We start from the raw sequence: 113,481 nt of genomic DNA, 5'->3' as shown, positions 1-113,481 counted from the left end.
CGGGTGTGGCCATGGTGATTTTGATTGCCGGTGCTGGTGGCGTATTCGGCAAGGTGCTGGTGGATACCGGCATCGGCGCGGTGGTCTCCGACCTGCTGCGTACCACCGGGCTGCCGGTGCTGGCCCTGGGCTTTTTGCTGACCATGTTGCTGCGCGCCGTGCAAGGCTCCACCACCGTGGCCCTGGTAACTACCGCAGGTATCATCAGCCCGTTGATCGCCACGCTCAACCTGACGCCCAACCACATGGCCCTGCTGTGCCTGGCCATGGGCGGTGGTGGGCTGGCGATGTCGCACATCAACGACGCTGGCTACTGGATTTTCACCAAGCTGGCCGGCCTCAACGTGGCAGACGGCCTGCGGACCTGGACGGTGATCACCACCCTCCTCGGCACGCTGGGTTTCCTTATCACCCTGTTGATCTGGCCTTTTGTCTGATCGTTTTCCATCAGGAGCTCACATGCCTCGCTTTGCAGCCAACCTAAGCATGCTTTACCCCGAACACGCTTTTCTGCAGCGCTTCGCAGCGGCTGCGGCCGATGGTTTTGAGGCCGTGGAGTATCTGTTCCCCTACGAGTACAGCGCCCAGGTACTCAAACAGCACCTGAGCGACAACGGCCTGGTCCAAGCCCTGTTCAACGCGCCGCCCGGCGACTGGGCGGCGGGCGAACGCGGCATCGCCACCTTGCCGGGCCGCGAAAGCGAATTTCGCGCAGGCTTCGACCGCGCCCTGGAATACGCCGCCGTGCTGGGCAATACCCGCATCCACGTGATGGCCGGCCTGCTGCCCTCGGAGCAGCACCGTGAGCGCCATCACGCGGTGTACCTGGAGAACCTGGCTTACGCGACCGCCCAAGCACGTCAGGCTGGCGTGACGGTGTTGCTGGAGCCGATCAACACCCGCGACATGCCGAGGTTTTTCCTCAACCGACAGGACCAGGCACACGCGATCTGCAAGGAGGTCGGCGCAAGCAATCTGAAGGTGCAGTTTGACTGCTATCACTGCCAGATCGTCGAAGGTGATTTGGCGGTCAAACTGCTTCGCGACATCAACGGCATTGGCCATATTCAGATTGCCGGCGTGCCCGACCGACACGAACCGAACCTGGGTGAATTGAACTACCCCTACCTGTTCGAGCTGATTGACGAGTTGGGCTACGACGGCTGGGTCGGTTGCGAATACCGCCCCAAAAGCGACACCTCGGCCGGGCTGCAATGGTTGCGGGACTGGAAAGCGCGCTAAGTGATCAAGCCCGTGCATGCCTTGGTATGCACGGGCGCCTAAAACAAAAATAATAGGACCTACCCATGCATAGACTCAGTCCACGCCCCGCGATCGGGCTGTTGTTGTCCCTGGCGTTGCTCAGTTCCGCGGTCGGCGCCGCGTCGTTACCGGCCGCGACCGAGGGCGATTGGATCGCCCCGCAGTTCACCTTTCACACCGGTGAAAAACTCGCCAACCTCAAACTGCACTACATCACCCTCGGCAACCCCAAGAACCCCGCCATTCTCTACCTGCACGGCACTTACCGGCCCGGCAGCGATGTGCTGAGCAAGGATTTTGGCGGCGAACTGTTCGGCCCCGGGCAGCCGCTGGACGCCAGCAAGTACTACATCATTGCCACCGACGGCATCGGCGTGGGCCAGTCCAGCAAACCCTCCGACGGCCTGCGCGCAAAGTTCCCCGAGTACAACTACACCGACCTGGTCCAAGCCCAGTATCGGTTGGTGACCGAAGGCCTGGGGATCAAGCACCTGCGGCTGATCATCGGCAACTCCATGGGCGGCATGCAAACCTGGATGTGGGGCCAGACCTGGCCGCAGATGATGGACGCGCTGGTGCCCATGGCGTCCCAACCCACCGAGATGTCCTCGCGCAACTGGATGATGCGGCGTTTGCTGGTCGAGTCGATCAAGCAAGATCCGGCCTGGAACAACGGCAACTACAGTGCACAACCACCCTCCCTACGTCTGGCCAACGCGATGTTCAGCGTTGGCACCAGCGGTGGCACCCTCGCCTATCAGGCGGCGGCACCGACCCGAGCGCTGGCTGACAAATGGGTGGATGAGCGCTTGAATGCCGCGCAAACTGCAGACGCCAATGACTTTATCTACCAATGGCAATCTTCCGCCGACTACAACGCAGCCCTTGGCCTGAACAAGATCCAGGCGCCGGTGCTGGTCATCAACTCGGCGGACGATGAGCGCAACCCTCCGGAAACCGGACGGCTGGAAGCGTCGATGAAAGAGCTCAAGCATGCACGGCTGCTGCTCATCCCCGCGAGTGCCGACACCCGTGGCCATGGCACCACGAGCATGGCGAAGTTTTACCGCAAGGAGCTGGGGCAATTTATGCAAGAGACGGAAAAGGCGCGTTAGGCTGGCTGGGGGTCGGACGGCAACATCAATTCGACCCCTTGCTTGCGAATCCCATCCGCCGCCGCTGGCGCCAGCGCATCATCACTGATGATCACATCGAACTGCTCCAGCCCGGCAATTTTGTACAGGCTGAACGTGCCGTACTTGGAGCTGCTGGCCACCAGCACCGCTTGGGACGCCGACTGCATGGCCACCTGCTTGACTTCCACCTTCAGCGCCGACGGCGTAGTAATGCCGCGTCGCAGGTCCCAGGAGCTGGTCGAGATAAAGGCGATGTCCGTCACCACCTGACGCAGTGTCGCCACCGCCAGGCCGCCGACACACGAATGATTGGAATGGTCCAACTGCCCACCGGTATGGATCACCGTCACGTGCGGTGCATCCATCAACGCCTGCACCACGCCGAAGTCATTGGTCACCACCGTCATGCCACTGAGCAACTTGATATAGGGCACGATCTCCAACGTGCTGGTGCCCGCATCCAGATAAACCGTCATGTCCGCACCCAGGAGGCGAGCGGCGAGCTTGGCCATGGCTTGTTTCTGCGGCAACTCGACCACGGCCTTGACCTGGTGACTCGGCTCACTGTGAAGCTGGCTGGCAATGCGCACACCGCCCGTCACCGAATACGCCAGGCCTTCCTGCTCAAGCAGCGCGATATCACGGCGCACCGTCATGTGCGAGCAGTCGAACATCTCCATTATCTGATGAACACTCAGCACGTGATGTTTGCGCAACTGGCGCAAGATCAACTCGCGACGTTGTTCAGGAATCATCGGCGCGCCGCTTTCGGCGGCCATGTCCTTCTGGCTTGGCATTCGGTGCTCCAAAGGCTTGAATCGAGTGGCGGTGGTTGACCTACATAGTAGCGAATCCGCTCGCCGAGCTGTAACTCGCTACGGCTATTTCAACTCGCTGTCCTTGATATGCGCAATCGGCGCGAGGAGCGACGGGTCGAAGGCCTGCAGCGCACGCGATTCGAGCGAGCGCTGCAGCCAATCCGGATTGGCCAACGCGGCCTTGCCCACTGCAACGATATCAGCCCCGCTCTGCATGGTGTGGTCGGCATCCTGCAACGTCTGCACACCGCCATTGGCAATCAGCGTGACACCGGGCGCGTAACGGCGAGCCAGCGTTACCAGGCTTGCCTCGTTACCGATAAAGGCCGGCTGCCAGGCTTGATGCTCCGTCACGTGGATGTAGTCGACCCCGGCGTCAGCCAAGCTGGCGAAGATCACCTGCGCGTCGCGCTCGCCACCCGCCCATTTGTGCTGAAAGTCATTGACCTTGCCCTGGGATATACGCACACCCACCGGCGAGTGCCCGGTTACCTTTTTCACCGCGCCGATAACCTCAAGCGTCAAGCTCAAGCGCTGGCGAACATCACCGCCCCATCGATCTTCGCGTTGATTGGAATAGTCCGTCATGAACTGATCCAGCAAGTAGCCGTTGGCGCCATGGATCTCGACACCATCGAAGCCCGCGACTTCAACAGCCCGTTTCGCCGCCTGGGCAAACCCCTCGATGGCATCTGCGATAGCTTCATCGCTCATGGCCCGGGGCACTCGGTATGCACCCTCGCCGTAATAAAACTTCATCTGTTCGCCTTTCGGGCGAATCGCCGAAGGGCCGGCTGCGTGATCGACAAAGCGGTTGGCCTGACTCAATGCGCCGGCGTGCATGATCTGCGCGATTGCAGCGCTGTGATGGCGATGAATCGCCTCGACCACCGCGCGCCAGGCCAGCGCCTGTTCGCTGTCGGTGATACCGGGCTGGTTCAGGTAGCCCTGGGCATACTGCCGATCGGTGTAGATCCCCTCCGTGATGACCAAGCCAAAACCGCCACGAGCAAAACGCTCGTAGTATCGGGCCATTGTCGGTGTGGCATTGCCGCTCTCGCTGGCACTGACGCGTGTCATGGGTGCAAGCGCCATGCGGTTTTTCAGTTTAAGAGCGCCCATATCGAATGGAGTTACAATGCGCGAGTTTAGTGCTGTCATGATTTGCCCTCAATTAGTCGCCAGCCACGACGATAAGCGCGGCAATCGCCCATTAGAAGCGCACGCTTGCAATAAGGCGCCTTAACGCAAACGGTTATAGCCATGCAGATTCCCGAGATAGAGGTGTTCGCCAACGTCGCCATCAGCAACAGTTTGTCCGAGGCCGCGCGGCGGCTTGGGTTGTCGGCGATGACCGTCTCACGGCGTCTGGCGGCCCTGGAAAAAGAGCTGGGAGTGCGCCTGGTACACCGCACCACACGCTCCGTCGCACTCACGCCGGAAGGCGAAATGTACCTGCCTTACGCAAAGACCATGCTCGAGGCCAATGAAGCTGCGCGTACCACGTTGAAAACCAGTGCGGGCAGTGCCAGCGGCACATTGAGGGTTACCGCCCCCAGCGTCTTTGGCCAAACCGTCATCATGCCGTTGCTCCCAGCGTTGCTGGCTGCCAACCCGACCCTCAAGGTCGACCTGACGTTATCGGATAGCATCATCGACATCGCCGGGCTCGGCATTGATGTAGCCATTCGCATCGCCACACTGCGCGACTCAACGTTGGTGGCCACACCCCTGGCACCAAACCCGCGTGTAGTCTGCGCAAGCCCGGACTACCTGACGCAATGGGGCACACCGACGGTGCTGGATGACCTCAATCAACATCAGTGCATCGCGTTGCATAGCATGCCCTACTGGCCGTTCACCCACGGCGATAACGCTGTGGCCATTCGCGCTCAGGGCGCGTTTTCCGCCAACAGTGTCGAGGCGGTGCGCACTGCAAGCAAACAAGGTCTGGGCCTGGCCATGCTGACCTACTGGGATATCCGCAACGAGCTTGCAGAAGGCTCCCTCGTAAGGGTGAACCTTGAGGATGTACTGCCCGAGCAACTGTCGATCACGGCGGTGCTGCCGACGCGTCACCATGTTCCGCACAGAGTGCGCGTGTTCGTTGAGCACCTGGAAAAAGTACTCAACAATACTCACAGCGAACCAGACCACCTTCTGCGCCAACACCCCATCACGAATCCAGGTGCAACATGATCAGAGAGTTGAAGACATTTATCTGCGTTACGCAGCGGGGCACGTTCGCAGCGGCTGGCCAGCAGGTTGGGCTGACGCAGTCGGCCGTCAGCGCCCAGATCAAAAGCCTTGAGGACAGCTTGGGGGTCAAACTGTTTGATCGTACCGGACGCTCAGCGACGCTCAATTCAGCCGGTCAACGTGCCATTCCCCTGGCCGAGGAAATCCTGCGGCTTTTCGCTCGGATGGGTGCCGCAGACAGCGGTAATGACTTCCACGGAGCACTGCGAATCGGCGCGATCGGCACGGTTCAGACCGGGATCCTGCCGCAGGCGCTGGTGGCTTTGAAGTCACAGGCGCCTTTCATCGAAACCAACCTTGTGCCGGGTGTGTCTTTGAACCTGCTCAGCCAAGTGGACGCCGGCGAGTTGGACTTGGCCATCATGATCAGACCGCCGTTTTCCCTACCCAAGGACCTGCATGCCGAAGTCATCGCGCGCGAGGCGTTCGTATTGATCACGTCCAAAGAGGTAGTGGGTGACGACCCACTGGCGATTCTGGCGGAACAACCCTTCGTGCGGTATGACCGAGGCTCGTTTGGCGGGCGGCTGGTCACCCAGTTTCTCAAGCAGCAAAAAATCCACGTGCAGCAGGCACTGGAGCTGGATGAACTGGATGCCATTGTCAAAATGGTACGCAGCGGGCTCGGCGTTTCGCTGGTACCCAAGGCGGGTCTTTGGCTTGAACATGCGGAGGATGTCAGGGTCCTGGAGTTGCGCAAGCTGACGTTTTTCAGGGAGATCGTACTGGTCTCGAAATACCGGCAAAAACATTCGCCCCTGTTCAACATTTTCCGGACCTGCGTTCTTGACGCGGTGTGATGCCTTTCGAATGCATAGGGGCGATAGAAAATCAATCGCGGCACAGCTAGCGTTTCAGCGTTTGTACGAACCATCGTGGTGCAGCACGAACAACAATGGTGCAAAAGCCTGTGTTACCGATTTACTCATCGAAATTATTCGTGCTCAGGACACAGAATTTGCGCTTTTCCCCACCGTGTTTCCGGATAAGAATTGATTCAGATCAAAACAAATCAATAGGAAACCACCGTGAGCCTCTCCCCTTTCCATCTGGCAATTCCCGTCTACGATCTGGCCGCCACACGTCACTTCTACGGTGAGGTGTTCGGTCTTTCCGAAGGTCGCTCGAGCGACCAATGGGTAGACTTCGATTTCTACGGCCATCAACTGGTCATCCATGAGCACCCAAAAACTGCTTCGCAGGAAAGCGTGCACAGCAACCCGGTAGACGGCCACGACGTACCGGTTCCGCACTTCGGCATCATCCTGGAGTGGGCACAATGGGAAGCCCTGGCCGAGCGCTTGAAAGCGCGTGCGACCAAGTTTGTGATCGAACCCTACATTCGCTTTAAAGGCCAGGTCGGCGAGCAAGCCACCATGTTCCTGTTCGACCCGTGCGGCAACGCGCTGGAGTTCAAGGCGTTCAAGGATATGAGCCAGCTGTTCGCCAAGTAATCTGTTGTTCAAGCGACCGTCGCCATTAGAGCGACGGCGCACTCCCAAGCCGTGAAGCCTTGCTGTGTTGCGCCGGATACCTGTGAAAGCTTGTGCTTTCTCTGTCTCGCTGCACGCGCCTGGCCGATGCTTAGCCTGCCGCATGAGGATAGAGAACACTATGTCCGACCTCAGTCGCATTTTGGATGAGCCGCCAGGAGCGCCTCTTTCACCCGCTGAATGGCAGTTCGAGCCCTGCGGTGATCGCTGCGTGATCCTGATATTTGGCAGCGTATTTTCCATCGACCTCAACCGCCAGGCCGCCTCGGTCGGCAGTCAATTACGCACACTGGCTGCTCAAGGCAAGCTGCCAGGCGTCACGGATGTTGTCTCTGCGATGGTGACCGTCGGCGTTCATTACTCTCCCGAGTCAATTGCCAGCCTTTTCCCCGGTGTGTCGCCTTACGAATCGATCTGCACACTTGTGACCGAGCGTCTCAAGGATTCGCGCAGTGCTGCCGCAACGACCGGCGCTCGCCTCGACATCCCCGTGTGCTACGACCCGGAATATGCACCGGATCTTGAAGATATCGCGCAGGCCAGCGGCCTGACCACCAACGAGGTCATCGCCGCTCACTCGGCCGACTGGCTGGATGTATTGATGGTCGGTTTCGCGCCAGGCCATCCCTACATAGGCATGCACGACAACGCTCTGTCGCTGCCGCGTCGCGCCACACCGCGCACGCTGGTCAAGCAAGGCAGCATCGGCATCGCCAACCGACAAAGCGTGATTTACCCGGCTGACCTCCCCGGCGGTTGGAACCTCATAGGGCGTACACCGCTGCCCATGTTTTCCCCCTTGAGTCAGCCGCCGTGTCGTTTACAGGGCGGCGACCGGATTCGATTCGTACCCATTACCCGCCATGAGTTTGACCTGTTGGCTCGGGAGAACACGAAGTGACCATCAAGGTAATCAAACCCGGCATGCTATCTACTTTCCAGGACACCGGACGGCATGGTTTCCAGCATTGGGGCGTACCCGTGACCGGCGTGATGGATGAGGATGCGCATGCCCTGTGCAACCTGCTGGTCGGCAACCCTCGTACCTTCAGCACGTTGGAAATGACCCTGCAGGGCCCGACGCTGCTCTTTCAGGCCAAAGCCGTGATTGCGCTCGCCGGCGCGGACCTCGGCGCCGAGCTGGATGCGATTCCGCTCAAGCCCGGCGTGGCAGCCCTGGTGTCTCCAGGCAGTACCTTGAGTTTCGGCAAACGGCGACAGGGCGCCCGCAGTTACCTCGCGGTAGCTGGCGGCTTTTTGCTGCACCCGTTGATGAACAGCACCAGCACGTACTCCCGGGGCGGGTTCGGCGGGCTGCGCGGCCGTGCGCTGCAAGCCGGGGATATGATCCCTATCTGCTCATCGTTTGCCAACCCGCCTCGCCTAAGCCCCCGCTCCAACTTTGGGCTTTATGAAGCGGTCGTCTGCGAACCGATCAGAGTGATCGCGGGGCGAGAATGGAAGGACTTCTCCGCCGAGTCCCAAGCGCACTTCTTGAACCATGACTACACCCTGAGCGGTGACTCGGACCGTATGGGCTACCGACTCGATGGCACACCGCTGGCGTTGTCTTCGCCCAAAGAACTGTTATCGGAAAGTGTCGCGTTCGGCACCGTCCAAGTGCCTCCCAGCGGCAAGCCGCTGATCTTGATGGCTGACCGACAAACGACCGGCGGATATCCACGTATCGCCCAAGTAGCCAGTGTCGATCTGCCACGGCTCGCGCAGTTACTGCCGGGCGACAAGTTGCGATTCTCTCTTATAGATTTGAGCGCCGCCGAAGCATTGCTGCTCACCCGCGCTCGCACGCTCAAAGCGATGGAGGCCTTTAATGCCTGAAATAGACTTCAACAGCGACCTTGGCGAAGGTTTCAGCATTTATCGCGCAGGCGACGATGCGGCGATTCTTCCACACCTCACCTCAGCCAATATCGCCTGCGGCTTTCACGCCGGGGATTCGCGTTCCATGCGCTCAACCGTGGCGCTGGCAGCACAGTTGGGTGTGGCAATCGGTGCCCATCCTGGCTTTGACGACCTGCAAGGTTTCGGTCGCCGAATGATGACGCTGTCCGAGGATGAAGTGTACGAACTCATCGTTTACCAAGTCGGTGCGTTGCTGGGCTTTACCAAAGCGGCCAAGGTCGAACTGCGCCACGTCAAACCCCATGGTGCGCTTTACAACTTCGCGGCGGTGCACCGCCCCACTGCCGATGCGATTTGCCGGGCAGTAAAAGACATTGATCCGAGCCTGATTCTTTTCGGCTTGTCGGGAAGCGCCTTGGTCACCGCCGCCCAAGCCTGTGGCTTGACCGTGGCACAGGAAGTGTTTGCCGATCGCAGCTACCAGGAGGACGGCACACTGACGCCACGCAACCAGCCTGGCGCAATGATCGAAAACCTCCATGAGGCCATCGATCAGGTCATGAACATGCTGCATTTAGGCGAAGTGCGCACCACCCAAGGGACCTGGGTACCGGTGACGGCACACACACTTTGCCTGCACGGCGACCAGCCCGGCGCTGCAGCGTTTGCCAGTGCCATCAGGCAAGCCCTGCTCAAGGAAGGCATCACCATTCAAAAGCCCGCGCGTACGCGTATTTGAGTGACACCCATAACGTTTACCCATAATAAAAAGGAAACAACCATGCCTCGTGAATCAAACCCCTCGTTTTAACTGCCGAGCTTAAAACCTCGTCTGAGAGCTGAATAGTCAATGACGGATGCGTCTGGGCGCCTGAATGCCCGGATGAACTGTGCACTGTCGGTTTTCAGTACGTCACTTTCAAGGCAGGCCCCTCTGCCACTTAACTCTTTTGGCCATTGGCCAGAGTGGAAGGTATTTATGTCTCGTGTTCTCTCTGAAAATACGCACTCCCCGCACATCGACGTCGAGGCACACGCCACCGGCGGTACAACGCAGTCGGCCGTGATTGCCAAGCGCGCAGCTATGGCCTCGGCCACCGGCACCGCCGTTGAATACTATGAGTTCAGTATCTACGGGTATATGGCGACCATCATCGCCCCACTGTTCTTTCCCGGGGACAATCCCGCCGCCGCCCTCCTCGCCACTTTGGCGGTATTCGGCATTGCCTTTGTCATCCGCCCGATCGGCGGCGTGCTGCTCGGCCGCCTTGCTGACCGCATCGGCCGACGTCGAGTACTGCTCAGCACCGTGATCGGCATGGGCACCGCCACCGCTCTTATTGGGGTGCTGCCGACCACCGCCCAGATCGGCCTGGCCGCGCCTATCCTGCTGGTGCTGTTGCGACTGTCCCAAGGCTTCTTCGCCGGCGGCGAAGTGGTAGGCGCCGCAGCGTTTGTGGCGGAATCTTCTCCCAACGGCCGACGCGGGTTCTTCGGTTCATTCACACCGCTGGGCGTTGCCGTGGGTGGCGCCACCGGCGCGATTGTCTGCGGTATCACCACCGGGTTGCTCAGTGCCGAGCAACTGCAGGCATGGGGCTGGCGTATCCCGTTCTTCCTGTCCATCCCGCTGGTTATGTTTTCGTTTTACATGCGGCATAACGTTGAAGAAACGCCGGAATTCAAAGCCTTCCTGGAGAAGGAAAAGCCACCGGTAGCACCGGTCAAAGAGGTGTTCAGCAAAAACCTGCCGGCACTGCTGCGGGTCATCGTATTTGCGTCTGCGCAGAATGCGGGTTACTTCATCGGGATGGTGTTCATGAACATCTACCTGACCACCTACCTGCATTTCGACAAATCCAAAGTCTACTGGGTGATTGCAGTGATCAGCCTGTGCATGGCGGCGATGATGCCCTTCTGGGGTGGTTTGTCAGACCGTATCGGTCGCCGGAAGGCACTGAGCATCGGCTTTCTAGGCTACGCCATTCTGGTGATTCCCATGATGATCCTGATGGACAGCGGCAGCCTATGGATCGCTGCGCTGGCAATGTTTGTCGCCACCTTGCCCATGCCAATCGTGCAATCGGTGGGCTACCCGACTTACGCCGAGCAATTTCCGACACGTGTGCGCTACACGGCCATGGCGATCAGCATCAACCTGGGCGCCATCCTGGGCGGTGGGATCACCCCCTACGTGGTCACCTCGATTATCACCAAGACCGGCAATTTACTGGTACCGGGCTATTTCATGGCGGGTGCTGCGGTGTGTGCCTTGTTAGCGATTCTCACGCTGCGTGAAACGTCTAAGGGCAACCTCCTTAGGTAGTCCGACATGACGTTAAGCCCCTAATCCAAACATAAGGTTGCAGTTGCATGGACATTGAAAAAGTAAAAGAACTGGTCAAGTTGATCGAAGGCTCGGGCCTGGCGGAGATCGATTTCAAAGAAGGCAACAATCGGGTCCGCCTTCGTCGAGACAGTAAACCCGCCGCTCACATCCCCGCGGTGGACGCTCCACAGATAGCCGAACTGCAGCAGGCTCCGGTCAAGCCTAAACCCGTCGGGACGGTTATCTCGGCACCGATGGTGGGCGTGTTCTACCGAAAGGCATCGGCGACTTCAGCAGCGTTCGTTGAGATTGGCCAATCCGTGGCAAAGGGCGATGTCTTGTGCATCGTGGAAGCCATGAAAATGATGAACACCGTGGAGGCAACCTGCAGTGGGGTCATTGAGGCAATCATGGTCGAAGACGGTCAGCCCGTTGAATACGACCAGCCCATGTTCAACATTGTTTGAGCGACGCGGAGGTCAGAATGAGTGAAGTCGCAAAACTGCAAAAAGTAGTGATCGCCAACCGTGGCGAAATTGCCTTGCGTATCGTACGCGCCTGTAAAGAACTGGGCATCAAGACCGTCGCTGTTTACTCGACGGCCGATACCGAACTGATGCACGTGAAACTGGCGGACGAAAGCATTTGCATCGGCCCGCCACTGGCCACGAACTCGTACCTGAAAGTCTCGAACATCATCGCCGCTGCTGAAGTGACCGGCGCTGATGGCATCCACCCGGGCTACGGCTTCCTCGCGGAAAACGCCGACTTCGCCGAACAGGTGGAAAAATCCGGCTTTGCCTTCATCGGCCCGAAAGCCGAAACCATTCGCCTGATGGGCGACAAGGTGTCGGCCAAGGACGCCATGATCGCCGCCGGCGTGCCAACCGTGCCTGGCTCCGACGGCCCACTGCCGGAAGACGAGGCAACCGCCCTGCGCATTGGTCGTGAAGTCGGTTACCCGGTGATCATCAAGGCCGCCGGTGGCGGTGGTGGTCGCGGCATGCGTGTGGTGCACAAGGAAGAAGACCTGATCGAAGCCGCCAAGCAGACCCGCTCCGAAGCGGGCGCCTGGTTCGGCAACCCGATGGTCTACCTGGAAAAGTACCTGACCAACCCACGTCACGTGGAAGTCCAGGTACTGTCCGACGGCCAGGGCCACGCCATCCACCTGGGCGACCGCGATTGCTCGCTGCAACGTCGTCACCAGAAGGTGTTGGAAGAAGCGCCGGCACCGGGCCTGGATGAAACCGCTCGCCAGGAAGTGCTGGCTCGCTGCGTCAAGGCGTGCATCGACATCAACTACCGTGGCGCCGGTACCTTTGAGTTCCTGTACGAGAACGGCCGTTTCTACTTCATCGAGATGAACACTCGCGTGCAGGTAGAGCACCCGGTGTCGGAGATGGTTACCGGTATCGACATCGTCAAGGAGATGCTCAGCATCGCCGCCGGCAACGTGCTGTCCTTTACCCAGGACGACGTGAAGCTCCACGGCCACTCCCTGGAGTGCCGGATCAACGCCGAAGACCCGAAAACCTTTATCCCAAGCCCTGGCCTGGTCAAGCATTTCCACGCGCCCGGCGGCAACGGCGTCCGTGTGGATTCGCACCTGTACAGCGGCTACAAGGTTCCGTCCAACTACGACTCGCTGATCGGCAAGCTGATCACCTGGGGCGCCACCCGCGACGAGGCGATGGCCCGCATGCGCAATGCCCTGGACGAAATCGTGGTAGACGGCATCAAGACCAACATCCCGCTGCACCGGGACCTGGTTCGTGATGAAGGCTTCTGCGAAGGTGGTGTGAACATTCACTACCTGGAACACAAGCTGGCAAATCCGGTTTGAAATCGATGGCCCGGGCCAGTCCGATGATATGAGGCAAGAGATCCATAATCTTGCTCATCCGCTGCAACGCGCAACCTTTTCATTCGTGCAACCGGTAAGGGGGAGACTTGAATGAGTGCCCTGTTTCCCCCGCGCTTGGTGGATGGCAGCTAACACACTATTGCCTTGCATCGCCGGGGGAACGGGCCGCAATGCACTTACATACCTAGTGCGTCCAACTCACTCAGCAATGCAGGCGGGATGATCAACTCGGCTGCACTCAAGTAGAGGGCGGCGCTACCCTGCCCTTTTACTCCTTCCAAGTACCGGCAGGTTTCCCTTCCCCGGCGGCCGACCATATCGAGCAGCACATCTCGATGGACGAAGTGCTAAACATCCGCGCGCCCCACGTCTACCTGATCACCATCACCGGCGAGAGCATGCAGGGCGCCGGCATCTACGAAGGCGATATCGGCATTGTCGACCGTTCCATCGAGCCCGCTCACGGTCATGTCGTCGTCGCAGTGCTCAACAATGAACCCATCTGCAAACGCCTGTGCAAACGTGGCAAAGAGATCATTCTGCTGTCGGAAAACCCCAAATACCCTGCGCGCTACATCCTTGAGGGCGACGAGCTGTCGATCTGGGGCGTGATCACCAGCACCGTGCGCAGCCATGTCTAAACCGACGCCTGTATTCGCCCTGATCGACTGCAACAGCTTCTACGCCAGCTGCGAACGCGTGTTCCGCCCAGACCTGGCCAGAACCCCGATTGTAGTCCTGAGCAACAACGACGGCTGCGTCATCGCCCGCAGCTACGACGCCAAACCCTTTATCAAAATGGGCGAGCCGTACTTTCAGATCAAACACAAACTCAAACTACACGGCATCGTGCCCTTCTCCTCCAACTACGCCCTGTACGGCGACATGAGTGAACGGGTCATGAGCTTGATTGAAGCAATGGTGCCGTCGGTTGAGGTGTACAGCATCGACGAAGCCTTCGCTGACCTGAGCGGCATGACAGAACTCGACGCCCTGGGCCGATGCATACGCAACCAGGTACTGCGCTGCACCGGTATTCCTGTGGGTGTTGGCATTGCCCACACCAAGACATTGGCGAAATTGGCCAACCACACGGCCAAGCGCCTGCAGGGGCAAACTGGTGGCGTGGTGGATATCTGCACGCCGGAGAAACGGGACTGGGTGCTGCGCAATACTGATGTGGCGGAGGTCTGGGGTGTTGGGCGAAAAATGAAGCAACATCTGGACGGGATGGGCATCAAATCGGCAATGGATTTGGCCAAGGCAGATCCGCGGATGCTGCGTAAGAAATTCAGCGTGGTGATTGAAAAGACCGCCCGGGAGCTGTCGGGCACGCCGTGCCTGGAACTGGACGAACCGGATCCGCCCAAGCAAGAGATTTGCTGCAGCCGGATGTTTGGTCAGCGGCTGACGGAGCTGGCGCCGATCAAAGAGGCGGTGGCCACGTACATGATGCGAGCTTCGGAAAAGCTGAGGGCGCAGAAATCGTTGTGCAAGAAGATCAGGGTGTCGATTCGGACAGGGATGTTTAATCCGGAAGAGGCTAAGTACGCAAATGGGGTGGTCGTGGAGATGCCTTACCCGACGGATGATGTGCGGCTATTAACGCGGTTTGCGGTGGATGCGGTGGAACAGGTATTTCGGATGGGGTTTAACTACAGCAAGGCAGAGGTGCTGTTGCTGGGGCTTTGTCAGCCTGGGGAATATACGGATGATCTGTTTGCGTTGTCGCAGCCTGCTGAAGCGACACGGGTGATGTCGGTGTTGGATGAGATCAATGGGCGTTGGGGGAAAGGGACGTTGCGCTCGGCTAGTGTGCCGGTGGACCCTGTGTGGGCGATGCGGCGGGAGATGATGAGTCAGAGTTATACGACGCGGTTGGATCAGTTGTGGAAGATATCGTGCAGATAACCGCAATTCCGGGCATCGAAACAGCTACTGGCATACGTTCCCGCTCTTCAGTCTTCCAGTCACCACCTTGATGCAGTAAGCGTATGAGCGCCCGGTGCAACCTTGTGCGAATATTTGCCTTGAGTCGTAACAAGCCACGTGATCTATTTCGACACGACAATTCGGAAGCGCATATTCATCAACGGGCGAGTCAGGAGCAGCAATGGCAAAGGTATTTTTTTCGTATTCTCACGATGACGAGCAATACCGTGATCAGTTAGAAAAACACCTGGCGTCGTTACGCCATGAAGGGCTCATCGAATCATGGCACGACAGGCGAATTCTGGCTGGCCAGCATCTTGGGAATGAAATCGACCAACAGATCAATGCGGCCGACGTCATCCTGTTGCTCGTAAGCTCAAGCTTTCTCGATTCTCGGTACTGCTATTCCATCGAAATGACACGAGCCTTGGAGCGAAATGCCGCAGGAGAAGCGCAGATCATCCCGGTGATCGTCCGGCCCTGCGATTGGCATTCAACCCCGCTGGGCAATCTGCTCGCTGCGCCCAAGGATGGCAAAGCCATCACGACGTGGCCGAATTACGACGAGGCCTACACCGATGTCGCGAGGAAGATCCGAGCTGTGGTAACACGCATTTCACCGGCAGTGACCTCGCCTGCTCCGCTTGCCGTTCCAACTGAGCCCTCTTTCTCAGCGTCAGTAGCTGCCCCCCCTCGCTCCAGTAACCTCGCCCTTAAAAAGACGTTCAGTGAATTGGATGCCGATAGATACTTGCAGGAATCGTTTGACTTCATCTCACGTTTTTTCGAAGGTTCGCTGCAGGAGCTGGAAGCTCGCAATGACGGGATCAGCTGTCAATTTCGCCGCATCGACGGCAATACCTTCACCGGCGCGATATACCGCCAGGGCAACAAAGCCAGCGAATGTTCCGTAACACTTGGCGGCATGGGCGGACGAAGTATCGAATTCTCCAGCAGTGCATCTGCTCGTGGTGGCTTTAACGAGATGCTTTCGGTGGATCATGATGATCAGTCACTATTCCTTAAGTCACTGGGTATGGCGATGCATGTCTCACGCTCACAAAAACTGACACAGGAAGGCGGCGCAGAACTGTTTTGGTCAATACTCATCGGACCATTGCAGCGATAACTTCGACACGAATCGGTGTGTATGCGCTGCATCAAAACGATCATGCTCAGCAGGCCGGGCTCCAGCGTGAGTTCGAACGCTCAACATGTTAGGGAAGCCCAGTAAATTTCCGAAGTGGCGGGCTTCCAAACTCGTTGATCATCTAGTCCATAATTTGGCGGAGCCATACGCTGACTGCTTACCGCTTGAAAATGGGAGTGCTTGCAATGCTGTAAAGTAGCGATTTAGCAGGTGCACTGATTGCATTGCTGTGCGGCCCAACGTTTGTAACATCGATCTCAATGTCGCCTTCGTCACCAAGTAGCACGTTCCCATACCGACCTATTCTGATTGCCCATATAGGCCGCCAAATATCTTTCCCATCATCCGATACGACGCTCTTTTCAAAAACGTACCGACCTGAAATTACCCCCTCCACAATTTGAATAGTCAATCGTCCCCTTGCCTCACCATAAGGAGTGGACACCGCAGAAACCAGGTTATCTGTTGCCGCAAAGGAAACACCAAAATTGGCCTGGGCATGATTCAAGGCAAAAAACTTTGTCAATTCCGCGAGCAAATAACCGCAATACATTTTAATGCTTTCGCAGTCGTGTCTGGTACTGTCAATCAATCGCTGGTTATTCAAATCCACGTGCTGAAAAATCATGACGCTCTCCCATCCTAGTTGGAGAGGCAGTATGCCATTTCAGCTATCCAGATCAGCAAGATTGCAGCCTGAAGTTGGGTGCCGATAAGACCCAAGGTGCGACACACCAACCTCATGCTCAGATCGATGGCAAATCATGGAGTCTCTAGCTGATTTGAGAGCATCCAAAAGACGTCCCAAGGCCCTATTGCGCAGCCTGTCGCCAAGACTTTCTGCGTTTGTGCAAGCCGCACAGAATCCAGCTGCCAATCTGGAATCCGCAACCCACGATTACCCAGACTGATCGCTAACAACCGTCCCGCCTTGATTTCCCGACTCACTTGCTCCCGCGACATTCCCGCTAACCGCGCAAAATCTGGCACCGTCAAATTAGTCGGCGCCTCGTACGCCGCCAGCATTGCAAGACGCTCACGCTGTATATCCGAAACAACCGGTTCATCTGCCACCACTGCGCCCTCCTCGCGCGCTCCCGGACGTGAAGCATCACCTTCAGCACCTAAGGACGCCGTAACCCTTTTCGGCGCACTAGCGACGTCATAGACCAACGAAGTGCTAGCTCCCCCCTCCGCCGCCAGCAACGGGGCCGTCCCTTCCAACCGAATGGTCAGCGGCGAACACGCAGCCTCATGCTTGCCCTGCGCCCACAACTCCAACCGATTCGCCCAATCCTGCATCATCGTGCGGCGTTGCTCGATGTATCTTGCGTGGTTATAGGTGGCGCTGACTTGGTCTGGATCCGCATGGGAAAGCTGCGCGTCAATCCAATTTTTGGGGTAACCGATCTCGTGCAGTGCAGTTGAAATGGTCGCGCGCATGCCGTGCCCGGTGAGCTGGTCGGCGTAGCCCATTCGGTGCAGGGCATTGTTCAGTGTGTTCTCGCTGATCCGCAGTTTTAGGTTGCTGCGATGTGAGAACAGAAACTTCTGTGCGGGTACGACTTGATCAAGTAGGTAGCGGACGATTTCGATTGCCTGGACGGAAAGCGGAACGACGTAAGGCGGAATTTCACCGGCAGGTTTATTGCGCTTGCGCATCTTGAGTTGGAGCTGTTTGACGACCTCCGGCGGAATGACCCATAGCTGCTTTTCCAGATCGAACTGATCAGGCGTGGCGTAGCGCAGTTCGCCTGTTCGAACGCCGGTCAGCAGAAGCAGGCGCAAGCCTAGTTTGGTTTGAAGGTGACCGCCGTATTGTCGGATGGCCTTCAGCAGGTCGGGTAGTTGCTCCATCAGCAGGTAGGGGTTGTTCGCCACCGGTGGTTTGGGCAGTGCGACGACGTCCAGGTCTGAGGCGGGGTTGAGTTCCATGCCTTCAACTTTTACCAGGGCGTAGCGAAACAGCTGGTTGAACCAGGTGCGGCATTTTTCGGCCATGGTGAAAGCTTTGCGTTGTTCGATGGTACTGAGGATCGCCAGCAGGTCGTGGCGGGTAATACTTTTGATGGGACGCTCAGCCAGGGTGGGCAGAATGTCTTTTTTGAAGACTCTGAGGATTTGCGAGAGGGTGGTTTGGCGACCTTCTTTCAGGCTCAGGCGACGGAAGTCGATCCAGTCGTTGTAGACCGCTTGGAAGGTTTGTTTTATTTCGGCTGCGATCTCAATACGCTGCCGCTTTCGGTGGTCGCACGGGTGGATGTTTTGAGCCAGTAACCTACGCGTTTCGTCTCGATGGGTGCGCGCTTCTTTCAGGCTAACGGCGGGATACATGCCAAAGGACATGCACGCCTGTCGCCCAGCCCAGTAGTAGCGAAATAACCAGCATTTGCTGCCGGCTGCAGTCACCATGAGCGACAAGCCATCAAAGTCGCCGATAGTGTATTTTTTACCCGTTGGCCGGGCATGCCGAATGGTGAATTCCGAGAGTGGCATGGTGAGCTCCTATTAGAGAGTCAGCACCCGATGCTCGTCCGGTAACCTGAGGGGAACCATCAAAAATACGTTTTCCAGCCGTTCCGTAAAAACTACTTAAGAAACTACTTAAACGTACCGGATTACCCTGGTTTTCAGTGGTTTTCCGCAGAAACGAAAAAAGACGCCGAAGCGTCTATTTCGCTATCCTCAGTGCCCTATGGACATCTGTGGATCAATACTTGGAGCGGGAAACGAGACTCGAACTCGCGACCCCGACCTTGGCAAGGTCGTGCTCTACCAACTGAGCTATTCCCGCTTGGTGATGCGCATTCTATAGAATCCCCAGCACCCGTCAACCCCTTGATTCAAAAAAGTTTATTTCTTTTCAACGGTGGTGCGCAGATGCGGCCAGGCGGCGCGTAGATACTGGAGCATGGACCACAGGGTCAGGCCCGCGGCGATGAGCAGCAAGGCGTAGCCCAGCAGGACCCAGAAGGAGAAGTCCGATGGGTTGGCCAGCAGGATGACCAGCGCGAGCATTTGCGCGGCGGTTTTCCATTTGCCCATGTTGGAGACGGCCACGTGGGCGCGGGCGCCGATTTCGGCCATCCATTCGCGCAGGGCCGAGACGACGATCTCACGGCCGATGATCACCGCAGCCGGCAGGGTCAGCCACAGGTTGCCGTGTTCCTGTACCAGCAGGACCAGGGCGACCGCCACCATGAGTTTGTCGGCCACCGGGTCCAGGAACGCGCCGAAGGGCGTGCTCTGCTCCAGGCGGCGGGCCAGGTAGCCGTCGAGCCAGTCGGTGGCGGCCGCGAAGGCGAACACCGAACTGGAGGCCAGGTAGCTCCATTCGTAGGGCAAATAGAACAACAAAATAAAAATCGGGATAAGCAGGACGCGTAGAACGGTGATCAGATTAGGGATATTCATCGGCACAACTGGCTACGAGGTGGAAAGGCATTCTATTCGCTATGCAGATTCGCATAAATCAACTCAGCGAGCTTTTTACTGATACCGGGTGCTTTGGCTATTTCGTCAATGCTGGCACGGGATAGCTCCTGCAAGCCACCAAAATGTTTAAGCAGGTCACGCCTGCGCGTCGGACCAACGCCCGCCACCCCTTCCAGGGTTGAGGTTCGCCGGGTTTTACCCCGCCGCGCGCGGTGGCCGGTAATGGCGAAACGGTGGGCTTCGTCACGGATCTGTTGAATCAGGTGCAGCGCGGGCGAATCGCCCTTCAAAGTGAACTCATGGGCCGCATCATTCAAGTACAACGTCTCGAAACCGGCCTTGCGCGTGGCGCCCTTGGCCACGCCGAGCAGGATCAGGTCGGGCACCGCGAGTTCGTTGAGCACGTCACGGGCCATGGACAGCTGCCCCTTGCCGCCGTCCACCAGGAGGATATCGGGCAGCTTGCCCTCCCCGTCCTTCAGCTTGCTGAAGCGTCGCGTAAGCGCCTGGTGCATCGCGGCGTAGTCATCGCCGGCAGTGACCCCTTCGATGTTGTAGCGCCGGTAATCGGACTTGATCGGCCCTTCCGGCCCGAACACCACGCAGGAGGCCACGGTGGCCTCGCCGCTGGAGTGGCTGATGTCGTAGCACTCCAGCCGCTGCGGCGGTTCATCCAGGTTGAGGACTTCAGCCAGGGCATCGAAACGCGCGGCTACGTGCTGTCGATTCGCCAGGCGTGCGCCCAAGGCCTGCTCGGCATTGGTCACGGCCAATTGCTGCCAGCGCGCGCGAGTGCCGCGTACGCGGTGGCTGATATCCAGCTCGCGGCCGCGCAGTTCGTGAATGGCCTCGATCAAGGTGGGGAAGTCTTCATGCACCACGTTGACGATCAGCTCGGACGGCAAGTCGCGTTCGGGGCTGCTGACGTAGTACTGGCCCAGAAAAGCCGCCATGACTTCGGCCACTTCTTCGTCGATACCGGTCTGCGGGAAGAAATTCTTGCTGCCCAGCACTCGCCCGCCACGCACGCTGATCAAGTGCACACAGGCGCCGCCCGGGTTGACGAAGGCCGCGATCACATCAACGTCACCGGTGCCGCCTTCCATGCTTTGCTGGTCCTGGACGCGGCGCAGCAAGGAGATCTGGTCACGTAACTCGGCAGCCCGCTCGAAATCCAGGGTACTGGCGGCCTGCTCCATGGCGCCCGAGAGTTCATCGGTGAGGGCATTGCTGCGACCTTCGAGGAACATCACCGAATGGCGCACATCCTCCGCGTACTCCGCCGGCTCCACCAACCCCACGCAAGGCGCCTTGCAACGCTTGATCTGGTATTGCAGGCACGGCCGTGTGCGGTTCTTGTAGAAGCTGTCTTCGCACTGGCGCACAAAAAAGGTTTTTTGCAGCAGGCTAAGGCTTTCGCGAATCGCACCGGCGCTGGGATAGGGCCCGAAATACTTGCCCTTCTGCTTCTTCGCGCCCCGGTGAATGCTCAGCCGCGGGAACTGGCCGTCGGATAAAAATACGTACGGGTAGGATTTATCGTCGCGCAGCAGGATGTTGTAGGGCGGCCGCCATTCCTTGATCAGCGTCTGCTCAAGCAGCAGCGCCTCGGTTTCATTGGCGGTGATGGTGGTTTCGACCTGGGCGATACGCGCCACCAGTGCGGCGGTCTTCGGCGCCAGGCCGCTCTTGCGAAAGTAGCTCGCCAGGCGGTTTTTCAGGTTCTTGGCTTTGCCCACGTACAGCAGGCGTGCCTCGCTGTCGAACATGCGGTACACGCCGGGGCGGCCGCTGCAGGTCGAGAGAAAGGCACTGGGATCAAACGGCGTGGTCATGTCAGGCGCTGGCGTCCACCATGCCGTGGCGCACCGCGAGCAGGGTCAATTCAACATCACTGCTGATGGCGAGCTTCTCGAAAATGCGATAACGGTAGGTGTTAACGGTCTTGGGCGACAGGCACAGCTTGTCGGAGATCGTCTGCACCTTCTGGCAGCCAACGATCATCAAGGCAATCTGGATTTCCCGCTCCGACAGCGCATCAAACGGCGAGTCACTGACAGGCTGGAAGGATTTGATCGCCAACTGCTGGGCAATTTGCGGGCTGATATAACGCTGGCCGGCAAACACCAGGCGAATGGCTTGCACCATTTCCGCCAAGCCTGCGCCCTTGGTCAGGTAGCCGGCAGCGCCTGCCTGCAAGAGGCGGGTGGGAAACGGATCTTCCTCGCACACGGTGACCACCACGACTTTGATGTCCGGATGGCTGCGCAGCAGTTTGGTCGTGGCGCCCAGCCCACCGATCCCGGGCATCTTGACGTCCATCAAGACCACATCGGGTTTCAACTCCCGGGCCTTGATCAGGGACTCTTCCCCCGATTCGGCCTGGCCGACTACTTGCAGGCCATCGATGTCAGCCAGCATTCGTGTAATGCCTGTACGAACGAGATCATGGTCATCGACTACTAGCACCCTAATCAAGCAGACACCTCGCGATATGGTCTTATAGGTTGCTGAACACCTTAGCAAAAAACCAAGGCGCAGACCTAGCTGCAAGCGTCATATATATAGAGTTTGAACGCGCAGTACGCGCCTGCCGAGCGGTAGGCGGCTGAATTTGCTGGGCAACAGGTCAGGAATCCTGGGACGAAGCCTTGGCTTTTCCATTTGACGAAACAGAATGTTCGGCCAGGGTCGAGGTCAGGCGACGGATTGCATCCTGGTCCTCCTTGAACATGGCGCGGTAGTCAACCAGCACCTTCTCTTCGATATGGCTGAGGTTGTCCAGCTGAATCGGCGTGGCAGTGCCGGTCAACACATACAGGATATCTACACCTCTTTCGGCGACACGAGACAGGTAGTCCGCTTTGGGCGCTCGCCCTCCACTTTCATATTTGCCTTGTGCATTTGCTTCAACGCCGCCTATTTCGCCAAACAGTTTTTGCGACAGACCGAGTCGCTCTCTTTCCTGCCTCAAACTCGAACCGATTCCACTCATTTGGATGTATGATCCTATTCTGCACACCCCAAGAGGTGACGCGCGCATCTCTTTATTAAACAAACTTGAACGGTTTTGAACTATGCCCGGTATTCGCACAGCTGCACAAGCCAAAGCCTGGCTGGAACACCAAGGGAAATCCGTTCAGGCGTTCGCCCGTGAACATGGCGTAGATCCGGCAACCACCTATCAAGTGCTCGCTGGGCGCAAAAAGGGACGGCGTGGAGAGGCCCATAAGGTAGCGGTCCTTCTGGGCATGAAAGAAGGGATCATCCTTGCTGAGGCGGGTGGCCAAAACAACGATCAGGAATTCGTCTCCTGAGGCCAGTATGCGCTTATTAGAATGCAGCGCATGGTTTAGCTTACGTGGCAAACGCGCTCCATGCGCCAGAAGCAGTCCTCCTCACCAACAATACTGAACCCCATGCGCTGATAAAGCCTTTTGGCCGGGTTCGTCTTGAACACGGTAAGACGCAACAAACCCAGCGCCTGCGCCTTCACCGCCATCTGCTCCAACACCCAGCTACCGGCGCCAAGCCCGCGACAGGCCTCGAGCATATGCAGCTCGCGGATATACACGGCGCGGCTGTCTCGACTCAGGCTGATAAAGCCCAAGACGGTGTCGTCCCGGCAAATCAGCCAGTTTTCCCGACCGGCCCAGGCGATATCAAAGCCATCGTTGGACCACAGCAACCCGTACTGCAGGTAGTAGCGGCTCATGGACTGATGCGTCAGTGTGCGTGCAAATGGCAAATCCTGATTCGTCGCCGCGCGTAGGTGAAAAGCCATTTAGACCGCCATCACTTGGCCGGCCCAACCGCTGCCATCGCGGCGGGCAATAACCAGCGCCTCTCCGACGCCCGATGCGGCGACCACTAACCCGCCGTCAGTTGCCCAGATGGCGCTGCGACCGGCACAGGCCCAGCCACCCGAAGGGCCACCATGATTGGCCATCAACACCAGCAGGCCATGTTCGGCGGCGTAGCCTTGGAGCAGCGCACTGTCTGTGGCGTAACCGCCTTCGCTGATCAACACCCCGGCGGCGTAGATGGTCGCGCCCGCTTCAGCAGCGGCACGTGGGTGGCTGGCGTGGGAGAAGTCCGCACACACCGCCAGCGCAATCCGGTCACGCCCCATTTCCAGGGCCTCACCGCCCTGCCCGGGTACAAACGCCGCTTCTTCGCCCGCATGCAAATGTTGCTTGGTGTAAACCGCCAGGGAGCCGTCCGCCCCAAGCACCAGGGCACCAATCAGCACCCCAGCTTCAGCTGCCAGGCGGATCGGCATGCCCACCACCGTCGTCAGTTGCAGCGCCCGCGCCAGCTCCCGCAGGGGCGCCAGCACGCTATCCTGCGGCGCAATGGCTAATTCGGCCGCCAACGACGGTTCATACCCCGTCAATGACAATTCTGGAAACACCAGCAGTTGCACGCCGTGCTCAGCAGCGGTGCGCATAAATGCCAGGTGCCGGTCGATATTCGCCGGCACATCGCCCGGGGTGGAAATGGATTGAGCTGCAGCAAGGGTCAAGGCAGGCATGGTCGCGTCCAAGCAATCATCAGAGTGCAATCAGCATATCGGCAGGCACCCCATAGCCGTAAGCCCCCCGGTTTAATAGAAATTTCTGATTGAATACTCCCACGTGCGTCGAGTAAGCTCCTCCCATCATTTGGAGACACACCATGTTGCAACTCACCCACACTCAGGTTTGCCCTGCTGCCAGCGCCCAGCGCTCGGTGTCGGCTACCCGCGTGAACGGTTCGAGCGCACCTGTCAGCTTTTATTTTGGGTATTGGTTTAGCCACTGGCGCGCCTGATACCTGAAATCGGCGCCCACTACTCAAGGGGTCGCCTACCAGAGAAATCTAACCCCCGGTCGGCTCCCCGACCGGGGGTTTTGTTTTTTCAGCCCTTAAACATTTTGCTTCACATCGAACATTTAAAGGAATCACACCATGAACTACGCCACCTATTACCGCTACGACACTTCCACCGCCTGGCGATTTAGCAAGCTCCGTTCGGGACAGCCTGCCGCCTCCGATCGGTCACCTCTTGGTGGCAAGCCAACACACGTAGCCAGTACGGCCAATTGTCGAACACCCCAGTAGGCCAAGCACGCGGGAACAGCCCGCTGCTTGCCCAGGAAGCCTTGAATATGAACTCCGCCACCGCCGCCCTGCCCGTTTCGAACCTGACCAGCGCCAATGAAGCCCTGACTCAGCGCCTGCCCAGCTCCCTTGAGCTCAAGCACCAGTTGCCTCTCAGCCCGTTCCTCAACGAGCAGATCCACGCCCATCGCCAAGCCGTGCGCGCCATCCTCAATGGCGAAGACTCACGCTTACTGGTAATTGTCGGGCCGTGCTCGATCCATGACCCCGAATCGGCCATGGAATACGCGCGCAACCTCAAGAAACTCGCTCTGGAAGTCAGCGACCAGATGCTGCTGGTGATCCGCGCCTACGTCGAAAAACCGCGCACCACCATCGGCTGGAAAGGCCTGGCCTACGACCCGCACCTGGACGGCAGCGATGACATGGCCGCCGGCCTCACCCTGTCCCGCGAGCTGATGCGCGAAATGCTGCGCCTGGGCCTGCCCGTGGCCACCGAGCTGCTGCAACCCATGGCTGCCGGCTACTTCGATGACCTGCTCAGTTGGGTCGCGATCGGCGCACGCACCACCGAATCACAGATCCACCGCGAAATGGCCAGCGGCCTGGGCATGCCCGTGGGCTTCAAGAACGGCACCGATGGCGGCGTCGCCATTGCCTGTGACGCCATGCGCTCGGCCGCTCACCCGCACCGCCACTTCGGCGTCGACAGCCAGGGCCACCCGGCGATCATCCAGACCCCAGGCAACCCCGACACGCACCTGGTGCTGCGCGGCGGCCACCGTGGGCCTAACTACGATGCGCAGCACGTGGCGCAGGTGAAGCACGACCTGGCCAAATCCAAAGTGGCGGCGCGCATCATGGTCGATTGCAGCCACGCCAACAGCGGCAAGGACCCTCTGCGCCAACCGGCGGTGTTCAACAATGTGCTGGAGCAGCGCCTGCAGGGCGACACCTCGCTGATCGGCATGATGCTCGAAAGCCACCTGTTCGAAGGTTGCCAGCCCTTGAGCGCATCGATGAAGTACGGCGTATCGGTGACCGATGGCTGCCTGGGCTGGGACGCTACCGAGCAGCTGCTGCGCAGTGCCGCCGAGCGCCTGCGGGAACAGCACAAAAGCAACTGACCCGCAGATCAAAACATGCACTGTGCTTGGCTAAAGCAATGGGGTACGACCTATCAGCTCGGCAGGCACAGGCGCGTTTCGGGTGCCGAACGCCTTACGATCCACTGCCCATCACCGACGACATTTTAGGCCGCAGGCGTAAATGGAGACATTTCCTACGGGAACTGGCGATACCGGCGCGGCGCGCCATCAGTGGTGGGCGGCTCATTGGGTTGCTATAAAAATGGCTACTTCTTTTCGAGGTTGTCGCCATGTATTTACTGCACATGCTGTTTGGAAGGCCGACTCAGGATGACTGGGATTGCGTGAGAATCATCCGGTCACACAAGACGATGAAAGTCGTGGGTGAACGCTTCATATCCGTTGACCCCTGCGAAGTCATGGCGTCGCAGAGCTACAGGGAAGCGATCCAGCACATCCGCAAAATGGAGGCGGATGACTCATGGGTTTGTTGATCGTCGTACCATTACTGGTCAGCGGTTATCTGGTTTGCATCCTGCATCCTTTTTTCTATTACCGGCTGCATCGTTTTGAAGGGCAACTGCTCTACCTGCAAGTCGCCAGGCTGGGAATGGCCTGCCTGATTGCCGCTGCGCTGGTAAGTGCCGCACTAATGGTTTTGTCAAAGCAGGAGGTCTACATACTCGGCCATGCGGTCGCGACAGACTACAGCGGTTACCTGGGGCGGTTGTTGGTCAAACTCGACGTTGCCAATGCCAACAACGCCACCCTCTGGGTGTTCTCTCTTCAAGTCGGCATAACCGCCATGGCGATCCCTTTTGCCTGGGCTAGGTTCTATGTGCATGCAAAGAAGAAGTCGCTGAAGTTGAGAACCGATGCAGAGTTCCACGCCCTGCTTCTGTTGGGCATTCTTCAAGGAACGCCCTTGAGGGGGCTGCTCAGAGAGTCCTTCGAGCAATACACCCCTTGCATGTTCAGCTTGAGTGACCGAAAGGTCTATGTGGGTATCGTGATACTCGTTGGAGCCCCGACCGAATCCGCAGGCATCGATCACACCTTCACACTGATCCCCCTGCTCAGCGGCTACCGGGACAAAGACACGTTGGAAGTCACGGTGAATACACACTATGCCAATGGGAACATTCCTCGGCCCATCATCCTTGTCCAGGCGAACATCGTCTCAGCCACTCGCTTTGACTTCGCAACCTGGAACACTTTCCAATCACGCAAAAACCGCAAGGCACGACACCGTCAGTTTTATCAACATCGTCCCGCGCGCCAGGCAAACGTCGCACTTGCCTGCGCATAAGGCGCCTCTCACATTTGTTCAACCCGGTACGCGGTAGCCGCTTCTGGCAAGTGAAGCCGGTTGAGTCTTTGAAATGAGCCCGCGGGCACTGCCACTCGTGATTCCTGGTAAAGAGTCCTTTTCAGATACGGCGGTTTTTCCGAAGGAACGACGGGCGGATACTCGACTCCATTGTTCATACCCCCTTCAGGAGTTACTGATGTCTACCCCTACGCACACTGTACCGGCCTTCGGCCTCGGCACCTTCCGCCTGCAAGGCCAGGTGGTGATCGACTCCGTGGGCAACGGCCTGGAACTGGGCTACCGCGTCATCGACACCGCGCAGATCTATGAGAACGAAGCTGACGTCGGCCAAGCCATCGCCAACAGCGGCGTGCCCCGTGACGAGCTGTTCATCACGAGCAAGATCTGGATCGCCAACTTTGCCGAAGGGCAGTTGATTCCAAGCCTCAAGGAGAGCCTGCGCAAGCTCAAGACTGACTACCTGGACCTGACCCTGATCCACTGGCCGTCACCGGAAGACCAGGTGCCGGTCGCCGAATTCATGGGCCAGTTGCTCGAAGCCAAGCGCCTGGGCCTGACACGCCAGATCGGTATTTCCAACTTCACCGTCGACCTGATGAAGCAGGCCATCGACGCCGTCGGCGCCGAGCACATTGCCACCAACCAGGTCGAACTGCACCCCTACCTGCAAAACCGCAAGGTGGTGGATTTCGCCACCGCCAACGGCATCCAGATTACCTCGTACATGACCCTGGCCTACGGCGAAGTACTCAACGACCCGGTAATCCAGCAGATCGCCGAGCGCCATCAGGCCACCCCGGCGCAAGTGACCCTGGCCTGGGCCATGCAGCTGGGGTATGCAGTGATCCCGTCGTCGACCAAACGTGCCAACCTGGAAAGCAATCTCAAGGCACTGGAACTGACCTTGAGCGATGCCGACATGGCACTGATTGCCGGCCTGGAACGCGGCCATCGCTTGACCAGCCCCAAAGGCATCGCGCCACAGTGGGACTAAACCTCGACCACGGGGCTGCCGGATAACTCCCGCAGCCACGGCAACACCCTCAGGCCCGCAGTGGCCTGGGGTGGATCGATCATGTCCATGAAGTGTTCGAGGTTGACGTTGTCGGGGGCCCCGGGCAGCCGTACCAGCAGGCTCGGCTTTGCGCCGACGGGTATGCCCGGCTCCAGCAGGTCATAGACCAGCACATGCCGTACCTGGGGCTGAACCCCGCAGGTCGGGAGCGTCAGCCCTGCGTTGATGATCAGCACATCAAACGGCTCAGCCGGGATGGCGGTGAGTATCTGGACTTCTTCGAAGGTTTGCACCGGCACGATCCGGTGGTACCCCAACCGATTGAGCATCTTTTCGATGTGCAAACGTTGCAGGTGTTGTTCATCGGCAATCAGGATGGTGAGTGAGGTGTTCGGCATGGCAACCCCTGGGCAGGCAGTACTCGTCAGTGAGCTTGGCCCATTTTCCAGACATATCCCGAAGACAAAATCAGCAATGTTCCCCATTCACGTAGGAGTTATCCCAAATCCACCGAGTGGCCATGCTCCCCAATCAAGCCTGCTCGCAGTAACGGCTCAGGCCGTGATGCAAATGTTCGATGGCCTCGCCCGTTGCCTCCAACGCCGCGCCCAATGCATCACTGTCGCGCCGCTCACACACGCGCTCCAAGGCCTCGCAGCAACGCAGCAACGCCTTGGCCTTGACCATGCCCGCACCACCTTTGACGCGATGGGCCACGTCATGCAACTTGGCAAAATCGGCCCACGCCGACTGCGACGTCAAAACTCTATGGTCTTCTGCCAGGCTATCCAGCAATGGCACAAGCAGTTCGTTGAGCGCCTGTTTATCTCCACCGGTCAGAACGATCAGCGAACTCAGATCGAACTCCCCTGCTGTTTCATCGGTGACAGCAGTGGCCGTGCGCGATGCCAACGCCGAGCGCAAGTCTTCAAGCCCGGTGGGTTTGAACAGGCATCCGTCCATGCCGGCTTGTCGGCAACGTTCCGCCTCTTGCGGCTGGGCATTGGCGGTGAATCCAAGCAACAGGCACGGCGACAGCCCACGCCGGCGCTCTTGTTCGCGAATATCACGCGCCAGCGCATAACCGTCCTTGGATGGCATATTGCAATCGGTGATCACCCCATCAAAATGCCCGGCCTGCCACAACTCCAACCCTTGTACGCCATCCTCGGCGGTGACAATGCGATGCCCCAGAAAACTCAGCTGCCGAGCCAGCAACAGGCGGTTGGCCGGGTAGTCATCCACCACCAGGATATTCAATGCGCGTGCCGGTGGAAGGTGCGGCACAGGCAAGATGGCCGGCGCCACAGCCGTGGTCAGCGCCAACGCCAATGTCACATCCACCCGCGTGCCCTTGCCCAGTACACTGGTCAAGTGCAGCTGGCCGCCCATCATCTCGCACAGGTTACGGCTGATCATCAGCCCCAGGCCTGAACCGCTACGCTCCGATTGCTCGTGATTGCTGCCCTGCACAAACGGGTTGAACAGCCGCTGCTGATCCTCGGCACTGATGCCAATACCCGTGTCCTCCACCCATAACCGCAGGTGCAACTGGCCGTCAGTCGATACCTGGCCGCCCTGGGCGCCAAGGCGCACCTGGCCGGCGACGGTAAACTTGATAGCGTTACCCAGCAAATTAGAGACCACCTGTTTGAAACGCAGCGGGTCGATCAGCACCGATCGGTCGATCAGCGGATCGAGCTCCACCCGCAGCACCAGGCCCTTGTCCCGCGCCAGCCCTTCGAATATCCGCGCCACAGAGACCAACAGTTCGTGCGGGTTCGCCGGCTCCAGGGTCAGGGACAGGTGGCCGGATTCGATCCGTGCAATGTCGAGAATATCGCCGATCAGCTCGAGCATGCCCCGGGAAGCTACCCACGCCACTTCAAGCGCATCGTGGTCGGCGCGGCCCTGCTCAGCGTTTTTCAGGGCCAGCTCGATCATGCCGATCACCGCGTTCATGGGCGTTCGGATCTCATGGCTCATGGTCGCCAGGAAGGTGGTCTTGGCGCGGTTGGCGGCGTCGGCGTCCTCCTTGGCCTCTTGCAGTTGGCCCAACAGGCGCTGGCGTTCGCTGACATCGACCCAGCCGGCAATCATGCCCACCACACTCCCGTTGCTATCACGGTATGGCAGCATCCATTGGTAGATGGTCAGCACTCCGCCATCGGGCAATTTGAGCACACGGTCATGGATCTGCGGCTCGCCCTGCTCCATCAAGCGCAGATAGTCGGCATGGAACGACCGGGACTGAGGCGGGTTACCGGTGTCGGTCTCAACCACGGTCTTGCCAATGACGTCTTCCAACTTGAAACCGAACACATCGAGGTAAGCGTTGTTACAGGCCATCAAGCGGCCCTGGCGATCACGCACATAGATCGGGTGCGGCGTGCCATCGATCAATACGCTCATGAACCGCATCTGGTCGCTCAAGGCCCGCTCGGCCTGGGCGCGCTTGCGAATCAGGCTGCGCAGGTAAAACACCCAGCCGAGGGTCACCAGCAGCAACAGCGCGGCCACGCCAAAACCTTGGATAATGACGTTACGGTGGTGGATCCAGTAGCTGTCTTCAATGATGATTTCGCTGCGCCAATGGTTGGTCAGCTCGTCCATCTCTTCGGGAGTAATGCTCAACAGCGCCTTCTCCAGGATCGAATACAACTCCAACTGGCTGCGGTTGACACCAAAGGTAAAACGCGCCGGCTCCCTGCCGACCGTGCTGGTAACGCGTAGGCGCTCACGGTAATAGCGAGTGATCATGTAGCGCGCACTGATCAGCGACACCACGGTTGCATCAACCTTGCCCCTGGCCACTGACGCCAGGGCCTGTTCGGTGTTCTCGACGTAGGTAAACTCAATGCCGGGAAAATCCTCGGCGATTTGCGCGGCATGGCTGTTACCGCTGACGAGCGCCAGGCGTTTACCGGGCATATCCTCCAGGGTAATCAGGCGGTCGTTGTTAGCGGGAACCACCAATACGTAGGGGTTTGACAGGTAGGGCCGGGTAAAACGCATCTTCTCGGAACGCTCGACACTCGGCGTGACCACCGCCAGCATATCCACCTGCCCGGAACTCGCCGCATCAATTTGACGGGACAGTGAACCGCCCCGCTCCACATCGAACTTCAGGCCCGCGCGCAAGCTGATCCGCGATAGCACTTCCGCGCTCAACCCTTCGAATTGCCCCTGCTCGTTAAAAAATGACAGCGGTGCAAACTTGTCGAACGCCGCCACTTTCACCCGTGGATGCTTCGCCAGCCAACGCTGCTCACTGTCACTCAGGCGTAACCGCTCGCCGCCCAGGAAGCCAATGCCGCCGGCACTCCAACGGCGCAGGATGTCCATCTGTTTGTCGGCCGGAACAGCGCCCAGGGCGGCATTGATGATGTGGCGCAGGCGCGTGTTTTCCTGGGTGAAGGCAAACCCGAACGGATTGGCCTCCATGGCGGAAAAATCCGCCATGCGCACATTATTCAGATGGTTCTTGTTGATCAGGTAGCGAGTGCTGATGGCGTCGCCCAGGTAGACATCCGCCTGGCCAAACGACACCGCGCCGATGGCTTCGAACGTTGAGCCAAACAACAGCAACTGCGCCTTGGGATAAAAGGCCTGCACCGCATCGGGCGGCATGTAGTGGTAGAGCATCGCCACACGCCGGCCCGCCAGGTCGGCGCTGAGCGCTTGGGTGTCGCCCACACGGGTCACCAGTGTGGGTTGGTCATTGGCATAGACGCGAGACAGTACCAACTGCGGGTCGGCCGCCTCATAACCATTGGCCGACCCGACAAAATCCACGGCACCCGTCTTGAGGGCTTCAAGCACCTCATCACGGGTATCGTAACGCCGCACCTCAATGGCGACATTCAGCATCTGGCCGATCAGTGCCGCATAGTCGGCGGTGATGCCTTCAAACTCGTCCTGGTTATTGCTCAGGTCGAAGGGAGCATAATCGGGGGCCGACACGCCCATCGCCAGCGTGCGCCGCTCGCGCAACCAGCGCCAGTCGGCTTCATCCAGCGTCAGGGAGGTGTTTTCAACGGTTGAGTGGCCCAGAAGCCGCAAGTTCTGCGGTTCATCCAGGGCCATTACCGCCAGCGGTAATAGCCCCATCAGCAGGATGACCGTGAGTTGGATCCGCCGGGATGGGTTCATTTCAGATCAGATGGTTGCGCTGCGCAAATTTGGACAGATGTACTACCGAGGACATCCGCAACTTTTCCTTGAGCCGCGTCTTGTAGGTGCTGATGGTCTTGTGACTCAACAGCATGTCTGCGGCGATTTCCTTGTTGCCCAGGCCCAGGGCCAGTTTTTGCAGCACGGTCAATTCGCGGTCGGACAGTGCCTCCACCAACTCCCGTTCACTGGTTTGCAGATCGTCACGACGCACCGAGCTGGTAGGCAGGCTGGGAAAGCAACTGTAGCCAGACCGGATCGCCCGGATGGCCTTTTGCAGTTCATCAAGCTCGCCTGTCTTGGCGACAAACCCCATTGCCCCGGCGCGCATGCAGCGGGTGGAAAAGAACACCGCCAGATACGAGGTCAGCACCAGGATCTTGCACGGCAGGTCCAGCGCCTTGATCCGGCTGATCACCTCCAGACCGCCGAGCCTTGGCATCGCCAAATCCAGGATAATGATGTCCGGACGCTCTTCACGTGCAATCTGCAAAGCATCAGCACCGTTACCCGCTTCAAAGATGCTGTCGAAGCCCTCCTGCTTCAATAAATACTTGACGGTGGCACGTATAAAAGGGTGATCATCCACAACTAACGCTTTGTTGCTCATAAAACTCCCCTGAGAGAATGAGTACGCTCACATACCACGCGAGATCTATCTACCTGTGAAAAGTAACAGTTCCGACAAACGGTACTGATTACTCTGCCCGACACGTCAGGCAGTACAGGCCCCTCCACTTGAAAAACACGATAAGCAGGTTAAGCCGCAGCCGGATTCCTAAGCAGGAGCGGCGCGCAACCTTAACAACGAAGCGTGGTTTTAAATGAAGGGATAATCTCGAGTGCTTGTAGGACTTTTCACCGAAGCAACAGGTTTGTTTTACGCGAACCCCGAGGAGGCTACTCGGTGGTACTGGGGCTCCAGAACGCCTGTACCACCAGGGTCGACAGGGAGATCCGCGCTACCAGGGCGTCCAGTTCGTCACCGTCCACCGACGTGACGGCCAAGGTGGCTTCGATTTCCACCTCCTCGGTGCCGAAGGGGCGCACGTCGACATCACTGGCCGGGTAGTTGCAGCGCGCAAGCTCGGCCTCCAGCAAGGCCAGCACGGCCTTTTGCTGGGTACGCCGGGCGATCACATACAGAATATTGGTGACCTCCGCCGACACCACATCCAGCGGCTGGCGGTTGATGTTATTAACGATCGGCCGCAGTAGCGTATTGGCTGCCAGCACAAACAGCGTGCCCAGCAGCGCTTCGAGGATCAGGTCGGCCCCCGCGCACGCCCCTACCGCCGCCGATGCCCACAGCGTGGCCGCCGTGTTGAGCCCGCGCACGTTGCCTTCTTCGCGCATGATCACACCGGCGCCCAAAAAGCCGATGCCCGACACCACGTACGCCACTACCCGCACCGCGCCTTCCGCGCCGCCCAGGCGGTTGGCCATGTCGACAAAAATCGCCGCGCCGACTGCTACCAGCACGTTGGTACGCAAGCCCGCCGTGCGCTGGCGGTACTGGCGCTCAAAACCGATCAGGCCGCCGAGGATAAAGGCAGCGGTGAGGCTGACCAAGGTATCGACCAGCGAGTTGAGGTTGATGTTGTTGATTGCTTGCATAAAAACTTCCTTTTATACCTATCGCTCAGCCTGCCTTTTGTGGCGAGCGAGCTTGCTCGCGCTGGGGCGCGAAGCGGCCCCTCTGCGAAGCACCGCGTGTTTTCAGACTGATTTATGTTGCCGGTTTTGGGTCTGCTGCGCAGCCCAACGCGAGCAAGCTCGCTCGCCACAACAAGCAGCTCTGCACAACAAGCTCGGTTGCCACAACAATCCTGCTCTCCACAACGAGGCAGTTGCCGCTGCGGTGTTATTGCCAGCCAAACTTACGGATGTAGTACCCCTTCACCGCCTGGGTCAATGCCATGTACGCCAGCAAAATCACCGGCAGGAATACGAAATACAGCGATGGCAGCGCCTGTAATTTGAAGTAGTGCGCCAGCGGTCCCATCGGCAGGAAAATCCCCACCGCCATAATCACCCCGGTCATCACCATCAATGGCATCGCCGCACGGCTTTGCAGGAACGGGATCTTTGGCGTGCGGATCATGTGCACGATCAGCGTCTGGGTCAGCAGCCCCACCACGAACCAGCCCGACTGGAACAGCGTCTGGTGGTCTGGAGTGTTGGCATCGAACACATACCACATGAGTGCGAACGTGGTGATGTCAAAGATCGAACTGATCGGCCCGAAAAACAGCATGAAACGCCCCACTTCCCCTGGCTGCCAGCGTTGCGGTTTGGCGAGCATTTCGGCATCGACGTTATCGAACGGAATCGCGATCTGCGAAATGTCATACAGCAGGTTCTGCACCAGCAGGTGCATCGGCAGCATCGGCAGGAACGGGATAAATGCACTGGCCACCAACACCGAGAACACGTTGCCGAAGTTGGAGCTGGCGGTCATCTTGATGTACTTGAGCATGTTGGCGAAGGTGCGCCGGCCTTCCAGCACGCCCTCCTCCAGGATCATCAGGCTTTTTTCCAGCAGGATGATATCGGCCGCTTCCTTGGCGATATCCACCGCGCTGTCCACCGAAATGCCGATATCGGCCGTGCGCAACGCGGGCGCGTCGTTGATGCCATCGCCCATGAAACCCACCACATGCCCGTTGGCCTTGAGCAGGCGCACGATGCGCTCCTTATGGCTGGGGGTCAGCCGGGCGAACACATTGGTGGTTTCCACGGCCTTGGCCAGCTCGGCGTCGGTCATGTCCTCGATGTCGTTGCCCATCAACAGGCCCTGTTGCTCCAGGCCCACTTCACGGCAGATTTTGGCGGTGACCAGCTCGTTGTCGCCGGTCAGCACTTTTACCGCAACGCCGTGGGCCTTGAGCGCCTTGAGCGCGGGCGCGGTGCTTTCCTTGGGCGGGTCGAGAAAGGCCACGTAGCCGATCAGCGTCAGGTCGCGCTCATCCGCCAGGCTGTAGGTGTCGCGCCCCGGGGTCATCGGCTGTGCCGCCACGGCCACCACGCGCAGGCCTTCTTCGTTGAATGCCGCGGTCACTTGGCGGATGCGCGCCAGCAACTCATCGGTGAGCGCTTCGTTGTTGTCGCCATGGCGCACGGTGTTGCACACCGAGAGGATTTCCTCCACGGCGCCCTTGCAGATCAGCAGGTGTGGCAAGCCCTCCTGGCCCACGACCACCGACATGCGGCGGCGATTGAAGTCGAACGGAATCTCATCGACCTTCTGGAACGCGGTGCCGACTTTCAGCTCGCGATGCACTTCCACATGCTCCAGCACCGCCACGTCCAGCAGGTTTTTCAGGCCGGTCTGGTAGTAGCTGTTGAGGTAGGCCATTTCCAGCACGTCGTCAGACTCTTCGCCCCACACGTCCACATGGCGTGCGAGGAAAATCTTGTCCTGGGTCAGGGTGCCGGTCTTGTCGGTGCACAGCACATCCATGGCGCCGAAGTTCTGGATCGCGTCCAGGCGTTTGACAATGACCTTTTTGCGCGACAGAAATACGGCGCCCTTGGCCAGGGTGGACGTGACGATCATCGGCAGCATTTCCGGGGTCAGGCCCACGGCAATCGACAGGGCGAACAGCAGCGCTTCGGTCCAGTCGCCCTTGGTAAAGCCGTTGATGAACAGCACCAGCGGCGCCATCACAAACATAAAGCGGATCAGCAACCAGCTGACCTTGTTCACACCGTGCTGGAATGAGGTGGTCGCGCGGTCGGTGGCCGTCACGCGCTGGGCCAGGGCGCCGAAATAGGTGCTGTTGCCGGTGGTCAGGATAACCGCGGTGGCCGCGCCGGACACCACGTTGGTGCCCATGAACAGGATATTTTCCAGGTCCAGCGGGTTACGGGTTTGGGCGTCCTGCTGGTGGGCGAACTTCTCCACCGGCATCGATTCACCGGTCATCGCTGCCTGGCTGACGAACAGGTCCTTGGCGTTGAGCACGCGGCAGTCGGCGGGGATCATATCGCCGGCCGACAGCACGATCAGATCGCCCGGCACCAACTGTTTGATCGGCAATTCAATGCGCTTGGTGGCATCCCGACGCAGCACCGTGGCGGTGTTGCTGACCATGGCTTTCAACGCATCGGCGGCCTTGTTCGACTTGGCCTCCTGCCAGAAACGCAGCAGGGTCGAGAGCACCACCATGGAGAAAATCACCGTGGCGGCCTTCATGTCTTCGGTCAGCCAGGAGATCACCGCGAGCAAGGTAAGCAGCAGGTTGAACGGGTTTTTGTAGCAGTGCCACAGGTGCACCCACCATGGCAGCGGCTGTTCGTGCTCCACCTCGTTGAGGCCGTATTGCACGCGTAGGGCGTCGGCTTCCTGGGTGTTCAAACCCTCGGTATGGCTGCCCAGGGTACCGAGCAATTGCCCCGCACTGCTGTTGGCCGCGACCACCAGGGTTTGCGCCAGGGTCGGCGGCACTTCGCGGCTGACGCTGGCGTCGGTCACGGTTTCAAGCATCGCCAAACGACGGAAATGCCGGGCGATGTGCCGGGTCCGCAGGAAGCCGGCAAAGAACTCTTTCAACAGAGTCAGGTTCATGGTGTTACTCCTGCGCGAGGAAAAAACCGCCGTGCAGGTACGGCCGCCTGTGCCGCGCCCGTTTTAAAGGCACAGCAGGATTGGCCCGCCTGCCGGAAAGGCAGGCGCGTCCGTAGCATCCTGAGGCAAATCAGGTGCTGGTCAGCGTCGATGAGAGGGGATCAGACAGGTGCCAGGACTGGCCGCTGCCGGGATGCCGCTTCTCGCTTTGATTGGCGAGACAACGGCATCGGAACAATGCGCGTTATCTTGCCAAGTACGTGCCGGTTACCGAGACCGGCCGACAACTGTCACTCGAACAAGTACCCACTGAGGGTCTCCGCTATTGATGAAAACGCGCGAAGCTTACGCCTCGATGTAAGGAGAGTAAACCGTAGGAAAGTGTCCGTATGGTGAATAAGAAGATTCTTCAGGATGGGTTCAGGAAGGCACCTCTTGAAGGCACCCAAGATCAACTGTGGGAGCGGGCTTGCTCGCGAATACGGTGGTTCAGCGGATGAATATGTGGACTGACACACCGTATTCGCGAGCAAGCCCGCTCCCACAATCAAGGCGTACCGGCTCGATCACCAGCCCTCAATCATCCCGAGTCAGTACTTCCAACAGCTCAATTTCAAAACGCAGATTGCTGTTGGGCTTGATATGCGCGCCCATCGACCGCTCGCCATACGCCAGGTGTGCCGGCACGAACAGCGTGCGCACCCCGCCCACCTGCATGCCCATCAACCCCTGGTCCCAGCCCTTGATCACCCGCCCGGTGCCGATCACACACTGGAACGGCTTGCCGCGCTCCCAGGACGAATCGAACACCGTGCCATCTTCCAGGGTGCCGGTGTATTGAGTGGTGATCAGCGCACCCTTGACTACGGTTTTGCCGGTGCCAAGGCGGGTGTCGGTGATTTGAAGTTCTTCGTTGCTCATAGCGGGCTCGTCTGATACCTATTGTGTGTGTTGCCTTACGCAGAAAGTTCGCGCAGCGCCGCAGTGGCCAAGAAACCTGACCTTGATGCGTAGCGATGGTCCTTTTGCACACGCTCATCAATGCGTTGCAGCAGGTGTTCCGGCAAAGAGGCGTTAAACCGCACTGACTTACCCAGGTAGGGCGTCAGATCAAAGTCAACTATCGCCCAGACACCACCGACAAAATCCGGGTTATCTATATGGGCATCAACCTCCAGCGCCTGAGGAAGCGGCTCTTGATCGGCAACCAGTCCTTCAAGGTGCAACGCCAGTGCTTCGCGAACATTATCCAATGCTTCAGAGAAAGACCCACCCGCCGAGAAACACCCCGGCACATCAGGGACGGTCACGCTGTAATCCGAGTCAGCGTCTTTGTGCACTACCACAGGGAATTTCATTGCTCCTCCTCTGGACGAGCCTCTGGGGAGTTCGTCCGATTCATCCAGCAGGGTCATTATTTGAGACCGGCTGACTTGAAAATACTGTGCAGAGTGCCCTTGGCAATCTCTGACTTCGGATGAGGGACGGTTACTCTACCCCGCTTAACAGGATGCTTGAACTGGTGATGACTACCCTTTACTGCCACCTCAAACCAACCATCCGCAACCAGCAGGTCAATCACCTCTCGACTTCTCATCGCCCACCCTTAGGTGTGTATATTACACACCGCTAAATGGCAATGCGTTTTTTGTACACACAATACACACCAATGAAAAAAGCCCTCTCAACCTTCAAGCGGGCTTGTGTGAAGTGATGATGACGAGGTGCTAAACCATTGCGCCAGCGAACTAATGTCAGTTTTTGTGCCTTGACCTTTTGTGGGGCATGTTTCGGCAGGGCATGTTCAGGGGGTTTTTACCGCCGCGATCACTTCCAGCTCCAACATCCCGCCACTCGGCAACCCTGCTACGCCAACCGCTGAACGCGCATGGCGGCCGTGCTCGCCGAACACGTCGATCAGCACTTGCGAGGCGCCATCGACCACCTTGGAGAAGCTCTGGAAACCCTCGCCGCCGTACACAAAACCACGCACGAACAAAATACGCTCCACGTTCTCCAACCCGACCGCCTGGTCCAACACGCTCAAGGCGCGCAGCGCGCAGGTTTGGCCGGCTTGCATAACGGATTGCGGGGGCGTGTGGTCGGTCACCGGCCCGGCAATCACTTCCTTCCCCAACCGGCACACCTGGCCGCTGACATACGCCACGCCGTTGTGAATCGTCACTGGCACGTAGTCGCCCTTGGGCTTCGGTGTGTCAGGCAACGCCAAGCCCAGGGCGCTGAGTTTTTCGTGAATGCTCATGCGTGCACCTCAGCAAATTCGACATGCCCACCCAGCCAGCACCCCTGTACCTGCCCTGCCTCATCGCGACGAAACCGCAGGGAAATCTGTGACGGTCGCCCCATCGCCCGGCCCTGGCGTATATGCACCGGGCGGTCGTCAGCGGTCACCAAGCCATTTTCCAGCAGGCCGAAGGCCAAGGCCGCCGCGGCGATGCCGGTGGCGGCGTCTTCGGGGTAGCCCGAGGACTTGGGAAATTGCCGCGCGTCGAACTGGCGCGCGTCGAGGTCCGACGGCGCGTAGGGATACAGGCCGGTGGAGCCGATGCGCTCGCACAGCTGTTCCATGCGCCGAAAGTCCGGCTTGAGCGCGTCCAGCACCGCTACGCTTTTCAGCGCGATCAGGGTTTTGACGCGGCTGGTGCGCGCGTTCTGAATCGGCAACGGCGCCAGCTCGTTGGACGTGATGCCCAACACCGACAGGATCTCCGCTTCCACATCCGCCTCACTCAGGGTTTCAACCTGGCCCTTGGGCTGGCTGATTTCCACCTGAATCTGCGGCGTGCCGGCATCCTTCACCCGAGCGTCGACGCGACCGCTCAGGGTCCACAAGGCCAGGCGATCCTTATGCAGCATGCCCAACTGGTCCAACAGCCAGATGGCGCCCACGGTGGCGTGGCCGCACATTTCCATCTCGTGGTTGGGCACCCAGAAACGCAGGGCAAAATCGCAGTCGCTGCCCGCCGGCGCGGCGAACACAAAGCCGCATTCGTGCCCGTAATCGCGGGCGACCTGCTGCATATCCGCGTCGCTCATGCCATCCGCCACGGCCACGGTGGGGGCCGGGTTGCCGCCACGCGGCGTGGCGGGAAATACATTGACCAGGTGAACCTCGGGCGTCATTTCGCCTCTCCCTTGAGGGTGGATACAGTCGGCGCCACGGCGTCGACGATGCGGTTGGTGTAGACCTGTTGTGGGTCGAGTGACACGGGGTCGTTTTCCACCGCGTTCATGAAGCTGATGTTTTTCTCCACCGCGTCTTTTTCGATCCGCGGTGTGGCCGGGTAGGACGGCAACGAGGCGCTCCAGGCAGCGTCAAAAATCGTCGCATCAGTGTGGGCGAAGTACGCACGCACCGACTCCCGGGCCTTGTCCGGTTCGCTGGCGATCAGGTGCTCAGCCTTCCACAGGGCGCGCACGAGTTTCTCGGCGGTTGATTTGTTGGCCGTCAGCCAGTCCTCGCGGGCAATCATCGCGGTGAAGAGGAAGCCGTCCAACGGCTTGTACTCACCCTTGGCCAGGTCCATCAGCACCAGCCCGCCCTGCTGCGCGGCAGTGGTGATGGTGGGTGGCGACAGCGAGAAGCCATTGATGCTGCCTTGGGAAAACGCCGCGAGCATATTCGGCGCGCCGCCGATCGGCATGATGGTGAAGTCTTTATCGGGATTCAAGCCGGCATCCTTGGCCAGGTAGCGCACCAACATATCGGTGGTGCTGCCGGGGCCGGTCACGCCGATTTTCAAGCCTTTGAGGGCCTGGGCCCGCGCGGCCAGCGGCGATGTGGCCGTCACGCCGGCCTTGCGCGCCGATTCGCCGTCGATCACCACCGTGCTGCCGAACTGGGTTTGCACGGCGGCGAAGGCCTGCACGTTCTGGCCCTTGCTGCGGGCACGTACCGCCACGGCGGGCAGGCCGACGTAGGCGTCGGCGTCGCGGCCGAGCACCGCGGTGAGTGCCGCCGAGCCGCCCTTCTGAAACACGATGACTTCCACATCCAGGCCTTCGGCGGCGAAATAACCCTGTTTCTGCGCGACGTAGATCGGTACATACAGGAAGCCTTCGCTGGGGAACGCGAGGGTCACTTTGGTCAAGTCCTGGGCCTGGGCGGTGGGCAGGAACGCAGCGCATAACAGGCTGGCAATCACAAGAGGCTTAAACATGATCAAGCTCCACAATAGAGAGGGTTAAACCGCGACTTCACGTTCGGCTTCATTGGCTTTCCACGGCATCAACCTGCGCTCGGCCAGCTTCACCGCCGTATTGAGGATCAGCGCCAGGGCGATGATGCCCACCAGCGCGGCAAATACCCCGGCGGTGTCGAACTGCGAGGCCGCGTCCGACAGCAGGTAGCCCAGGCCAAGGTTGGCGGCGATGATCTCGCCCACCAGCGCGCCGATCAGCGCATAAGGCACCGACAGACGCAGGCCGGTGAACACCCAGGTGAAGGCTGACGGGATCACCACCATGGTCAGCAGGTCGCGTTCCTTGGCGCCCATCAGGCGCAGGATGGTCAACTGCTCGCGCGACACGTTACGCACGCCGCTGTAGGTATTGAGGAACACCAGAAAGAACACCACGGCGGCGGTCAGGATGACTTTCATCGGCAGGCCAATGCCGAACCAGAGGATAAACAGCGGCGCCAGCGCCACCTTGGGCAGGCTGTAGAACGCGGTCAGGAACGGGTCGAGGATATCGGCCAGCAACTTGGCACGGCCCAGCACCAGGCCGGCAATCAAGCCTGCCAGGGAACCGAAAAAGAACCCCAGTACCGCCTCCAGGGTGGTTATACCGGCGTGGTAGAAAAACACCCCGTTAAGCAGGATTTTCCACAGGCTCTGCGCCACCGCCGAAGGCCGGCTGATAAAGAATTCCACGCCAAACCAGCGCGACACGCCTTCCCACAGCACCATCAGGAAGACCAGGAACAGCATGCGATAAACCTGGATCATACGACCTCCAGCGAGTGAGCCAATGCAGCAGGGTCGGCCGCGCCGGCGACGTCGGGTGCCAGGCGCTTCCAGAGTTCGGCGCAGAGTTCCACGTAGCGTGGATCGGAGCGCAGTTGCACAAGGTTGCGTTCGCCGGTAAGGGGGATATCGATGATGTGGTCGATGGTGCCAGGGCGACCGGCGAACACCACGCAACGGTCAGCCAAGGCGATGGCTTCATCGACGTCATGGGTCACGAACAACACGGTCTTGTTCAGCTTGCGGCATAGGCGCAGCAGCTCGGTCTGCAGGGTCAGGCGCATTTGCGCATCGAGGGCGCCGAAGGGTTCGTCCATCAGCAGGGTTTCCGGGTCGCTGGCCATCAAGCGCGCCATGGCCGCGCGCTTGCGCATGCCGCCGGACAGCTGGTTGGGATAGCTTTCACCGAAACCGGTAAGGCCGACCAGGGCCATCAGTTCTTCAACCCGCGCCTCGATTTCAGCCCGGGGCATACGGCGTATCTGCAACGGCACCGCGATATTGCCGGCCACGGTGCGCCAAGGCAGCAGGTGGTCGGCCTGGGTCATGTAGCCGACCCGCGTGTTCACGCCCTTGACCTCGGCGCCGTCGTAATGCACCTGGCCGACGGTGGGGCCGAAGAGCCCGGCAGTCATGTTGAGCAAGGTGGACTTGCCGCAGCCCGAAGGGCCGACCAGGGTGATGATTTCACCGCGCTGAACCTGCAGCGACACATCGCGCACGGCTACAAACGGACGACCCTCGACCTTGAAGCTTTTTTGCACGCCTGAAAAACGAATAAAGGGTATTACGCTCACCGCCCCTCCTCGTCCGGTAAGCCGGACTTGTTTTGTTGTTGATGAGCAGAGGATGAAGGGATGACAGATTTGTGGCGCACGGGATCGGGCCGGATCACGCGCGGGATTGGGCCATGGATAATTGACAGAACACCTGAAGAAACCAAATTAAATGTGGGAGCGGGCTTGCTCGCGAAGGCGGTGGATCAGTTAATCAATACTTGACTGACACACCGCCTTCGCGAGCAAGCCCGCTCCCACACGTTGAGGGTGTTTCGTCAGATGCGCCGCCACTCATCCGGCGACATGCCCAGCACCCGCCGAAACACATGGGCCAGGTGCGACGGCGACTCATAGCCGACGTTGTTGGCAATCTCCAGCACCGACAGGCGCGTATGCCGAAGTAAAGTCTGCGCGCGCTCCAGCCGCAGGCGCTGCACGTAGGCCAGCACGGTTTCGCCGGTGTGCTGGGCAAACAGCCGGGTCAGGTGTCGACGCGACATATGGAACACCGCCGCAATCTCATCCAGCCCCGGCGCGTGTTCAAGGTTGCCCTCGACATACATCTTCACATCACGCACCAGCATGGCGCCGTGGCGCTCGGTGGACGAGCGCTGCAGGCTCGGCTGGCTGAGTGAAATCGCCAGGCATTCCAGCAGCAGCAAATGGTCGGCCTGGGCCAACTGGCGGCGGCGGTCGACATACGGGTCGGGTTGGCTGAAGGCTTTTTTCGCCAGCAGCAAATGCTGCAGCGGCGCGGAGGTTTGCCAGATGCCCAGCGTGGGCACGCGCAGCAGGCGGTTGGCGTCGCCGGACAGGTCGCGCAAGGCAAAGCGCATGTAGTCGGGGTCGACATAGAACGCCAGGTGGCCCTGGCTGGCAGTGAGTGACGAGGAGGAGTGGCTGCACTGCGGCGGCACCAGCACGAACTGGCGGTCGATCACCGACGTGGAGCGCCCGCTGTCTTCATCCTTGAAGCGCAGCAAGCCGTGCTCGGGCACCATCAGCATGAACTCGTCATGGGCGTGGGCCGCTGTTTCATAAGCGCCGTTGGAATTGAAGACGCTGTAGATATCACGCATCGCCAGGCACTGCCGCTTCAAAAGTGGAGTGCTGACACTAGCATGATTGGTGCCAGCGAAAAGCAGCGTCCTTGCTGCAAACGCTATCAGGCCAAAGGCACCCGACGCGTCGTCAATGCGATGCGCCCCACAAAGAAGCTCAAGGCCGCGCCCAGCAGCAACATGGCCAAGGTGCTCCAGGCCGCACGGGAGAGCTGTTTGGCCGCAACTTCACCGGCTTCACGGGCTTTCTGCTCAGCCTGTTGCTTCAGCTCATCGACCTTTTGCACGGCTTGCTGATATGCCTGGGCATAGTTGTCGACGATCTGCGTGGCTTCTTCCTTGCTCTTGCCGGTGCGGGCGGCAACGATGTTGACCAGCGCGTCTTTATCCGCGGCGTTCAATGCCGGCTCACCGGAGGCTTTAACCCGCTCGAACCACTGTTTCAGCGCGTCCCCGGCCAGGGCTGGGTTGGTCGCTGCGTCAGTCGCCGATTGCTTGCCATCCGCGGCGGCCTGGTCGGTTTTCTGTTCGACGTTGGACGGGTCCAATTCAGGCTTGCCGCTTTGCTTGAGCAGTGTATCCAGTTCACCTTGCAAGCTGTTCCAGTCCAGCTGGATGCCCTGCTCGCTCAGTTGCTGCTTGACGCTGTCGCCAATGCCTGGGGCGGCGGCAGCGATACCGCTACCGGCTGCCGACAAGCCTTTGCCAACCACATTGCCGGCAGTACCGACCACACTCGCAGCCAGACCCGCCAGCAGCCACGTGGTGAGCAAGGTGGTCAGGGTCCAGGTCAGCACGCCGTGCAGGCCGCCACGATCCGGTGCTGTGCGCCCGGCCACGAACGCACCCAGCGCGATGGCCACCAGGGTCGAGACGAACAACCAGATCCCGGCGCCCGTACCGAAACCACTCAGCGGATTACCCGCCTCCATTGGATTGACCGCACTGGCACCGATGGCGGTGCCGAGCACGCTAAGCACCAGGTAGGTCACCAGGGCAATTGCACTACCGGCCAATACCGAACTCCAGGACACGCGAAACAACGATCGATTGGTTTCATAGACAGTGGTCATACAGAGATCCTTCACACGTTATAGGAGCAAGGCAAATTGCCTTGATGGGTGTGAGTGTGGCGAAAGGACATCCGTTCAGTCGTGGCCCAAATGCACCAGATTCACTGGTGCATTCGCACCGCCATCGGTGCAATTTCTTTGCACTATCTTGAACCCCCCGTGTCGTAGGGTTATGCGCCTTTTCCCGGGAGAAACCATGAGCCAGGACGTCCTTGCCAAAGAAACCAACCGCCGCCAGCTCCAGCAGATCATCTCTGGGCTGTCCGACGGGATCATCCTCGCCGAGGTCGACCAGACCATTCTCTGGGCCAACGAAGCCGCACTGACCATGCACGGCGTGGAGGACGTTGCGGCACTGGGCGCCAACACGCAGGAATACGCCGAACGCTTCGCCCTGCGTTATCGCAACAACCACCCTGTGCAGCTGGAAAGCTACCCCCTCGCCCGCGCGGCGGCGGGCGAAGAGTTCAGCGATGTGGTGGTGGAAGTCACGCCCGTCGACGACGAACACAGAGCCTGGGTGCACCGCCTGCGCAGCCTGGTGATCACCGACTCCCACGGCGAGCCCGAGTTGCTGGTGCTGGTCCTCAGCGATGCCACCGAGTGGGCCAGCGCCGAGCAGCGCTTTGAAAAAACCTTCAACGCCAACCCGGCGCCTGCAGTGATCTGCCGTTTGAGCGACCTGCGCTATATCAAGGTGAACCAGGGCTTTCTGGAGATGACCGGCTACAACCGCGACCAGGTCATCGGCAAATCCGTGTATGAGCTGGATGTGCTGGAACAGGCCGAGCGCAAGGACCTGGCCATCCAGCGCCTGGGCGAAGGCGCGACCATCCCGCAAATGCAGGCCGAACTGCGCCTGCCTGAGGGTGGCAGCAAACTGGTGATTGTCGCCGGCCAGCCGTTGGACATGAACGAGGAAGACTGCATGCTGTTTTCCTTCACCGACCTTGAGCCGCGCCGCAAGGCGGAAATCGCCCTGCGCCAGAGTGAGGAGCGCTTCGCCAAATCGTTCCGCCTGACGCCCGTGCCGACCCTGGTGTGCAACGCCGCCAACCGCCAGGTGGTGGACGTCAACGAAGCGTTTATGAACATCACCGGCTACCTCAGCGAAGAGCTGATCGGCAAAGCCATCGAAGACATCGACTTTATCGACAGCGCCACTGCCGGCGCGCAGTTGTTCGCCACCCTGGAAAAAGCCGGCAACCTCGATGGCCTGGACCTCAAGGTGCGCAAGAAAGGTAATGAAGTGATCGACTGCGTGGTGTCGGCCGACACCGTGATCATCGAGGACGTGCCCTGCTACCTGCTGGTGCTGATGAACATCACCGAACGCAAACGCTCGGAGCTGGAACTGGTCGCGGCAATCGAGGAAGTGATGCAGGACGCGTCCTGGTTCAGCCAGACCCTGATCGAAAAGCTGGCCAACGCCAAGAGTGTCAACAGCCCCAACTTGCCGAACGTGGCCTTTACCGACCTGACCGCCCGCGAGCGCGATGTGCTGGGTTTGATCTGCGAGGGCCTGGCCGACAAGGAGATCGCCTCGCGCCTTAAACTGGCACCCAACACTGTGCGCAACCATGTCGCCACGGTGTATTCCAAACTGGGGGTGCACAGCCGCAGTGCCGCCATCGTCTGGGCCCGTGAACGCGGGCTGTTTGCCGGCGAACTGCGGGTTAAAAACACGCGTTAAAAGTACAAATGCACTAGTGCGGCTAGTGCGAATTCGCCTTATGGCGCGTAGGCGTAATCCTTAACCTTCAAGGGGTGAGCACAGGGCCTTGAACCTGTGCCGTGGTGAAACGACACCTTGAAGGAACCCTCATGTTTACGCTCTCTCAACTGCGAAATTGCATCGAAGAAGGCCTGGCGCCGCTGACGTGCGAGTTCACCCTCTGCCGGGATGCGTCTTTGACCCTCAAGGTCTATGACGCCGACACCGGCCGGGTGGACCTGGTGGTGACGGGGATCAGCACCAACAGGCTGCAGACCCCGCAGGAAGTGGAAAAAATGGTCGAAGAACTGCGCTACGAACTGCAAAGCAACAACATGGGCAAGCTCAGGCTGGATGACTTGCCTTCAACGACGAACCAATGAAATAGAACACCCCGCCCCCGACGATAAACGCCCCCAACATGTAGAACATGTAGTGAGCCGGCAGGCTGGCCAACACCAGCCCACACAGCACCGGCCCCATCGCGGCGCCGAGGTTGGACAGGTTCTGCGCCCCGTAGTACATGCCGCGCAGGTGGTCAGGGGCGATCCGGTCGATGAACATGTATTCGGCCGGAAACACCACAATCTCCCCCACCGTGAATACCGCCATCGCCAGCACCCACCACAGCACGCTGGTGGACAGCGCGAAACCGATCAACCCAAGCATGAACATGCTCAAGCCGAAAATAAGCCACTGGCTCAGATGACGGTGCGAGATGCGCCGGCCGATCACGTATTGCAAGGCGATCACCAGCACGGCGTTGGTGGTCAGCACGGCGCTGATCACGGTGTAGGTGTATTCGGCGGTGGTGGTGGTCACCAGGTATTGCGACAGGTAGGCAGTGAACTGGCCGAACACCACCGCGCTGAGCAGCCCACCGAGGGTGAAGCACACCAGGCGATGGTCGCGCAGCAGTACCCGGCCGACGGCAAGGAACGACACCGGTTTTTGCGCAGGCTCGGCGGTGGCCAGCGTGCGGTCGCCCCAGCGCCAATACAGCAGGAAAAACCCCAACCCCAGCAGCGCCGACAAAATAAACGGCAGGCTGATATCCAACTTGGCCACCACCGCGCCAAACGCCGGCCCCACGGCATAACCGATATTGGTCAGGGTGTACTTGATGGAAAACACTTCACTGCGCGCGTCCTCCGGCAACAGGCTGGCAAAGCCGGCCTTCACCGCGATATCGATGACCGCGTAGGCCAGGTTGATCAGGATCAGGCAGCTGTAGAACGCCCAGATATTCTGCGCCAGGACCGTGCCGATAAACCCCAGCACAAACACCACGCTCAGGCCGAGCAGCAGGCGATAGCTGTTGATCCGGTCGACCAGAAAGCCACCGTAGACGCTGAGCAGTGAACCGACGATCAACGAACTGCCGATCACCAGGCCAACCTGGCTGATGTCGAGAGCAAAGTGACTGGTGAGGTAGATAACGAGGTACGGGAAGGTGATGGCCTTGGCCAACGTCAGCAGCAACGTGGCGCACAGCAACAGGTTCACGGTGCGGGGGTAGTTTCTTATTGTGGCAAGCATCCTGCTCTCTTTCTTTGGTCGGTAACGCGGCCATTAGCGGCCGGTTACCTTAACGCAAGAACAGGCAAAACAGACAGGTCATTTCTTGACGGGGGTGATCTCAAGAATCGTGCCGTTGGTGGTTTTAAGCAGCACGAACCGGTCCCCTACCCGTGCCCATTGGCTGTCGGCCTCGGGTTGCTTGAGGCCACGTTTTTTCCAGTCGCTGACAGCCGACTCCTTGCGCATCAGCATGTCCGGGGCGCGGTCGCCTTCTTTCAAGTCACGGGTGTTGATGCTGGAAGGCTTGACGGTTTCCTGGGGCGTATCCCCGGCCTGGGCCACAAAGCTGGCGGTGGAAAGGCTGGCGGCGACCAACAGGCAGGCGGCGAGGGTTTTGGATTTCATGGGTGCTCCTTGAATGAATGGCGCGTACCCAGGTTCGGACCGCAGGGGCTTTAAATCATTCAGCGAAATTCTGAGGCCCCTCACCGCCCTACCCTGTGGCGAGGGAGCTTGCTCCCGCTGGGCTGCGCAGCAGCCCCAAAAAGCCCCAGCGTGATCTACCTGAAAAAAACTCCGTGAATCGGTTGGGGCCGCTTCGCGGCCCAGCGCGAGCAAGCTCTCTCGCCACAAAATGGGGCCCGTGGTATCGCCAGCGTTGCCTCAATGAAATAAATCCTGTAATTTTTCATGAAATTATTCGACATAAATTTCATGACGCTTCAAGAAGAACTCGCCACCCTCGCCGCCTTGATCCACGACCTGCGCAAGCACAAGAAGCTCACCCTGGCCCAGCTCGCTCACAAGATCGAGCGCTCGGTGGGCTTCCTGTCCCAGGTAGAACGCGGCCTGTCACGCCCGACCGTGGCGGACCTGACCGCCATCAGCCACGCCCTCGACGTGCCCACTACCTATTTCTACAGCCAACCCAAACCCAAGGCCGTGGACTGGATCACCCGCCCCAACGAGCGGCGCACGGTGTATTACGCCAACGGCATCACCGACATCCTCGTTTCACCGAGCATGAACGGCGCGTTTTCGATGCTCGACAGCCTGTTGGCGCCCGGCGCCAACAGCGGTGAACAGACCATGAGTGATCGCGCCGAGCAGGCCGGTTTTGTGCTGGAGGGCGAATTGACGCTGTGGGTCGAGGGCGAAACCGACTCGGTTACCCTCGGCCCCGGTGATAGCTTCCACCTGGCCAGTTTCGCCCATTGCCGCTACGCCAACCTGACCGACCTGCCCGCCCGCGTGCTGTGGGTTTACAACTAGGAGCACCACCCGTGAAAAGCCATGCCGCCACGTTACTGGCCGAAGTACGGACCTTTCGCCAGAACCATCCCGAGGTGCGCTACGTCGACCTGATCGCCCTGGACATTCCCGGGCATTTCTACGGCAAGCGCTACCCGATAGAGATGCTCGAAAAGGTCGCCGCCGGCAGCCCCTTGAAGCTGCCGCAAAACGCCGTGCTGCTGGGGGCACAGGGCGGGTTGTTCAAGATTGGTGACTACTGCTTCCACGACGGCGACCCGGACGCCAACCGCCGCCTGGTGCCGGGCACGCTCAAGCCGGTGAGCTGGGAATCACAGCCATTGGGGCAGATGCTGATCACCTCGGACGGCACCGAAGCGCCCATCGAATTCGAACCCCGCGAAGTCCTGGCCAAGGTGCTGGAGCGCCTGCACCATAAGGGCATCCACCCGGTGGTGGCGTTCGAGCTGGAGTTCTACCTGTTCGACAAGAAACTCGACAACGGCCTGCCACAATTCGCCCGCGACCCGCTCAGCGATGACGCCGACGACCAACCCACCCTGCATATCGAGCGGTTGTCGCGCTTCAGCGAGGTGCTCGACGACATGGCGCAAACCGCCAAGGCCCAGGGCATCGACATCACGGTGATCACCGCCGAACTCGGCCCCGGCCAATTTGAAATCAACTTCGGCCACCTCGAAGACGGCCTGCGCGCCGCCGACTGGGCCGCCCTGTTCTGCCGCAGCACCCGCGGCGTGGCGCTTAAACACGGCTATCGCGCCAGCTTTATGGCCAAGCCCTACCTGCAATACCCCGGCAGCGGCATGCATGTGCATGTCAGCCTGTATGACGGCGCGGGCAATAACCTGCTCGCGGCCCACCAGCAGCAACCGTTGCGCCATGCCGTAGCCGGGTGCCTGGAACTGCTGCCGCATTGCATGCCGATTTTCTCGCCCAACCACAACGCCTTCCGCCGCCTGGGCGGTACGGTCAACGCCGCCACCCGCGCCAGCTGGGGCTTTGAAGACCGCGATGCGTGCGTGCGCATCCCCGAGTCCGACCCGCGCAACCTGCGTATCGAACATCGCCTGGCCAGCGCCGACGCCAACCCATACCTGGTGTTGGCGGCGATCCTCGCCGGTTTGGAGCATGGCCTTGAAGCCCGGCAAGAACCCATCGCCCCCTTGAACGACGACCGCTCAAGCGGCAGCGCCTTCCCCCTGGAAATGCTCGAGGCCGTACGCGCCATGCAGCACCAGCCGGTATTGCGCGATAAGCTCGGCGGTGAATTTGTCGACGTGTACTGCGAGAACAAACGCCAGGACCACCTGGCCTTCCAACAAGAGATCCACGCGCGCGAATACCGCTGGTTTCTCTGACCCCACCGCCCTGGAATCACCGATGACCGACCAAAGCGCCCCGGCCCTCAAGGAAATCTTCAACGTCGAACGCCTGCAACACATCGCCAGCGAGATGACCGCGGTGTACCCGGCGTTCGACGCCAAGGGCTTCCTCAAACTCGCCAAGGCGGGGCTGGCCGAGTTGTCGGTGATGCAGCGCATGGCGCGGGTCAGCGAGAGCCTGCACGCGGTGATCCCGCTGGATTATCCGCACACCCTCAAGCTGCTGTATGCCCTGGCGCCACGCCTGAACAGCAGTTTTGTCAGCCTGTTCCTGCCGCACTACGTGGCGAGTTACGGCCGCGATGACTTCAAGCGCTCCATGGCTGCGCTGGAATACTTCACCACCTTTGGCTCCGCCGAATTCGCCATCCGCCCGTTCTTGCTGCACGACTTGCAGCGCACGCTGGCGGTGATGCAAGCCTGGTCGCTGGATGCCAACGAACACGTACGCCGCCTCGCCAGCGAAGGCTCGCGGCCGCGCCTGCCCTGGTCATTTCGCCTGGCCGAGGTGCAAGCCAACCCCGAACTGTGCGCCGCGATACTCGACAACCTCAAGGCCGACAGCAGCCTGTATGTGCGCAAATCCGTGGCCAACCACCTCAACGACATCACCAAGGACCACCCGGATTGGGTGCTCAGCCTGATCGAAGGCTGGAACCTGGAGAACCCCCGCACCGCCTGGATTGCCCGCCACGCGTTGCGCAGCCTGATCAAGCAGGGCAACACCCGCGCACTGACGCTCATGGGCGCTGGCGCCAAGGCCGAAGTCAGGCTGCACACCCTCAGCGTCACACCAGCGGTGATCAACCTGGGCGAACGCATCAACCTGTCATTCAGCCTGGAATCCACCGCCGACACCGCGCAGAAGCTAGTGGTGGACTACGCCATCGACTACGTAAAAAGTGCCGGGCACAGCGCGGCTAAGGTGTTCAAGCTCAAGGCGTTTACCCTCGGTGCGCGTGAGCAGCAAAACATCAGCCGCGAGCAACATATTCGTGAACTGACTACGCGCAAGCACTATCCGGGCAGGCATCGGGTGCATGTGTTGGTGAATGGCGAAAGGCTCGGCAGTGCGGAGTTTGAATTGCGTGAATAACCCGGTTTAAGCCCCCCCACAGATCCAATGTGGGAGCGGGCTTGCTCGCGAATGCGGTGTATCAGTTAAGGATAAGTAGACTGACACACCGCATTCGCGAGCAAGCCCGCTCCCACCTTTTGATCGGCGTTCATCCGCTAGATTTCACCCAGCAACAAGCCCTGCTCCCGCGCGCACAACTCCACCACGTAATCCCACAACACCCGCAGCCGCACCGATTTGTGCAGCTCCCGGCGCGAGCTGATCCAGTAGCTGCGCTGGATGCCCTCGCCCGGCAACAACGGCACCAGGTCCGGGTCGCCTGACGCCATGAAGCATGGCAACACGGCGATCCCCAGCCCGGAGCGCGCGGCCTGGTGCTGGGCGATCACGCTGGTGCTGTGGAACACCACCTTGGGGTTGCGGCAGAAGCTGCTGAGGAATTTCAGTTCCTGGCTGAACAGCAGGTCGTCGACATAATCGATCCAGGCATGGGCGGCGAGGTCTTCGCGCTTTTCGATGGGCGGGTGGCGTTCCAGATAGGCGCGACTGGCGTAGAGTGCGAGGCGGTAGTCGGTGAGTTTGCGCGTGACCAGTTGATCGACACTGGGCCGTTCGAGGTGGATGCTGATTTCCGCCTCGCGGTTGAGGATGCTGACAAAACGCGGCACGGCAAGCAGCTCAACTTCCAGCCCCGGGTAACGGTCGAACAGCCCGCCCATGCGACTGGCGAGGAACATCACGCCCAACCCTTCGGCCACACCCAGGCGGATCTTGCCCAGGGGCGCGGCGGAATGGGTGAGTTCGTCTTCAGCCAGCAGCGCGACGTTTTCCATGGCTTCGGCATGCTTGAGCAGGGCTTCGCCGGAAGGCGTCAGTTCGTAGCCCTGGGCGTGCTGCACAAACAGTGCAGTGCCAAGGCTTTTCTCGATGGCCTCGATGTGACGCGCCACCGTGGCGTGGGTGGTTTTCAGGCGCTGCGCGGCGGTGAGCAAACGGCCACTGCGCTGCAACTCAAGAAAAAACCGCAGGTCATTCCAGTCGAACATGTCACCTCCCTCCCTTGGACATAAACACCGATGGCTTGCATACGTCTTATTGTGGCGAGCGGGCTTGCCCGCGTTGGGCTGCGCAGCAGCCCCAAAAACAGCAACGGTGGCCTTACTGAGGAAACGCGGGGCCTGAACCAGCGGCCGCTTCGCGACCCAACGCGGGCAAGCCCGCTCGCCACAACCAGCTAACTCGCCGCAGGGGGCAGTGCTCACCCTGATTTTTCACGGTGCTGTTTAAAAACGCACAGCAGCTGGGTAAAAACTAACATTTTTAAGACGAAAACTAACAACTAGGATGGAGCCAATAAGAAAAACAAGCGAGACCTCAGATGCCCATTGCAACTGCTGAATTCGATTACGTGGTAGTAGGCGCCGGCCCCGCAGGCTGCCTGCTGGCCAATCGACTGTCCGCCAACCCCGCCCACCGCGTGCTGCTTCTGGAAGCCGGTGGCCGCGACAATTACCCCTGGATCCATATCCCCGTCGGCTACCTGTTCTGCATCGGTAACCCGCGCACCGACTGGTGCTTCAAGACCGAAGCCCAGGAAGGCCTGCAAGGCCGTGCGCTGAGTTACCCACGGGGCAAGGTGCTCGGCGGCTGCTCGTCCATCAACGGCATGATCTACATGCGCGGCCAGGCCCAGGATTACGATGGCTGGGCCGCTGCGGGCAACCCGGGCTGGGCCTGGAACGACGTGCTGCCGCTGTTCAAGCAGAGCGAAAACCACTTCGCCGGCGGCTCGGAGTTCCACAGCGATGGCGGCGAATGGCGCGTTGAGCAGCAGCGCTTGTCGTGGCCGATCCTGGATGCATTCCGCGCGGCGGCGGCGCAAAGCGGCATCGCCAATATCAGCGACTTTAACCAGGGCGATAACGAAGGCTGCGGTTATTTCCAGGTCAACCAGAAAGCCGGGGTGCGCTGGAACGCGGCCAAGGCGTTTCTCAAGCCGATCCGCCAACGGCCCAACCTCACCGTGCTGACCGAGGTGGAAGTGGACCGCGTGCTGCTGGAAAACGGCCGCGCCGCCCACGTGGTCGGGCGCCAACAGGGCCAGCAACTGAGCTGGAAGGCGCGTAAGGAAATCGTGTTATGTGCCGGCTCCGTAGGTTCGCCGGGGATCCTGCAACGCTCGGGGATCGGCCCGTCCAACGTGCTCAAGCCGCTGGGTATCGATGTGCTGCACGAGCTGCCCGGCGTCGGCGGCAACCTGCAGGACCACCTGCAACTGCGGCTGATCTACAAACTGGAAAAGGCCCGCACCCTCAACCAGATCGCAGGCAGTGTGTGGGGCAAGATGGGCATGGGCCTGCAATACCTGTATGACCGCAGCGGCCCGCTGTCGATGGCGCCCAGCCAGCTCGGCGCGTTTGCCCGCTCTGGCCCGGAACAGACCTCGGCCAACCTTGAATACCACGTGCAACCGCTGTCGCTGGAGCGCTTTGGCGAGCCGCTGCACGGGTTCCCGGCGTTTACCGCGTCGGTCTGCGACCTGCGCCCGCAAAGCCGCGGCCGCATTGATATCCGCTCAGCCAACCCGGCGGATGCGCCACTGATCCGCCCCAACTACTTAAGCCACCCGGAAGACCTGCGGGTGGCCGCCGACGCGATTCGCCTGACCCGACGGATTGTGGCCGCGCCGGCCCTGAGCCAGTTCAAGCCGGTGGAATACCTGCCCGGCGACTCGCTGCAAACCGAAGAAGAATTGCACGAAGCCGCCGCACGCATTGGCACCACGATTTTTCATCCGGTGGGCACCTGTCGCATGGGCAGCGACAAAGACGCCGTGGTCGACGCGCAACTGCGCGTGCATGGCGTGCCCGGCCTGCGCATTGCCGATGCCTCGATCATGCCGCGCATCACGTCCGGCAACACTTGTTCACCCACGCTGATGATCGCGGAAAAGGCCGCGCAGCTGATCCTTTCGCCGACTACAAGGAGTCTCGCCGCGGAGAAAGAACTGGTTCATGCAATCTGAATAGCGGCGCCACACCAGGCGCCGACAGTGGAACAACAATAAATAATCACTGTGAGGGCTACCCGATGTCAGAACATGCTCAACCCCTGGGCTCGACAATAGACGCGAGCGCCGGCAACGATTCAAAAAAGGTCATCTTCGCCTCGTCCCTCGGGACGGTGTTCGAGTGGTATGACTTTTTCCTCTACGGCGCCCTGGCGGCGGTGATCAGCAAGCAGTTCTTTGCCGGGGTCAACGACACCACCGCGTTTATCTTCGCCTTGATGGCCTTTGCCGCCGGCTTCGTGGTGCGCCCGTTCGGCGCGCTGGTGTTCGGCCGCCTGGGCGATATGATCGGGCGCAAGTACACCTTCCTCGTCACCATCATCCTGATGGGCGTGGCGACCTTTTGTGTCGGGCTGTTGCCAACCTACGCCAGCATTGGCATCGCGGCGCCGATCATCCTGATCGTGCTGCGCATGCTCCAGGGCCTGGCGCTGGGCGGCGAGTACGGCGGCGCGGCGACCTATGTGGCCGAGCATGCGCCAGCCGGCAAACGCGGCTTCCACACCAGTTGGATTCAATCCACCGCCACCATCGGCCTGCTGCTGTCACTGCTGGTGGTGCTGGCTTGCCGGTACTTCACCGGTGACCAGTTTGAAGTGTGGGGCTGGCGTATTCCGTTCCTGTTTTCGATTGTGCTGCTGGGCATTTCCACCTGGATCCGCATGAGCCTGCACGAGTCGCCGGCCTTCCTCAAAATGAAAGAGGAAGGCAAGGCCAGCAAGGCGCCGATCAGCGAGTCGTTCGGCAATTGGGAAAACCTCAAGGTGGTGCTGATCGCGCTGTTCAGCATCAACGGCGGCCAGGCGGTGACCTTCTACGCGGCGCAGTTCTATGTGCTGTTCTTCCTCACGCAATTCCTCAAGATGGACCCGGCCCTGGCCAATATGTTGCTGATTATCAGCGTGGTGATCGGCGCGCCGTTCTTTATCTTCTTTGGCTGGCTGTCGGACAAGGTCGGGCGCAAGCCGGTGCTGATGCTCGGCCTGTTGTTGGCGACCATGCTCTACTTCCCGATCTTCAAAAGCCTGGCGCACTACACCAACCCGGCGATGGACCAGGCCAGCCAACAGGCGCCGATCACCGTATTGGCCGACCCAGCCACCTGTACCTTCCAGTTCGACCCGGTGGGCAAGGCGAAATTTGACAGCCCGTGCGACAAGGTCAAGACCTTCCTGGTCAAGCAAGGCCTGCCCTACAGCAGCGCCGCCGCCCCGGCAGGCAGCCCGGTGCAGGTAAGCGTGGGCGAAGTGCGCATCGACGGCTTTGACGAAAAAGCCCTGCGCGGCGCCGTGACCCTGGCCGGTTACCCGAGTTCGGCGGATATGGCCCAGGTCAACAAGACCATGGTGGTGGTGCTGATCGTCGCGCTGATCCTGATTGCGGCCATGTGCTACGGGCCACTGGCGGCGTTGATGGTGGAGCTGTTTCCAACGCGCATCCGCTACACCTCGATGTCCCTGCCCTACCACATCGGCAACGGCTGGTTTGGCGGGTTCCTGCCGACGGTGTCGTTCGCGCTGGTGGTGTACACCGGCGACATCTTCTACGGCTTGTGGTACCCGGTAGTGGTGACCGGGGTAAGCCTGATTGTGGGGATGATCTGCCTGAAAGAAACCCGGCACGTGGATATCGACAACAACTGAGTATTTTTGAACAGTGGAGGTCCCCTGCGGGAGGGGGCTTGCTGCCGATGGCGGTGTATCAGTCAGTGCATTTGTCACTGACCCACCGCTATCGGGGGCAAGCCCCCTCCCACATTTGCTTTGTGGGCCCCACACAAATTGCTGTACATCCATACAGATAATGGTTGCTCAAATCCCTCCGACTAAGCATCCTGCAAGGCATCAACCCGATCTGATGTGATGACCATGCTGTACCTCTGTGAAAAACCCTCCCAGGCCAAGGACATTGCGGCCGTGCTCGGCGCCAGCCGGCGCGGTGACGGCTGTTGGCTGGGCAACGGGGTCACGGTCACCTGGTGCATCGGCCACCTGCTGGAAACCGCCCCGCCGGATGCCTACGACGCCAAGTACAAGCGCTGGGTGCTGGCCGACCTGCCGATTGTCCCGGACAAATGGAAAATGCGCGTCAAGCCCAAGACCGCCAGCCAGTTCAAGGCGGTCAAGCGCCTGCTGGGGGAAGCCCAGGAACTGGTGATCGCCACCGACGCCGACCGTGAGGGCGAGATGATCGCCCGCGAACTGGTGGAGCATTGCCGCTATCGCGGGCCGATCCAGCGGTTGTGGCTGTCGGCGCTGGATGACGCGTCGATTCGCAAGGCCCTGGCTGCGCTCAAGCCCGGTGCCGAAACCTTCAGCCTGTATCACTCGGCCCTGGGCCGCTCCCGCGCCGATTGGCTGATCGGCATGAACATGAGCCGCCTGTTTACCCTGCTTGGGCGCCAATCCGGTTACCAGGGCGTGTTACCGGTGGGCCGCGTGCAAACGCCGACCCTGCGCCTGGTGGTTGACCGCGACCGCAGCATCGCCGATTTCGTGCCGGTGGCGTACTGGGCCATCGATGTCGACCTGCGCCACGCGGGCCTGACCTTTACCGCACAATGGCGCGCAGCCGAGGATGCCTGTGACGACCAAGGCCGCTGCCTCAACCCGCAACTGGCCCGAGACGCAGCCGATGCCATGCGTAACGCCGCCAACGCGCGCCTGGTAAAACTGCGTACCGAGCGCATGCGCGAAGTGGCGCCCCTGCCGTTCGATCTTGGCACCCTGCAGGAGATCTGCTCGAAGAAGCTCGGCCTCGGCGCCCAGGAAACCCTGGATATCGCGCAATCGCTTTACGAAACCCACAAAGCCATCACCTATCCTCGCAGCGATTGCGGCTACCTGCCCGTGAGCCAGCACAGCGAGGCGCCGAAAATCCTCGCCGCGCTGGGCCGAGCCGATGCGGCAGTCAATGAGCTGATGCCGCATATCGACCCGCAGCGCCGCTCACGGGCCTGGAACGACGCCAAGGTCAGCGCGCACCACGGCATCATCCCGACCGGCGCGGGCAAGGACGTCGGCCAACTCACCGGCAAGCACCGTGCGGTGTACACCTTGATTCGCGCGCGCTACCTGGCGCAATTTCTGCCCAACCATGAATACGATCGTACCCAGGCCGATTTCGACTGTGCGGGCCAGGCATTGCGCGCGGTGGGCAAAGTGGTGATCGAACCCGGTTGGAAACGCGCCTTGCCCGAAGCCCTGGCACCGGCAAAGGGCCGTGAGGCGCCCGCGCCCCAGGCCTTGCCGGCATTGGTGCAGGGTCAGGACTACGCGGTGGCCAAGGTCAACCTTAAAGACCTATGGACCCAGCCGCCGAAGCCCTTTACCGAAGGCGACCTCATCAAGGCGATGAAAAACGTCGCCAAACTGGTGGAAGACCCACTGCTCAAGCAAAAGCTCAAGGACACCACCGGCATTGGCACCGAAGCCACGCGCGCGGGGATTATCCAAGGGTTGCTGGACCGCGGTTACCTGGTGAAAAACGGCAAGGCACTGTCGGCCACCCCGGCGGCGTTCAGCCTGATCGACGCGGTGCCACGGGCCATCGCCGACCCCGGCACCACCGCCATCTGGGAGCAGGCGCTGGATATGGTGCAAAGCGGCGAGATGAGCCTGGAAGAATTCGTCGCCAAACAAGCGGCCTGGATGAGCAAGCAAGTGGCCCGCTGCAACGGCATGCGCATGACCATCACCGGCCCTGCCAGCCCGGCAGGCCGAGGCGCCACCCCATGGAAAAACAAACGTAAGAGCGCCCCTCGCAAGGCCGGCGCTGCCCCCAAACGCGCCAAAAAGCCGACGAATACTGGATAAACGTCGAAAAAATCCGGCGAATGACGTTTTTCGACGAGTTTAACGCCGCTTTGGACCTTGCCCCGCCGTGGCCCGTCTAGGATTCTGTAAGGGACCTGCTGACTTCCTAACAACAACACCGGAGTGGCCGCCATGAAAACCGTCGCACAAGTGCTCAAAGCCAAGGACCAGAAGAACCAGGACGTGCACACCATCCAATGGGACCACACTGTGTTTGAAGCGCTGGTCCGGATGTCGGAGAAAAACGTCGGGGCCTTGCCGGTCGTCAGGGAAGGCGTGGTGGTGGGGATCATCAGCGAACGTGATTACGCACGTAAACTCATCCTCAAGGGGCTCTCGTCGGTCACTACACGGGTCGACGAAGTGATGAGTTCCCCGGTGATCACCGTCGACACCCATAAAAGTGTCGATGAGTGCATGAACATCATGACCGACAGTCACCTGCGCCACTTGCCCGTGGTAGAAAATGGTCAACTGCTGGGCCTGCTCTCCATCGGTGACCTGGTGAAAGAGGCTATTGCCGAACAGGCTGACCTGATCAAGCAACTGGAGCAGTACATCCGCGGCGAATAGGCGAACCCATGCTCGACACGCTGGCACATCAAGAGGATCACCTCGACACCCTGCTCCAGGCCATGGCCGGGCGGCGCTTTGTAGTGTTGACCGGGGCCGGCATCAGCACGTCGTCGGGCATCCCGGACTATCGCGACAGCGAAGGCGTGCGCCGGGGCAAGGCGCCGATGATGTATCAGGAGTTCCTGGCCACCCCGCAGGCGCGGCGCCGCTACTGGGCCCGCGCCATGCTGGGTTGGCCACGGGTGCGTATTGCCCAGCCGAACAAGGCCCATCTGGCGCTGGCGACCTTGCAGCAGCGCGGGCGTATCAGCGGGTTGATTACACAAAACGTCGACACGCTGCATGATCAGGCCGGTAGCCATGATGTCATCGAGTTGCACGGCAGCCTGCATCGGGTGCTGTGCCTGGATTGCCAATTGCGCAGTGCGCGGGATGTGATTCAGCGGCAGATGGAAATCGATAACCCGTACCTGGCCCAGGTTCACGCTGTACAGGCGCCCGATGGCGACACCTTGCTCGACCCGACGTTTGAAGAACACTTCCAGGTGCCCCGCTGCCCCCATTGCGCGGGTGAGCGGCTGAAACCGGACGTGGTGTTTTTTGGTGAGAACGTGGCTCCGCCGACAGCCGCCAGGGCCATGGCGGCAGTGGGACATGCCGACGGCTTGCTCGTAGTGGGCTCGTCGCTGATGGCCTATTCGGCGTTTCGCCTGTGCAAGGCGATGGTCGAACAGGGTAAGCCGGTGATCGCCATCAACCTCGGCAAGACCCGTGGGGACGAACTGCTGCAGGTGAAGATCGAGGCGTCGTGCGAGACGTTGTTGCCACTGCTGGCCACACGATTAGGGTAAAGAACCCCGCCGCTGTTGTGGTGAGCGGGCTTGTTGTGGAAGGCGGCCTGGTTATGTCGATCGAGCTCGTTGTGGAAGGGGGCCTAGATATGCCGATCGAGCTTGTTGTGGAAGGGGGCCTAGTTATGCCGAGCGGGCTTCTGTGGCGAGCGGGCTTGCCCGCGTTGGGCTGCGAAGCAGCCCCAGTAAGGCAAAACGCGGAATACCAGACATAACCCGGCGTCTGATTTTGGGGCCGCTGCGCGCCCCAACGCGGGCAAGCCCGCTCGCCACATAAGCATGATCGGCAGACTAACCCATGTTCCAAAAATACACATTTCAACCCGAACCAAACCTTCAAAAAATGACGCCCGAGTCACGTTTTCGCGCATTCTCCCGTACTCACAGCGATTTATGTAGTGTGCAAAAATAATCACTACATAACCGTTGACGTATCCTTTTTGTCCTTGCATTATCGAGACGTCTCCCGGATCGGGAGTGTTGGTAACACGCGTTTTGAACAAGCTCGTCTGACCGCCGAGCTGTTTTTCCGGATGTGCACTGCCCACAAGGCAGATTGATGAAGCTGACCTGCCTCGAAAGGGCCGGGTACAAGGAGCTCAACTGCTACTTGTCTTCGTTATGAAACCATTGCGTAGCAGTTCATCAGCAAGACTACATGCATCAGGTTCAAGACCCTGCCCGTATTCGGCAGACAGTCACTGACGCCCGGTTTTCAAGCCGGAGACAACTAAGCAGTTTTAACTGAATCAACTGATAGATCGCCAACTGGTCAAGGGGCTTACACATGAATCTGAACAACCAACCAACTATCGATGAATTGGCTGAGATGTTCGCAGCGCAGAAAGACACACTCGACGACCATATCCTGTGGATTGGTAAATCGGGCGAAGTGAAAATTGACTGCCTGGCGCCCCACGCCGAAGAAGCCGAGTTCGACCGCAACCACCGTGAACTGGCGGCCCGCCTGAAGATGTACCGTCGTGGTCAGGGTTATGTCGGCAAGAAGGCTGCGGCCGATCGCAACTTCATCGAGCAGGTCTTTCACACACTTAATACCGAATGGCAGAACCTCAAAGGCCAATCGAACGTTAAAGTGATTGATAGATACTGCTGATCTCACAGCATTAAACATTTAAGCCCGTTGGTTAATTCCAGCGGGCTTTTTAATATCCACTGTTCATCAACTTTATAACAACGCGGGAAACCGCCCGCTCGCCGCCTCTGCGCGAAAAATATCAAACAACACCTGGGCCGCCGCCGAGAGTTCATGCCCAGGTTTTGTCAGCACACCAATCGGCCGCTCGATCACCGGGTCGCACAAGGTGATGCAATGGGCGCCCGCCTCCTCCATCTGGCGCGCACACAAGGCGGGCACGGCACTGACGCCCAGGCCGTTGGCTACCATCTTGCCCACGGTTGCCAATTGATGGCTCTCCAGCGCCACCGGCAGCTTCATGTGCAAGGCACCGAGGTGTTCCTCGAGCATCACGCGCACCGTGGACGGCCGCTGCAAGGTAATAAACGGGTGTTGCAACAGGGTTTTCCAATCGACTTCAGCCACCTGCGCCAACGGCGAATCCCCGGGCACCACCGCAATGAAGCGGTCGAGGTACAGCGGAGTAAAGGCCAGGGACGATCCCTCAGAGGGCTCGAATGCCACACCCAACTCCACCTGCCGGTCGCGAACCATCTCCAGCACCTGCTCATTGATCAGGTCATGCACGGTCACATTCACCTGAGGGTAACGCGCGCGGAATATCTTCAGGATGGGCGGCAGCAGGTTGCCGGCAAACGACGGCATCGCGGCCACCGTGACGCGCCCACGCTGCAAGGTGAAACGCTGGCGCAGTTCATCTTCAGCGTTATCCCAATCGGCAATCAGCCGGCGAGCCAGCGGCAACAGCGACTCACCCTCCGGAGTCAGCGCGACATTGCGTGTATTGCGGCTGAACAAGCGGCCACCCAAGCCCTCCTCCAGCCCCTTGATGGTCAGGCTCAGCGCCGACTGGGAGAGGTGCAGACGCTCGCAGGCAGCGGCAAAACTCAGGCTCTGGGCCACAGCGAGAAACGCACGCATTTGTTTGACGGTCATGAGGCTGCTCCGGGCGACGGGTCGACTATGCTGTTTTCTAAATCAATCAACCTAAAAAAACAACTTAACAAATCAATCCGTCAGCGCAACACTCAGTTCATTGGCTGGCCCACAAACAATAAATAGAGGTGCATATGGCAGGTTTCGATAAACGCGTGGCGTCCTACGAGGAAGCACTGGCAGGCCTGGAAGATGGCATGACCGTACTCTCCGGCGGTTTTGGCCTGTGCGGCATTCCGGAAAACCTCATCGCCGAGATCAAGCGCAAAGGCACCCGCGACCTCACCGTGGTTTCCAACAACTGCGGCGTCGACGGTTTCGGCCTGGGCGTGCTGCTGGAAGAAAAGCAGATCAGCAAGGTGATCGCCTCCTATGTCGGTGAAAACGCCCTGTTCGAGAAGCAGTTGCTCAGTGGCGAAATCGAGGTGGTGCTGACCCCCCAAGGCACCCTGGCGGAAAAAATGCGCGCTGGCGGTGCCGGCATCCCGGCCTTCTTTACCGCTACCGGCGTCGGCACCCCGGTCGCCGAAGGCAAGGAAACCCGTGAGTTCAACGGCCGCCCGTACCTGATGGAAGAATCCATCACCGGCGACTTCGCCATCGTCAAAGGCTGGAAAGCCGACCACTTCGGCAACGTCATCTATCGCCACACCGCCCAGAACTTCAACCCGCTGGCCGCCACCGCCGGCAAGATCACCGTGGTCGAAGTCGAGGAAATCGTCGAACCGGGCGAGCTGGACCCGGCGCAGATCCACACCCCTGGCATCTACGTCGACCGGATCATCTGCGGCACCTTCGAGAAGCGCATCGAACAGCGCACCGTCCGCAAATAATCCACGTCCAGAACAATAAGAGGAAATAACCATGGCTCTTACCCGCGAACAAATGGCTCAACGCGTCGCCCGCGAAATGCAGGACGGTTTCTACGTCAACCTTGGCATCGGCATTCCGACCCTGGTGGCCAATTACATCCCCGAAGGCATGGAAGTGATGCTGCAATCGGAAAACGGCTTGCTGGGCATGGGGCCGTTTCCTACCGAAGAAACCATCGATGCCGACATGATCAACGCCGGCAAACAAACCGTGACCGCGCGCATCGGCGCCTCGATCTTCTCCTCCGCCGAATCCTTCGCGATGATTCGCGGCGGCCACGTCGACCTCACCGTGCTCGGCGCATTCGAAGTCGACGTACAAGGCAACATCGCCTCGTGGATGATCCCCGGCAAGCTGGTCAAGGGCATGGGCGGCGCCATGGACCTGGTGGCCGGTGCGGAAAACATCATCGTGATCATGACCCACGCGTCCAAGGACGGTGAGTCCAAGTTGCTCAGCCAGTGCAGCCTGCCGCTGACCGGCGCCAACTGCATCAAGCGTGTGCTGACCGACCTGGCCTACCTGGAAATCGAAAATGGCGCTTTTGTCCTCAAGGAACGCGCACCTGGCGTCAGCGTTGAAGAGATTGTGAGCAAGACCGCCGGTAAACTGATCGTCCCGGACCACGTTCCAGAAATGCACTTCCAGTGAGGACAGATTCCATGCAAGACGTCGTGATTGTTGCTGCCACCCGCACCGCCGTGGGCAGCTTCCAGGGTTCGCTGGCGAATATTCCGGCCCCGGAACTGGGCGCCGCCGTGATCCGTCGCCTGTTGGAGCAGACCGGCCTGGACCCGGCCCAAGTGGATGAAGTAATCCTCGGCCAGGTGCTTACCGCGGGCTCAGGCCAGAACCCGGCACGCCAGGCCTCGATCCTGGCCGGCCTGCCCCACGCGGTGCCGGCCCTGACCTTGAACAAGGTGTGCGGCTCGGGCCTCAAGGCCCTGCACCTGGGCGCCCAGGCCATCCGATGTGGCGATGCCGAGGTGATCATTGCCGGCGGCATGGAGAACATGAGCCTGGCACCGTACGTCTTGCCGGCCGCGCGCACTGGCTTGCGCATGGGCCACGCCAAGATGATCGACAGCATGATCACCGATGGCCTGTGGGATGCGTTCAACGACTACCACATGGGCATCACCGCCGAGAACCTGGTGGACAAGTACGGCATCAGCCGTGAAGCCCAGGACGCTTTCGCCGCGGCTTCGCAACAAAAGGCCAGCGCGGCAATCGAGGCCGGGCGTTTTGTGGATGAGATCACACCGATCCTGATTCCCCAGCGCAAAGGCGATCCGGTCGCCTTCGCCGTGGATGAGCAGCCGCGCGCCGGCACCACCGCCGAGTCCCTGGCCAAGCTCAAGCCTGCATTCAAGAAAGACGGCAGCGTCACCGCCGGCAACGCCTCCAGCCTCAACGATGGCGCCGCTGCGGTGCTGCTGATGAGCGCCGACAAGGCCAAGGCCCTCGGCCTGCCGGTGCTGGCGCGGATCGCCAGCTACGCGAATGCTGGCGTCGACCCGGCAATCATGGGCATCGGCCCGGTGTCGGCCACCCGCCGCTGCCTGGACAAGGCCGGTTGGAGCCTGGACGACCTGGACCTGATCGAAGCCAACGAAGCCTTCGCCGCGCAATCCCTGGCGGTGGGCAAAGAGCTGGAGTGGGATGCGGCCAAGGTCAACGTCAACGGCGGCGCCATCGCCATCGGCCACCCGATCGGCGCCTCAGGCTGCCGCGTGCTGGTGACCCTTCTGCACGAAATGCTCAAGCGCGACGCCAAGAAAGGCCTGGCGACACTCTGCATCGGCGGCGGCCAAGGCGTAGCCCTCGCCCTCGAACGCAGCTGATCTAAAGCGCAGCAAGGGCCGTTGTGGCGAGCGGGCTTGCCCGCGTTGGGCTGCGCAGCAGCCCCCGGCACTAAGAGCAACACCGAACAAATGTGGGAGGGGGCTTGCTCCCGATGGCGGTGCATCAGTCTAAGCAAAAGTGACTGAACCCCTGCTATCGGGAGCAAGCCCCCTCCCACACTTGACCTCCATCGTCAGTCAGGCCGGGGCACCGCAAACACCGCACTCGCCCGCACCACCACCTTCTCCCCGACCTGCACACTCACCGTGGCAAACGCCATCTGCCGCCCACGCTTATGCGTCTCCAGCCGCACCACCATCCACTCCCCCACCTGCACCGCTCCCAGGTAGTCCACGGTCATGCTCGCGGTAATCAGCGGCACCGGCGGCTCACTGGAAAACGCCATCGCATAGCCCATGCCGATATCCGCCAGGGTCGCCAGCACCCCGCCATGCACCGTGCCGCGGCCATTGGCATGGCGATTGTCGGCACGCAAGCCGATCTCCAGTTGCAGGCCTTCACCCCGGCAATAGGCCGGGCCCAACAGGTCCAGCAGCGGGCTGCTGCGCGGCAACGAGACAAAACCTTCAGGCACGGTGTGAGCGATCATGGTCAGTTCTTCCTTGGAGTCAGGCTTGAGGTGTACTCCAAGGCCATCGAGGCAGCCATCACCATCAGCCGTACAAATCCCTCAGGATGCTTTGCGTTAATCCGCCAGACCCGCTTTAATCGCCGGCAATTTCTCCTGCACACCAAGGAACCGCAATGCGCCACCTGGACGGCAAAGCAACACCCCTTCTGCTGATCTTACTGGCTGGCCTGGCCCTCGCCGGCTGCTCACCCAAGGACCACTCCCGAGCCACCACGATCAACGGCGAACAAGGCCGCGCCGGCGCGCAACTGGCCTATGAGCACGAACTGACCCTGGCCCTGCCCGGCGCCCTGCTCGCACCGCGCATGCAGGCTACCCGTGAGGCCTGTGAATCGGCTCGCTTTGGCACCTGCAACATCCTGGGCATTACCGAAGATGGCAACGGTGGCGAGATCATCCTGCGCATTGCACCCACCGGCGTGGAGCCGATGGTTGCCATGGCCGCAGAGGGCGGAAAACTCGGCCAGCGCATCACCACCGCTGAAGATCTGGCCGATGCCGTCGCCGATGTGCGCCGCCGCCAGGACCGCCTGCAAGCCCAGCAGCAACGGCTCGACGAACTGGCCAAGCGCAAGGACATCACCGTCAGTGACCTGATCGCCTTGAGCAAGGAGCAGGCCGGCATCGAAAACGAACTGCAGGAACTGGCCCAGATGGCCGCCGGCCAGCAACGCCGCCTGGATACCAACCGCGTGACCCTGAATTTCCGCTCCGCCGATGGCGCGAACCAGCCGTCACGCTTCAGCCGCATGTTCAGCAACCTGGGCGATAACCTGGTTGACGGCACGGCAGACGCCCTCGAGCGTGCCAGCTATGTGTTGCCGTTTGTGATCCTGGCGTTCCCGGTGGCGTGGTTGTGGGTGTGGCTGTGGCGGCGCTTTGTTTCGACCCGCCGACTTAAGTGACAGACGCGCTTTTCGTGGCGAGCGGGCTTGCCCGCGTTGGGGCGCGAAGCGGCCCCGATCAAGCAGAACGCAGTCTGCCAGACCCTATTAGGTTGCGGGTTTTGGGGCCGCTTCGCAGCCCAACGCGGGCAAGCCCGCTCGCCACGAAAAGCTGGGGCACCGTAAAAAGGCAGCTACCCACTCAGCGCTTCATACAGCGCTGATACCGTTCATCCACGCGCTTGGCGAACCAGGCCGTGGTCAAGTTGCGGGTGATCTTCGGGCTCTTGAGCACGATGCCCGGCAAAATCGCGCGTGGCATCGGCTTGCCGGCAGCCTGGTCCGCCAGGGCAAACACGCGCTTGTAGAGGGTGGTGTCTTCAAAATCCAACTGCTCGCCCTGCTCCAGCTGGCTGCGGATGCTGGGGTTACGCATATCCAGCTTGGCGCCGAGTGAGCGCACCGCCAGCTCGGTACTACCCGGGAGCAACGAGCCATAGCGGATCAAATCCCCATCCAGCGCCAGTTCAGTGCCCGACGCCCGGCTGACGGCGGCCTGGAACGCCGCATTGCGGCTCGCGTACCAACCGGCATTGAAATCGGCAAAACGGTACAGCGGCTGGTCATAGTTAACCGGGTAGCCGAGCAAATGCGCGATGCCGAAGTACATGCCGCCACGCCGGGTGAAGACTTCGCGTCGGATCGTGCCGTCCACCGTGTAGGGATAACCCCGTGCCTGCTTTTGCGCAAAGTCGATACTCACCTGCATCGGCCCTGCGGTGTGCACCGGGTTGAAGCCGCCAAACAGCGTATTGCCCAAAGGCACCATGCTGATGAAGTCATCAAAGATACCGCTGAGGTCTTTCTCCGTGCGCGCGGCATTCAGGCGGTCGGCGTAGGTCTTGCCGGTGGGCGAACGCAGTTGCAGGGCGCTGCGCACCACAAAGGCGGGCACATGCACCTTGCCGGCACGGCGCAGCATTTCATCCTGGGCGATCTTGCCCATGTTTGGCACAGGCGGGTCGACCTGATAGGTGGACTCCTGCTCGGTCACCGCCAGCACGGCGCAGATATTCTCGGTGCTGGGGTAGATTTTCTGGGTATCGAAGGCGGTATAGATATCCTGGGCCCAACCGTTGCGGTCCGCCACCGTCGATGGCAGCAGGCGCACGATCTGCGTCTTCACCTCGGCTTCGCTGCGTTCCGGCTGCTGCGGGCCGCGTGAGGTGGAGCAACCGGCCAGCACCAGCAAGGGGGTGAGGCACAGGATCAGGCGGCTTGAGTACATGGGGGCTTCCTTGGACGACGTCGGGCCGGGTGGTGCTGATATCGACAGGTAAGTCTAACCAGGGTTCGCCAAGCCGCCATCGCCTTATTGCTTGGGATTAGGAAGACAAAACCCGTGGAAACATCCCACCCAACTCCCAGATAAGCACTACAGACCCTTCCGGAAAACCTCTGCAAAGTCCTTCGCCTGATCACACAGCGCGAGGGATTGCAGATGGTTTTTCTGGTGGGTGTTTTGGTTGATGGGGCTGGCTCTTGATCGGCGCGACGGGCCAAACCATTGGCTTGCTGGTGCTCGCGGCCATGGATTCGAAGACGCGAGACGTTGAATCAGTTATAGGCGATTTCAAGCGCTGCCTGAATAGCTATGAAACCTGGGCGGAGAGCTATTTCAGCTTTTCGGCGCTGGATGTCGAGCAGGTCTTCAAGGTCGGGGATGAAGTTGAGCTTGTAGCGCCGATCAACCGCTCGCTGTTTCCCAGCAGCACCACCGCGCAGTGCAAAGCTGACGGTACGTTGACCCTGGTGCATATGTTCCAGAGTTCGCGGTTCGTGCCTATTGGCAATACGCCCGTCGTGCTGCAACGAGTTGATCCAAACGGCGGCCTGCTGGGCGAGCCGATCCATAAGACCATCGGGCCCAGCGGCATTCTGGAAATCACCGAGTGTGATCGCAACCAGAAATACCGGGTCAACTTTTACCCCAACGTTTCGAAGGAACACTTCAAGGCGCTGTATGCCTCGTATCAGTCAGTGATTGCACCGCTTGAGGGCTGGCTGCGCAGTGAGTGGAGCGGCACGTTCCAGCCGCTGTGGAAGGATTACGCCGAAGCCAACTTCCTCCAGCGCTATCTGACGTTGCACAAGGCCTATGCCAGTGGGTTCGGCGACGCGCTGTACTCGGTGTGGGACACCATCAAGCAACTGCTTCAGTGGCTGAGCCACCCGCTGGAAAACGCGGAAAAACTCCTGCTTTACCTGTCGCAGGCCGAGTTTGAAAAGCTGCTGGCCGTCAGCGCCGAAACCCTCGCCAAAGGTTTGCTGGTACTCAGCGATGAGCCGCTGTTGTTCATCTATCTGTCGGCCTTGGTCAGTTGGATGCGCCTGCTGCCTGCGCCGTACATGAACGAGCTGCTGGGGGCGATGGGCGCCGAAGTCTTGATCAACCTGCTGCTTGGCCTAGCCACAGCCGGGATGGGGATGGCGATCCGTATCAGTGCGAAGGTGTTGGGAGGGATCAAGTCCCATCGCGCGCGCCAGTGGTTAGAACATATTGCAGGGCAATTCGGGAAGTCTCGCCTGGTGGAGCATGGTGAGGTGGCGAAGCCGATATTGCTGGGTGGCCCGTCGATGGCGATCAAGACGGTGCCGGCTGCGCAGTTGAAGGCTGGGGAGCAGTTGGTTGCCAACCCGGTGCCAGCGGTGCGCAGCAAATCCCAGCAGACGGTGTTGGTCAGGCAGGAACACGTAGATGACGTTCCCCTGTCGGCGAAAAACCCGAAGGGGGATGCGGCAGCTTCTGCGGATAAGACTGCTACCAATGGTTGCCCGGTGTCGATGGTCACTGGCGAGGAATTGCTGACGCTGACCGATGGGACGCTGGATGGGGTGCTGCCGTTTGAGTGGTCTCGGTTGTATCGCACCAGTGCGGTGGAAGTGGATTGCGGGTTGGGGTTTGGGTGGAGTCATTCGCTGGCGCAGCGGCTTGCTGTTTCTGGCGAATCGGTGGTGTGGACGGACCAAGAAAATCGGTCGACCACCCTGCCCTTGCCTACCGTTTCTCGACCGGCAATCACCAATAGCCTGGCCGAAGCGGCTATTTATTTGGGCGCTTCGCCTGATGAACTGGTGCTGGCCCAGGTCTCGCGTTTCTATCATTTTCGCGATGGCGTGCTGGTCTCGATCAGCGATGCGTATGACAACCGGTTGCGGATTATTCGGGACTACTCCGGGCGTATTGAGCGGCTGGATAACGGTGTCGGGCGCTCGCTGTTTTTGCGCTATGCGTCGGGTCGCATCGTCGCGGTGGACTATCAGGTTCAGCGCGCCAAGGGCCATGAACCCTTTGAATGGGTTACCGAGTTTTGCATTGTTTCCTACGCCTATGACGACGCTGGCCGGCTGACCTCGGCGACCAATGCTGTAGGTGAATGTGAGGTTTATCGGTACGACGATCAGCACGTCATATTGGAACGTGGGCTGGCCGGTGGGGCGAGCTTCTTTTGGGAGTGGGAACGCGCGGGTAAGGCGGCACGCTGTGTCCGGCACTGGGCCAGCTTTTCACAGATGGACACGCGCTATGCCTGGGACGACAACGGCGGCGTCACGGTGCACAACGCCGATGGTAGCCAGGAAGTGTACGTCCACAATGACCGTGCGCGGCTGGTGCAGCGCATCGATCCGGATGGTGCCGAGCACTTTAAATCCTACGACGCGAAGGGCCGGCTGACGGTTGAGCAAGACCCGCTGGGGGCGGTGACGGCGTATCAATACGACGAAGCCGGACGCTTGGTGGCGTTGTTTCCGGGGGACGATGAGCCGACTTCCTACGAGCATGACAATGGTTTCGTACGGGTCGTGCGGCGTGGAAAAGCAGTCTGGAAATATGAGCGCAACGATCAAGGCGATGTCGTCCGTAAGACAGATCCCGAAGGCCACGTCACCGACTACAGCTACGACAAAAAAGGCCAGCTGATTGGGGTTTGGTATCCGGATCACAGCTGTCTGCGCCGGGTGTGGAATGAGCGTGGCCAGCTCATTGAAGAACAGCTGCCGAATGGTGGGATCAAGCGTTATCGCTATGACGATCTTGGACGGCAGATTGCGCGGGAGGATGAGGTTGGGTCCCTGACCCAGTATCAGTGGGACAGCGTGGGCCGCTTGATTCGCTTGGTGTTGCCAGGCGGCGCGGCGCGGGAATACAGCTACAACCCCTACGGAAAAATCACCGCTTAACGCGATGAGCTGGGGCACGTCACCCGCTACGAATACGCCGATGGGCTGCACCTGATCAGCCGCCGTATCAACGCCGATGGCAGCCAGGTCAAGTATCGCTATGACAATGTTCGGTTGCTGCTGACCGAAATTGAAAATGAAGTCGGCGAGACTTACACACTCGACTACCCCCCCAATGGCCTGATCCAGCAGGAAACCGGGTTCGACGGCCAGCGTACGGCCTACGTCTATGACCTCAACGGCAACCTGCTGGAGAAAACTGAATACGGCGACGATGGCAGTCAGCTAATCACCCGCTACGCGCGCGATCACGCCGGCCGCCTCGTACGAAAAACCCTACCAGACGGCACCCTTGTCGATTACGCCTACGACCGCCAAGGCAACCTCCTTAGCGTCGCGGACGGCCACTGGGCGCTGTCCTACGAGTACGACCCCCAAAATCGTCTCATCGCCGAACACCAGGGTTGGGGCACCTTGCGCTATGGCTACGACGCCTGCGGCCAACTGCAAAACCTACGGCTGCCGGACAACAACCGTCTGGTGTTCAACCATGGCAAAGGCGGCCACTTAGCCACCGTCGAACTAAATGGCACGCTGCTAACCTCGCACCTGTTCAAAGCCGGCCAGGAACAACAACGCCAACAAGGCCAACTCCTCAGCCACTACCACTACGACGACCAACAGCGCCTGCACGCCCACGCCGTCACCCAACAGCAACACACCCTCTACCAGCGCCAATACGACTACGACAAATCCGGCAACCTCACCCGCCTGCTCGACACCCGCAAAGGCGAACACCACTACCACTACGACCCGCTGAACCGCCTCACCCGCGCCGACCACTCCCAAGACATCCAGGAACGCTTCGCCCACGACCCCGCCGGCAACCTGCTGATGCAAGACCGCCCCGGCCCCGACATCGTCGCCGGCAACCGCCTGACCATCCAGGGCGACCGCCATTACGACTACGACGCCTTCGGCAACCTCATCCGCGAACGCCGTGGCAAAGGCCACGCGCTAATCACCGAATACCGCTACGACAGCCAACACCGCCTGATCGGCCTCACCCAACCCAACGGGCAAACCGCCAGCTACCGCTACGACCCATTTGGGCGGCGCATTAGCAAAACGGTGGATGCCATCACCACCGAGTGTTTCTGGCAAGGCGACAAGCTGATTGCCGAACACCACGCGGGTCGCCATCGCAGCTATATCTACGAGCCCGACAGCTTCCGCCCACTGGCACTCCTAGAAGGCTACGGCCCAAAGGAAACCAAACCCTACCACTACCAACTCGACCACCTCGGCACGCCCCAGGAGCTCACAAACCCCGACGGCGAAATCGTCTGGTCCGCGCACTACCGCGCCTACGGCGAAATCACCCGCCTCGACGTGGGCAAAGTCGACAACCCGCTGCGCTTTCAGGGCCAGTACTTCGACCCGGAAAGCGGGCTGCACTACAACCGCCATCGCTACTACAATCCTGATATTGGGCGCTACCTGACCCCGGACCCGGTGAAGCTGGCCGGTGGGATTAACGCGTACCAGTACGTGCCTAATCCTACGGGGTGGGTGGATCCGCTGGGGTTAAACTCTTGCCCTGGTGACAGGTGTCAAACCGATGCGACTCCAGACCATCCGAAACCAAGCGTTGATGAGGGGGTACCGGCCTTACCCCAGCTCGCTCGAACTGAACGACAGACAAGAATAGATAAACTGACAGAGGCAAATGCAAAACGGCAGGTGCTGAGCTGGGAACAAAAATACGGCATGCACGCGGTTGAAAAGCATGGCCCGGAAATACCAGATAGGGAGTTGAAACAACGTTCCATAGACGGAACAAACCCAACCACTGGGCGCAGAGGCCCCATCAACTCCAGCTCACAATTTAAATCTTGGAAAATGCAGCTTCAGGCTATAAATAAAGCGATAGGTAGGATGCAGGGTGATTCTCCATCTCCAACAAATTTTGATAAAAGAGGCAACCCTGTGATTGTGGTTGACTTACCCGACTCAGGGCGAGGATACAAACCTAATAGCAGGGACATAAAAAACCCAAAATACACTGAGAGTATGGACAAAGCGGAAGTCAGATTTGATAGAAACAATCCGACTAGACCATTTACCGCATTCCCTAAGTGAGCAAACAATGTTGAAATGCCCATTTACGAACACCCCTTACACCCCTAATATTTCTCATATATTAGGAGCGATATCAATATACGATCTTGAGGATACAATTGGCAAAGAGCTATGGAAACATGACCCTAACAATGAAAAAGACAGGGAAACAATCATAGTTTCCTTTATTCTAAAAGACCTTATGTACCTTTCATACAGGCATCGATTTATGTTGATATCTGCACTCAAAGACGCGCTAGACAGCCCCGACTTTGACTTTGCTAAAGAATTCGAAAGCGATTACGACGAGTACATAACAATGGCTTGGAACGAAACAGAAATAGCCGACCCCCGAGGCTTCTTCGCCGACATTTATCGTTTAGCCAACGAGGCCTGGAGAGACGATCTCCAAAAAGCCAGCCACGAAGACCAATCAACATGGTAAGACCACCACCTCACTGCCCTCCCCACTCCCCGTGGCGAGCGAGCTTGCTCGCGTTGGGCTGCGAAGCAGCCCCAATATGGACAACGCTGTGTTTCAGGCAGATTGGCGGATCGCCAACTCGTTCAGCGGGAGCAAACTTTGCTACCAACTATGGATCAAGAAAAGCTACCTATAACCGCCTACCACAAAACCACCAAAATTAAACCTGTCAACTCTTACAGTTGCCCCGGCTTTTCTTAACGGCTTAACTGACATCACACGCATACCCGCCTTCACTCTCTCCAGAAAAGGGGGTTTTTATGTCAGCAGAGCTCTACACAGAGTGGGCAGGACCGCCTCAAGGCTATACCACCGATGACTACCTGTACGGTAGCAACGGCCCTTGGCCTAAAGTTAATACATTAGTCCCCAAACTACCCGCCATGATTAAAAAAGTCCCCAAGACCCAATTGGAGGATTTCCGTCTCAATGTGGTGTCCCACTACCTCAAAACCCTGAAGTCCGGTCGTCTCAAGATAATCCTCAAGATGCTCGCGGGTGATCACAAACTGCAGCCGGTGTCCGACCGATTATTCGTCGAACAACTGTTTTATGGCACGTTCAGCAAATTGCTGACCCCGGTTGGGCTGGAGGACGCTGCTGAGTTTCCTGAGGTACTGAACCCAGATGATCTGTTCGATAGCGAGGGCCAACCCAAGTATTTGAAAATCGACACGCTGAGCATGAATCGCGTCGATCCGCTGCACGGTATCTACTCGGCGCCCAGCTTGACCCTGTTCAAGCGTGAGACCGATCACTCGGGGACAGCGCTGGCCATCAAGATAAACGGCCTGGTCTTAACCCCTGAGGATAAAAACGCCTGGGAGCTTGCCAAGTATTTTGTATTTCAAGGCGCCCTGTGTGTGATCACCCTGGTGACTCACCCACGGGTGCATTTCCCGATGGACGCCATCAGCGCAATCAGCTTGACCGCACTGCCTCAACAGCATTTGTTGTTCAAACTGATTGCGCCACACACGCGGATTCAATTGGCGATCAACCAGGCCGTTTCGCTACTGCCCTACTCCGTCGCGCACAACAACCAATTCCTGCCGTACACGCCCTACCCGGGCTGGGGAAACATCCCGATTATCGAAGACGGGCGCGGTTGGACCGGGCATATGACCGATGCGTTTTCCGGCATCGCGGGCAACAACTGTTACCCGCCGTATAACTACCTGCTGGCGCCGGAAAAAGTCTGGTCGGACTTCGATGAGTTTCTGCGCGGTTATTACAACGTGATTCTTGATTTTGTCAGCGCCGTAGTGGCGCACATTGATGTCGACGATCCGGTGATAACGTACTGGAGCGATGCCATTGCGGCCTGGGTCAGCGGTTTTCCGGATCATCAACGCATACGCGAGGGAGATACATTGGCCAGGGTGATCGCCTCGTTTATCTGGGACGTCACCGTTGCCCACTCGGCCGATCACGGTGCCATGGGCCATTACCAGCAGAATGCTTTTGCCTTGCGGCTTCGCGTACCTGCGCCGACCAGCAAGACGATGCCGCCCATCAACCGAAGAAAGCTGGTGACCTTTGGCGATACATTGCGTAATCGCCTGTGTTTTGAAATGTATTTTGGCCCGCCCCGAGGCCCCGGGCATTTATATGACACCTGGTATGGCTTTAACGACCCGGAGTTGGATCAGTTGAACACCCAATTTCTGAACGACCTGCAGAGCGTGGATGAGACACTGACGTGCCGTCGTTTTATAAAGCTCAAGGACATAGCGCGCAGTATCAACTTCTGAAGCGGGCGCACATTTCAAATCGAAACGCACGCCCATTCAGGTCAGATACCGGCCAATGCCAGGTCCATCGCGAAGTAGGTGAAGATCAGATCCGCCCCCGCGCGCTTGACCGACCCCAAGGTTTCACGCACCACCCGCGCTTCATCAATGGCACCCGCCTGGGCGCCGAACTTGATCATCGCGTACTCGCCGCTCACCTGGTACGCCGCCACCGGCAGGCGCGAAGCCTCGCGGATGTCGCGGATGATGTCGAGGTAGGCACCGGCCGGTTTGACCATCAGGGCGTCCGCGCCTTCCTGCTCATCGAGCAGCGATTCGCGCACGGCTTCGCGGCGGTTCATCGGATTCATCTGGTAGCTTTTACGGTCGCCCTTGAGCGCGCTGCCACCGGCTTCGCGGAACGGGCCGTAAAGCGCCGAGGCGAATTTGGTCGAGTAGGCCATGATCGGGATGTGAGTGAACCCCGCGTCATCCAGGGCGCGGCGGATCGCCTGGACCTGGCCGTCCATCGCCGCCGAGGGGGCGATCACGTCAGCACCGGCGCGCGCGGCCGCCACGGCTTGTTTGCCGAGGTTGACCAGGGTCGCGTCGTTATCGACATGGGCGCCATGCATCACGCCGCAATGGCCATGGTCGGTGTATTCGCAGAAGCAGGTGTCGGACATCACGATCATTTCCGGCACGGCGTCCTTGATGATCGAGGACATGCGCGACACCAGGCCGCGTTCTTTCCAGGTGTCGCTGCCGTTGGCATCCAGGTGATGGGACACGCCAAAGGTCATCACCGACTTGATCCCGGCACGGGCATAACGCTCGATCTCGCCGGCCAGCTTCTTCTCGGGGATGCGCTGCACGCCCGGCATGCTGGTGATCGGCACGAAGTCGTCGATTTCTTCTTCGACGAAAATCGGCAGCACCAGGTCGTTAAGGGTGAACTCGGTTTCCTGGAACAAGCCACGCAGCTCTGGAGAGCGGCGCAGGCGGCGTGGGCGGGCTTGGGGGAACTGGCTGGTCATGGCTGTCCTGACAAAGAGGGAAAACTTTGGGGCGAAAGCTTATGCCCCTTGGCCCCGGCATTACAAACGCCAAGGGGCCAACAGTGTATTGCGTGGGCCGTAACAATTTATTGATCTAGAGCTGTAGGCGCCCTTCGATGCACACCGCGACGGCGCCACCGACCCAGATCTCATCGCCCTGGCGTTCGACGCTGATACGCCCCGCGCGCCCCATGGCCGTGCCCTGGCTGACCACATAGCGCTCGGGCGCAAGCCCCTCGCTGAGCAACCATTGCGCAACGCCCGCGTTCAAGCTGCCGGTGGCCGGATCTTCCTGGGCACCGTCGCCTGCGACAAAGGCACGCACCTCAAACTGCGCATCCACGTCGTCGCGCTGGGGGTCGCAGGGAGCGATCACGCCCACCGCCAGCCCCAGCAACTGCGAGTAATCCGGCTGCAATGCCAACACCTGGTCACGCTCGGCCAGCATCACCGCCAGCCACCCGGCGCCGTTGTCCACCCACTGGCTGCGCACGATTGCCTGCGGTGCAAGACCCAACCCGAGGCGCACGCGCTCCAGCAATGCTGCGTCCACCGCACCGGAACGCAATAACGGCGGCGCAATAAATGCCAGCTCTTCGCCTTGGCGACGGATGCGCACCAAGCCGATTTCGCATTCCTGGATGATCTCTTCGCCTTGTGGCACACCCCCTGCCTGCAACCATGCGTGGCAACTGCCCAGGGTTGGGTGCCCGGCGAAGGGCAGTTCCTTAAGAGTGGTGAAAATTCGCACGCGGTAGTCAGCCCGCGGATCGCGGGGCGTCAGCAAAAACGTAGTTTCACTGAGGTTGGTCCAGCGGGCGAAATCCGCCATCTGCCCGTCACTCAAGCTGTCAGCCCCCAGGACCACGGCCAGCGGGTTGCCCTTGAGCGCCACGTCGCTAAATACATCCAGTTGCTTGAAATCGAAAGTCGGCATGCTTCAGCTCGGAATATTCAGGCCACGGATCACCGCCGGCCGGGCGACAAAGCCGTCCAGCGCGCGCAGTACGTTAGGGAAGTCGGCGATGCCGACAATGTCGCCGGATTCGTAGAAGCCGATCAGGTTGCGAACCCAGGGGAAGGTGGCGATATCCGCGATGCTGTACTCGTCGCCCATGATCCAGGTGCGGCCCAGCAGGCGCTTTTCCAGGACCTCGAGCAGGCGTCGGGATTCAGCGGCATAGCGGTCGCGGGGGCGCTTGTCCTCGTAGGCCTTGCCGGCGAATTTGTTGAAGAACCCCAGTTGACCGAACATCGGGCCAATACCACCCATCTGGAACATCAGCCACTGAATGGTTTCATAACGTGTCGCGGGATCTTCGGAGAGCAACTGGCTGGTTTTTTCCGCCAGGTAGATCAGGATCGCACCCGACTCAAACAGCGCCAAAGGCTGGCCGGCCGGGCCGTCGGGGTCGATGATCGCGGGGATTTTGTTGTTGGGGTTCAGGGACAGGAACTCGGGGGACAACTGGTCCTGGGTCTCGAAACTGACCTTGTGCGCCTCGTAGGGCAGGCCCAACTCCTCGAGCATGATCGAAACCTTTACCCCGTTGGGCGTGGGTAGCGAGTAGAGTTGCAGGCGCTCCGGATGCTGGGCGGGCCATTTACTGTTGATCGGGAAGGCGGCGATTGGGTTCATCGGGAAGTCCCTCGGCATAAAGCCCCCATCATAGTCATCTGTCTCGCGTCCTGCATGGTTCATCAATGCGCAACATCAGCGGGCTATTGTCCTACGCAGGCGAACCAATAAGCCGGCTTACACTCTTAGTTGCGCAGTCACGGTGAATGGAGGCACCTCGCTATATCGACAGGGAACAACCGCAGCACGCCGGATGCGTACTGGGGCCGGGCATGTCAGCCTTAACTCGAAGCACCGAAGACTCGACACCCAATGACCATCAAGCCTCTGTGCCTTGCGCGGCGCCTGAAACGCTATTCATACATCATGTTGCCGCTTTTGCTGGTTGGCGGCGCGATCGGATTGACCCTGGAATCACGCACCAGCCGTGCCGAGCAAGTGGACGGCGTGCAAACCCTGGTGTTCCTGCGTCACGGTGAGAAACCCCTCGGCGGCCTGGGCCAGCTCAATTGCCAGGGCCTAAACCGTGCCATGAACCTGGCCACGGTATTGCCGGAAAAATTCGGCAAGGCCAACTTCGTCTTCGCCGCCAACCCGACGCGCAATGTCGAGGAAGGCGAGCTGGACAATTCCTACAGCTACATTCGACCCCTGATGACCATCAGCCCCAGCGCCATCAAGCTCGGCCTGCCGGTGAACATCAAATTCTCGGCGAATGACACCAGCGCCCTCGCCGACGAGCTGGTCGAGGACAAATACCACAACTCCATCATCTACACCGCCTGGTCCCACGGCTACCTGCCGGAGTTGATCAACAAGGTGGCCAGTGAAGCCTCGGGCGAGAAACACACCATCACCGACGACTGGTCGGGCAGCGACTACGACACGCTGTATGTATTGACCCTGACCTGGCACAACGGCAAGGCCTCGCTGCTGAGCCGCAACTACAAGCAGGGCCTCAACAACGGCGACGAAACCTGCCCGGAACCTACCCAGGTGAGTGCCGACAGCTAACGCTGTTGACTCACCTGCGGCAACCCCATCCCTACCCTGCCCGATCGGGCTGACGGTCACAGACAACAAAAGGCCGGCTGAGCTCTTGCGAGCGCAGCCGGCCTTTGGGTTTACGCCTTACTGTCGGGCAGCGAGCAAACGCTTGTGGCGGTTGCGTCGGGCGATGTTCAAGCACTCGATCGCCGCCGAGAAGGCCATGGCCGCGTACACGTAGCCTTTAGGCACATGGGCGCCGAAACCTTCGGCGATCAGCGTCATGCCGATCATGATCAGGAAGCCCAGGGCCAGCATCACCACGGTCGGGTTGTCGTTGATGAACTTGGCCAGCGGCTCGGCCGCCACCAGCATCACGATCACCGAGGTCACCACGGCAATGATCATGATCGGCAAGTGCTCGGTCATGCCCACGGCGGTAATGATGCTGTCGATGGAGAACACCAGGTCAAGCAACAGGATCTGCCCGATCGCCGCGGCAAAGCCGATGGTCACGGTGTTACCCACAGAGGCCTTCTCTTCCGGCTCCGGGTCCATGCTGTGATGGATTTCGGTGGTGGCCTTCCACACCAGGAACAGGCCGCCGGCGATCAGGATCATGTCCTTCCACGAAAACGCCTGGCCAAACACTTCGAACACCGGCGCGGTCAGTTGCACGATGAACGCGATGGTACTCAACAGGCCCAGGCGCAACACCAACGCCATGCTGATGCCGATGCGCCGCGCCTTGGCCCGGTGCTGCTCGGGCAGCTTGTTGGTGAGGATCGAGATGAAGATAAGGTTATCGATGCCCAGCACGACTTCCATCACGATCAAGGTGGCCAGTGCCACCCAGGCGGTAGGGCTGGCGGCCAGTTGTAAAAGGTAATCCATAGGTCAGTCCTGACGTTGTGCTGGGAAATTAAGCTTCTTTGCTGCTTGATTCTGGCTGTTTTTCTTGCTGATCATCGTTTTTTTGCGGGTTGATCAGGCCTTGTGTCGCTTCACTCAACGCCTGTTCGGCGGCCTTGTGGGTGTCATCGATCGCCTGCTTGGCCGATTCAGTGGCTTTGCCCAACACTTGCTGCGCACTTTTCTCGACCTGATCACAACCGCTGATCATCACCAATGAAAGCGCAAGCAGTGAGGCCGCGCCCAGGGAATTGAGTTTCATGATGTATTCCTCGTTAGAACCATTGGGTCCAAATAGTGGCCCCGCGATAGCGAGGCATTCTATGCAAGCGAACAGTTCAGGAAAATTCGTATTTTTCTCGCGTATACTTCGTTTTTTACGAAGTGTAGGCCGCCATGCTCAATTACCGACAACTGCACTACTTTTGGGTGGTGGCCAAGACTGGCAGCATCGTGCGCGCCTGCGAGCAACTGAACCTCACGCCCCAGACCATCAGCGGGCAAATCAGCCTGCTGGAGCAAACATATGGCATCGCATTGTTTCAGCGCGTCGGTCGCCAGTTGGAACTCACCGAAGCCGGGCGCCAGGCCCTGCCCTACGCCGAGCAGATGTTCCAGACCGGCAATGAATTGGAAGCCATGCTGCGCGCACAACCCAACCAACAGCAGATTGTGTTTCGGGTCGGGGTGGCGGATGTGGTGCCAAAGTCCATCGTGTACCGGCTGATCGCGCCGACCATGGAACTGAGCGAGCCGATCCGCATCACCTGTCGTGAAGACAAACTCGAGCGTTTACTGGCCGACCTGGCGATCCAGCGCCTGGACCTGGTGATTTCCGACAGCCCCATGCCTACGCACCTGGACATCAAGGGCTACAGCCAGAAGTTGGGGGAATGTGGCATCAGCTTTTTCGCCACCCAGGCATTGGCCGACCGGTACGGTGGTGATTTCCCACAGTGCCTGCATGGCGCGCCCCTGTTGATCCCAGGTGCCGAAACCGTGGTGCGCAGCCGCCTGCAGCGTTGGTTCGCCGAGCAGCAGATCCAGCCCAAAATTATCGGTGAGTTCGACGACAGCGCCTTGATGCAGGCATTCGGACAATCCGGCAGCGGGATCTTCATCGCCCCCAGCGTGATCGCCGATGAGGTGGTGCGCCAGTACGGTGTGGCGCTGATCGGCCAGACCGATGCGGTCACCGAGTCGTTCTACGCGATCTCGGTGGAGCGCAAGGTCAAGCACCCCGGCATCGTGGCGATTACCGAAGGTGCTCGACGGGAGTTGTTTACCGCCCTGCCCTGATGGCTCAGGTGCTGGACGCGACCGGCTGCCTGGCGGTCATCAACCACAGCGCCAGCAGGATCGACGCCAGGATAAACCCGGACGCCGCAAAACCCAGGCTGCCCAGGCCCAACGTGTCGATCACATGCCCGCCAACCAGCGCGCCCAGGCCGATCCCCAGGTTGGCCCCGGCAATATTCAGCGACGCCGCAAACGCCGGCGCATGGGGCGCGGCTTTCATCAGCCGTACATGGCTGACCAGGAACATCGCCGCCTGGGTCACACCCCACACGGCCATCGCCGCCGCCAGGCCGACGGTGGAGTGAATCGCCGGCACCAGCGCGACCATGCCCGCGATCATGAAGCCGCAGAACAGCATGGACGCGATCAACGGGTGGCGGTCCACCGCGCGCCCGCCCAGGGAGTTGCCGATCAAGCCCACCGCGCCAAAGCCCATCAAGCACCAGCCCACCAGGGTGCCGTCAAAGCCGGCCAGGCGTTCAAGGATGTCCGCCAGGTAGGTGTAGGCGGTGAACATGCCGCTGAACACCAGGATCGACAGCAGGATATGCCCCTGCATCAGCGGGTTGCGCAGGATCTTGAACTGCGAGCGCAGGGTTACCTGATCGTTCTTCGGTTGGGTCACCGGCAGGTAGATAAACAGCAGCACGGCCTTGGCCAGCGCCACCACGGCAAGGATGGCAAACGCGCTGCGCCAGCCGAACATATCGGAAATCAACGTACCCACCGGGATGCCGAACACCGTGGCACACACGATGCCGAAGCCGATTTTTTCAATCGCACGCCCGGCGTATTCGGGGCCGACGATGTCTACCGCCGTTTCACTGGCCAGGGCCCAGAACACCGGCAGGCCCAGGGCCGGGATCAACCGTGCGAAGGCCATCACCCAGATATTCGGCGCCAGGGCCGCCACGGTATTGGCCACACCGAACAGGATCAGGATGCTGATAAACAGGCGCTTGCGTGGGAAACGGGCGAAGTACGCCGTAAGAAAGGGCCCGAAGGCGGCCACGGTAAACGCGAACAGCGTCACCAGCAGCCCGGCCTGGGGCACGCTGACGTTCAGGTCCCGGGCGATGGATGGCAACAGCCCGACAATAACGAATTCCGTGGTCAGCACGGTAAAACCGGCGGCCGACAGCAGCAGGATGGGAAACAGCATGAAAACTCCAGAAACAACGACATCAACGACAGCCCGAAGGGCCCGCTGACGGAGAGGAAAGATGAGAGGCAAGAATCTTAACAGAACGTGTCCGGATTTGCCCAAGGCCTGCGGGCGCGGGTGACGCAATGCCGCACCGCGCGGGGCGCTTACAGCAGCATGCTAGACTTCGCGGCCTGCTTCCTACGGAGCTTTCCGCCTGCATTGCTGCGCCCGACTAAAAAAACTAGAGACAAGTGTTTATGACTGCTGCCCCCTCCCTGTTGCAACGACTTATGCGCGTCAGCCTGGTCACCCAAATTGTCATCGGCCTGATCGCCGGCATCCTGCTGGCCTTGCTGCTGCCCGAGGCGGCCAAGGCCACCGGGTTTATCGGCAAGGTGTTTGTCGCCGCGCTCAAGGCCGTGGCGCCGATCCTGGTATTTGTGCTGGTGATGGCGTCGATCGCCAACCACAAACACGGCCAGGAAACCCATATCAAGCCGATCCTGTTCCTGTACCTGCTGGGCACCTTCGCCGCTGCCGTGGTCGCGGTGATCGCCAGCATGTGGTTCCCGTCCTCGCTGGTACTCGCCACCCATGACGCCACCGTCAGCGCGCCCGGCGGCATCGGCGAGGTGCTGCAAAGCCTGCTGTTGAGCGTGGTGGACAACCCGGTGAGCGCACTGATGAATGCCAACTTCATCGGCATCCTGGCCTGGGCCATCGGCATGGGTATTGCGATTCGCCACGCTGGCGAAACCACCCGCACCGTGCTGGATGACCTGTCCAACGGTGTCACGTTGATCGTACGCATGGTGATCCGCTTTGCGCCGCTGGGTATTTTCGGCCTGGTGGCGTCCACCCTGGCCACTTCCGGTTTTGGCGCCCTGCTCGGCTACGCGCACCTGCTGCTGGTGCTCATCGGCTGCATGCTGTTCGTGGCACTGGTGATCAACCCGGCGATCGTGTTCTGGAAACTGCGCCGCAACCCCTTCCCGCTGGTGCTGCTGTGCCTGCGTGAGAGTGGCATCACGGCCTTCTTCACCCGCAGCTCGGCGGCGAACATTCCGGTAAACCTGGCGCTGAGCAAACGCCTGGGCCTGCATGAAGACACCTACTCGGTGTCGATCCCACTGGGCGCCACCATCAACATGGCCGGTGCCGCGATCACCATCACCGTGCTGACCTTGGCGGCCGTGCACACCCTGGGCATTGCCGTCGACCTGCCCACGGCCGTGCTGCTCAGTGTGGTCGCAGCCATCTGTGCCTGCGGTGCTTCGGGTGTGGCCGGGGGCTCGCTGCTATTGATTCCGCTGGCGTGCAGCCTGTTCGGTATTCCGAGTGAGATTGCCATGCAGGTGGTGGCCGTCGGCTTCATCATCGGTGTGTTGCAGGACTCGGCGGAAACCGCGCTCAATTCGTCCACCGATGTGCTGTTCACCGCTGCCGCGTGCCTGGGCAAGGAAGAACAGCCGGCGTAAACGTCGGATACAAAAAAGCCCGGGGAGGTTCTTGAATGAACCGTCCCGGGCTTTTTTTATGGGTTTAGAACGCGGCTATTTAGAAAGCACCCATGTAATCACGCTTGCCCACTTCCACGCCGTTATGACGCAGCAAGGCGTACGCGGTGGTGACGTGGAAGAAGAACTGCGGCAGGCCGTAGGTCAGCAGGTAGGACTGGCCGCTGAAGCGCTTCTCTTTCGGCGTGCCTGGGCGGGTGATGATTTCGATGCCTTCCTTGCCGTCGACTTGCTCGGGCTTGATGGTGTCGACAAACGCCAGGACCTTGGCGATCAGTGCTTGCAGGTCGGCGAAGGTCACTTCGCTGTCTTCGTATTTCGGCACTTCGATCTCGGCCAGGCGCGCGGAAACGCCCTTGGCGAAGTCGACGGCGATCTGCACCTGGCGCACCAGTTGGAACATGTCCGGGAACAGGCGCGCTTGCAGCAAGGCATTCGGCTCGATGTTCTTGGCGGTGGCGTGGGCTTCGGCTTTGTTCAGCACATCGCTCAAGGCGTTGAGCATTTGCTTGAAGACTGGGATAGAAGCGGCGTACAGGGAAATAGTCATGGCAGTCTCATGGTTAGGGCACGGTTGAACCAGCGGCGATTATAGACACGCCAGCGGCTTGTCTTTTATTTTTTCCGGCTTAGGCTAGGCGGTTCACTGCATAGGGAAAGCGCGATGACCGCCGAGCACGACACCGACACCCCTGAGCCGCGCCTGAACAGCACGGAAATCCGCCTCCTGGGCTGCCTGATCGAAAAACAGGCGACCAACCCGGAAACCTACCCCCTCACCCTCAATGCCCTGGTGCTGGCGTGCAACCAGAAGACCAGCCGCGAACCGGTGATGAACCTCAGCCAGGGCCAGGTCGGGCAAAGCCTGCGAGCGCTGGAAGGCCAGGGCTTCACCCGCCTGGTGATGGGCAGCCGCGCCGACCGCTGGGAGCATCGCGTGGATAAGGCGCTGGAGTTGGTGCCGGCCCAGGTAATCCTGACCGGGCTGCTGTTTTTGCGCGGGCCGCAAACCGTCAACGAACTGCTGACCCGCAGCGGGCGCATGCATGACTTTGAAGATGCCGAGCAGGTCGTGCATCAGCTTGAACGCCTGATTGCACGCGGGCTGGCGCTGTTGGTGCCGCGCCAGGCGGGGCAACGCGAAGACCGTTATACCCATGCGCTGGGGGATCCGGCGGATATCGAGGCGATTATTTCCGCGCGGGGCAATCCCGTCGAGCGTGGTACAGCGGTTTCCGTGGACCGGATTGAAGAGCTGGAAGCACGGATTGCGGCGTTGGAAGAGCGCCTGGCGCAACTCGAACAGGCGTAACACATGTCCAATGTGGGAGGGGGCTTACTCCCGATAGCGGTGTGCCAATCACCGATCTCCAACCTGTTACCCCGCTATAGCAGGCTTGCCCCCCACAGTAACTACCCGATTAAATTTGTGGTTTTTCTGACGAGCTTTTACTCGTCAGCTCGGTATTTTTTTACTATTATCGTCCACCTGCGCACTCAGGGAAGAGAGGCTGAGCGCCTTGAGGCTGGTAGAACATTTACACCCCATCGGTGAATGTGTTTTTACCTTTGCCCAGACCGTAACGACTCAGCCGTTCATAATTAAATCTTTGGTGAAACTGATGAATAAAATTTGTGGCATTGTTGTATTGGCAGGACTTGCCCTCTCGGGATGCGCGACAAAAACTCCAGAAAAACCCAAAGAGACTCCAGCGCCTGCTGTCACCCAGCAATCACCCGCAGAGGTCGCACATCCAGCACCCGCAGAGCCGACTACACCTTATACCGTGCGCTATGAGGCAGCGTCTGCGAACGCCACAACCGCCGCCGCGCAGGAAACTGCTCAGCCAGAATCCGAAACAAACTTGAACGAAAATCGCGCTGAGCAATGCCGTAAAGAGCTTGATGTATTAAAGATCTACAACAAAGCCTCTTACGCTAAATACGAAGCGGAATACCAGGCGATTGCCAGCAAGACTGGTAAATACATGCAGATTAAAGATTCGATTAGTTCCGATATCAACTACATGGTTCTGCCGGCTTATCAATTTCAAATTCGTGAGTTCTGCTTCCGAGTTAAGACCCGCCTGTCGCAGCTGGTACTTCGCCAAGCCAAGCCATGATTCCACTTCAGGGCGCGTGGTGCGCCAGTTAAGGAAACTCTGAAAAGACTTCCGCCGCTGGTGAACGACTCGTCTCACGCGAATCGAACCGTTAAGCCCCGATGAGTAAGCAGCTTCCCGCTGGCGCCACCTGATCCGAATGGTTCAGGTGGCGCCCTGGAAGGCTTTGATGTTCAGCTTCGGGCGAAGGCTACAGCCGCCTCAAACTGCTCTTGTGTCGGCCGCACCCCGGTATAGAGCACAAACTGCTCCAACGCCTGAATCGCGATCACTTCCAGCCCGGTGATGACGCGCTTGCCCTCGGCGCGCCCACGCACGATCAACGGCGTTTCGGCGGGAATCGCCACCACATCGAAGACAGTCTCCGCTTTATCCACCGCATCCGCTTCGAACGCCAGGGCATCCGCCTCGGGGCCACCCGTCATGCCAATCGGCGTCACGTTGACCAGCATCTGCGGGCGTAAACCCCCAAGTTGGGCCTGCCACTCATACCCCAGGTTGCGGGCCAGCGCCCTGCCCGCCGCTTCGTTGCGCGCCACGATCACGCCATTGGCATAGCCGCCATCGCGCAAGGCGCTGGCGACGGCCTTGGCCATGCCGCCGCTGCCATGCAGGGCAAAGGTCGAGTCCGTGGGCACCGCGTGCTTTTTCAGCAATTGCTCAACGGCGATGTAGTCGGTGTTGTAGGCCTTGAGGTGGCCGTCGGTGTTGACGATGGTGTTCAGCGAGTCGATGGCTTGAACCGAAGCGTCGAGTTCGTCCACTAAGGCAATGGCGGCTTCCTTGAACGGCATGGACACCCCGCAGCCGCGCACGCCCAACGCACGGATACCACCTATCGCGCCGGGCAAATCCCGGCTGCTGAAGGCTTTATAGTAGAAGTTCAGACCCAACTGCTCGTACAGGTGGTTATGAAATCGCAAGCCAAAGTTTCCGGGGCGCGCCGACAGTGACATGCACAGTTGGGTGTCCTTGTTGGGGTGCATCTGCATGGAAAACTCCTTTGAGTAAGCAAATCGGTACAGACCTTACACAACCTTTACCTAGCGGCCGTGCTGTTTTTCAGAAATACGTTGTCTTAAAAGTATCCCCGCGACATTACTTGAGTCATTGATTGCAGACCACAAGCGCAGGGGCTAACCGAGGAATGACCATGATTCGTAAAATCCCCAAGATCGCCTTGCTTATCGGTGCACTCGCTATGGCAGGCCAAGCCTCCGCCCACGGTGGTGGATGGGGTGGCCCGGCTGTCTTGGGTGCGTTAGTCGGCGCCGCCGTCGTAGGCTCCGTGGTTGCCAGCCAGCCCCGCGAGGTCTATGTGCAGCAGCCGGTGTATGTGCAGCCGCAACCTGTCTACGCCGCCCCGCCGCCGGTCTACTACGCACCGCCACCACCGGTGTATGTACAGCAGCAAGTGTATTACCGCCCGGCGCCGGTGTATTACGGCCCACCGCGTGGCTACTACGGCCCTCCCCACGGCTATTACGGCCGCGGCTGGTAACCGGCAATCCCCTACGTCTGAAACAGGCCTCGCTGACACGCGGGGCCTTTTTTTGTGCGCAAAGTCCGGATTTATCCTGCAAAGGTCGCTCTGAGGACAATGCCAGAGGCGTATTCGCACATGATTGACACCAATGTCTACTTGCTTGAACAGGGCTTGCGCTGTCATGTTTGCGTCACGCCATACGCCCACTCTGGATCCTGTCCACCCAATAACAACAAGGACGACTGACCATGCCCACGCAAAACCCCCACCGCACCGCTGGCCTCTGTACGTCCAGCAAGGTGTACAGCGCCCTCACGGAGCTCAAGCACCTGGAAGGCCACCGCAGCGCCAAGTTCCTCGCGTTACTGGCGGAAAACCTGGTGCGCAAGGGCCTGCTCAGTGAGCAGGAAGTGGTGAACATGCTCGATCAAGTGGTGGACTGACACCTCGCGTCGATGTCGACTATCGAGACGGGTGATTTTTCCTACGCCACTCGACGCCGTAAGGTGGCCTCCATAGCGATTGGAGGTTCTTATGCCCACTGTTCAAATCATGTCCGTCATCGGTAGCGCCGTCCCCGCCTCTCTTCGGGAGTTGGGTTTGCTCGCCTGCTGGTACCTGGTACGCGACGGAGAAGCCATCAGCGGCCCGCTGACATCGTTGTCCGCCGCCGAGAAACAACTGCAACAAGCCTCGACCTTCAAGCTGCACGCCTGATCGTCACGGCAATGGCAACTTGACGCGCGGCTTGCTCTCGACAAACAGCGCCCAGCTGGACATGAACAACGCCGCCACCAGGGGCCCGATCACAAACCCGTTGAGGCCAAACACCGACAGGCCGCCGAGAGTCGAGATCAGGATCAGGTAGTCGGGCATCTTGGTGTCCTTGCCCACCAGGATCGGGCGCAGCACGTTGTCCACCAGGCCGATTACAAACACGCCGAACAACCCCAGCACCACGCCCTGCCAGATCGAACCGCTCAACAGGAAATAAACGGCCACCGGCCCCCACACAATGCCCGCCCCCACCGCCGGCAACAGCGACAGAAACGCCATCAACACCGCCCAGAGCAACGCGCTGGGAATGTCCAAAAACCAGAAGATCAAACCGCCCAGTGCCCCCTGGGTCACGGCCACCAATACGTTGCCCTTGACCGTCGCGCGCACTACCCGGTTGAACTTGAGCTGCAAGCGGCGCTTCTGCGGCTCGGCCAACGGCACCGCCGTGCGCACCTTGCGCACCAGCTCGGGGCCGTCGCGCAGGAGGAAAAACAGCAAGTACAGCATGATGAAAAAACTCACCAGGAAATCAAACGTGCCCTGGCCGAAGCTGAACGCTTGGGACGCAAAGAACTGGCTGCCCTGCATCGCGCTCTTGACGATCTTTTCGCGCAGCCCTTCCAGGTTGCCCATGCCGAAGCGGTCCAACAGATGCTGGAAGTACGGCGGCAGGAAGTTCTTGAACTGCTCGATATACCCGGCCACGTCCAGCTTGCCGCTCTCGACGTTTTTGTAGAGGGTCGCGCCCTCTTGTACCAGCAAGGCGCTGGTAATGATCACCGGCAAAATGGCGATCACCAGGCACACCATCAAGGTGGTCAGGGACGTGAGGTTGCGGTTCCAGCCAAAGCGCTGCTGCAGGCGGCGTTGCATCGGGGCAAAGATGATGCCCAGGATGACTGCCCAGAACACCGCGCCGTAAAACGGCAGCAATATCCAGATAAATGCGACGGTCACCAGGACCAGCAGTAATAGCAGGGTCTTGAATTGCAGGTTGGTTTGATTCATGTCCGGTCCATGTCAGAAAAGCAAAGGGCCTGGGTAGACCCTGTTGCTTAGTCCACTGCGAAACCTAGGAGTGCCATCGGCTTACTGAACAAGCATAGACCGCATCGCTCACCTGCCGGAGGCGCCGTCTTTGGCCTCGCTTAACAGCGTCTGGAGCATCTGCTCCTGCGCCTCATAATGCCCCTCGCCAAAATGGCTGTAGCGTACCTGGCCCTTGGCGTCGATCAGGTAGTGGGCGGGCCAGTACTGGTTATCGAAGTTGCGCCAGATCGCGTAGTTGTTGTCGATGGCCACCGGATAAGTGATACCTAGCTTGCGTACCTGATCCTTGACGTTGCCGAGGCTGCGTTCATAGCCGTATTCCGGGGGATGCACGCCGATCACCACCAGGCCGTCCTTGGCGTACTTCTTCGCCCACGCCTTCACGTACGGCAAGGTGTGCTGGCAGTTGATGCAGTCGTAGGTCCAGAAGTCCACCAGCACCACTTTGCCCTTGAGCGCCTGAGCGCTCAGCTCTGGGGAGTTGAGCCATTCGACCGCCCCGGCCAGATGCCGCCCAGGAATGCGATCAGTAGCATGGTGTTCACGTTATGGATAAGAGCACTCAGTTGTCGCCGATGCAGCCGTCGCCAAACTTGAGGTAATCCAGCACCTGGGTCTTGTCGTGGGAGTCCAGGTAGGTCATCCGCGCATTCACCACGCCGCAGGCGGGTGTGGGGTCCTGGGTCATGGATACGACGTGCTTGATGTCCAGGTGAGTGCCGTAGGTGTAAGTCTGCTCGCTGGCTTCGGCACGGGCCGACAAGGTGCAGATGTTCAAGGCGGCAAACAGGCAGGCGGCGAAGATGGTTTTAGCGTTCATGGCGTTGGGCTCCAGGTTTCAGTGATGGGAGGCGGCGTGCCTCGTTGGAATCAATTTGAAGCCCCTGAGGTATCGCGCCTGTGTCGAAAAACCGCCGGTGTAAATCGGTACGTATCCACAGCCGCCGCCGATACACAGCGATACAAAATGCGCAAAGGGCGACCTGGATCAATAAACCGCCGGTGCCCCTCGGCTACCTTCGCGACCTTTTGCGATCCGTACCCATGCCGCCCATCCTCGCCCCCGAACTGCTCGCCCCCGCCGGCACCCTGAAAAACATGCGCTACGCCTTCGCCTACGGTGCCGATGCGGTCTACGCCGGTCAGCCGCGCTACAGCCTGCGCGTGCGCAACAATGAGTTCGACCACGCCAACCTGGCTCTCGGTATCGACGAGGCCCATGCCCAGGGCAAGCGCTTCTACGTGGTGGTGAACATCGCGCCGCACAATGCCAAGCTGAAAACCTTCCTCAAGGACCTGGCCCCCGTGATCGCCATGGGCCCGGATGCGCTGATCATGTCCGACCCGGGGCTGATCATGCTGGTGCGCCGGCATTTCCCACAGATGCCGATCCATCTGTCGGTGCAGGCCAATACGGTGAACTGGGCCAGCGTGGAGTTCTGGCAGCAGCAAGGGATTGGCCGGGTGATCCTGTCGCGGGAACTGTCCCTGGAAGAGATCGCCGAAATCCGCCAGCAGGTGCCGGCCATGGAGCTGGAAGTGTTTGTGCACGGCGCGTTGTGCATGGCGTATTCCGGGCGCTGCCTGCTCTCGGGCTATATGAACAAGCGCGACGCCAACCAGGGCAGTTGCACCAACGCCTGCCGCTGGAAATACCAGGCCACGCCGGCGGTGGAAAATGCCACGGGGGAAATCGTCCAGGAGTATTCGCCGACACTGGGCATCGGCACGCCGACCGACCAGGTATTCCTGCTGCAGGAAGCCAACCGCCCCGATGAGCAGATGCCCGCCTTCGAGGATGAACACGGCACCTACATCATGAACGCCAAGGACCTGCGCGCCGTGCAGCATGTAGAGCGCCTGACCCACATGGGCGTGCATTCGCTGAAGATCGAAGGCCGTACCAAGTCGCACTTCTACTGCGCGCGCACCACCCAGGTGTATCGCCAGGCCATCGATGATGCGGTGGCGGGTCGCGCCTTTGACCGTGGCTTGATGACAGACCTCGAATCCCTCGCCCAGCGCGGCTACACCGAAGGCTTCCTGCGTCGCCATGTGCACGACGAATACCAGAACTACCAGAACGGCAGCTCAGTCTCGCAGCGCCAGCAGTTTGTCGGGGAGCTGACCGGCGCGCGCCATGGCGAACGGGCCGAGGTCAAGGTGAAGAACCGTTTTGCCGTGGGCAATCACCTGGAATTGATGACCCCCACCGGCAATTTCCACTTTGACCTGGCCAGCCTGCACAACGCCAAGGGCGAAGCCATCGAAGTGGCGCCGGGCGACGGGCACACGGTATATGTGCCGGTGCCAGCCGAGATGGACCTGCGTTTCGGCCTGCTGATGCGCGACGTTTAGCGGGTGGCCCCGGTTGTGGTTGGGGCCCAAGTCTCACTAAGGGGCGGTGATCGGTATATTCGTATTAACGTAAGGTCACCATACGCCGAGGTTATGGCTGATCAGATCCTGAACTGGCCGACCAGTTGCCCTAGGCGCTGGCCCAGATCGGCCAGGCTGCGGGAGGTCTGTGCACCCAGTTGGGTTTCATCGGCCACGCTGTCCACCGCCACGGCAATCTGATGCACGCTGCGGTTGATCTCTTCGGCCACGGCGGTCTGCTCTTCGGCGGCGCTGGCGATCTGCGCGTTCATCGAGTTGATGGTGCCGATCAGTTGGGCCATGGTGTCCAGGGACGCGCCGGCCTGGTTGGCTTGGGCCGAGGTGCCGTCGCCGGCATCGCTGGAACGGCGCATGGCATCCACGGCAGCCTCGGTGCCCTTTTGCAGGCGGTCGATCATGCCCTGGATTTCCTGGGTGCTGGACTGGGTGCGGCTGGCCAGGGCGCGCACTTCGTCGGCGACCACCGCAAACCCGCGCCCGGCCTCCCCGGCTCGCGCAGCTTCGATGGCGGCGTTGAGGGCCAGCAGGTTGGTCTGTTCGGCAATCGAGCGGATCACGCCGAGCACGCTGACAATCGAGGCCACGTCCTGCTGCAGGCTGTCGAGGGACACACCGCTGCTGCGGATATCGTTCACCAGCGCGTGGATCTGCGCGATGCTGCCGTCCACCACGCGCTTGGCGGCCTGGCCTTCTACGTCGGTTTGCTGCGCGGCCACCGAAGCGCCTTGGGCACTGCGCGCCACTTCCTGAGCGGCGGAGGACATTTCGTTGATGGCGGTGGCGACCTGGTCGGTTTCGTGACGTTGGCGCTCCATGGCCTGTTCGGAGCGCTGGGCCTGGTCGGACACCTGGCTGACCAACCCGGTGAGCTGCGAGGTCATCTCGGTAATCTGGCGCACCAGGCCATGGATCTTGTCGACAAAGCGATTGAACGCCCCGGCCAAGTCGCCCAGCTCATCCTGGCTGGTGATGGCCAGGCGGCGGGTCAGATCGCCCTCGCCGGCGGCGATATCGTCAAGGTTGGCTTTCATCAAGTGCAGTGGGCGCAGGATGGTGTTGGCCAGCAGCACGCCGACAGCGGCGATTACCAGCAGCACCACCACGGCCACGCCGAAGATGCTCAGCAGCACGCCCTCCATGCGTTTTTCGACCTTGGCCTCGACCACCGCCACCTGGGCTTCGATGCCATCCAGGTTCACCGAGGTACCGATCACCATGTCCCACTTGGGCAGGTATTCGGTGTAGCCCATCTTCGGCACCAGTTCGGTCTGCCCCGGTTGCGTGGAGCTGTATTGCAGGTAGTGGGTGCCGTCCTTGCCGACCTTGACCAGGTCGCGGTTGACGTAGACGCCGTTGGGGTCACGGTTGTCCTTGAAGCTCTTGCCCACGCCATCGGGGCTGTTGCCCTTGAACAGCCGGATGGTCTCGGAGTCGTAGCCGAAGAAGTAGCCGTCCTTGCCATAGCTGGTGTTGGACAGCAGCTTGACCACCTGGGCCCGCGCGGCGGTGTCGCCGGGGGCGGCCGCATCGTAGAGCGGCTTGATGGTACTCATGGCCACTTCCACATAACTCTGCAGAGTGGCCTTGGCGTCGTTGAGCAGGCGCTGGCGGGTTTCTTCCACCTCGTTACGCGCCTGCCCCTGCAGGATCCACACGGTGGTCAGGCTGATCACCACGGCAAACAGCAACACCGGCACAACGGCGAGGGACAGGACTTTGGCCTTCAAACTCAGACGCATGGCTTTTCTCTCTTATTAGGCGACTTGAGAGGTTATCGGCCCGCTGCGCTGGTTCTGTAGGACAATACTGCCTGTAGTGGACTGGCTTATGTGGCAGGTTGGCTTGTGTGGCAGGCCGGCTTGTGTGGCAAGTTGGCTTGTGTGGCAAGTTGGCTTATGTGGCAAGTTGGCTTGTGTGGCAAGTTGGCTTATGTGGCAAGTTGGCTTATGTGGCAAGTTGGCTTGTGTGGCAAGTTGGCTTATGTGGCAAGTTGGCTTGTGTGGCGAGCGGGCTTGCCCGCGTTGGGTGGCGAAGCCGCCCCAATAAATTCACCGCATTTTTCCAGGGAAGACCGGGGTGTCAGGGTTTAGGGCGGCTTCGCCGCCCAACGCGGGCAAGCCCGCTCGCCACATAAACCCGCTAGCCACATAAGCCCGCTCGCTACAAGTGGAAGTGCGCCAACGACTAGAGGCTCATCGCCGCCAACCAGCCAAACGCCAGCAAGGGAATGTTGTAGTGCAGGAACGTCGGCACCACGGTGTCCCAGATATGGTGGTGCTGGCCGTCGATGTTCAGGCCCGATGTCGGGCCCAGGGTGGAGTCCGACGCGGGTGAACCCGCATCACCCAAGGCCCCTGCCGTACCGACGATGCACACGATCGCCACCGGGCTGAAACCCAATTGCACACACAACGGCACAAAGATCGCCGCCAGGATCGGCACCGTGGAAAACGACGAGCCGATGCCCATGGTCACCAGCAGCCCCACCAGCAACATCAGCAGCGCGCCGACACCCCGGCTATGGCCGATAAACGCCGCCGAGGCTTCCACCAGCGAGCGCACGTCGCCGGTGGCCTTGAGCACTTCGGCGAAGCCCGATGAGGCGATCATGATGAAGCCGATCATCGCCATCATCTTCATGCCTTCGGTGAACAGGTCGTCGGTGTCGCGCCAGCGCACGATGCCCGACACCGAGAAGATCAGGAACCCGGCCAAGGCGCCGATGATCATCGAGTCCAACCACAACTGAATGACGAAGGCCGAGGCAATCGCCACGCCGGCCACCAGCAGGGTCAGCGGGTTGTACTGCACGGCCACCTGCTCGACCCGCTCGATTTTCTCCAGGTCATACACGCGCTTTTTGCGGTAGCTGATAAACACCGCCACCAACAGCCCGACCACCATGCCCAGCGCCGGCAGGCTCATGGCGTGGGTGACGTTGACCTGGCTGATGTCCACCCCGCTCTTGGCCACGTTGGCCAGCAGGATCTGGTTGAGGAAGATATTGCCGAAGCCCACCGGCAGGAACATGTACGGGGTGATCAGGCCGAAGGTCATCACACAGGCAATCAAACGGCGGTCCAGTTGCAGCTTGGTCAGCACGTAGAGCAGCGGTGGCACCAGCAAAGGAATGAACGCGATGTGGATCGGCAGGATGTTCTGCGAAGCAATCGCCACCACCCACAGCAGGCCGATCAGCAGCCATTTGACGTGGCTGCCGCCGGTGGCTTCCTGGCGGTCTACCAACAGCAGGGCCTTGTCCGCCAGGGCGTGGGCCAGGCCGGACTTGGCAATCGCCACCGCGAAAGCGCCGAGCAAGGCGTAGGACAAAGCCACGGTCGCACCGCCACCCAAACCGCCGTTAAACGCTTGGAGCGTGGCCTCGATGCCCAGGCCACCGGTCAGGCCGCCCACCAGGGCGCCGACGATGATGGCGATGACCACATGCACACGGGACAAGCTGAGCACCAGCATGGTGCCGACCGCGGCGATGACTGCGTTAATCATGGTTACCTCAAGCATAAACATAAAAACAGGCATGCCCGCGCCCCGACGGCCATGGGGTTGGCGGCCAGCGTGCAGGCTTGAAGGAGGTCTTATTAGAGGGCGCGCACTTTGCAACAGGCAGGCGCTCATGTCAAAACCCTGTGGTGAGGGTGCATGCTGCGGGGAGAAGACTTGTGTGGCGAGCGAGCTTGCTCGCGTTGGGCTGCGTAGCGGCCCTGAAAAAGCGGGAGCGCTGCGCACTCCAACGCGAGCAAGCTCGCTCGCCACAACAGCTCGCTCGCCACGAAAGGCCCATCACCACAACAAGCTCACCCACCACAAAAAGCAAAATTAAATTGACCGTTTGATTAAGAAAACCTGAAATCGGCCGATAAACCAGGCTCTATGTGTTTTCAGGTAAGGATGTCCCGATGTCGCTTAGGCAGCTCTCCATTCAATGGAAAATCACCCTGCTCGCCGGCCTTTGCCTGCTGGGAATCGTGACCCTGCTGGTGGGTTTGTCGCTGTATCGCATGGCGCAAAGCTCGGAGCAGGTCAAAGCGTCCAGCATGCAAATGCTCGATGAAGCGGCCCAGGCGCGCATCGAGGCCCAGGGCGAAGTGCAGGCGCTGGGCATCCGCCGCCAGTTCATGGACGCCTACCAGTACGGCCATGGGTTTTCCCGCCAGGTGCTGTTCCTGCGCGAGCAAGCCGAGAAGCGCTTTCTCGACGCCTTCGACACCCGCGAAGACCTGACCCGCCAGGTCAAGGCCGCGTTGCAGGCCAACCCCGACCTGCTCGGGCTGTCCCTGGTGTTCGAAGCCAATGCGCTGGACGCCAAGGACGAGTTGTTCGCCGGCCAGGCCGAGCTGGGCAGCAACGACAAGGGCCGCTTCGCCCTGTACTGGTCGCAGCCTACCCCCGGCAAGCTGACCTCGATGGCCCTGCCGGAAAGCGACATGTCCGACACCAGCATCGGCCCCAGCGGCGAGCAGGCCAATGCCTGGTTCACCTGCCCGCGCACCACCCTCAAGCCCTGTGTGATCGAGCCGTACTTTTATGTGATCGACGGCCAGAACGTGCTGATGACCAGCATCGTGTTTCCGCTGATGGTCAATGGCAAAGTGATTGCCTCGCTGTCGGTGGACATCAACCTCAACAGCCTGCAGGCCGTGAGCCAACAGGCCAGCCAAAAGCTCTATGACGGCCAGACCCAGGTCAGCATCCTCAGCCCTACCGGCCTGCTCGCCGGCTACAGTGCAGACGCGAGCAAGCTCAGCCAGCGCCTGGACAAGGTCGACAGCGTCAGCGGCGCGCAGCTGATCAGCGCATTGGCCGGCAGTACGCAGACCCGCAGCCTGCGCACCGACCATCAACTCAAGGTGCTCGCGCCGTTTGCGCCGATTCCCGACGGCAAGCCGTGGGGTGTGTTGCTGGATGTACCAGAAAAAGTCCTGGTGGGCCCCGCCGAAGCGCTGAAAGCGCAGATGGACGCCGACAACACCCGCGGCACTCTGCTGGAACTGAGCCTGGGCTTGCTGGCCGCCGTGGTCGGCCTGGTCCTGGTGTGGCTGATGGCGCGCAGCGTGACCCGGCCGATCCTCGGCGTGGCGCATATGCTCGAAGACATCGCCAGCGGCGAAGGCGACCTGACCCGGCGCCTGGCCTACGACAAGAGGGACGAGCTGGGCCAACTGGCCGGCTGGTTCAATCGCTTTCTCGACAAGCTGCAACCGATCATTGCCGAAGTGAAACGTTCGGTGCAGGACGCGCGTGGCACCGCCGACCAGTCCGCCGCCATCGCGACTGAAACCAGCGCCGGCATGGAGCAGCAATACCGCCAGGTCGACCAGGTGGCCACCGCCTCCCACGAGATGAGCGCCACCGCCCAGGACGTGGCCCGCAGCGCGGCCCAGGCGGCCCAGGCGGCACGGGATGCCGACAGGGCCACCCGCGATGGCCTCACCGTGATCGACCGCACCACCACCAACATCGGCCAACTGGCGGCAGACATGAGCACCGCCATGGCCCAGGTCGAGGGCCTGGCCGCCAACAGCGAGAAGATCGGTTCAGTATTGGAAGTGATTCGTGGCATCGCCGAGCAAACCAACCTGCTGGCGCTCAACGCGGCGATTGAAGCCGCCCGCGCCGGTGAGGCCGGCCGTGGGTTTGCGGTGGTCGCCGATGAGGTGCGCAACCTGGCACGGCGCACCCAGGAGTCGGTGGAAGAAACCCGCCTGGTGATCGAGCACTTACAGAGCGGCACCGAGGAGGTTGTCGGCTCCATGGGCAACAGCTATCGCCAGGCCCAGGGCAGCGTCGAACAAGTTGGGCAAGCCGTCACCGCCCTGCGCCAGATCGGCGAGGCCGTCACGGTGATCAGCGACATGAACCTGCAAATCGCCAGCGCCGCCGAGGAGCAAAGCGCGGTGGCCGAAGAGATCAACAACAATGTGGCGACCATTCGGGATGTGACCGAGTCGCTGTCGGAGCAGGCCAATGAGTCGGCGCGGGTGAGCCAGGCGTTGAACAGCCTGGCGAATCAGCAGCAGGGCTTGATGGATCAGTTCCGGGTCTGAAAGCTGTAAGGAATCAAATGTGGGAGGGGGCTTGCCCCCGATGAGGGAGTGTCAGTTGATAAATTTGTAACTGACACACCGCCATCGGGGGCAAGCCCCCTCCCACATTTGAAATGTTTTACCGTTTGGGCAACTCAACCAACACTTTCAGCCCACCCAACTCGCTCTCCTGCAGCTGCAACACCCCGCCCCACACCTCGACGATATCGCGCACGATCCCCAGCCCCAGGCCATGGCCGTCGATCTGTTCATCCAGGCGCGCGCCGCGGCTGAACACCTGGTCACGCTGGGTTTCGGGGATGCCGGGGCCATCGTCCTCCACGGCCAGCAGGTAGCTTTTTTCTGCCTCAGTGACCGTCAAGCGTACTTCTGCATCCGCCCATTTGCAGGCGTTGTCCAGCAGGTTGCCGAGCAATTCCAGCAGGTCTTCACGGTCCCAGGGCAGTTGCAGGCCCGGGGCGGCGTGGTAGCTGAGGTCCAGGTGGTCACCGTGGATCATGTTCAAGGTGGCCAGCAGGCCGGGCAGTTCTTTTTCGCAGTCGAACAAGGCGCCCGGCAGGGTTTCGCCGGCCAGGCGCGCGCGGTTGAGTTCACGGTTGAGGCGTTGTTGCACCTGGTCCAACTGGTCGCGCAATAGTTTGCTCAACGCGGGGTGGTCTTTGAGCGCAGCGCTGGAAGCCGCACTCAATAGCACCGCCAGCGGCGTCTTCAGGGCATGGCCGAGGTTGCCGAGGGCGTTGCGTGAACGTTTGAGGCTGTCTTCGGTATGCGCCAGCAGGTGGTTGATCTGCGCCACCAGCGGCTCCAGCTCCAGCGGCACCTGGGTATCGAGTTGCGAGCGCTGGCCTTGTTGCAGTTGCGCGATCTGGTTGCGCGCGGTCTCCAGCGGACGCAAGGCCCGGCGCACGGTCACGCGTTGCAGGATCAACACCAGCAGCAACGCTGCCACGCCCAGCACCAGACCAATTTGACGCATCAGATGGAAACTTTCCCGCACGGGGGTGTAGTCCTGGGCCACGCTGATGGAAATCGATTGGCCAAAACGTTTGTAGTCCGCACGCAGCATCAGCAGTTGCTGGCCTTCCGGTCCCAGTTGCAGGTTGCCCTTGAGCCCGGCCTCGGGCAGCCGGGGCAGTTCCTGGTCCCACAAGGAGCGGGAGCGCCAGTGAATATCGGCGAAGTCGATACGGAAATAGTGCCCGGAAAACGGCCGTTGATAGGCCGGTGACAAGCGTTGCTCATCCAGTTGCACGCCATTGGGCCCGCGGACCAGCGCCACCAGCAGGTTCTCGGCATCGTTACGCAGGCCGGCCTCCAGGTAACGCTGCAAACCGGTCTCGAACAACCACAGGCTGGTTTGCGCCAACACCACGCCGACCACCACCATCACGCTGATCAGGCCCAGGCTCAGACGTCGCTGAATCGACCTCATGCAGGGCTGGCGCCAAACCGGTAGCCCTGGCCCCGGCGGGTTTCGATCACACTGCGGCCCAGCTTGCGACGCAGGTGATTGACGTGCACTTCCAACACATTGGAATCACGCTCGGTCTCGCCGTCATACAGGTGCTCGGCCAGGTGGCTTTTCGAGAGGATCTGTTCGGGGTGCAACATGAAGTAGCGCAACAGACGGAATTCGGCGGCAGTCAGTTGGATTTCATCGCCATCGCGCAATACGCACTGGCGGCCTTCATCCAGGTGCAGGCCGGCGGCCTGCAAGGTGGGCTGGTTGGCCTGGCCATGGGACCGGCGCAACAGCGCCTGGATGCGCAGGTAAAGCTCTTCGGGGTGAAAGGGTTTGCTCAGGTAATCGTCGGCACCGGCCTTGAGCCCTTCGATGCGTTCGGCCCAGGAGTCGCGGGCGGTGAGCACCAGCACCGGGGTGGCCAGCGCGGCCGTGCGCCATTGCGCCAACACCTCGAGCCCCGGCAAACCGGGCAAGCCGAGGTCGAGGATGATCAGGTCATAGGGCTCGCTGCGGCCCTGGTACGCGGCGTCGCGCCCATCGGCCAGCCAATCGACCGCGTAGCCCTGGCGCTGCAGGCCGGCCAGCAGTTCATCGGCCAGGGGTACGTTGTCTTCCACCAGAAGCAGGCGCATCAGTCTTCCTCGTCTTTGATCAGCACACCGGTCGTTGCGTCGAGTTTAATCTCGCGCACCACGCCTTCGGTGGTCACCAGTTCCACTTCATAGGCATATTGGCCGTGCTTTTTCTCCAGCTCCGCTTCCAGCAGCCGGGAGCCCGGGTAGCGTGCCATGGCTTGTTGCAACAGTTGCTCGAGCGGCAGGATCACCCCCTGCTGGCGCAGTGCCAGGGCTTCATCCTGGTTGAGGTCGCGGGCCGCCAGGCTTGAGCAAAAAGCCATGAGCAGCAACGCCGCTCGGCTGCCGCCGCGTAAATTTACCTTCATTACGTATCCTGATGATTCTTGAGAACCTGCCCGGTGAGCGCGTCCAATTCAATATCCCACTCAATGCCACTGGCATCTTTCAGTTCAACTTCGTACACATATTTGCCGTAGGCCTCGTCCAGGTCGGTGTCCAGCAGCGTCGAACCGGGGTGCAAGGCCAGGGCCGTGGCTTCGAGTTGATCGAATGCCACAATAGTAACAGTGGCAGGCACGCTCAGTGGTTTGTCGGGGTCCATGGCGGCGGCCTGGTTTGCCGTAGCGACGATGATAGCGGCGGCGACCAGAGCTGTGAGGCGCGTCATGATAAGTCTCCGTTACAATATTTTTCCTACGCCGGCACGGTACCCCCTGCAACTTAACTGAAACTGAATTGCCACCATGGCAATTTCAAGTCGCTTCAACGGAGACTGGCATGACAGCCATCCACATCAAGTTCCCGGCCCTGACCCTCAAGGCCGGCAGACGTGCCTTTGCACGCATTCGCGAACAGGGCCTGGCGCCTGCCGACGTCGGTATCCTCCCCGGCGCGGCCGGCGGCCCCAAGGCGCTGGGGATCCAGGGCCTGGACCTGGCGCTGTTCGGCGACTGGCTGCCGCGCGCGCCACGGGAACGCGCGTTGATCGGTGCATCCATCGGCTCCTGGCGGTTTGCCAGCGCCTGCCTGCCCGACCCGGTACAGGGCCTGCTGGACCTTGGCCGCCTGTACAACGAACAAAGCTTTGCCAAAGGCGTGACCATGGCCGAGGTCAGCCAGAGCTGCCAACGCATGCTCGACGACCTGCTGGCCGGGCGCGATGCGCGGGTGCTGGACAACCGCGACTATCGGTTGAACATCATGGTGGTCAAAAGCCACGGCCTGCTCGCCGATGACCATCGTGGCCGGCTGGGGCTGGGGCTGTCGTCGGTGATTGCCGACAACCTGCGCGGCCGGGCGCGGCTGGCGCGGCATTTCGAGCGGCTGATCATCCACGATCCGCGCCAGCCCCCGCCGGTGCATGCACTCAAGGACTTCCCGTCGCGCTTCCTCACCCTGCAATTGGGCAACCTGCGCCAAGCGTTGCTGGCCTCGGGCTCGATCCCCATGGTGATGCAAGGCGTTCGCGACCTGCCCGGTGCAGGCGCCGGCACCTACCGTGACGGCGGCCTGCTGGACTACCACCTCGACCTGCCCTACCACGGCGACGACATCGTGCTGTACCCGCATTTTACCGACCGGGTCATCCCCGGCTGGTTCGACAAGGGCCTGCCGTGGCGGCGCAGCAACCCCCAGGGCTTGCAGGATGTGTTGCTGCTGGCGCCGTCCAAGGACTACCTGGCCCGCCTGCCCCACGGCAAACTGCCGGACCGCAGTGACTTCAAGCGCTTCATGGGCGACGACCGGAGCCGCAACAAATACTGGCAAACCGCGATGAGCGAGAGCCGGCGGCTGGGCGATGAGTTTCTGCAACTGGCCGATAACGGTGGGCTCGGCGAGCGCCTGCAAGCCCTGTGACCCAGCGGTATGCGCGCAGAGGGATCAAGCTGTTAAACTCGCCGCCTGCCAGATACTGACCGAGCTGAAAATACTGTGGAAATCTTCAAGGAATTTACATTCGAATCCGCCCACCGCCTGCCCCACGTACCGGAAGGCCACAAATGCGGGCGTCTGCATGGGCATTCGTTCAAGGTGGCGATCCACCTGAGCGGCGACCTCGATCCCCATACCGGCTGGATTCGCGACTTCTCGGAGATCAAGGCGATTTTCAAGCCGCTCTACGAACGCCTCGACCACAACTACCTCAACGACATCCCAGGCCTGGAAAACCCCACCAGCGAAGTGCTGGCCAAGTGGATTTGGACCGAGTTGAAACCCCTGCTGCCGGAACTCAGCGCGATCCGCATCCACGAGACCTGCACCAGCGGCTGCATCTATCGCGGCGAGTAAACCTGTGCGGTGAAAAAACCACCCTTGCGGTGGTTTTTTTGTGCCCGGTATTGCACCCTTCGACCAGTCCCTTTCGCCGACCCACGAGGTTCGTATGGAAAACACCTGGCTGGCCCAGGCCAAACGCTTGCAGGCGTTGGCGTCCACCGGGCTGCACTTTTGCACCGATGATTTCGAGCGCGAACGCCTGGAAGAGATTGCCGAGATTGCCCACAGCATGCTCGCGCAATTGGGCAACGTGCCCTTGGAGCGCATCACCGGGTTGGTCACGGATTTTGCCAAACGTTACTCGACGCCGATGATTGACGTGCGCGGTGCGGTCATCGAAGGCGAGCGGATTCTGCTGGTACGCGAACTGACCGATGGCTGCTGGGCGCTGCCGGGCGGGTACGCCGATATCGGGTTGTCGGCGGCGGAAAACATCATCAAGGAAATCCGTGAGGAAGCCGGGCTGACGGTGACGGCGCGGGCACTGTACAGCGTGACGCACAAAGCCAAGGGTTTGTATCGGCCGGACGTGCGTGATTTCTACAAGCTGTATTTTCTGTGTGAGCGGGTGGATCAGTCGGCACCGATGGCGGGATTCGAAACCACGGAAGTGGGCTTTTTCCGCTTGGATGACCTGCCGCCGCTGTCTCGCGGGCGCACGATCGAAAGTGATCTGGAGGCCGCATTTGCCTTCCATCGCGGCGAGACCACCCACACGCTGTTCGACTGATCCAATTTGTATCACCGTTGCACCGCTTTCGTGCCCCGCTGGGCATGGCGAACACTCCTTCCGGCGTTTTTCCCCCGATTTGGCTATAAATACTGTGCACCGTGCACAGTGCCGACCGTGCGCCCTTCACTGCCGCTGATTTGGCACGCGCGGTGCAATAGGCCTGCGTCACTCATTCAGGGAGCAAGGCACATGACGCAGCAAGAACCGGGCAATGACTACCCCCTCAGCGAAGTCCCGATGCACGCGCGCAAGGGCTTGGCGTCCACCGCCATGGTGCTGCTGGGCTTCACCTTCTTTACCGCGACCATGTTTGCCGGCGGCAAGCTGGGGGTGGCGTTCAGTTTCACCGACATGCTCGGCGTGGTGGCACTGGGTAACCTGTTACTGGGTATCTACGCCGCAGGCCTGGGTTACATCGCCTTCAAGAGCGGGTTGAATTCGGTATTGATGGGGCGTTTCTGCTTTGGCGAAGTGGGCAGCAAGCTCAGTGACTTGATCCTCGGTTTCACCCAGATCGGCTGGTACGCCTGGGGCACCGCCACCGCCGCGGTGGTGCTCGGCAAGTACTTTGAACTGAGCCAGGGCAGCGTGCTGGCACTGATGGTGCTGTTCGGCATGGTGTTCTGTGCCACGGCCTACGTGGGCTATCGCGGCCTGGAGATTCTGTCCTACATCGCGGTGCCGGCCATGGGCATCCTGTTGTTTCTGTCGATGTGGGTGGCCACAGTCAAAGTCGGCGGCTTGGACGGTTTGCTGGCGGTGGTGCCAACCGGCGAGCTGGATTTGTCCACAGCGATCACCCTGGTGTTCGGCACCTTTGTCAGCGGTGCGACCCAGGCCACCAACTGGACGCGGTTTTCTCGCTCGGCCAAGGTCGCGGTGCTGGCGAGCCTGATCGGCTTCTTTATCGGCAACGGCCTGATGGTGTTGATCGGTGCCTACGGTGCCATCGTCTATCAGCAGCCCGACGTGGTGGAAGTGTTGCTGCTGCAAGGCTTCGCCATGGCGGCGATGGCCATGTTGCTGCTCAATATCTGGAGCACCCAGGACAACACGATCTACAACTTCGCCGTGGCCGGTTGCAACCTGCTGCGCACCCGGCGCCGCAAAACCGTGACCCTGGCCGGCGCGGTGATCGGCACCCTGCTCGCATTGCTCGGCATGTACGACATGCTGGTGCCCTACCTGATCCTGCTGGGCACCGTGATTCCGCCGATTGGCGGGGTGATCATGGCGGACTTCTTCTACCGCTACCGTGGCCAATACCCGCGCCTGGCGGATGCGCGACTGCCGGCCTTCAACTGGCCGGGGCTGGCGGCGTATGCGCTGGGCACCGTGCTGGCATTCAATTCGCCGTGGGTCGCGCCGTTGGTGGGGATCGTGGCGGCGTCGCTGACCTACATCCTGCTCACCAGCGTACTGCGGGTGCGCGCACCATTGGCTGACGCCCAGGCATGAGCCTGACCCTCGCCGACGTGCTGGCCTTGCCGGGCCTGGAGTCCATGCGCCTGCGCGCCGCAGAGGCCGGCCTGGCGAACGTGGTGCGCTGGCCCTATGTGGCGGAAAACAGCGGGATTGCCGAGTGGGTGCTGGGCGGTGAACTGGTGTTCGTCACTGGCATCAATCACCCACGGGATGAGGCCAACTTGCTGCAATTGCTCGACGAAGCCTGCCAGCGCCAAGTGGCCGGGCTGGTGATCCTCACGGGGCCCGCGTATATCCAGGCGATTCCCCAGCGTTTGCTCGACGCTGCCGAAGCCGCCGGCATGCCGCTGATCGAGCAGCCTTATTCGCTGAAAATGGTGCTGGTGACCCAGGCCATTGGTTCGGCGCTGATCCAGGCCGAACAACTGGGGCGTTCGCGGCACGACGTGCTGGAGCGTCTGCTGGCGGGGGATTACCAATCCCTGGACCTGCTGCTGCACCGTGCCGAGCAATTGGGCATGTCACTGGCGGGGCATTGGCAGGTGGCGCAATTGCAGCTGGAAGGCAGCGAGTTGCTGTTCGCCCAGGGCGACGCGGCGCAGGTGGAGGCACAGCTGGCGCGCCAGCACGATGGCATCACCCGGCGCTTGCGCCAGTTGTCGGCGGGGCTGCCGGTACTCGGCCGGGCCGGGCAATGGAGCCTGCTGATGCCGGCTGCGGATGCGGTCACGGCCTTGGCCAACCGCCAGCAATTGGCCAACTGGCTGAACCCGATCAACCTGCGCCTGGCGCCGCTCAAGTTGTTTATCGGGATGAGCGCCGCCGCGCACCCACCCGCACGCCTGGCCCAGGCGCAGGATGAAGCCCGCCAGGCATTGACCGCCGCGCGGCGCTTCAGCGAGCGCGCCGGCTTGTGCGTGTATGACGAACTGGGTGTGCTCAAGCTGCTCAGCGGCGTACGCGATCGCGCCTTGCTCGACCAATTTTTGCATGAGCGCCTGGGCCCGCTACTGCGCCACGACCTGCACCATGGCCCGAGCCTCATGCCGACCCTGGAAGCCTGGTTCCACGAGAATGGTAACCTGATGGCCGCCGCCCAGCGCCTGGCCCTGCACCGCAACACCCTGACGCACCGCATCCAGCGTATCGAAGCCCTGTGCGGGCTGACGCTGGATAATGCCTACGACCGCCTGGACATCGGCATCGCGCTGATGATCTGGCGGCTGTCTGCCTGATTGTTTTTAGCCAAGAGGAACTTGCCCATGCACATCATCAACGCCCGCCTGCGCAACCGTGAAGGCCTGCATGATCTGCACCTGGAACACGGCCGGATCGCCAGCATCACCCCACAAACCACAGTGCCGGCAGTGGGGCCCGAGGATATCGATGCCGCCGGTAACCTGGTGACCCCGCCGTTTGTCGAGCCGCATATCCACCTCGACGCCACGCTCACCGCCGGCGAGCCGCGCTGGAACATGAGCGGCACCCTGTTCGAAGGCATCGAGTGCTGGGGCGAGCGCAAAGCCACCATCACCCAGGCCGACACCAAGGCGCGCGCCAAAAAAACCATCCAGGCCCTCGCCGCCCATGGCATCCAGCATGTGCGCACCCACGTCGACGTCACCGACCCGGACCTCACCGCGCTCAAGGCCATGCTTGAAGTGCGCGAAGAAAGCGCGCACCTGATTGACCTGCAAATCGTCGCCTTTCCCCAGGAAGGCATCGAGTCCTATCGCAATGGCCGTGAGTTAATGGAAGAAGCCATCCGCTTGGGCGCCGACGTTATCGGGGGCATCCCGCACTTTGAATACACCCGCGACCAGGGCGTGAGTTCGGTGAAGTTCCTGATGGACCTGGCCGAGCGCAGCGGCTGCCTGGTGGATGTGCACTGCGACGAAACCGACGACCCGCACTCGCGCTTTCTCGAAGTGCTGGCCGAAGAAGCCCGCAGCCGTGACATGGGCGCGCGCGTCACCGCCAGCCACACCACAGCGATGGGCTCCTACGACAATGCCTACTGCGCCAAACTGTTCCGCCTGCTGGGGCATTCCGGCATCAGTTTTGTCTCCTGCCCCACCGAGAGCATTCACCTGCAGGGCCGCTTCGACAGTTTCCCGAAACGCCGTGGCGTGACCCGGGTCAACGAGCTGCTCGAAGCCGGCATGAACGTGTGCTTCGGCCAGGACTCCATCGTCGACCCCTGGTACCCCCTGGGCAACGGCAACATCCTGCGTGTACTGGAAGCCGGCCTGCACATCTGCCACATGCTCGGTTACCGCAACCTGCAAAGCGCCCTCGACCTGGTCACCGACAACAGCGCCAAGGCCATGGCCCTGGGCGACCGCTACGGCCTGGAACCCGGGCGGCCGGCCAACCTGCTGGTCCTCTCGGCAGACAGCGACTACGAGGTGATCCGCAGCCAGGGCCTGCCGCTGTATTCGATCCGCAACGGCAAGGTATTGATGAAACGCCAGCCGGCGCAGGTGGAGTTTGTTTGAGCCCCTTACGCCTGTAGCCGCGCAGTCCCGAACAGGCTGACGCTCAGCAAGGTGTCGGCCTGTGCGTGCAAGCGCACCGGCGCCGTGCCACCGGGCATCACCACCGCGACCTCACCACTTTGCACCCAACCCGCGCGCCAGGCCGCACAGGCCACGGCACTGGCGCTGGTACCGGACGACGCGGTGGGCCCCTCCCCTCGCTCAAACACCCGCGCAACCACACGGTTGCCGGGCTGCCGCGCCGCCCATTGCAGGTTGACCCCGGCCACGCAGGGCTGGCCACTGCCTGCGGGAGGTGCGAAAGCGATCGCCTGTAAACGCTCGAACAAGGCCGGTTGCTGCATCTGCAGGTTGTCGGGCAGGGCCGACAGCTGCTCCACCAGGGTCACACAATGGGGGTTGCCCACCCGCACAAACTGGCTATTCGCCCACTGCGGGTCTATCGCCGCCAGCTCGCTCACGTGGCTGAGTTCCGCAGGCCCAACCCCCTGTGCGCCCACGGCGGACGGCCCGAACGCGGGCAAGCCCAACGCCAACCAGAACCCCGCGACATCCTCATGGACTGCGGGCTCGACCCGCGTCGCCACCGGTGAAAGCGTGTCCGACTGGTCGTGATGGACGCGCAACTCAGCGGCCGCCGTCATCAAGCCCTGATCGGTAAGCGCCTGGGCGAAGATCGTCAAGCCGTTGCCGCTGCGTTCGGCCAGCGAGCCATCAGTGTTGACGATCAACAGGTCATACGGCGGTGCGGCCTGGAACGGCCCAACCAGCAACCCATCACAACGATGGGCCTTGGCGCCTGCTGGATGTGGCGTCGAGCCCCAAGCGCATTCGGAGTCGATAGCCGATGCAGCCCACAGCGTGCGAGTGCTTGCCGCCTGGGCAGCACTGTCGGGCAGCGCAATGCCCCGCGCGCGTAAAAAGGCCGGGCTGACCACCGCATAAATATTGCCCCGCGCATTGTAAAACCGGGTCATGCCGTCACGTGCCTGATAATTTTCATCGGTGATTCCGTCTGGTTGCCTACGTACAAGCAGAGCAGCGTATTACAGAACACACTGTCTGTGGGAGGCAGCCTGGAAGGTGGTAATCCGCCGTGAGAAACCTGGGGTTCAGCCAATTCTCATAGGGATTACACACCTTCCAGACGGCCTCCTACGGACTCGACAACAGCTCAGTGGCTGCCAGCATCGATTGGGTTCCGGTTTTGTAAAAATAAAATTCATAGCCGGCCACACCAGCGGAGCACGGCTCGCACCCTACGGCCTGATATGCAAGGATGTCGCACTGGACATCGTTCGTTGAACGCAACACCAAGGATTTTTCATGACTGCCATCCCCACTTCTGCCCCCGTGGTTCCCGGGCGGCTGGAGCAAATGTCGACCCGTATCGCGTTTTTCATCGCCGGCTTCGGTATCGCGGCCTGGGCCCCTCTGGTGCCCTACGCCAAGGCCCGCGCCGAATTGAGTGAAGGCACCCTCGGCCTGTTGCTGTTATGCCTGGGGGTGGGGTCGATCATCGCCATGCCTGCAGCCGGTGCATTGGCCTCGCGTTATGGCTGCCGGCGTGTGCTGACGGCCGGGACGATCATGATCTGCCTGGCCCTGCCAATGCTGGCAACCGTCAGTTCGATTCCCTTGCTGATGGCGGGTTTGTTCCTGTTTGGCGCCGGGCTGGGCACGGTGGACTCCACCGTCAATTTGCAGGCTGTAATCGTCGAGCGGGCCAGCGGCAAAACCATGATGTCGGGCTTTCATGGGCTGTTCAGCCTGGGCGGGATCGTCGGTGCGGCGGGTGTTTCTGCGCTGCTGGGGTTAGGCCTGTCGCCGTTGCAGGCGACGCTGGTGGTCATCGTCGTGACCCTGGCAGCCTTGCTCAAGGCCGGGCCGCACCTGCTGCCTTACGGCAGTGAGAGTTCGGGGCCGGCGTTCGCGATCCCCCACGGCGTGGTGCTGTTTATCGGTTGCCTGTGTTTTATCGTGTTCCTGGCCGAAGGCGCGGTGCTGGACTGGAGCGCGGTGTTCCTCAGCGCCGAGCGCGGCCTGGACGAAGCCTATGCCGGCCTGGGTTACGCGGCGTTCGCCCTGACCATGACCGCCGGCCGCCTGACCGGTGATGCCATCGTGAGACGCTTGGGCGCAACCCGCGTGATCGTGATCGGCGGCGCCCTGGCCACCGCCGGCATGTTGCTCGCAACTCTGTTCCCCGCGTGGGAAACCGCGCTGCTGGGCTATGCGCTGGTGGGCGCCGGCTGCTCGAACATCGTGCCGGTGCTGTACAGCGCCGTCGGCAAACAAAAGGTCATGCCGGAACATATCGCCGTGCCGGCCATTACCACCTTGGGTTACGCCGGCATTCTGGCCGGCCCCGCCGTCATTGGCTTTATCGCCCATGGCAGCAGCCTGAGCACCGCCTTTGTGCTGATCGCGGTGTTGCTGGCGGCGGTGGCCATCAGCGGCAAGATCCTCAAGGTGTAAGCCGCTGCTTCAGCGCGCTTTGTGCGCCTCGTCCTGCTCCAGCCAGCGGTCGAGGCCTTTGTTGCTGAGCCAGCCTTCCTTGGGGGCCGGGCCAAACAAGCGCCCGCCGCTCGCACGTTCCAATGAAGGCAATAAGCCCGGACGCTCAAGAATGTTCTTCGCCGTGTAGACGCAGAGTTCACTGTACTTGGGCCTGGGCATGCCGGTGGCGGGGTCCAGCACAGGCGCGTCGTATTGATCAGCATCATACGGGTCCTGCATCACCGTCTTGAGCGTGTCGATTTCAACGTACTGATGCTGCTCGAAGAGAAACGTACGGTCCTTGGTCTTATCCCTCAGTTGCTCGAACTGGCCTTGCAGCGCCTGCACCACCTGGGCATTGCCCCGGGCGTGGAATGGGTCGTCGCTGAAGGCGCTCGGGGAACTGTTGCCCGGTAACGCCGAGGCGGCGGCGGTGAGGCTGTCGCGGGTGATATCGCCATCACGGCTCAGGATTGCGTCGCTCAAGCGCGGGCGCTTGAGCATTTCCCTGACCACTTGGCTCGCTCGGTCCAACGCTTCGCTTTCAGCGCTGCCGTGATTGGCAATGCGCTGCAATGACGACCAGGTCAAGCGCCCGTCATTCAGGAACGGATGCAGCAGGCCAAAAGCCTTTTCCAGCGCGGTGGCTAATTGGCTGTCGGTGGACGTTGCGTTGGGCGGGGCAAGAGTGGCGCGCGCAACGGGGAAGTTCTGCAACCCTCGGTGATGCAGCACCGACAGGCTTGCGCGCAACAGCATAGGCTTGCGGGGGCTGGCCGGCAGCGGCGCAACAGCAGGTTCATCGCGGCTTTCAGCGGGGGCCACTGTTGATCGTACGACGGGGCCGTCCAGGGGCTGGGGCCGGCTGTGAGGCAGTGCGCGCTCAATTGTCATGGGTCTTCTCCAACGCTTTTCAGATACAGGCCTGCCTGGCGCCCCCAATCATCGACTGGGTTGCACTCAGGCAAGTACCTCATATGTGGTGTGTTGAACAAGACAGTTCCGGGAGGGCGAAACCTAGCCATGACCGCATGTAAAAAAGCCGCAACGCGGCAGGCTCAACCGAACTTTTGACTGCGCCACCAGGCCGCCAGGCTATTGATCAACCCGTGGTGTTTCAACGCGGCAGAGCCCTCCCCGGGGGGCTGCCGGTCTGCGAGCATGCCCCGGGAAAAGTCATCCGCAACGGGCGCCTGGAATTTCCGCTGGCCGGCGAAAGCCCTCATCCGTCGGGCTTGCGCCGTATGTTCAGTCGAAGGGGCAATGCACTCGCGTGCTGCCGTGCTCTGCTCTGCTGCAGGACGATCCGTCTCATGGGGGTTGCGAAAGAGCTGGTGACAGCACGAGGTTGAAGTCAAAGGCTAGCCCTCACTCTGAATCTGAAAGCGACCGGCATGAATAAAACCGGCGGGTATAACCTGTGTGGTAAATCGGCGTGAAACAGTTCCGAAACAATTGAAGCAGGCGGCGCCTCTCGGTGGCGGCGCCTGCGTGTCGGTCAGCGGGACAGTCGGCGAAGCGCCTCCTTGCTGATCCGGCCGTCGTTGTCCGGGCTGGCGAGATTATCCAGCATCTTCACTAAATCGCTGCGCTTAAGCACCTCTTGGGCCAGCTGGATAAGATGATCCTTGGCAGAGTCACCCGTCTGGTGTTTTGCAGCCAGTTTTCTCAGGTCCTTGATGCTGATGTCTTGCCCCCAGGGCCCACCTTTCAGCTCATTGAAGTGTTTGAGCATCTCACCGGCCAATTCCTTGTCCGTGTTGTATTTGAAGTAGTTGCCCCCCTTGATCACCAGATTCAGGTTCTGCCGGTCGATCAGGCCATCCAGTGAACCGGTAGAGCTGTGCCGGTCAAGCGCACTCATCAGGTCCGGACGCCGCAGCAGCTCTTTAGCCAGGCGAATGTTTTCGTTCACGGCGGGGTTGGACGACCAACCTCTGTTCGCCATCGCATGAATGCTGCCAACGCTGATATACCCAGGGTTCTTGGGATCTCTGAAGGCATTGAAGTTGTCGAGCAATTGCTTGGCCAAGTCCTCATGGTTCTTCAGCGAATAATGCGGGTCCGGCCTGCCAGGCAGGGTCGGGTTCGGCCTTGGTGGGGGCTTACCGTAAGTCGGATCTGGCCTTGGTGGTGGATTGCTGCACCCCGGATTCGGCCTTGGCGGCGGATTGCTGCAGCCCGGATTCGGCCGTGGTGGCGGGTTGCTGCAGCCTGGATTCGGCCTTGGCGGCGGGTTGCTGCAGCCTGGATTCGGCCTTGGCGGCGGGTTGCTGCAGCCTGGATTCGGCCTTGGCGGCGGGTTGCTGCAGCCTGGATTCGGCCTTGGCGGCGGGTTGCTGCAGCCTGGATTCGGCCTTGGCGGCGGGTTGCTGCAGCCTGGATTCGGCCTTGGCGGCGGGTTGCTGCAGCCTGGATTCGGCCTTGGCGGCGGGTTGCTGCAGCCTGGATTCGGCCTTGGCGGCGGGTTGCTGCAGCCTGGATTCGGGCGTGGCGGCCGATGCCCGGAAAACCATTGGCCCATCCACTGTGTCATTTGATCCATGAAGCTCGGCATCGCAGGACGGCCAAGCTGGCCGGCATGGCTGAGACGTTCCGTCGCCTGCATAGAATTGCTGAACATTGGCCCGCCCTGGGTTTCTCCGGAGTGAAAGCTAAGGTTTGCAGCGTTGCTGGCGTTAAAGGCCAGCGCGACAGACGCCGGGCGGCCAGCGTTGGCATTGGGCCTGGAATCGGCCTGCGCGAGGTCTTGGCGTGATGAAGCAGGTACAGGTGTATCGAGCATCGATACCGACATACGTTTCTCCAAAAAAGTGGACGCGTTCTCCAGCTACCCCTCTGTGGTTTTTTTCCGGGGTCAGTTCCCCCGGCAGCATTCGACGCGGTGAGACCTGACAAACAGGCAAAAAAAATCGCAGCCGATAAGAGCTGCGATTTTTCCCAAGCGGTACCGGTTAGAACCCGACGCTGGCCTGTACGAAGAATGTACGTGGCTCGCCCAGGTACAACCCGGCATTGTTATCGCTGGAGCGGGTGTAGTGCTGCTGGTCAAAGACGTTTTTCACCCCGACGCCCAGTTTAAGGTTCGACAACTGCTCGCCGAAGTCATAACCGCTGCGCACATTGACCGAGACATAACCCGGGATATCGCCGTACTGGCCGTCCGCCGTGCCCTGGGTGATATAGGTGCTGGTGGTACCCGGTGCACGCTGGCCGGACTGGGCGTACACATCCAGGTTGTGGGTCCAGTGGTTGATGTCGTAGCGCAGGCCCAGGGTGGCCACTTCGCGGGAATACAACGGCAGGTCACGGCCCTTGAAGGGTACATCACCCTCGGAGGTGGCCTTGGTGTAGGTGAACCCAGCATTGGCGGTCAGCCCGTCAAGGCGCGGGTCCAGGTTCGACAGGTCATAGTGGGCCGAGGCCTCGATACCGGTGTGCTTGGTGGCGCCGAGGTTGGTCCAGCCCACGTCGTTGCTGACGTATTGCAGCTCATCCGAGAAGTCGATGTAGAAGAACGTCAGTTCGCCGCCCCACACGTTGTCGTTGTAGCGTGTGCCGACCTCGTAGGTCTTGGCCTTTTCCGGGTTCAGGCCGTTGGCCGTCTGGTCGCCGGTGCCGCCCTGGCCCAGCTGGAAGTACTGCAGGCTGCCGAACGAGGTCTCGTAGTTGGCGAACAGCTTCCAGGCGTCGGACACGTGATACATCACGCTCAAGGCCGGCAGCGGTTCGTTGTTGTGGACCTCGCGGCGTTTTTCCAAAGTGCGCGGGCCGGTCAGCGGCACCACCGGGCGGTCGTGCCATTCGGTGCGGATGTCTTCAAAACGGATGCCTGGGGTGATGGTCCACTTACCGATATCGATCTTGTTATCGACGTAGAAGGCATTGGCCTCGGTGCCGCCGGTGCGGTCCTGATAGACGTGACCATCGCTGCGGCCGACCGGCGTCGGTACGTTATTGACCAGGGCCAGGCTGGTGGCCTGCTCGTGCATGCCTTCCTTGAGGTAGCGATAACCGACGCTGACTTCCTGGGTGCTCGGGCCCACGTCGAACACATGGGACACACGCGGCTCGATGCCAAAGGTGTAGTAAGTGCGCGGGTAGGAACCGAGGGTTCTGAGGTCGCGGTTGGCGATGTTGCTGCCACGGAAACTGTCGGAGTAGTAGGTCAGCACTTCGGCCTGGGTGCGGTCGTCGATCTGGCGGATGTACTTGAAGGACACGTCCTTGCGGCGGCCGCTGAAGTTGTCCCAGTCACGTACCGATTGGTACGGGTTGGCGTCGAACTGCTGCTGGGTCAGGCCACCGGGCATGTCGGCGCTGGCGTCGTAGTAGTGGAAGTTCAGCGAGAAGTCGTCTTGATCGGTCGGCGCCCAGTGGGTCTTGAAGATCACGTCGTCAATGTCGTTGGAGTTGTTGCTGTTGCGATAGCCGTTGCCATTCACCCCGGAGTACAGCAAGGCCGCGCCGATGCCGTTATCCGCAGTGCCGCCGATAAACGCGTTGTCGACGTGCTTCCAGCCGCCATGGGCGGAGGTTTGCAGGGTGCTGCCGACTTCGCCGGAGAATTTCTCGGGGATCGCACGGGTCACGAAGTTGATCACGCCGCCGACGTTCTGTGGCCCATAACGCACGGAACCGGCACCGCGCACCACGTCGATGCTGTC

Annotated in this window: 105 protein-coding genes, 1 tRNA gene and 4 pseudogenes (2 of these 110 running past the window's edge); 55 read left to right on the top strand and 55 right to left on the bottom strand. The window is 60.4% G+C overall.

Annotation, left to right across the window (positions count from 1 at the left end):
• From CXQ82_RS10635 to CXQ82_RS10625, 3 genes are all read left to right on the top strand, one after another.
• A protein-coding gene (locus CXQ82_RS10635) for an SLC13 family permease (RefSeq protein ID WP_101268618.1) crosses the window boundary here: on the top strand, positions 1-437 show its 3' end. 1,024 nt of this gene lie to the left of the window's left edge; 437 of the gene's 1,461 nt are visible here — the last part of the coding sequence; its start codon lies beyond the left edge, outside the window; it ends in the stop codon at positions 435-437.
• Positions 438-459: 22 nt separating this feature from the next.
• On the top strand, positions 460-1,242 hold the full coding sequence (gene otnI / locus CXQ82_RS10630) for a 2-oxo-tetronate isomerase (protein ID WP_101268616.1): 783 nt from the start codon (positions 460-462) through the stop codon (positions 1,240-1,242).
• A 65-nt stretch (positions 1,243-1,307) separates the two neighbouring features.
• On the top strand, positions 1,308-2,378 hold the full coding sequence (locus CXQ82_RS10625; RefSeq protein WP_101268614.1) for an alpha/beta fold hydrolase: 1,071 nt from the start codon (positions 1,308-1,310) through the stop codon (positions 2,376-2,378).
• Here CXQ82_RS10625 and CXQ82_RS10620 read toward each other — a convergent pair.
• Together CXQ82_RS10620 and CXQ82_RS10615 are read right to left on the bottom strand one after the other, a co-directional pair.
• On the bottom strand, positions 2,375-3,196 hold the full coding sequence (locus tag CXQ82_RS10620; protein ID WP_101268612.1) for a DeoR/GlpR family DNA-binding transcription regulator: 822 nt from the start codon (positions 3,194-3,196) through the stop codon (positions 2,375-2,377). The two genes, CXQ82_RS10625 and CXQ82_RS10620, sit on opposite strands and share 4 nt — an antisense overlap.
• 84 nt (positions 3,197-3,280) lie before the next feature.
• The gene (locus CXQ82_RS10615) at positions 3,281-4,378 is read right to left on the bottom strand and encodes a tRNA-dihydrouridine synthase (protein ID WP_101268610.1); all 1,098 of its coding nucleotides are present in this window, start codon (positions 4,376-4,378) and stop codon (positions 3,281-3,283) included.
• A gap of 102 nt (positions 4,379-4,480) precedes the next feature.
• On the opposite strand from CXQ82_RS10615, the gene CXQ82_RS10610 reads away from it, so the two are divergent.
• From CXQ82_RS10610 to CXQ82_RS10555, 12 genes are all read left to right on the top strand, one after another.
• Positions 4,481-5,416, top strand: coding sequence for a LysR family transcriptional regulator (locus CXQ82_RS10610; RefSeq protein ID WP_101268608.1), 936 nt, complete (start codon positions 4,481-4,483; stop codon positions 5,414-5,416).
• Complete coding sequence (locus tag CXQ82_RS10605; protein ID WP_101268606.1) at positions 5,413-6,276, top strand: LysR family transcriptional regulator; 864 nt, start codon at positions 5,413-5,415, stop codon at positions 6,274-6,276. The genes CXQ82_RS10610 and CXQ82_RS10605 overlap by 4 nt, the downstream gene beginning before the upstream one ends.
• A 228-nt stretch (positions 6,277-6,504) precedes the next feature.
• Entirely contained in the window at positions 6,505-6,930 is a 426-nt protein-coding gene (locus tag CXQ82_RS10600; protein WP_032885513.1) for a VOC family protein, read from the top strand.
• A gap of 160 nt (positions 6,931-7,090) precedes the next feature.
• Positions 7,091-7,870 carry an allophanate hydrolase subunit 1 gene (locus CXQ82_RS10595; protein ID WP_101268604.1) on the top strand — a complete coding sequence of 260 codons (780 nt, stop codon included), beginning with the start codon at positions 7,091-7,093 and terminating at the stop codon, positions 7,868-7,870.
• On the top strand, positions 7,867-8,808 hold the full coding sequence (locus CXQ82_RS10590) for a biotin-dependent carboxyltransferase family protein (protein ID WP_101268602.1): 942 nt from the start codon (positions 7,867-7,869) through the stop codon (positions 8,806-8,808). The genes CXQ82_RS10595 and CXQ82_RS10590 overlap by 4 nt, the downstream gene beginning before the upstream one ends.
• The gene (locus tag CXQ82_RS10585) at positions 8,801-9,571 is read left to right on the top strand and encodes a LamB/YcsF family protein (RefSeq protein WP_101268600.1); all 771 of its coding nucleotides are present in this window, start codon (positions 8,801-8,803) and stop codon (positions 9,569-9,571) included. The genes CXQ82_RS10590 and CXQ82_RS10585 overlap by 8 nt, the downstream gene beginning before the upstream one ends.
• A 240-nt stretch (positions 9,572-9,811) precedes the next feature.
• Positions 9,812-11,158 carry an MFS transporter gene (locus tag CXQ82_RS10580; protein WP_101268598.1) on the top strand — a complete coding sequence of 449 codons (1,347 nt, stop codon included), beginning with the start codon at positions 9,812-9,814 and terminating at the stop codon, positions 11,156-11,158.
• A gap of 47 nt (positions 11,159-11,205) precedes the next feature.
• Entirely contained in the window at positions 11,206-11,628 is a 423-nt protein-coding gene (gene accB, locus CXQ82_RS10575; protein ID WP_101268596.1) for an acetyl-CoA carboxylase biotin carboxyl carrier protein, read from the top strand.
• A 17-nt stretch (positions 11,629-11,645) separates the two neighbouring features.
• On the top strand, positions 11,646-13,007 hold the full coding sequence (accC, locus tag CXQ82_RS10570) for an acetyl-CoA carboxylase biotin carboxylase subunit (protein ID WP_101268594.1): 1,362 nt from the start codon (positions 11,646-11,648) through the stop codon (positions 13,005-13,007).
• Positions 13,008-13,288: 281 nt separating this feature from the next.
• Positions 13,289-13,669 (top strand): LexA family transcriptional regulator, encoded by a 381-nt coding sequence (locus CXQ82_RS10565; protein WP_101268592.1) that lies wholly within the window; start codon positions 13,289-13,291, stop codon positions 13,667-13,669.
• On the top strand, positions 13,662-14,939 hold the full coding sequence (gene umuC, locus CXQ82_RS10560) for a translesion error-prone DNA polymerase V subunit UmuC (RefSeq protein WP_101268590.1): 1,278 nt from the start codon (positions 13,662-13,664) through the stop codon (positions 14,937-14,939). Before CXQ82_RS10565 ends, umuC begins: the two co-directional genes overlap by 8 nt.
• A 202-nt stretch (positions 14,940-15,141) precedes the next feature.
• Complete coding sequence (locus tag CXQ82_RS10555) at positions 15,142-16,089, top strand: toll/interleukin-1 receptor domain-containing protein (protein ID WP_101268588.1); 948 nt, start codon at positions 15,142-15,144, stop codon at positions 16,087-16,089.
• A 178-nt stretch (positions 16,090-16,267) separates the two neighbouring features.
• Here CXQ82_RS10555 and CXQ82_RS10550 read toward each other — a convergent pair whose 3' ends face one another.
• The 7 genes from CXQ82_RS10550 to CXQ82_RS10520 form a co-directional block, all read right to left on the bottom strand.
• Positions 16,268-16,738: a hypothetical protein gene (locus CXQ82_RS10550; RefSeq protein WP_101268586.1), complete on the bottom strand. Its 471-nt coding sequence runs from the start codon at positions 16,736-16,738 to the stop codon at positions 16,268-16,270.
• Between the two features lie 134 nt (positions 16,739-16,872).
• A complete protein-coding gene (locus tag CXQ82_RS10545) occupies positions 16,873-18,606 on the bottom strand; it encodes an integrase arm-type DNA-binding domain-containing protein (protein WP_101268584.1) in 1,734 nt (577 codons plus the stop codon).
• Positions 18,607-18,828: 222 nt separating this feature from the next.
• Positions 18,829-18,904: transfer RNA gene (locus CXQ82_RS10540), tRNA-Gly, on the bottom strand.
• Positions 18,905-18,963: 59 nt separating this feature from the next.
• Entirely contained in the window at positions 18,964-19,524 is a 561-nt protein-coding gene (gene pgsA / locus CXQ82_RS10535; RefSeq protein ID WP_032886611.1) for a CDP-diacylglycerol--glycerol-3-phosphate 3-phosphatidyltransferase, read from the bottom strand.
• Positions 19,525-19,556: 32 nt separating this feature from the next.
• Complete coding sequence (uvrC, locus tag CXQ82_RS10530; protein WP_101268582.1) at positions 19,557-21,380, bottom strand: excinuclease ABC subunit UvrC; 1,824 nt, start codon at positions 21,378-21,380, stop codon at positions 19,557-19,559.
• Between the two features lies 1 nt (position 21,381).
• Positions 21,382-22,023 (bottom strand): UvrY/SirA/GacA family response regulator transcription factor, encoded by a 642-nt coding sequence (gene uvrY, locus CXQ82_RS10525; protein WP_032886613.1) that lies wholly within the window; start codon positions 22,021-22,023, stop codon positions 21,382-21,384.
• A 151-nt stretch (positions 22,024-22,174) separates the two neighbouring features.
• Complete coding sequence (locus CXQ82_RS10520; RefSeq protein WP_101268580.1) at positions 22,175-22,540, bottom strand: helix-turn-helix domain-containing protein; 366 nt, start codon at positions 22,538-22,540, stop codon at positions 22,175-22,177.
• A gap of 82 nt (positions 22,541-22,622) precedes the next feature.
• On the opposite strand from CXQ82_RS10520, the gene CXQ82_RS10515 reads away from it, so the two are divergent.
• Complete coding sequence (locus CXQ82_RS10515) at positions 22,623-22,862, top strand: DNA-binding protein (RefSeq protein ID WP_101268578.1); 240 nt, start codon at positions 22,623-22,625, stop codon at positions 22,860-22,862.
• A 35-nt stretch (positions 22,863-22,897) separates the two neighbouring features.
• On the opposite strand, the gene CXQ82_RS10510 is transcribed toward CXQ82_RS10515, so the two are convergent.
• Positions 22,898-23,329: a GNAT family N-acetyltransferase gene (locus CXQ82_RS10510; RefSeq protein WP_101268576.1), complete on the bottom strand. Its 432-nt coding sequence runs from the start codon at positions 23,327-23,329 to the stop codon at positions 22,898-22,900.
• A complete protein-coding gene (locus CXQ82_RS10505) occupies positions 23,330-24,079 on the bottom strand; it encodes a carbon-nitrogen hydrolase family protein (protein WP_101268574.1) in 750 nt (249 codons plus the stop codon).
• A 616-nt stretch (positions 24,080-24,695) separates the two neighbouring features.
• On the opposite strand from CXQ82_RS10505, the gene CXQ82_RS10500 reads away from it, so the two are divergent.
• The 3 genes from CXQ82_RS10500 to dkgB all read left to right on the top strand — a co-directional run bounded on the left by CXQ82_RS10500 (position 24,696) and on the right by dkgB (position 28,063).
• On the top strand, positions 24,696-25,775 hold the full coding sequence (locus tag CXQ82_RS10500) for a 3-deoxy-7-phosphoheptulonate synthase (protein ID WP_101268572.1): 1,080 nt from the start codon (positions 24,696-24,698) through the stop codon (positions 25,773-25,775).
• A gap of 442 nt (positions 25,776-26,217) precedes the next feature.
• Positions 26,218-27,045: a hypothetical protein gene (locus tag CXQ82_RS10490; RefSeq protein WP_101268568.1), complete on the top strand. Its 828-nt coding sequence runs from the start codon at positions 26,218-26,220 to the stop codon at positions 27,043-27,045.
• 199 nt (positions 27,046-27,244) lie between these two features.
• Complete coding sequence (gene dkgB / locus CXQ82_RS10485) at positions 27,245-28,063, top strand: 2,5-didehydrogluconate reductase DkgB (RefSeq protein ID WP_101268566.1); 819 nt, start codon at positions 27,245-27,247, stop codon at positions 28,061-28,063.
• Here the strand turns inward: dkgB and CXQ82_RS10480 are convergent.
• The 15 genes from CXQ82_RS10480 to CXQ82_RS10405 all read right to left on the bottom strand — a co-directional run bounded on the left by CXQ82_RS10480 (position 28,060) and on the right by CXQ82_RS10405 (position 44,728).
• Complete coding sequence (locus CXQ82_RS10480; RefSeq protein WP_101268564.1) at positions 28,060-28,482, bottom strand: chemotaxis protein CheY; 423 nt, start codon at positions 28,480-28,482, stop codon at positions 28,060-28,062. The two genes, dkgB and CXQ82_RS10480, sit on opposite strands and share 4 nt — an antisense overlap.
• Positions 28,483-28,615: 133 nt before the next feature.
• Positions 28,616-32,236 (bottom strand): transporter substrate-binding domain-containing protein, encoded by a 3,621-nt coding sequence (locus CXQ82_RS10475; RefSeq protein ID WP_101268562.1) that lies wholly within the window; start codon positions 32,234-32,236, stop codon positions 28,616-28,618.
• Position 32,237: 1 nt separating this feature from the next.
• Positions 32,238-32,867, bottom strand: a complete 630-nt coding sequence (locus CXQ82_RS10470; RefSeq protein WP_101268560.1) for a response regulator transcription factor — start codon at positions 32,865-32,867, stop codon at positions 32,238-32,240.
• A gap of 290 nt (positions 32,868-33,157) precedes the next feature.
• Positions 33,158-33,874, bottom strand: a complete 717-nt coding sequence (locus CXQ82_RS10465; RefSeq protein ID WP_101268558.1) for an MgtC/SapB family protein — start codon at positions 33,872-33,874, stop codon at positions 33,158-33,160.
• Positions 33,875-34,121: 247 nt separating this feature from the next.
• A complete protein-coding gene (gene mgtA, locus CXQ82_RS10460; protein ID WP_101268556.1) occupies positions 34,122-36,827 on the bottom strand; it encodes a magnesium-translocating P-type ATPase in 2,706 nt (901 codons plus the stop codon).
• A gap of 576 nt (positions 36,828-37,403) precedes the next feature.
• Positions 37,404-37,748 carry an FKBP-type peptidyl-prolyl cis-trans isomerase gene (locus tag CXQ82_RS10450; RefSeq protein ID WP_101268554.1) on the bottom strand — a complete coding sequence of 115 codons (345 nt, stop codon included), beginning with the start codon at positions 37,746-37,748 and terminating at the stop codon, positions 37,404-37,406.
• A 35-nt stretch (positions 37,749-37,783) separates the two neighbouring features.
• Entirely contained in the window at positions 37,784-38,185 is a 402-nt protein-coding gene (locus CXQ82_RS10445) for a type II toxin-antitoxin system HicB family antitoxin (RefSeq protein ID WP_101268551.1), read from the bottom strand.
• A gap of 56 nt (positions 38,186-38,241) precedes the next feature.
• Entirely contained in the window at positions 38,242-38,424 is a 183-nt protein-coding gene (locus tag CXQ82_RS10440; protein ID WP_101268549.1) for a type II toxin-antitoxin system HicA family toxin, read from the bottom strand.
• Between the two features lie 207 nt (positions 38,425-38,631).
• Positions 38,632-39,090, bottom strand: a complete 459-nt coding sequence (locus tag CXQ82_RS10435; RefSeq protein WP_101268547.1) for a RidA family protein — start codon at positions 39,088-39,090, stop codon at positions 38,632-38,634.
• Positions 39,087-39,971: a PhzF family phenazine biosynthesis protein gene (locus CXQ82_RS10430; RefSeq protein ID WP_101268545.1), complete on the bottom strand. Its 885-nt coding sequence runs from the start codon at positions 39,969-39,971 to the stop codon at positions 39,087-39,089. The genes CXQ82_RS10435 and CXQ82_RS10430 overlap by 4 nt, the downstream gene beginning before the upstream one ends.
• Positions 39,968-41,008 (bottom strand): ABC transporter substrate-binding protein, encoded by a 1,041-nt coding sequence (locus tag CXQ82_RS10425; protein WP_101268543.1) that lies wholly within the window; start codon positions 41,006-41,008, stop codon positions 39,968-39,970. The genes CXQ82_RS10430 and CXQ82_RS10425 overlap by 4 nt, the downstream gene beginning before the upstream one ends.
• 24 nt (positions 41,009-41,032) lie before the next feature.
• The gene (locus CXQ82_RS10420) at positions 41,033-41,797 is read right to left on the bottom strand and encodes an ABC transporter permease (RefSeq protein WP_101268541.1); all 765 of its coding nucleotides are present in this window, start codon (positions 41,795-41,797) and stop codon (positions 41,033-41,035) included.
• Positions 41,794-42,612: an ABC transporter ATP-binding protein gene (locus CXQ82_RS10415; RefSeq protein ID WP_101268539.1), complete on the bottom strand. Its 819-nt coding sequence runs from the start codon at positions 42,610-42,612 to the stop codon at positions 41,794-41,796. The genes CXQ82_RS10420 and CXQ82_RS10415 overlap by 4 nt, the downstream gene beginning before the upstream one ends.
• Before the next feature lie 257 nt (positions 42,613-42,869).
• Complete coding sequence (locus tag CXQ82_RS10410) at positions 42,870-43,673, bottom strand: AraC family transcriptional regulator (RefSeq protein ID WP_101268537.1); 804 nt, start codon at positions 43,671-43,673, stop codon at positions 42,870-42,872.
• 86 nt (positions 43,674-43,759) lie between these two features.
• Positions 43,760-44,728: a hypothetical protein gene (locus CXQ82_RS10405; protein ID WP_101268535.1), complete on the bottom strand. Its 969-nt coding sequence runs from the start codon at positions 44,726-44,728 to the stop codon at positions 43,760-43,762.
• Between the two features lie 196 nt (positions 44,729-44,924).
• Here CXQ82_RS10405 and CXQ82_RS10400 point away from each other — a divergent pair, with 196 nt between their 5' ends.
• Together CXQ82_RS10400 and CXQ82_RS10395 are read left to right on the top strand one after the other, a co-directional pair.
• Entirely contained in the window at positions 44,925-46,421 is a 1,497-nt protein-coding gene (locus CXQ82_RS10400; protein WP_101268533.1) for a PAS domain S-box protein, read from the top strand.
• A 131-nt stretch (positions 46,422-46,552) separates the two neighbouring features.
• Positions 46,553-46,825 carry a DUF1652 domain-containing protein gene (locus CXQ82_RS10395; RefSeq protein ID WP_101268531.1) on the top strand — a complete coding sequence of 91 codons (273 nt, stop codon included), beginning with the start codon at positions 46,553-46,555 and terminating at the stop codon, positions 46,823-46,825.
• On the opposite strand, the gene CXQ82_RS10390 is transcribed toward CXQ82_RS10395, so the two are convergent.
• A complete protein-coding gene (locus tag CXQ82_RS10390) occupies positions 46,788-47,981 on the bottom strand; it encodes an MFS transporter (protein ID WP_101268529.1) in 1,194 nt (397 codons plus the stop codon). The two genes, CXQ82_RS10395 and CXQ82_RS10390, sit on opposite strands and share 38 nt — an antisense overlap.
• A 78-nt stretch (positions 47,982-48,059) precedes the next feature.
• Positions 48,060-48,368 carry an RcnB family protein gene (locus CXQ82_RS10385; RefSeq protein WP_101268527.1) on the bottom strand — a complete coding sequence of 103 codons (309 nt, stop codon included), beginning with the start codon at positions 48,366-48,368 and terminating at the stop codon, positions 48,060-48,062.
• A gap of 309 nt (positions 48,369-48,677) precedes the next feature.
• On the opposite strand from CXQ82_RS10385, the gene CXQ82_RS10380 reads away from it, so the two are divergent.
• The 3 genes from CXQ82_RS10380 to CXQ82_RS10370 are packed head-to-tail and all read left to right on the top strand — an operon-like array spanning position 48,678 to position 51,713.
• Complete coding sequence (locus CXQ82_RS10380; protein ID WP_101273757.1) at positions 48,678-49,235, top strand: helix-turn-helix domain-containing protein; 558 nt, start codon at positions 48,678-48,680, stop codon at positions 49,233-49,235.
• A gap of 11 nt (positions 49,236-49,246) precedes the next feature.
• Complete coding sequence (locus tag CXQ82_RS10375; RefSeq protein ID WP_101268525.1) at positions 49,247-50,593, top strand: glutamine synthetase family protein; 1,347 nt, start codon at positions 49,247-49,249, stop codon at positions 50,591-50,593.
• 22 nt (positions 50,594-50,615) lie between these two features.
• A complete protein-coding gene (locus tag CXQ82_RS10370) occupies positions 50,616-51,713 on the top strand; it encodes a DNA alkylation repair protein (protein ID WP_101268523.1) in 1,098 nt (365 codons plus the stop codon).
• A 137-nt stretch (positions 51,714-51,850) separates the two neighbouring features.
• On the opposite strand, the gene CXQ82_RS10365 is transcribed toward CXQ82_RS10370, so the two are convergent.
• Complete coding sequence (locus CXQ82_RS10365; RefSeq protein ID WP_101268520.1) at positions 51,851-52,741, bottom strand: LysR family transcriptional regulator; 891 nt, start codon at positions 52,739-52,741, stop codon at positions 51,851-51,853.
• A 332-nt stretch (positions 52,742-53,073) separates the two neighbouring features.
• Between CXQ82_RS10365 and CXQ82_RS10360 the strand changes: the two genes are divergently transcribed.
• From CXQ82_RS10360 to CXQ82_RS10330, 6 genes are all read left to right on the top strand, one after another.
• Entirely contained in the window at positions 53,074-54,720 is a 1,647-nt protein-coding gene (locus tag CXQ82_RS10360) for a GMC family oxidoreductase (protein WP_101268518.1), read from the top strand.
• A gap of 65 nt (positions 54,721-54,785) precedes the next feature.
• Positions 54,786-56,408: an MFS transporter gene (locus CXQ82_RS10355; RefSeq protein ID WP_101268516.1), complete on the top strand. Its 1,623-nt coding sequence runs from the start codon at positions 54,786-54,788 to the stop codon at positions 56,406-56,408.
• Positions 56,409-56,627: 219 nt separating this feature from the next.
• Positions 56,628-58,580: a DNA topoisomerase III gene (locus CXQ82_RS10350; RefSeq protein ID WP_101268514.1), complete on the top strand. Its 1,953-nt coding sequence runs from the start codon at positions 56,628-56,630 to the stop codon at positions 58,578-58,580.
• A 132-nt stretch (positions 58,581-58,712) separates the two neighbouring features.
• On the top strand, positions 58,713-59,153 hold the full coding sequence (locus CXQ82_RS10345) for a CBS domain-containing protein (protein WP_101268511.1): 441 nt from the start codon (positions 58,713-58,715) through the stop codon (positions 59,151-59,153).
• An 8-nt stretch (positions 59,154-59,161) separates the two neighbouring features.
• The gene (locus tag CXQ82_RS10340) at positions 59,162-60,007 is read left to right on the top strand and encodes an NAD-dependent protein deacetylase (RefSeq protein WP_101268509.1); all 846 of its coding nucleotides are present in this window, start codon (positions 59,162-59,164) and stop codon (positions 60,005-60,007) included.
• Between the two features lie 787 nt (positions 60,008-60,794).
• The gene (locus tag CXQ82_RS10330) at positions 60,795-61,124 is read left to right on the top strand and encodes a hypothetical protein (RefSeq protein ID WP_101268505.1); all 330 of its coding nucleotides are present in this window, start codon (positions 60,795-60,797) and stop codon (positions 61,122-61,124) included.
• 72 nt (positions 61,125-61,196) lie between these two features.
• On the opposite strand, the gene CXQ82_RS10325 is transcribed toward CXQ82_RS10330, so the two are convergent.
• Positions 61,197-62,102 (bottom strand): LysR family transcriptional regulator, encoded by a 906-nt coding sequence (locus CXQ82_RS10325; protein WP_101268503.1) that lies wholly within the window; start codon positions 62,100-62,102, stop codon positions 61,197-61,199.
• Positions 62,103-62,236: 134 nt separating this feature from the next.
• On the opposite strand from CXQ82_RS10325, the gene CXQ82_RS10320 reads away from it, so the two are divergent.
• From CXQ82_RS10320 to CXQ82_RS10310, 3 genes are read left to right on the top strand one after another with little or no spacing between them, the layout of a single operon-like run.
• A complete protein-coding gene (locus CXQ82_RS10320) occupies positions 62,237-62,935 on the top strand; it encodes a CoA transferase subunit A (protein WP_010211319.1) in 699 nt (232 codons plus the stop codon).
• Positions 62,936-62,966: 31 nt separating this feature from the next.
• Positions 62,967-63,626 (top strand): CoA transferase subunit B, encoded by a 660-nt coding sequence (locus tag CXQ82_RS10315; RefSeq protein ID WP_003211625.1) that lies wholly within the window; start codon positions 62,967-62,969, stop codon positions 63,624-63,626.
• Positions 63,627-63,637: 11 nt separating this feature from the next.
• Positions 63,638-64,819, top strand: a complete 1,182-nt coding sequence (locus CXQ82_RS10310) for an acetyl-CoA C-acetyltransferase (protein WP_101268502.1) — start codon at positions 63,638-63,640, stop codon at positions 64,817-64,819.
• A gap of 194 nt (positions 64,820-65,013) precedes the next feature.
• On the opposite strand, the gene CXQ82_RS10305 is transcribed toward CXQ82_RS10310, so the two are convergent.
• Positions 65,014-65,430, bottom strand: a complete 417-nt coding sequence (locus CXQ82_RS10305) for a PaaI family thioesterase (protein ID WP_101268500.1) — start codon at positions 65,428-65,430, stop codon at positions 65,014-65,016.
• Between the two features lie 155 nt (positions 65,431-65,585).
• Here CXQ82_RS10305 and CXQ82_RS10300 point away from each other — a divergent pair, with 155 nt between their 5' ends.
• On the top strand, positions 65,586-66,377 hold the full coding sequence (locus CXQ82_RS10300) for a DUF4349 domain-containing protein (protein ID WP_101268498.1): 792 nt from the start codon (positions 65,586-65,588) through the stop codon (positions 66,375-66,377).
• A 181-nt stretch (positions 66,378-66,558) separates the two neighbouring features.
• Here CXQ82_RS10300 and CXQ82_RS10295 read toward each other — a convergent pair whose 3' ends face one another.
• Entirely contained in the window at positions 66,559-67,644 is a 1,086-nt protein-coding gene (locus CXQ82_RS10295) for a DUF1615 domain-containing protein (protein ID WP_101268496.1), read from the bottom strand.
• Between the two features lie 302 nt (positions 67,645-67,946).
• Here CXQ82_RS10295 and CXQ82_RS10290 point away from each other — a divergent pair.
• The 3 genes and pseudogenes from CXQ82_RS10290 (at position 67,947) to CXQ82_RS10280 (ending at position 74,957) form a co-directional block, all read left to right on the top strand.
• Positions 67,947-72,740, top strand: a pseudogene (locus CXQ82_RS10290) (RHS repeat-associated core domain-containing protein).
• Between the two features lie 208 nt (positions 72,741-72,948).
• Positions 72,949-73,164, top strand: a complete 216-nt coding sequence (locus CXQ82_RS31875) for a hypothetical protein (protein WP_371917341.1) — start codon at positions 72,949-72,951, stop codon at positions 73,162-73,164.
• A 422-nt stretch (positions 73,165-73,586) separates the two neighbouring features.
• Positions 73,587-74,957, top strand: a complete 1,371-nt coding sequence (locus CXQ82_RS10280; protein WP_256581888.1) for a hypothetical protein — start codon at positions 73,587-73,589, stop codon at positions 74,955-74,957.
• Between the two features lie 41 nt (positions 74,958-74,998).
• Here CXQ82_RS10280 and hemB read toward each other — a convergent pair whose 3' ends face one another.
• From hemB to CXQ82_RS10265, 3 genes are all read right to left on the bottom strand, one after another.
• Entirely contained in the window at positions 74,999-75,973 is a 975-nt protein-coding gene (hemB, locus tag CXQ82_RS10275; RefSeq protein WP_101268490.1) for a porphobilinogen synthase, read from the bottom strand.
• A 115-nt stretch (positions 75,974-76,088) separates the two neighbouring features.
• On the bottom strand, positions 76,089-76,931 hold the full coding sequence (locus tag CXQ82_RS10270) for a PhzF family phenazine biosynthesis protein (RefSeq protein ID WP_101268488.1): 843 nt from the start codon (positions 76,929-76,931) through the stop codon (positions 76,089-76,091).
• A gap of 3 nt (positions 76,932-76,934) precedes the next feature.
• On the bottom strand, positions 76,935-77,633 hold the full coding sequence (locus tag CXQ82_RS10265; RefSeq protein ID WP_101268486.1) for a glutathione S-transferase N-terminal domain-containing protein: 699 nt from the start codon (positions 77,631-77,633) through the stop codon (positions 76,935-76,937).
• Positions 77,634-77,885: 252 nt separating this feature from the next.
• Between CXQ82_RS10265 and CXQ82_RS10260 the strand changes: the two genes are divergently transcribed.
• Positions 77,886-78,587, top strand: a complete 702-nt coding sequence (locus tag CXQ82_RS10260) for a histidine phosphatase family protein (protein WP_101268484.1) — start codon at positions 77,886-77,888, stop codon at positions 78,585-78,587.
• 117 nt (positions 78,588-78,704) lie between these two features.
• On the opposite strand, the gene CXQ82_RS10255 is transcribed toward CXQ82_RS10260, so the two are convergent.
• A complete protein-coding gene (locus CXQ82_RS10255) occupies positions 78,705-79,454 on the bottom strand; it encodes a TerC family protein (RefSeq protein ID WP_101268482.1) in 750 nt (249 codons plus the stop codon).
• Between the two features lie 28 nt (positions 79,455-79,482).
• The gene (locus CXQ82_RS10250) at positions 79,483-79,734 is read right to left on the bottom strand and encodes a hypothetical protein (protein ID WP_101268479.1); all 252 of its coding nucleotides are present in this window, start codon (positions 79,732-79,734) and stop codon (positions 79,483-79,485) included.
• 134 nt (positions 79,735-79,868) lie between these two features.
• On the opposite strand from CXQ82_RS10250, the gene nhaR reads away from it, so the two are divergent.
• Complete coding sequence (gene nhaR, locus CXQ82_RS10245) at positions 79,869-80,771, top strand: transcriptional activator NhaR (RefSeq protein WP_101268477.1); 903 nt, start codon at positions 79,869-79,871, stop codon at positions 80,769-80,771.
• Positions 80,772-80,775: 4 nt separating this feature from the next.
• On the opposite strand, the gene CXQ82_RS10240 is transcribed toward nhaR, so the two are convergent.
• Positions 80,776-81,933, bottom strand: a complete 1,158-nt coding sequence (locus tag CXQ82_RS10240) for an MFS transporter (RefSeq protein ID WP_101268475.1) — start codon at positions 81,931-81,933, stop codon at positions 80,776-80,778.
• A 242-nt stretch (positions 81,934-82,175) separates the two neighbouring features.
• On the opposite strand from CXQ82_RS10240, the gene sstT reads away from it, so the two are divergent.
• Positions 82,176-83,396, top strand: a complete 1,221-nt coding sequence (gene sstT / locus CXQ82_RS10235; RefSeq protein WP_101268472.1) for a serine/threonine transporter SstT — start codon at positions 82,176-82,178, stop codon at positions 83,394-83,396.
• Positions 83,397-83,475: 79 nt separating this feature from the next.
• Here sstT and CXQ82_RS10230 read toward each other — a convergent pair whose 3' ends face one another.
• Complete coding sequence (locus CXQ82_RS10230) at positions 83,476-83,985, bottom strand: DUF1993 family protein (protein WP_083359185.1); 510 nt, start codon at positions 83,983-83,985, stop codon at positions 83,476-83,478.
• Positions 83,986-84,099: 114 nt separating this feature from the next.
• Here CXQ82_RS10230 and CXQ82_RS10225 point away from each other — a divergent pair, with 114 nt between their 5' ends.
• Together CXQ82_RS10225 and CXQ82_RS31570 are read left to right on the top strand one after the other, a co-directional pair.
• Positions 84,100-84,747, top strand: a complete 648-nt coding sequence (locus tag CXQ82_RS10225) for a YceH family protein (RefSeq protein ID WP_101268469.1) — start codon at positions 84,100-84,102, stop codon at positions 84,745-84,747.
• A 208-nt stretch (positions 84,748-84,955) separates the two neighbouring features.
• Positions 84,956-85,558 (top strand): hypothetical protein, encoded by a 603-nt coding sequence (locus CXQ82_RS31570; RefSeq protein ID WP_241150952.1) that lies wholly within the window; start codon positions 84,956-84,958, stop codon positions 85,556-85,558.
• Between the two features lie 173 nt (positions 85,559-85,731).
• Here the strand turns inward: CXQ82_RS31570 and CXQ82_RS10215 are convergent, their stop codons facing one another.
• The gene (locus CXQ82_RS10215) at positions 85,732-86,550 is read right to left on the bottom strand and encodes a shikimate 5-dehydrogenase (RefSeq protein WP_101268463.1); all 819 of its coding nucleotides are present in this window, start codon (positions 86,548-86,550) and stop codon (positions 85,732-85,734) included.
• 155 nt (positions 86,551-86,705) lie between these two features.
• On the opposite strand from CXQ82_RS10215, the gene CXQ82_RS10210 reads away from it, so the two are divergent.
• From CXQ82_RS10210 to CXQ82_RS10200, 3 genes are all read left to right on the top strand, one after another.
• Complete coding sequence (locus CXQ82_RS10210) at positions 86,706-87,059, top strand: hypothetical protein (RefSeq protein ID WP_065907126.1); 354 nt, start codon at positions 86,706-86,708, stop codon at positions 87,057-87,059.
• A gap of 233 nt (positions 87,060-87,292) precedes the next feature.
• On the top strand, positions 87,293-87,487 hold the full coding sequence (locus CXQ82_RS10205) for a hypothetical protein (protein ID WP_010211349.1): 195 nt from the start codon (positions 87,293-87,295) through the stop codon (positions 87,485-87,487).
• Between the two features lie 91 nt (positions 87,488-87,578).
• A complete protein-coding gene (locus CXQ82_RS10200; protein ID WP_101268460.1) occupies positions 87,579-87,761 on the top strand; it encodes a hypothetical protein in 183 nt (60 codons plus the stop codon).
• A gap of 3 nt (positions 87,762-87,764) precedes the next feature.
• Here the strand turns inward: CXQ82_RS10200 and CXQ82_RS10195 are convergent, their stop codons facing one another.
• The 3 genes and pseudogenes from CXQ82_RS10195 to CXQ82_RS10185 form a co-directional block, all read right to left on the bottom strand.
• Positions 87,765-88,832, bottom strand: coding sequence for an AI-2E family transporter (locus tag CXQ82_RS10195; RefSeq protein WP_101268458.1), 1,068 nt, complete (start codon positions 88,830-88,832; stop codon positions 87,765-87,767).
• A gap of 108 nt (positions 88,833-88,940) precedes the next feature.
• Positions 88,941-89,381 (bottom strand): annotated as a pseudogene (locus tag CXQ82_RS10190) (thioredoxin family protein); the annotation flags it as partial.
• Positions 89,382-89,436: 55 nt separating this feature from the next.
• Complete coding sequence (locus tag CXQ82_RS10185) at positions 89,437-89,694, bottom strand: DUF2790 domain-containing protein (RefSeq protein ID WP_101268455.1); 258 nt, start codon at positions 89,692-89,694, stop codon at positions 89,437-89,439.
• Positions 89,695-89,918: 224 nt separating this feature from the next.
• Here CXQ82_RS10185 and yegQ point away from each other — a divergent pair, with 224 nt between their 5' ends.
• Positions 89,919-91,232, top strand: a complete 1,314-nt coding sequence (yegQ, locus tag CXQ82_RS10180; RefSeq protein ID WP_101268452.1) for a tRNA 5-hydroxyuridine modification protein YegQ — start codon at positions 89,919-89,921, stop codon at positions 91,230-91,232.
• A 101-nt stretch (positions 91,233-91,333) separates the two neighbouring features.
• On the opposite strand, the gene CXQ82_RS31870 is transcribed toward yegQ, so the two are convergent.
• The 3 genes and pseudogenes from CXQ82_RS31870 to CXQ82_RS10170 form a co-directional block, all read right to left on the bottom strand.
• A complete protein-coding gene (locus CXQ82_RS31870; RefSeq protein ID WP_371917355.1) occupies positions 91,334-92,089 on the bottom strand; it encodes a methyl-accepting chemotaxis protein in 756 nt (251 codons plus the stop codon).
• A 102-nt stretch (positions 92,090-92,191) separates the two neighbouring features.
• A pseudogene (locus CXQ82_RS31865) lies at positions 92,192-93,013 on the bottom strand (cache domain-containing protein); the annotation flags it as partial.
• Between the two features lie 445 nt (positions 93,014-93,458).
• The gene (locus CXQ82_RS10170) at positions 93,459-94,778 is read right to left on the bottom strand and encodes a Na+/H+ antiporter family protein (protein ID WP_177409950.1); all 1,320 of its coding nucleotides are present in this window, start codon (positions 94,776-94,778) and stop codon (positions 93,459-93,461) included.
• A 413-nt stretch (positions 94,779-95,191) separates the two neighbouring features.
• On the opposite strand from CXQ82_RS10170, the pseudogene CXQ82_RS31860 reads away from it, so the two are divergent.
• A pseudogene (locus CXQ82_RS31860) lies at positions 95,192-96,481 on the top strand (HAMP domain-containing protein); the annotation flags it as partial.
• A gap of 102 nt (positions 96,482-96,583) precedes the next feature.
• Positions 96,584-97,339 carry a methyl-accepting chemotaxis protein gene (locus tag CXQ82_RS31855; protein ID WP_371917354.1) on the top strand — a complete coding sequence of 252 codons (756 nt, stop codon included), beginning with the start codon at positions 96,584-96,586 and terminating at the stop codon, positions 97,337-97,339.
• Positions 97,340-97,457: 118 nt separating this feature from the next.
• On the opposite strand, the gene CXQ82_RS10160 is transcribed toward CXQ82_RS31855, so the two are convergent.
• Genes CXQ82_RS10160 through CXQ82_RS10145 form a run of 4 tightly spaced genes read right to left on the bottom strand, consistent with a single transcriptional unit; the run spans position 97,458 to position 100,049 of the window.
• Entirely contained in the window at positions 97,458-98,771 is a 1,314-nt protein-coding gene (locus CXQ82_RS10160) for an ATP-binding protein (RefSeq protein ID WP_101268443.1), read from the bottom strand.
• Positions 98,768-99,436, bottom strand: coding sequence for a response regulator transcription factor (locus tag CXQ82_RS10155; RefSeq protein ID WP_101268440.1), 669 nt, complete (start codon positions 99,434-99,436; stop codon positions 98,768-98,770). The genes CXQ82_RS10160 and CXQ82_RS10155 overlap by 4 nt, the downstream gene beginning before the upstream one ends.
• The gene (locus CXQ82_RS10150; protein ID WP_101268437.1) at positions 99,436-99,747 is read right to left on the bottom strand and encodes a PepSY domain-containing protein; all 312 of its coding nucleotides are present in this window, start codon (positions 99,745-99,747) and stop codon (positions 99,436-99,438) included. Before CXQ82_RS10150 ends, CXQ82_RS10155 begins: the two co-directional genes overlap by 1 nt.
• Complete coding sequence (locus CXQ82_RS10145) at positions 99,747-100,049, bottom strand: PepSY domain-containing protein (RefSeq protein ID WP_101268435.1); 303 nt, start codon at positions 100,047-100,049, stop codon at positions 99,747-99,749. The genes CXQ82_RS10150 and CXQ82_RS10145 overlap by 1 nt, the downstream gene beginning before the upstream one ends.
• A 110-nt stretch (positions 100,050-100,159) precedes the next feature.
• On the opposite strand from CXQ82_RS10145, the gene CXQ82_RS10140 reads away from it, so the two are divergent.
• The 6 genes from CXQ82_RS10140 (at position 100,160) to codA (ending at position 106,315) form a co-directional block, all read left to right on the top strand.
• Positions 100,160-101,239: a patatin-like phospholipase family protein gene (locus tag CXQ82_RS10140; protein WP_101268433.1), complete on the top strand. Its 1,080-nt coding sequence runs from the start codon at positions 100,160-100,162 to the stop codon at positions 101,237-101,239.
• A gap of 75 nt (positions 101,240-101,314) precedes the next feature.
• Positions 101,315-101,671 carry a 6-carboxytetrahydropterin synthase QueD gene (gene queD, locus CXQ82_RS10135; RefSeq protein ID WP_003237990.1) on the top strand — a complete coding sequence of 119 codons (357 nt, stop codon included), beginning with the start codon at positions 101,315-101,317 and terminating at the stop codon, positions 101,669-101,671.
• Positions 101,672-101,765: 94 nt separating this feature from the next.
• Positions 101,766-102,389 carry an NUDIX hydrolase gene (locus CXQ82_RS10130; protein WP_101268432.1) on the top strand — a complete coding sequence of 208 codons (624 nt, stop codon included), beginning with the start codon at positions 101,766-101,768 and terminating at the stop codon, positions 102,387-102,389.
• Positions 102,390-102,581: 192 nt separating this feature from the next.
• Positions 102,582-103,850: a cytosine permease gene (gene codB, locus CXQ82_RS10125; RefSeq protein ID WP_101268430.1), complete on the top strand. Its 1,269-nt coding sequence runs from the start codon at positions 102,582-102,584 to the stop codon at positions 103,848-103,850.
• Entirely contained in the window at positions 103,847-105,052 is a 1,206-nt protein-coding gene (locus tag CXQ82_RS10120; RefSeq protein WP_101268428.1) for a PucR family transcriptional regulator ligand-binding domain-containing protein, read from the top strand. The genes codB and CXQ82_RS10120 overlap by 4 nt, the downstream gene beginning before the upstream one ends.
• Before the next feature lie 27 nt (positions 105,053-105,079).
• Positions 105,080-106,315, top strand: a complete 1,236-nt coding sequence (codA, locus tag CXQ82_RS10115; RefSeq protein WP_101268426.1) for a cytosine deaminase — start codon at positions 105,080-105,082, stop codon at positions 106,313-106,315.
• Between the two features lie 5 nt (positions 106,316-106,320).
• Here the strand turns inward: codA and CXQ82_RS10110 are convergent, their stop codons facing one another.
• Entirely contained in the window at positions 106,321-107,292 is a 972-nt protein-coding gene (locus CXQ82_RS10110) for a hypothetical protein (RefSeq protein WP_101268423.1), read from the bottom strand.
• A gap of 349 nt (positions 107,293-107,641) precedes the next feature.
• Here CXQ82_RS10110 and CXQ82_RS10105 point away from each other — a divergent pair, with 349 nt between their 5' ends.
• Positions 107,642-108,793, top strand: coding sequence for an MFS transporter (locus tag CXQ82_RS10105; RefSeq protein ID WP_101268421.1), 1,152 nt, complete (start codon positions 107,642-107,644; stop codon positions 108,791-108,793).
• Between the two features lie 9 nt (positions 108,794-108,802).
• Here the strand turns inward: CXQ82_RS10105 and CXQ82_RS31400 are convergent, their stop codons facing one another.
• The 4 genes from CXQ82_RS31400 to CXQ82_RS10080 all read right to left on the bottom strand — a co-directional run.
• The gene (locus CXQ82_RS31400; protein ID WP_177409895.1) at positions 108,803-109,708 is read right to left on the bottom strand and encodes a type III secretion protein; all 906 of its coding nucleotides are present in this window, start codon (positions 109,706-109,708) and stop codon (positions 108,803-108,805) included.
• Between the two features lie 604 nt (positions 109,709-110,312).
• Positions 110,313-110,846, bottom strand: a complete 534-nt coding sequence (locus CXQ82_RS31765) for a hypothetical protein (protein ID WP_305882065.1) — start codon at positions 110,844-110,846, stop codon at positions 110,313-110,315.
• 73 nt (positions 110,847-110,919) lie between these two features.
• A complete protein-coding gene (locus CXQ82_RS31760) occupies positions 110,920-111,330 on the bottom strand; it encodes a hypothetical protein (RefSeq protein WP_101268417.1) in 411 nt (136 codons plus the stop codon).
• A 438-nt stretch (positions 111,331-111,768) separates the two neighbouring features.
• Positions 111,769-113,481: the 3' portion of a TonB-dependent receptor gene (locus CXQ82_RS10080; RefSeq protein WP_101268415.1), read on the bottom strand. Its footprint extends 693 nt past the window's final position; the window shows 1,713 of its 2,406 coding nt (coding positions 694-2,406); its start codon lies beyond the right edge, outside the window; it ends in the stop codon at positions 111,769-111,771.

It is taken from the genome of Pseudomonas sp. S09G 359 (assembly GCF_002843605.1).
GTDB lineage: Bacteria > Pseudomonadota > Gammaproteobacteria > Pseudomonadales > Pseudomonadaceae > Aquipseudomonas.
Note: the sequence above shows the minus strand (reverse complement) of the source record. Positions and strands in the feature narration are given on the sequence as shown.

What these genes read in the sequence shown, in the direction of transcription:
- CXQ82_RS10585 (WP_101268600.1), top strand. Translation starts at nt 8,801, where the DNA reads ATGCCTGAAATAGACTTCAACAGCGACCTTGGCGAAGGTTTCAGCATT.
- CXQ82_RS10605 (WP_101268606.1), top strand. Translation starts at nt 5,413, where the DNA reads ATGATCAGAGAGTTGAAGACATTTATCTGCGTTACGCAGCGGGGCACG.
- CXQ82_RS10420 (WP_101268541.1), bottom strand. Translation starts at nt 41,797, where the DNA reads ATGATCCAGGTTTATCGCATGCTGTTCCTGGTCTTCCTGATGGTGCTG.
- CXQ82_RS10270 (WP_101268488.1), bottom strand. Translation starts at nt 76,931, where the DNA reads ATGCCGACTTTCGATTTCAAGCAACTGGATGTATTTAGCGACGTGGCG.
- CXQ82_RS10300 (WP_101268498.1), top strand. Translation starts at nt 65,586, where the DNA reads ATGCGCCACCTGGACGGCAAAGCAACACCCCTTCTGCTGATCTTACTG.
- CXQ82_RS10505 (WP_101268574.1), bottom strand. Translation starts at nt 24,079, where the DNA reads ATGCCTGCCTTGACCCTTGCTGCAGCTCAATCCATTTCCACCCCGGGC.
- CXQ82_RS10550 (WP_101268586.1), bottom strand. Translation starts at nt 16,738, where the DNA reads ATGATTTTTCAGCACGTGGATTTGAATAACCAGCGATTGATTGACAGT.
- otnI (WP_101268616.1), top strand. Translation starts at nt 460, where the DNA reads ATGCCTCGCTTTGCAGCCAACCTAAGCATGCTTTACCCCGAACACGCT.
- CXQ82_RS10595 (WP_101268604.1), top strand. Translation starts at nt 7,091, where the DNA reads ATGTCCGACCTCAGTCGCATTTTGGATGAGCCGCCAGGAGCGCCTCTT.
- CXQ82_RS10195 (WP_101268458.1), bottom strand. Translation starts at nt 88,832, where the DNA reads ATGAATCAAACCAACCTGCAATTCAAGACCCTGCTATTACTGCTGGTC.
- CXQ82_RS10110 (WP_101268423.1), bottom strand. Translation starts at nt 107,292, where the DNA reads ATGACCCGGTTTTACAATGCGCGGGGCAATATTTATGCGGTGGTCAGC.
- CXQ82_RS10555 (WP_101268588.1), top strand. Translation starts at nt 15,142, where the DNA reads ATGGCAAAGGTATTTTTTTCGTATTCTCACGATGACGAGCAATACCGT.
- CXQ82_RS10360 (WP_101268518.1), top strand. Translation starts at nt 53,074, where the DNA reads ATGCCCATTGCAACTGCTGAATTCGATTACGTGGTAGTAGGCGCCGGC.
- CXQ82_RS10280 (WP_256581888.1), top strand. Translation starts at nt 73,587, where the DNA reads ATGATTAAAAAAGTCCCCAAGACCCAATTGGAGGATTTCCGTCTCAAT.
- sstT (WP_101268472.1), top strand. Translation starts at nt 82,176, where the DNA reads ATGACTGCTGCCCCCTCCCTGTTGCAACGACTTATGCGCGTCAGCCTG.
- CXQ82_RS10395 (WP_101268531.1), top strand. Translation starts at nt 46,553, where the DNA reads ATGTTTACGCTCTCTCAACTGCGAAATTGCATCGAAGAAGGCCTGGCG.
- CXQ82_RS10425 (WP_101268543.1), bottom strand. Translation starts at nt 41,008, where the DNA reads ATGTTTAAGCCTCTTGTGATTGCCAGCCTGTTATGCGCTGCGTTCCTG.
- CXQ82_RS10185 (WP_101268455.1), bottom strand. Translation starts at nt 89,694, where the DNA reads ATGAACGCTAAAACCATCTTCGCCGCCTGCCTGTTTGCCGCCTTGAAC.
- CXQ82_RS10315 (WP_003211625.1), top strand. Translation starts at nt 62,967, where the DNA reads ATGGCTCTTACCCGCGAACAAATGGCTCAACGCGTCGCCCGCGAAATG.
- dkgB (WP_101268566.1), top strand. Translation starts at nt 27,245, where the DNA reads ATGTCTACCCCTACGCACACTGTACCGGCCTTCGGCCTCGGCACCTTC.
- uvrC (WP_101268582.1), bottom strand. Translation starts at nt 21,380, where the DNA reads ATGACCACGCCGTTTGATCCCAGTGCCTTTCTCTCGACCTGCAGCGGC.
- CXQ82_RS10610 (WP_101268608.1), top strand. Translation starts at nt 4,481, where the DNA reads ATGCAGATTCCCGAGATAGAGGTGTTCGCCAACGTCGCCATCAGCAAC.
- CXQ82_RS10370 (WP_101268523.1), top strand. Translation starts at nt 50,616, where the DNA reads ATGACCGACCAAAGCGCCCCGGCCCTCAAGGAAATCTTCAACGTCGAA.
- CXQ82_RS10305 (WP_101268500.1), bottom strand. Translation starts at nt 65,430, where the DNA reads ATGATCGCTCACACCGTGCCTGAAGGTTTTGTCTCGTTGCCGCGCAGC.
- CXQ82_RS10150 (WP_101268437.1), bottom strand. Translation starts at nt 99,747, where the DNA reads ATGAAGGTAAATTTACGCGGCGGCAGCCGAGCGGCGTTGCTGCTCATG.
- CXQ82_RS10475 (WP_101268562.1), bottom strand. Translation starts at nt 32,236, where the DNA reads ATGAACCCATCCCGGCGGATCCAACTCACGGTCATCCTGCTGATGGGG.
- CXQ82_RS10470 (WP_101268560.1), bottom strand. Translation starts at nt 32,867, where the DNA reads ATGAGCAACAAAGCGTTAGTTGTGGATGATCACCCTTTTATACGTGCC.
- CXQ82_RS10400 (WP_101268533.1), top strand. Translation starts at nt 44,925, where the DNA reads ATGAGCCAGGACGTCCTTGCCAAAGAAACCAACCGCCGCCAGCTCCAG.
- CXQ82_RS10320 (WP_010211319.1), top strand. Translation starts at nt 62,237, where the DNA reads ATGGCAGGTTTCGATAAACGCGTGGCGTCCTACGAGGAAGCACTGGCA.
- CXQ82_RS10200 (WP_101268460.1), top strand. Translation starts at nt 87,579, where the DNA reads ATGCCCACTGTTCAAATCATGTCCGTCATCGGTAGCGCCGTCCCCGCC.
- CXQ82_RS10120 (WP_101268428.1), top strand. Translation starts at nt 103,847, where the DNA reads ATGAGCCTGACCCTCGCCGACGTGCTGGCCTTGCCGGGCCTGGAGTCC.
- CXQ82_RS10330 (WP_101268505.1), top strand. Translation starts at nt 60,795, where the DNA reads ATGAATCTGAACAACCAACCAACTATCGATGAATTGGCTGAGATGTTC.
- CXQ82_RS10445 (WP_101268551.1), bottom strand. Translation starts at nt 38,185, where the DNA reads ATGAAATTCCCTGTGGTAGTGCACAAAGACGCTGACTCGGATTACAGC.
- CXQ82_RS10140 (WP_101268433.1), top strand. Translation starts at nt 100,160, where the DNA reads ATGACAGCCATCCACATCAAGTTCCCGGCCCTGACCCTCAAGGCCGGC.
- CXQ82_RS10515 (WP_101268578.1), top strand. Translation starts at nt 22,623, where the DNA reads ATGCCCGGTATTCGCACAGCTGCACAAGCCAAAGCCTGGCTGGAACAC.
- CXQ82_RS10500 (WP_101268572.1), top strand. Translation starts at nt 24,696, where the DNA reads ATGAACTCCGCCACCGCCGCCCTGCCCGTTTCGAACCTGACCAGCGCC.
- CXQ82_RS10205 (WP_010211349.1), top strand. Translation starts at nt 87,293, where the DNA reads ATGCCCACGCAAAACCCCCACCGCACCGCTGGCCTCTGTACGTCCAGC.
- CXQ82_RS10435 (WP_101268547.1), bottom strand. Translation starts at nt 39,090, where the DNA reads ATGAGCATTCACGAAAAACTCAGCGCCCTGGGCTTGGCGTTGCCTGAC.
- CXQ82_RS10255 (WP_101268482.1), bottom strand. Translation starts at nt 79,454, where the DNA reads ATGGATTACCTTTTACAACTGGCCGCCAGCCCTACCGCCTGGGTGGCA.
- CXQ82_RS10545 (WP_101268584.1), bottom strand. Translation starts at nt 18,606, where the DNA reads ATGCCACTCTCGGAATTCACCATTCGGCATGCCCGGCCAACGGGTAAA.
- CXQ82_RS10440 (WP_101268549.1), bottom strand. Translation starts at nt 38,424, where the DNA reads ATGAGAAGTCGAGAGGTGATTGACCTGCTGGTTGCGGATGGTTGGTTT.
- umuC (WP_101268590.1), top strand. Translation starts at nt 13,662, where the DNA reads ATGTCTAAACCGACGCCTGTATTCGCCCTGATCGACTGCAACAGCTTC.
- CXQ82_RS31875 (WP_371917341.1), top strand. Translation starts at nt 72,949, where the DNA reads ATGTTGATATCTGCACTCAAAGACGCGCTAGACAGCCCCGACTTTGAC.
- CXQ82_RS10355 (WP_101268516.1), top strand. Translation starts at nt 54,786, where the DNA reads ATGTCAGAACATGCTCAACCCCTGGGCTCGACAATAGACGCGAGCGCC.
- CXQ82_RS10350 (WP_101268514.1), top strand. Translation starts at nt 56,628, where the DNA reads ATGACCATGCTGTACCTCTGTGAAAAACCCTCCCAGGCCAAGGACATT.
- CXQ82_RS10250 (WP_101268479.1), bottom strand. Translation starts at nt 79,734, where the DNA reads ATGAAACTCAATTCCCTGGGCGCGGCCTCACTGCTTGCGCTTTCATTG.
- CXQ82_RS10225 (WP_101268469.1), top strand. Translation starts at nt 84,100, where the DNA reads ATGACCGCCGAGCACGACACCGACACCCCTGAGCCGCGCCTGAACAGC.
- CXQ82_RS10130 (WP_101268432.1), top strand. Translation starts at nt 101,766, where the DNA reads ATGGAAAACACCTGGCTGGCCCAGGCCAAACGCTTGCAGGCGTTGGCG.
- CXQ82_RS10155 (WP_101268440.1), bottom strand. Translation starts at nt 99,436, where the DNA reads ATGCGCCTGCTTCTGGTGGAAGACAACGTACCCCTGGCCGATGAACTG.
- CXQ82_RS10340 (WP_101268509.1), top strand. Translation starts at nt 59,162, where the DNA reads ATGCTCGACACGCTGGCACATCAAGAGGATCACCTCGACACCCTGCTC.
- CXQ82_RS10105 (WP_101268421.1), top strand. Translation starts at nt 107,642, where the DNA reads ATGACTGCCATCCCCACTTCTGCCCCCGTGGTTCCCGGGCGGCTGGAG.
- accC (WP_101268594.1), top strand. Translation starts at nt 11,646, where the DNA reads ATGAGTGAAGTCGCAAAACTGCAAAAAGTAGTGATCGCCAACCGTGGC.
- CXQ82_RS10325 (WP_101268503.1), bottom strand. Translation starts at nt 62,102, where the DNA reads ATGACCGTCAAACAAATGCGTGCGTTTCTCGCTGTGGCCCAGAGCCTG.
- CXQ82_RS10265 (WP_101268486.1), bottom strand. Translation starts at nt 77,633, where the DNA reads ATGAACCCAATCGCCGCCTTCCCGATCAACAGTAAATGGCCCGCCCAG.
- CXQ82_RS10510 (WP_101268576.1), bottom strand. Translation starts at nt 23,329, where the DNA reads ATGGCTTTTCACCTACGCGCGGCGACGAATCAGGATTTGCCATTTGCA.
- CXQ82_RS10390 (WP_101268529.1), bottom strand. Translation starts at nt 47,981, where the DNA reads ATGCTTGCCACAATAAGAAACTACCCCCGCACCGTGAACCTGTTGCTG.
- CXQ82_RS10385 (WP_101268527.1), bottom strand. Translation starts at nt 48,368, where the DNA reads ATGAAATCCAAAACCCTCGCCGCCTGCCTGTTGGTCGCCGCCAGCCTT.
- CXQ82_RS10365 (WP_101268520.1), bottom strand. Translation starts at nt 52,741, where the DNA reads ATGTTCGACTGGAATGACCTGCGGTTTTTTCTTGAGTTGCAGCGCAGT.
- CXQ82_RS10450 (WP_101268554.1), bottom strand. Translation starts at nt 37,748, where the DNA reads ATGAGCAACGAAGAACTTCAAATCACCGACACCCGCCTTGGCACCGGC.
- pgsA (WP_032886611.1), bottom strand. Translation starts at nt 19,524, where the DNA reads ATGAATATCCCTAATCTGATCACCGTTCTACGCGTCCTGCTTATCCCG.
- CXQ82_RS10215 (WP_101268463.1), bottom strand. Translation starts at nt 86,550, where the DNA reads ATGCAGATGCACCCCAACAAGGACACCCAACTGTGCATGTCACTGTCG.
- CXQ82_RS10480 (WP_101268564.1), bottom strand. Translation starts at nt 28,482, where the DNA reads ATGCCGAACACCTCACTCACCATCCTGATTGCCGATGAACAACACCTG.
- CXQ82_RS10490 (WP_101268568.1), top strand. Translation starts at nt 26,218, where the DNA reads ATGGGTTTGTTGATCGTCGTACCATTACTGGTCAGCGGTTATCTGGTT.
- CXQ82_RS31855 (WP_371917354.1), top strand. Translation starts at nt 96,584, where the DNA reads ATGGAGCAGCAATACCGCCAGGTCGACCAGGTGGCCACCGCCTCCCAC.
- mgtA (WP_101268556.1), bottom strand. Translation starts at nt 36,827, where the DNA reads ATGAACCTGACTCTGTTGAAAGAGTTCTTTGCCGGCTTCCTGCGGACC.
- CXQ82_RS10260 (WP_101268484.1), top strand. Translation starts at nt 77,886, where the DNA reads ATGACCATCAAGCCTCTGTGCCTTGCGCGGCGCCTGAAACGCTATTCA.
- CXQ82_RS10625 (WP_101268614.1), top strand. Translation starts at nt 1,308, where the DNA reads ATGCATAGACTCAGTCCACGCCCCGCGATCGGGCTGTTGTTGTCCCTG.
- CXQ82_RS10160 (WP_101268443.1), bottom strand. Translation starts at nt 98,771, where the DNA reads ATGAGGTCGATTCAGCGACGTCTGAGCCTGGGCCTGATCAGCGTGATG.
- CXQ82_RS10620 (WP_101268612.1), bottom strand. Translation starts at nt 3,196, where the DNA reads ATGCCAAGCCAGAAGGACATGGCCGCCGAAAGCGGCGCGCCGATGATT.
- CXQ82_RS10580 (WP_101268598.1), top strand. Translation starts at nt 9,812, where the DNA reads ATGTCTCGTGTTCTCTCTGAAAATACGCACTCCCCGCACATCGACGTC.
- CXQ82_RS10430 (WP_101268545.1), bottom strand. Translation starts at nt 39,971, where the DNA reads ATGACGCCCGAGGTTCACCTGGTCAATGTATTTCCCGCCACGCCGCGT.
- accB (WP_101268596.1), top strand. Translation starts at nt 11,206, where the DNA reads ATGGACATTGAAAAAGTAAAAGAACTGGTCAAGTTGATCGAAGGCTCG.
- CXQ82_RS10615 (WP_101268610.1), bottom strand. Translation starts at nt 4,378, where the DNA reads ATGACAGCACTAAACTCGCGCATTGTAACTCCATTCGATATGGGCGCT.
- CXQ82_RS10240 (WP_101268475.1), bottom strand. Translation starts at nt 81,933, where the DNA reads ATGCTGTTTCCCATCCTGCTGCTGTCGGCCGCCGGTTTTACCGTGCTG.
- CXQ82_RS10230 (WP_083359185.1), bottom strand. Translation starts at nt 83,985, where the DNA reads ATGACTATTTCCCTGTACGCCGCTTCTATCCCAGTCTTCAAGCAAATG.
- CXQ82_RS10405 (WP_101268535.1), bottom strand. Translation starts at nt 44,728, where the DNA reads ATGACCACTGTCTATGAAACCAATCGATCGTTGTTTCGCGTGTCCTGG.
- CXQ82_RS31760 (WP_101268417.1), bottom strand. Translation starts at nt 111,330, where the DNA reads ATGGTTTTCCGGGCATCGGCCGCCACGCCCGAATCCAGGCTGCAGCAA.
- CXQ82_RS31400 (WP_177409895.1), bottom strand. Translation starts at nt 109,708, where the DNA reads ATGACAATTGAGCGCGCACTGCCTCACAGCCGGCCCCAGCCCCTGGAC.
- CXQ82_RS10210 (WP_065907126.1), top strand. Translation starts at nt 86,706, where the DNA reads ATGACCATGATTCGTAAAATCCCCAAGATCGCCTTGCTTATCGGTGCA.
- CXQ82_RS10465 (WP_101268558.1), bottom strand. Translation starts at nt 33,874, where the DNA reads ATGCAAGCAATCAACAACATCAACCTCAACTCGCTGGTCGATACCTTG.
- yegQ (WP_101268452.1), top strand. Translation starts at nt 89,919, where the DNA reads ATGCCGCCCATCCTCGCCCCCGAACTGCTCGCCCCCGCCGGCACCCTG.
- CXQ82_RS10295 (WP_101268496.1), bottom strand. Translation starts at nt 67,644, where the DNA reads ATGTACTCAAGCCGCCTGATCCTGTGCCTCACCCCCTTGCTGGTGCTG.
- codA (WP_101268426.1), top strand. Translation starts at nt 105,080, where the DNA reads ATGCACATCATCAACGCCCGCCTGCGCAACCGTGAAGGCCTGCATGAT.
- CXQ82_RS10520 (WP_101268580.1), bottom strand. Translation starts at nt 22,540, where the DNA reads ATGAGTGGAATCGGTTCGAGTTTGAGGCAGGAAAGAGAGCGACTCGGT.
- nhaR (WP_101268477.1), top strand. Translation starts at nt 79,869, where the DNA reads ATGCTCAATTACCGACAACTGCACTACTTTTGGGTGGTGGCCAAGACT.
- CXQ82_RS10380 (WP_101273757.1), top strand. Translation starts at nt 48,678, where the DNA reads ATGACGCTTCAAGAAGAACTCGCCACCCTCGCCGCCTTGATCCACGAC.
- CXQ82_RS10410 (WP_101268537.1), bottom strand. Translation starts at nt 43,673, where the DNA reads ATGCGTGATATCTACAGCGTCTTCAATTCCAACGGCGCTTATGAAACA.
- codB (WP_101268430.1), top strand. Translation starts at nt 102,582, where the DNA reads ATGACGCAGCAAGAACCGGGCAATGACTACCCCCTCAGCGAAGTCCCG.
- CXQ82_RS10145 (WP_101268435.1), bottom strand. Translation starts at nt 100,049, where the DNA reads ATGACGCGCCTCACAGCTCTGGTCGCCGCCGCTATCATCGTCGCTACG.
- CXQ82_RS10345 (WP_101268511.1), top strand. Translation starts at nt 58,713, where the DNA reads ATGAAAACCGTCGCACAAGTGCTCAAAGCCAAGGACCAGAAGAACCAG.
- hemB (WP_101268490.1), bottom strand. Translation starts at nt 75,973, where the DNA reads ATGACCAGCCAGTTCCCCCAAGCCCGCCCACGCCGCCTGCGCCGCTCT.
- CXQ82_RS10310 (WP_101268502.1), top strand. Translation starts at nt 63,638, where the DNA reads ATGCAAGACGTCGTGATTGTTGCTGCCACCCGCACCGCCGTGGGCAGC.
- CXQ82_RS31870 (WP_371917355.1), bottom strand. Translation starts at nt 92,089, where the DNA reads ATGGAGCGCCAACGTCACGAAACCGACCAGGTCGCCACCGCCATCAAC.